General features: G+C 61.7%; 94 protein-coding genes and 7 pseudogenes (1 of these 101 running past the window's edge). 64 read left to right on the plus strand and 37 right to left on the minus strand.

The features are described 5' to 3' along the window. A complete protein-coding gene (locus WS70_RS18710; protein ID WP_059472334.1) occupies positions 1-1,377 on the minus strand; it encodes a replication initiation protein in 1,377 nt (458 codons plus the stop codon). A gap of 2,987 nt (positions 1,378-4,364) precedes the next feature. On the opposite strand from WS70_RS18710, the gene WS70_RS18720 reads away from it, so the two are divergent. Continuing rightward, positions 4,365-5,552 carry a DNA-binding protein gene (locus WS70_RS18720; protein WP_059472349.1) on the plus strand — a complete coding sequence of 396 codons (1,188 nt, stop codon included), beginning with the start codon at positions 4,365-4,367 and terminating at the stop codon, positions 5,550-5,552. A gap of 82 nt (positions 5,553-5,634) precedes the next feature. On the opposite strand, the gene WS70_RS18725 is transcribed toward WS70_RS18720, so the two are convergent. Both WS70_RS18725 and WS70_RS18730 read right to left on the minus strand, forming a co-directional pair. Then, positions 5,635-6,678 carry a tyrosine-type recombinase/integrase gene (locus WS70_RS18725; protein ID WP_059597705.1) on the minus strand — a complete coding sequence of 348 codons (1,044 nt, stop codon included), beginning with the start codon at positions 6,676-6,678 and terminating at the stop codon, positions 5,635-5,637. Between the two features lie 156 nt (positions 6,679-6,834). Continuing rightward, positions 6,835-7,206, minus strand: a complete 372-nt coding sequence (locus tag WS70_RS18730) for a DUF2471 family protein (protein ID WP_059472331.1) — start codon at positions 7,204-7,206, stop codon at positions 6,835-6,837. Between the two features lie 403 nt (positions 7,207-7,609). Here WS70_RS18730 and ltrA point away from each other — a divergent pair, with 403 nt between their 5' ends. Continuing rightward, positions 7,610-9,217, plus strand: a complete 1,608-nt coding sequence (ltrA, locus tag WS70_RS18740; RefSeq protein ID WP_082722330.1) for a group II intron reverse transcriptase/maturase — start codon at positions 7,610-7,612, stop codon at positions 9,215-9,217. 15 nt (positions 9,218-9,232) lie between these two features. Further along, a protein-coding gene (locus tag WS70_RS18745; protein ID WP_108034010.1) for an IS5 family transposase occupies positions 9,233-9,990 on the plus strand; the annotation gives its coding sequence in 2 pieces (ribosomal slippage) (positions 9,233-9,548 and positions 9,548-9,990; 759 coding nt in all). A gap of 24 nt (positions 9,991-10,014) precedes the next feature. On the opposite strand, the gene WS70_RS18750 is transcribed toward WS70_RS18745, so the two are convergent. Further along, positions 10,015-10,617, minus strand: a complete 603-nt coding sequence (locus WS70_RS18750; protein WP_059472330.1) for a helix-turn-helix domain-containing protein — start codon at positions 10,615-10,617, stop codon at positions 10,015-10,017. Between the two features lie 166 nt (positions 10,618-10,783). Here WS70_RS18750 and WS70_RS18755 point away from each other — a divergent pair, with 166 nt between their 5' ends. Together WS70_RS18755 and tdh are read left to right on the plus strand one after the other, a co-directional pair. Then, entirely contained in the window at positions 10,784-11,983 is a 1,200-nt protein-coding gene (locus WS70_RS18755; RefSeq protein ID WP_059472329.1) for a glycine C-acetyltransferase, read from the plus strand. Between the two features lie 13 nt (positions 11,984-11,996). Further along, positions 11,997-13,025 carry an L-threonine 3-dehydrogenase gene (tdh, locus tag WS70_RS18760; protein ID WP_059472328.1) on the plus strand — a complete coding sequence of 343 codons (1,029 nt, stop codon included), beginning with the start codon at positions 11,997-11,999 and terminating at the stop codon, positions 13,023-13,025. 122 nt (positions 13,026-13,147) lie between these two features. Here the strand turns inward: tdh and kdpA are convergent. The 4 genes and pseudogenes from kdpA to WS70_RS18780 all read right to left on the minus strand — a co-directional run bounded on the left by kdpA (position 13,148) and on the right by WS70_RS18780 (position 16,972). Beyond that, positions 13,148-14,954: pseudogene (gene kdpA, locus WS70_RS18765) on the minus strand (potassium-transporting ATPase subunit KdpA). Between the two features lie 151 nt (positions 14,955-15,105). Then, positions 15,106-15,507: a hypothetical protein gene (locus WS70_RS18770; RefSeq protein ID WP_226382902.1), complete on the minus strand. Its 402-nt coding sequence runs from the start codon at positions 15,505-15,507 to the stop codon at positions 15,106-15,108. A 14-nt stretch (positions 15,508-15,521) separates the two neighbouring features. Further along, the gene (locus tag WS70_RS18775) at positions 15,522-16,157 is read right to left on the minus strand and encodes a GNAT family N-acetyltransferase (protein WP_082722333.1); all 636 of its coding nucleotides are present in this window, start codon (positions 16,155-16,157) and stop codon (positions 15,522-15,524) included. Between the two features lie 164 nt (positions 16,158-16,321). Continuing rightward, positions 16,322-16,972 (minus strand): YceI family protein, encoded by a 651-nt coding sequence (locus WS70_RS18780; RefSeq protein ID WP_059472326.1) that lies wholly within the window; start codon positions 16,970-16,972, stop codon positions 16,322-16,324. 87 nt (positions 16,973-17,059) lie between these two features. Between WS70_RS18780 and WS70_RS18785 the strand changes: the two genes are divergently transcribed. Continuing rightward, on the plus strand, positions 17,060-17,677 hold the full coding sequence (locus tag WS70_RS18785) for a TetR/AcrR family transcriptional regulator (protein WP_059597715.1): 618 nt from the start codon (positions 17,060-17,062) through the stop codon (positions 17,675-17,677). 104 nt (positions 17,678-17,781) lie between these two features. Next, positions 17,782-18,261 (plus strand): nuclear transport factor 2 family protein, encoded by a 480-nt coding sequence (locus tag WS70_RS18790; RefSeq protein ID WP_059471402.1) that lies wholly within the window; start codon positions 17,782-17,784, stop codon positions 18,259-18,261. Between the two features lie 178 nt (positions 18,262-18,439). On the opposite strand, the gene WS70_RS18795 is transcribed toward WS70_RS18790, so the two are convergent. From WS70_RS18795 to WS70_RS18805, 3 genes are all read right to left on the minus strand, one after another. Then, complete coding sequence (locus WS70_RS18795) at positions 18,440-19,432, minus strand: M14 family metallopeptidase (RefSeq protein ID WP_059471401.1); 993 nt, start codon at positions 19,430-19,432, stop codon at positions 18,440-18,442. Between the two features lie 150 nt (positions 19,433-19,582). Beyond that, complete coding sequence (locus tag WS70_RS18800; protein ID WP_059597716.1) at positions 19,583-21,055, minus strand: NAD-dependent succinate-semialdehyde dehydrogenase; 1,473 nt, start codon at positions 21,053-21,055, stop codon at positions 19,583-19,585. A gap of 46 nt (positions 21,056-21,101) precedes the next feature. Continuing rightward, positions 21,102-22,187, minus strand: a complete 1,086-nt coding sequence (locus tag WS70_RS18805) for a tartrate dehydrogenase (RefSeq protein WP_059471399.1) — start codon at positions 22,185-22,187, stop codon at positions 21,102-21,104. Positions 22,188-22,349: 162 nt separating this feature from the next. Here WS70_RS18805 and WS70_RS18810 point away from each other — a divergent pair, with 162 nt between their 5' ends. The 5 genes from WS70_RS18810 (at position 22,350) to WS70_RS33005 (ending at position 25,391) form a co-directional block, all read left to right on the plus strand. Continuing rightward, a complete protein-coding gene (locus WS70_RS18810; RefSeq protein WP_059471398.1) occupies positions 22,350-23,267 on the plus strand; it encodes a LysR substrate-binding domain-containing protein in 918 nt (305 codons plus the stop codon). Between the two features lie 247 nt (positions 23,268-23,514). Next, the gene (locus tag WS70_RS18815) at positions 23,515-24,192 is read left to right on the plus strand and encodes a methyltransferase family protein (protein WP_059597717.1); all 678 of its coding nucleotides are present in this window, start codon (positions 23,515-23,517) and stop codon (positions 24,190-24,192) included. Positions 24,193-24,324: 132 nt separating this feature from the next. Further along, positions 24,325-24,948 (plus strand): glutathione S-transferase family protein, encoded by a 624-nt coding sequence (locus WS70_RS18820; RefSeq protein ID WP_059471396.1) that lies wholly within the window; start codon positions 24,325-24,327, stop codon positions 24,946-24,948. A 54-nt stretch (positions 24,949-25,002) separates the two neighbouring features. Continuing rightward, on the plus strand, positions 25,003-25,161 hold the full coding sequence (locus WS70_RS32455; RefSeq protein WP_197419259.1) for a hypothetical protein: 159 nt from the start codon (positions 25,003-25,005) through the stop codon (positions 25,159-25,161). Positions 25,162-25,229: 68 nt separating this feature from the next. Further along, entirely contained in the window at positions 25,230-25,391 is a 162-nt protein-coding gene (locus tag WS70_RS33005) for a hypothetical protein (protein ID WP_226382991.1), read from the plus strand. Between the two features lie 193 nt (positions 25,392-25,584). On the opposite strand, the gene WS70_RS18830 is transcribed toward WS70_RS33005, so the two are convergent. From WS70_RS18830 to WS70_RS18870, 9 genes are all read right to left on the minus strand, one after another. Beyond that, entirely contained in the window at positions 25,585-26,079 is a 495-nt protein-coding gene (locus WS70_RS18830; protein ID WP_442854905.1) for an Lrp/AsnC family transcriptional regulator, read from the minus strand. A 116-nt stretch (positions 26,080-26,195) separates the two neighbouring features. Then, the gene (locus WS70_RS18835) at positions 26,196-27,596 is read right to left on the minus strand and encodes an aspartate aminotransferase family protein (RefSeq protein WP_059597718.1); all 1,401 of its coding nucleotides are present in this window, start codon (positions 27,594-27,596) and stop codon (positions 26,196-26,198) included. A 499-nt stretch (positions 27,597-28,095) separates the two neighbouring features. After that, complete coding sequence (locus WS70_RS18840) at positions 28,096-29,022, minus strand: 2-hydroxyacid dehydrogenase (RefSeq protein ID WP_059471394.1); 927 nt, start codon at positions 29,020-29,022, stop codon at positions 28,096-28,098. A 32-nt stretch (positions 29,023-29,054) separates the two neighbouring features. Beyond that, positions 29,055-29,915: a GNAT family N-acetyltransferase gene (locus WS70_RS18845; protein ID WP_059471393.1), complete on the minus strand. Its 861-nt coding sequence runs from the start codon at positions 29,913-29,915 to the stop codon at positions 29,055-29,057. 30 nt (positions 29,916-29,945) lie between these two features. After that, complete coding sequence (locus tag WS70_RS18850) at positions 29,946-30,260, minus strand: hypothetical protein (RefSeq protein ID WP_108034011.1); 315 nt, start codon at positions 30,258-30,260, stop codon at positions 29,946-29,948. Positions 30,261-30,445: 185 nt separating this feature from the next. Continuing rightward, positions 30,446-30,910, minus strand: coding sequence for a hypothetical protein (locus WS70_RS18855; protein WP_059471392.1), 465 nt, complete (start codon positions 30,908-30,910; stop codon positions 30,446-30,448). Positions 30,911-30,986: 76 nt separating this feature from the next. Continuing rightward, on the minus strand, positions 30,987-32,225 hold the full coding sequence (locus WS70_RS18860; protein WP_059471391.1) for a patatin-like phospholipase family protein: 1,239 nt from the start codon (positions 32,223-32,225) through the stop codon (positions 30,987-30,989). Continuing rightward, on the minus strand, positions 32,222-33,007 hold the full coding sequence (locus tag WS70_RS18865) for a 3-hydroxybutyrate dehydrogenase (protein ID WP_108034012.1): 786 nt from the start codon (positions 33,005-33,007) through the stop codon (positions 32,222-32,224). The genes WS70_RS18860 and WS70_RS18865 overlap by 4 nt, the downstream gene beginning before the upstream one ends. 46 nt (positions 33,008-33,053) lie before the next feature. Further along, positions 33,054-33,794: an acetoacetate decarboxylase gene (locus tag WS70_RS18870; protein WP_059470934.1), complete on the minus strand. Its 741-nt coding sequence runs from the start codon at positions 33,792-33,794 to the stop codon at positions 33,054-33,056. A gap of 469 nt (positions 33,795-34,263) precedes the next feature. Here WS70_RS18870 and WS70_RS18880 point away from each other — a divergent pair, with 469 nt between their 5' ends. Then, positions 34,264-34,860 carry an undecaprenyl-diphosphatase gene (locus WS70_RS18880; protein WP_059597228.1) on the plus strand — a complete coding sequence of 199 codons (597 nt, stop codon included), beginning with the start codon at positions 34,264-34,266 and terminating at the stop codon, positions 34,858-34,860. A gap of 22 nt (positions 34,861-34,882) precedes the next feature. Here WS70_RS18880 and WS70_RS18885 read toward each other — a convergent pair whose 3' ends face one another. The 3 genes from WS70_RS18885 to WS70_RS18905 form a co-directional block, all read right to left on the minus strand. Next, positions 34,883-35,119: a hypothetical protein gene (locus WS70_RS18885; RefSeq protein WP_059597229.1), complete on the minus strand. Its 237-nt coding sequence runs from the start codon at positions 35,117-35,119 to the stop codon at positions 34,883-34,885. Between the two features lie 797 nt (positions 35,120-35,916). After that, positions 35,917-36,744 carry a siderophore-interacting protein gene (locus tag WS70_RS18900; RefSeq protein ID WP_059597230.1) on the minus strand — a complete coding sequence of 276 codons (828 nt, stop codon included), beginning with the start codon at positions 36,742-36,744 and terminating at the stop codon, positions 35,917-35,919. A 38-nt stretch (positions 36,745-36,782) separates the two neighbouring features. Beyond that, the gene (locus WS70_RS18905; protein ID WP_059597231.1) at positions 36,783-37,496 is read right to left on the minus strand and encodes a PadR family transcriptional regulator; all 714 of its coding nucleotides are present in this window, start codon (positions 37,494-37,496) and stop codon (positions 36,783-36,785) included. 339 nt (positions 37,497-37,835) lie between these two features. Here WS70_RS18905 and WS70_RS33010 point away from each other — a divergent pair, with 339 nt between their 5' ends. The 13 genes and pseudogenes from WS70_RS33010 (at position 37,836) to WS70_RS18960 (ending at position 49,537) form a co-directional block, all read left to right on the plus strand. Beyond that, entirely contained in the window at positions 37,836-38,009 is a 174-nt protein-coding gene (locus tag WS70_RS33010; protein WP_226382904.1) for a hypothetical protein, read from the plus strand. 271 nt (positions 38,010-38,280) lie between these two features. Next, positions 38,281-38,673: an IucA/IucC family protein gene (locus WS70_RS33015; protein WP_236861877.1), complete on the plus strand. Its 393-nt coding sequence runs from the start codon at positions 38,281-38,283 to the stop codon at positions 38,671-38,673. A 45-nt stretch (positions 38,674-38,718) separates the two neighbouring features. Beyond that, entirely contained in the window at positions 38,719-38,937 is a 219-nt protein-coding gene (locus WS70_RS33020; RefSeq protein WP_226382905.1) for a hypothetical protein, read from the plus strand. Positions 38,938-39,006: 69 nt separating this feature from the next. Then, positions 39,007-39,159, plus strand: a pseudogene (locus WS70_RS18915) (IS5/IS1182 family transposase); the annotation flags it as partial. An 11-nt stretch (positions 39,160-39,170) separates the two neighbouring features. Then, the gene (locus WS70_RS33865; RefSeq protein WP_082722258.1) at positions 39,171-39,422 is read left to right on the plus strand and encodes a Fur family transcriptional regulator; all 252 of its coding nucleotides are present in this window, start codon (positions 39,171-39,173) and stop codon (positions 39,420-39,422) included. A gap of 327 nt (positions 39,423-39,749) precedes the next feature. Then, a complete protein-coding gene (locus WS70_RS18925) occupies positions 39,750-40,277 on the plus strand; it encodes a sigma-70 family RNA polymerase sigma factor (RefSeq protein WP_059470941.1) in 528 nt (175 codons plus the stop codon). A 3-nt stretch (positions 40,278-40,280) separates the two neighbouring features. Further along, positions 40,281-41,294 carry a FecR domain-containing protein gene (locus WS70_RS18930; RefSeq protein ID WP_059470942.1) on the plus strand — a complete coding sequence of 338 codons (1,014 nt, stop codon included), beginning with the start codon at positions 40,281-40,283 and terminating at the stop codon, positions 41,292-41,294. Positions 41,295-41,647: 353 nt separating this feature from the next. Continuing rightward, the gene (locus WS70_RS18935) at positions 41,648-44,149 is read left to right on the plus strand and encodes a TonB-dependent receptor (protein ID WP_226382906.1); all 2,502 of its coding nucleotides are present in this window, start codon (positions 41,648-41,650) and stop codon (positions 44,147-44,149) included. Positions 44,150-44,226: 77 nt separating this feature from the next. Then, positions 44,227-45,603, plus strand: a complete 1,377-nt coding sequence (locus tag WS70_RS18940) for an MATE family efflux transporter (RefSeq protein ID WP_059597233.1) — start codon at positions 44,227-44,229, stop codon at positions 45,601-45,603. Continuing rightward, positions 45,600-46,640 carry a FecCD family ABC transporter permease gene (locus tag WS70_RS18945; protein ID WP_226382907.1) on the plus strand — a complete coding sequence of 347 codons (1,041 nt, stop codon included), beginning with the start codon at positions 45,600-45,602 and terminating at the stop codon, positions 46,638-46,640. Before WS70_RS18940 ends, WS70_RS18945 begins: the two co-directional genes overlap by 4 nt. After that, the gene (locus WS70_RS18950) at positions 46,637-47,707 is read left to right on the plus strand and encodes a FecCD family ABC transporter permease (protein ID WP_059470945.1); all 1,071 of its coding nucleotides are present in this window, start codon (positions 46,637-46,639) and stop codon (positions 47,705-47,707) included. Before WS70_RS18945 ends, WS70_RS18950 begins: the two co-directional genes overlap by 4 nt. Next, positions 47,704-48,561, plus strand: coding sequence for an ABC transporter ATP-binding protein (locus WS70_RS18955; RefSeq protein WP_059597235.1), 858 nt, complete (start codon positions 47,704-47,706; stop codon positions 48,559-48,561). The genes WS70_RS18950 and WS70_RS18955 overlap by 4 nt, the downstream gene beginning before the upstream one ends. After that, complete coding sequence (locus WS70_RS18960) at positions 48,554-49,537, plus strand: ABC transporter substrate-binding protein (RefSeq protein ID WP_059470947.1); 984 nt, start codon at positions 48,554-48,556, stop codon at positions 49,535-49,537. The genes WS70_RS18955 and WS70_RS18960 overlap by 8 nt, the downstream gene beginning before the upstream one ends. 40 nt (positions 49,538-49,577) lie before the next feature. On the opposite strand, the gene WS70_RS18965 is transcribed toward WS70_RS18960, so the two are convergent. The 3 genes from WS70_RS18965 to WS70_RS18975 are packed head-to-tail and all read right to left on the minus strand — an operon-like array spanning position 49,578 to position 55,157. After that, positions 49,578-52,643, minus strand: a complete 3,066-nt coding sequence (locus tag WS70_RS18965; RefSeq protein ID WP_059470948.1) for an efflux RND transporter permease subunit — start codon at positions 52,641-52,643, stop codon at positions 49,578-49,580. After that, positions 52,640-53,695: an efflux RND transporter periplasmic adaptor subunit gene (locus WS70_RS18970; protein WP_226382908.1), complete on the minus strand. Its 1,056-nt coding sequence runs from the start codon at positions 53,693-53,695 to the stop codon at positions 52,640-52,642. Before WS70_RS18970 ends, WS70_RS18965 begins: the two co-directional genes overlap by 4 nt. Positions 53,696-53,753: 58 nt before the next feature. Then, complete coding sequence (locus WS70_RS18975; protein WP_082716132.1) at positions 53,754-55,157, minus strand: TolC family protein; 1,404 nt, start codon at positions 55,155-55,157, stop codon at positions 53,754-53,756. Positions 55,158-55,286: 129 nt separating this feature from the next. On the opposite strand from WS70_RS18975, the pseudogene WS70_RS33025 reads away from it, so the two are divergent. The 21 genes and pseudogenes from WS70_RS33025 to WS70_RS19075 form a co-directional block, all read left to right on the plus strand. Then, positions 55,287-55,430, plus strand: a pseudogene (locus tag WS70_RS33025) (ISL3 family transposase); the annotation flags it as partial. A gap of 171 nt (positions 55,431-55,601) precedes the next feature. Continuing rightward, on the plus strand, positions 55,602-60,725 hold the full coding sequence (locus tag WS70_RS33030) for a death domain-containing protein (protein WP_226382909.1): 5,124 nt from the start codon (positions 55,602-55,604) through the stop codon (positions 60,723-60,725). A 286-nt stretch (positions 60,726-61,011) separates the two neighbouring features. After that, the gene (gene sctC, locus WS70_RS18985; protein ID WP_226382910.1) at positions 61,012-62,958 is read left to right on the plus strand and encodes a type III secretion system outer membrane ring subunit SctC; all 1,947 of its coding nucleotides are present in this window, start codon (positions 61,012-61,014) and stop codon (positions 62,956-62,958) included. Beyond that, on the plus strand, positions 62,955-64,067 hold the full coding sequence (locus WS70_RS18990; RefSeq protein ID WP_059597236.1) for an FHA domain-containing protein: 1,113 nt from the start codon (positions 62,955-62,957) through the stop codon (positions 64,065-64,067). The genes sctC and WS70_RS18990 overlap by 4 nt, the downstream gene beginning before the upstream one ends. A gap of 62 nt (positions 64,068-64,129) precedes the next feature. Further along, complete coding sequence (locus tag WS70_RS18995; protein ID WP_059470951.1) at positions 64,130-64,360, plus strand: hypothetical protein; 231 nt, start codon at positions 64,130-64,132, stop codon at positions 64,358-64,360. Between the two features lie 49 nt (positions 64,361-64,409). Continuing rightward, the gene (locus WS70_RS19000; RefSeq protein WP_059470952.1) at positions 64,410-64,832 is read left to right on the plus strand and encodes a hypothetical protein; all 423 of its coding nucleotides are present in this window, start codon (positions 64,410-64,412) and stop codon (positions 64,830-64,832) included. 96 nt (positions 64,833-64,928) lie between these two features. Beyond that, a complete protein-coding gene (locus tag WS70_RS19005) occupies positions 64,929-65,132 on the plus strand; it encodes a hypothetical protein (RefSeq protein WP_226382911.1) in 204 nt (67 codons plus the stop codon). 63 nt (positions 65,133-65,195) lie between these two features. Further along, a complete protein-coding gene (locus tag WS70_RS19010) occupies positions 65,196-65,627 on the plus strand; it encodes an HrpB1 family type III secretion system apparatus protein (protein WP_059470953.1) in 432 nt (143 codons plus the stop codon). Then, positions 65,624-65,995 carry a hypothetical protein gene (locus WS70_RS19015; protein WP_226382912.1) on the plus strand — a complete coding sequence of 124 codons (372 nt, stop codon included), beginning with the start codon at positions 65,624-65,626 and terminating at the stop codon, positions 65,993-65,995. The genes WS70_RS19010 and WS70_RS19015 overlap by 4 nt, the downstream gene beginning before the upstream one ends. Beyond that, positions 65,985-66,833, plus strand: a complete 849-nt coding sequence (gene sctJ, locus WS70_RS19020) for a type III secretion system inner membrane ring lipoprotein SctJ (protein WP_108034013.1) — start codon at positions 65,985-65,987, stop codon at positions 66,831-66,833. Before WS70_RS19015 ends, sctJ begins: the two co-directional genes overlap by 11 nt. Further along, positions 66,826-67,476, plus strand: coding sequence for a hypothetical protein (locus WS70_RS19025; protein ID WP_156438071.1), 651 nt, complete (start codon positions 66,826-66,828; stop codon positions 67,474-67,476). Before sctJ ends, WS70_RS19025 begins: the two co-directional genes overlap by 8 nt. A 68-nt stretch (positions 67,477-67,544) precedes the next feature. Beyond that, on the plus strand, positions 67,545-68,093 hold the full coding sequence (locus tag WS70_RS19030) for a FliH/SctL family protein (protein WP_226382913.1): 549 nt from the start codon (positions 67,545-67,547) through the stop codon (positions 68,091-68,093). Between the two features lie 86 nt (positions 68,094-68,179). After that, positions 68,180-69,100, plus strand: a complete 921-nt coding sequence (locus tag WS70_RS19035; protein WP_226382914.1) for a FliM/FliN family flagellar motor switch protein — start codon at positions 68,180-68,182, stop codon at positions 69,098-69,100. After that, entirely contained in the window at positions 69,097-69,738 is a 642-nt protein-coding gene (gene sctR / locus WS70_RS19040) for a type III secretion system export apparatus subunit SctR (RefSeq protein WP_059470959.1), read from the plus strand. Before WS70_RS19035 ends, sctR begins: the two co-directional genes overlap by 4 nt. Further along, complete coding sequence (locus WS70_RS19045) at positions 69,738-70,022, plus strand: flagellar biosynthetic protein FliQ (RefSeq protein ID WP_015603580.1); 285 nt, start codon at positions 69,738-69,740, stop codon at positions 70,020-70,022. Before sctR ends, WS70_RS19045 begins: the two co-directional genes overlap by 1 nt. Further along, positions 69,983-70,810 (plus strand): EscT/YscT/HrcT family type III secretion system export apparatus protein, encoded by an 828-nt coding sequence (locus WS70_RS19050; protein ID WP_257791903.1) that lies wholly within the window; start codon positions 69,983-69,985, stop codon positions 70,808-70,810. The genes WS70_RS19045 and WS70_RS19050 overlap by 40 nt, the downstream gene beginning before the upstream one ends. Then, a complete protein-coding gene (locus WS70_RS19055; RefSeq protein WP_059470960.1) occupies positions 70,807-71,559 on the plus strand; it encodes an EscU/YscU/HrcU family type III secretion system export apparatus switch protein in 753 nt (250 codons plus the stop codon). Before WS70_RS19050 ends, WS70_RS19055 begins: the two co-directional genes overlap by 4 nt. Positions 71,560-71,592: 33 nt before the next feature. Then, positions 71,593-73,659, plus strand: a complete 2,067-nt coding sequence (locus tag WS70_RS19060; RefSeq protein ID WP_226382915.1) for a flagellar biosynthesis protein FlhA — start codon at positions 71,593-71,595, stop codon at positions 73,657-73,659. Then, positions 73,656-75,005: a FliI/YscN family ATPase gene (locus tag WS70_RS19065; protein ID WP_059470962.1), complete on the plus strand. Its 1,350-nt coding sequence runs from the start codon at positions 73,656-73,658 to the stop codon at positions 75,003-75,005. Before WS70_RS19060 ends, WS70_RS19065 begins: the two co-directional genes overlap by 4 nt. 28 nt (positions 75,006-75,033) lie before the next feature. Next, positions 75,034-75,492: a hypothetical protein gene (locus WS70_RS19070; RefSeq protein ID WP_059470963.1), complete on the plus strand. Its 459-nt coding sequence runs from the start codon at positions 75,034-75,036 to the stop codon at positions 75,490-75,492. 159 nt (positions 75,493-75,651) lie between these two features. Then, positions 75,652-75,951 carry a hypothetical protein gene (locus WS70_RS19075; RefSeq protein WP_226382916.1) on the plus strand — a complete coding sequence of 100 codons (300 nt, stop codon included), beginning with the start codon at positions 75,652-75,654 and terminating at the stop codon, positions 75,949-75,951. 135 nt (positions 75,952-76,086) lie between these two features. Here the strand turns inward: WS70_RS19075 and WS70_RS32465 are convergent. The 8 genes and pseudogenes from WS70_RS32465 to WS70_RS19115 form a co-directional block, all read right to left on the minus strand. Beyond that, positions 76,087-76,254: pseudogene (locus WS70_RS32465) on the minus strand (IS5/IS1182 family transposase); the annotation flags it as partial. Between the two features lie 83 nt (positions 76,255-76,337). Then, positions 76,338-77,489: a ParB N-terminal domain-containing protein gene (locus WS70_RS19085; RefSeq protein ID WP_203236014.1), complete on the minus strand. Its 1,152-nt coding sequence runs from the start codon at positions 77,487-77,489 to the stop codon at positions 76,338-76,340. Positions 77,490-77,778: 289 nt separating this feature from the next. Then, on the minus strand, positions 77,779-80,091 hold the full coding sequence (locus WS70_RS19090) for an ATP-binding protein (protein WP_226382917.1): 2,313 nt from the start codon (positions 80,089-80,091) through the stop codon (positions 77,779-77,781). Between the two features lie 69 nt (positions 80,092-80,160). Next, entirely contained in the window at positions 80,161-81,006 is an 846-nt protein-coding gene (locus WS70_RS19095) for a response regulator transcription factor (protein ID WP_418230163.1), read from the minus strand. 272 nt (positions 81,007-81,278) lie between these two features. Next, positions 81,279-81,959 (minus strand): LuxR C-terminal-related transcriptional regulator, encoded by a 681-nt coding sequence (locus WS70_RS19100; RefSeq protein WP_082722255.1) that lies wholly within the window; start codon positions 81,957-81,959, stop codon positions 81,279-81,281. Positions 81,960-82,349: 390 nt separating this feature from the next. After that, positions 82,350-83,861 (minus strand): hypothetical protein, encoded by a 1,512-nt coding sequence (locus WS70_RS19105; RefSeq protein WP_226382918.1) that lies wholly within the window; start codon positions 83,859-83,861, stop codon positions 82,350-82,352. Between the two features lie 76 nt (positions 83,862-83,937). Then, a complete protein-coding gene (locus WS70_RS19110; RefSeq protein WP_159082919.1) occupies positions 83,938-85,992 on the minus strand; it encodes a hypothetical protein in 2,055 nt (684 codons plus the stop codon). A 73-nt stretch (positions 85,993-86,065) separates the two neighbouring features. Next, positions 86,066-88,015 (minus strand): hypothetical protein, encoded by a 1,950-nt coding sequence (locus tag WS70_RS19115; protein ID WP_059597240.1) that lies wholly within the window; start codon positions 88,013-88,015, stop codon positions 86,066-86,068. Between the two features lie 747 nt (positions 88,016-88,762). Here WS70_RS19115 and WS70_RS19120 point away from each other — a divergent pair. From WS70_RS19120 to WS70_RS19130, 4 genes are all read left to right on the plus strand, one after another. Continuing rightward, positions 88,763-91,024, plus strand: coding sequence for an autotransporter outer membrane beta-barrel domain-containing protein (locus WS70_RS19120; RefSeq protein WP_082722256.1), 2,262 nt, complete (start codon positions 88,763-88,765; stop codon positions 91,022-91,024). Between the two features lie 1,123 nt (positions 91,025-92,147). Then, the gene (locus WS70_RS19125) at positions 92,148-93,185 is read left to right on the plus strand and encodes a hypothetical protein (protein WP_159082920.1); all 1,038 of its coding nucleotides are present in this window, start codon (positions 92,148-92,150) and stop codon (positions 93,183-93,185) included. A 220-nt stretch (positions 93,186-93,405) separates the two neighbouring features. Then, entirely contained in the window at positions 93,406-93,546 is a 141-nt protein-coding gene (locus WS70_RS31655) for a hypothetical protein (RefSeq protein ID WP_159082921.1), read from the plus strand. Between the two features lie 48 nt (positions 93,547-93,594). Further along, entirely contained in the window at positions 93,595-95,085 is a 1,491-nt protein-coding gene (locus tag WS70_RS19130; protein ID WP_082722257.1) for a hypothetical protein, read from the plus strand. A gap of 789 nt (positions 95,086-95,874) precedes the next feature. Here the strand turns inward: WS70_RS19130 and WS70_RS19135 are convergent. After that, positions 95,875-96,900, minus strand: coding sequence for an IS5 family transposase (locus WS70_RS19135; RefSeq protein WP_418230164.1), 1,026 nt, complete (start codon positions 96,898-96,900; stop codon positions 95,875-95,877). Positions 96,901-97,000: 100 nt separating this feature from the next. Here WS70_RS19135 and WS70_RS31660 point away from each other — a divergent pair, with 100 nt between their 5' ends. Next, positions 97,001-98,383, plus strand: coding sequence for a hypothetical protein (locus WS70_RS31660; RefSeq protein ID WP_159082922.1), 1,383 nt, complete (start codon positions 97,001-97,003; stop codon positions 98,381-98,383). Positions 98,384-98,746: 363 nt separating this feature from the next. Continuing rightward, a pseudogene (locus WS70_RS19140) lies at positions 98,747-99,700 on the plus strand (IS5 family transposase); the annotation flags it as partial. A 57-nt stretch (positions 99,701-99,757) separates the two neighbouring features. Here the strand turns inward: WS70_RS19140 and WS70_RS19145 are convergent. Next, positions 99,758-100,678 (minus strand): annotated as a pseudogene (locus tag WS70_RS19145) (IS5 family transposase); the annotation flags it as partial. A 146-nt stretch (positions 100,679-100,824) separates the two neighbouring features. Here WS70_RS19145 and WS70_RS31665 point away from each other — a divergent pair. The 3 genes and pseudogenes from WS70_RS31665 (at position 100,825) to WS70_RS19150 (ending at position 104,877) form a co-directional block, all read left to right on the plus strand. Continuing rightward, positions 100,825-102,153, plus strand: coding sequence for a hypothetical protein (locus WS70_RS31665; protein ID WP_159082923.1), 1,329 nt, complete (start codon positions 100,825-100,827; stop codon positions 102,151-102,153). A gap of 113 nt (positions 102,154-102,266) precedes the next feature. Further along, positions 102,267-103,553, plus strand: coding sequence for a hypothetical protein (locus tag WS70_RS31670; protein ID WP_159082924.1), 1,287 nt, complete (start codon positions 102,267-102,269; stop codon positions 103,551-103,553). A 146-nt stretch (positions 103,554-103,699) separates the two neighbouring features. Next, a pseudogene (locus tag WS70_RS19150) lies at positions 103,700-104,877 on the plus strand (IS3 family transposase). Positions 104,878-105,214: 337 nt separating this feature from the next. On the opposite strand, the gene WS70_RS19155 reads toward WS70_RS19150, so the two are convergent. Further along, positions 105,215-107,206, minus strand: a complete 1,992-nt coding sequence (locus WS70_RS19155; RefSeq protein ID WP_159082925.1) for a putative Ig domain-containing protein — start codon at positions 107,204-107,206, stop codon at positions 105,215-105,217. Between the two features lie 663 nt (positions 107,207-107,869). On the opposite strand from WS70_RS19155, the gene WS70_RS19160 reads away from it, so the two are divergent. From WS70_RS19160 to WS70_RS19200, 8 genes are all read left to right on the plus strand, one after another. After that, on the plus strand, positions 107,870-108,400 hold the full coding sequence (locus WS70_RS19160; protein WP_059597763.1) for a fimbrial protein: 531 nt from the start codon (positions 107,870-107,872) through the stop codon (positions 108,398-108,400). Between the two features lie 102 nt (positions 108,401-108,502). Beyond that, the gene (locus tag WS70_RS19170) at positions 108,503-109,273 is read left to right on the plus strand and encodes a fimbrial biogenesis chaperone (RefSeq protein WP_059597762.1); all 771 of its coding nucleotides are present in this window, start codon (positions 108,503-108,505) and stop codon (positions 109,271-109,273) included. Positions 109,274-109,330: 57 nt separating this feature from the next. Next, positions 109,331-111,832, plus strand: a complete 2,502-nt coding sequence (locus WS70_RS19175) for a fimbria/pilus outer membrane usher protein (protein WP_059597761.1) — start codon at positions 109,331-109,333, stop codon at positions 111,830-111,832. Further along, positions 111,823-112,803 (plus strand): fimbrial protein, encoded by a 981-nt coding sequence (locus WS70_RS19180; RefSeq protein WP_059597760.1) that lies wholly within the window; start codon positions 111,823-111,825, stop codon positions 112,801-112,803. The genes WS70_RS19175 and WS70_RS19180 overlap by 10 nt, the downstream gene beginning before the upstream one ends. 291 nt (positions 112,804-113,094) lie before the next feature. Then, positions 113,095-113,358 carry a hypothetical protein gene (locus WS70_RS19185; RefSeq protein ID WP_059597759.1) on the plus strand — a complete coding sequence of 88 codons (264 nt, stop codon included), beginning with the start codon at positions 113,095-113,097 and terminating at the stop codon, positions 113,356-113,358. A gap of 45 nt (positions 113,359-113,403) precedes the next feature. Next, the gene (locus WS70_RS19190) at positions 113,404-114,087 is read left to right on the plus strand and encodes an OmpA family protein (protein ID WP_059597758.1); all 684 of its coding nucleotides are present in this window, start codon (positions 113,404-113,406) and stop codon (positions 114,085-114,087) included. Then, positions 114,084-114,266, plus strand: a complete 183-nt coding sequence (locus WS70_RS19195; protein ID WP_059597757.1) for a hypothetical protein — start codon at positions 114,084-114,086, stop codon at positions 114,264-114,266. The genes WS70_RS19190 and WS70_RS19195 overlap by 4 nt, the downstream gene beginning before the upstream one ends. Positions 114,267-114,986: 720 nt before the next feature. After that, positions 114,987-115,343, plus strand: partial view of a YadA-like family protein gene (locus tag WS70_RS19200; RefSeq protein ID WP_108034017.1) — the 5' portion only. 3,399 nt of this gene lie beyond the right edge of the window; 357 of the gene's 3,756 nt are visible here — the first part of the coding sequence; it begins with the start codon at positions 114,987-114,989; its stop codon lies beyond the right edge, outside the window.

A 115,343-nucleotide genomic window follows, 5' to 3' on the forward strand; every position in this document is an offset into this window, starting at 1 on the left:
TCAAGCCGCGCGGGACTGGCTCAGCGTAAAGGCGAGCAGATCGCCGTCGGTCGGTTCGCCCCAGGTCTTTTGAGCGAGCCAGTCGAAAAAAGCTGTTTCGACGAGTTTCGAGTCCAGTCCGCGCCGACGCCAATCATCACGCAGATGCGAACCTAGCGCAGGCAACACGTCGGATTCGAACGACGCGCGCGCGACCTCCCGTTCCGCGTCACCTTGTTCTTCATACAGCTGCTTCGCTTCCTTTCGCCGGTAAGCGTCGTACTCGCTGCGCAGACGCGCCTTCGGATCGTCCGCCCGCCCGGCGTTGGCAGGGGCAGCGGCCAACTTGCCGCCGCTTGCAGGCGGCGGCGTTTCGACCGTGTCGACGGGCGGTGCATATCCTTTCTTCAACGCGTCCTTGAACAGCGCAGGCGCGCTGCGCACGGGCGGCAGCGTCGTGCTGCGCACCCGCTGCTCGGTCAATTGCAGCGCGGCGCGAATCCGGTTTTCCTCGTTGTCCGCATAGAGCGTCTGCGCTTCCTTCAACGGAATGCCGATCTTCACCATCCGGTCGACAAGCGTGCTGTCGAAGACGTTCGGATGCTCGTCGAGTGCGAGCATCGGCTGCTTGCGCTCCGACACGCGGAATTGGATCTCGGCAACTCGACGTCCTTCGCGATGCTCGACCAGTTCGACGAAGATGTTCGTCACTGCGTTCACCTCGGCGATCGCCGGACGCAGATAGTCGCGCTTGAAGTATTTGTACTCGCGCTTCGCCTCGTCGCCGGCCTCGGTGTCGGGCGTGCCCGACAGGATCGGGCGCCACCATTCCCAAGGCTCGCGCATCGTCAGATGGCTCGGGTTCGTCAGATAGCGCACGCAGATTTCGTACAGCGCGAGCCCCGCGCTGCTGCGCAGCTGGCTCTGGAACTGTAGACTCAGACGCGCATACTGCACCGGGTCGAGCAGTTTCTTCTTGATCTTCGGTGCAAACGAGAATTCGACCCACACGCGCCGCGTCGCAGGATCCTCGAGAATTTCGGCATCGGCGATCAGCGTGGAAATCCCCCATTTCCGACCGGGCTTCTGGCTCGACGTGCCGGTACTCCATTCGACCTGCACCGACACCATCCGCCGCAAGTGCTCCTTCACGAGCGCCGTGTCGTTGGAATCGAAGGCCGAGTTGGCGACGATATCCGACAGCAGCGCGCGATAGGTATCGCCGGAATCGTCGGCTTGCTGAGCGACCGCAAGCAGCACGTTGAACAGCTTGCGAGTCAGGAGGGTGATCTTGCCGTTTTTCGGCTGAATTGCGATTGCCTCGACAGCCTTACGCAATTCGGCGGAACTAGCACTCACCACATCCACATCGGTTTTCTTGGCGCGCTTTGTGGCCATGCATCGGGTCGGAGGAGAAGTTTCCGGAAGGATAGCGTCTGTGGTGATGCGCGTCCAGAACGGCATGCTCACCATATCCGGTGAAGCTCGGCGATTCGTCGCCACTCACCCGATCGAGCTCCCGCAAACGCTCACCGGTCCAAAATCCGGCCATCCTCGATTCACCTTTGCGTGCCGCGGAAAGCGCGGCGGGCGCCCGTTTTCCCGCGCGCCCGTTCCGCAGTGCAGCGGCTCCCGAATTATCTCACCTCAAATCTTGTCGCAAAATTGCTACGACGAATTTCGTGCATGCGGGCGTGTCCGCGATCGGCTCGCGGCGCCGATTTCGGGGGCGGCGAGCCGAGGGATCGACCGATATCGACTGAAATCATGCCCAGCATGTCGATCGGGCCGTCGGCCGGCCGGCGGATACCAGGAAGTCAGGCGGAATTGGCAGCAAGTCATATGCCCGACGTGACTCATCCCCGGATCATTAGGCGTTGAAGCTCGACGGGCACCGATTAACGGCACCGGGCGCCCGGAACGACCCGCGCAACGATCGCCGGATCGGCTCGGAACGGGCGGCCGACACCTGCCGCCGACGCAACTGACCCAGAAGTGGGCCGCGAAAACCGATCCGGCTCACCACTTACCAGCCCCGTCCCCCAAACATCGTGGGCTCAAGCCTCGAGCAGGCCACGTCGCTTCATTCAGCCGCACGTCCGATACAAGCAGCGCCCCGGTAGCGCACGGCATGCGAGCGCCGATGGGCGACGTGAGTGAGTGCGGCCTCATTCGGTTCACCGAACGGCAAAGCCGCCACAGGCGCGAAAGGACGCGATAAACGAGCCAGCGCCGGCCACCAGAACTCGATGCCATACGGAGTCCGCAGATCCGCCCAAGACGGCAAGCGTGAGCCCCGAAAGGCTAGATCCACTCACCGAAAACGCGACGGGCCGGCAAACATGAGCAGGATTGAGGCCAGGGACCAACCAGATACCCGGTGTGACGACAAACGTGAGCCGCACCGGGCTGCTTCGACTAACCGAAGAGTCGAGGGCGTCGTCAGTGAAACGCCGGCGACGGCACGCATTGACGACGGACATCGCCGCGCCTAGATCTGGCGTGAGTACTCGGCGCCAGTGCGACTCACCTCAAACCGGCCCCGGGGGAACGCGAAAGCGATCGCTAATATATGGGCAGCAAGCCATGTGTGCCATCCGCCCAAGAGCAGTGATGCGAACGATCGATTACCCGTTCGGAGCACCCGCCGGACCAACGTGAGGTCCCGGACGAGCCTGTGGCTCACCATCGGCGCCAGTGCCCCCACACACGGCATTGAAGCGACACCCGGCCGATCCGCGTCGCGGAAATGACCAGCGTGAGCCATCGACATCCGCTTGAACACACCCGACGTCGATTTCCCCCGCCCCGGCTCGACGACGCCGCGCTCGCAAGCCCATCGGCCCCGGAAAGAGGTCTGCCAACCGTCCGGGGGGACTTGGCCCAAGGCCGGACGTGGGCCACACAGCATACCGAAGTTGCCCAACGTGAAGACCCGCATCCGGTTTGCCTCACCACGAACCCCGCTTCCCGCCTGCGGCCAGGCCGACGACCCGCCAAGCGGATCGGTCAGAGCAGTTCGCCACCGCTCACGCCCCGCCATCCAGGCCCATCTCCCGAAAAAGCTCACCATTCGGATCCCGCGAACAAGCAATCAATCGCCGCTGCGGGACCGGCACACGGGCAGTCATCGGCAATTGGTTCCCGCAAAGTCTCACCTCAAGACGATTTTCACCCCTCATGACGATGCACCCGACGCTCCCGAAAAAGCTCACCATCGCATTCGTGACAAAAAATCTCCATTGCATCAAATACTTACATTGCATAGCTGAAGCAGCGATCGAGATTTTCCATCCCGAATTCCCTCACCTTTCGGCAAGCAGCCCTATGTTGATCTCGCGGCATTACTTCCTGAAAAACCTCACCTTTGATGGAAAACCGGTGTCGAAATGTCTCTCACCATTCAGCATCTACGGGCCTTTGCAGGTAAGTACACGCACACTTTTCCCGAAAAGCCTCACCTTTGACAAATCTCGGCCGCCTTCCAGGTCCCGAAAAACCTCACCTCAAGCACGATCGGGCGCCACCGGCCACTCCCCCGAATACCCTCACCATTGATAGGATCCGGAGTCCCGAGGCCAAAACCAGTCTCCCGAAAAATCTCACCTCTGGGTCGTTTCGGGCCACGAAGCCCCACCGGACAGGCCTTTACTGACGTTCTTTCCCGGAAACGCTCACACCAAAACGGGCTGGAATCCCGAGAAATCTCACCTATCCCCTAAATCTGCCTAAAAGAAGGGCAGAGTCGCTGCTTCACGGGCATCCCGAAAATCCTCACCCATGCCTGTGGGTGTCAAATGGATCGATTCAGGCTCCACGCGGCTTTACCGTTGCTGTGTCCCTGAAAAATCTCACCTTTATCAGTTTCGCCTGTGGGAAACTGTCCTGAACCCACTCACGATCTTTCCCGCATCGGCTCACGCTGATCCCCGAACCCCATCACGTCGGCTCCTGGAAGATGTCACCTTGTATCCCGTAAAACTTCACCTTCCCGGCCGCAATCCCTTGCTGAACAAGGCTTCCTGGTGGCGTTAACGTTTTTAACGATGGTTTCAAAGGTGTTTACTTCTAATACTCTCAAGACTCCCCCGACGAGTTTTCCACAGATCTCCAATTTCGCTTCCAGATACGCCCCGAGAACCACAGTCCCCGACATGTGAAACAATTGCTGTTATTCGGGCCTCATCCGATAATCTTTTAAAAACATGAAGTTAAGCTCGATTCTTCGCTTTGTTTCACGGTTTCGAGACATCTAAGCAAGCGAAACGGCACAAGATCTCTCCAAAAACCCTCACTGGTGGCAAAAGTACAACAAGTGCATCAGGAACGTATCAATCAGAACGTGTTTCGTTATGATTGATACGTATCGTTTTCCAACAGCAATGATGACCCTCGACAAAATCCGACAAACCATTCGCGAAGAACTCGATGCATTACGCTCGTCCGGCGCACGTCGACAAGATCTGTCACTCCATGCATGCAAGCGGCTGTTCTTCGATCTCGGTATACGGCCGTCTGCGGCGAACGTCCGCGATTTGACACAGACCGGCAGCGCAAGCGACATTCCGAAGGACATCGATTACTTTTGGGAGCGCATTCGCGCGGCGTCGAAAGTCAGGCTCGAGGGTGCTGCATTGCCTAAGCCGCTCGAGGAAAAAGCGGGGACGCTGCTTGGCGCACTTTATGAAGAAGCGCTGAAACAGGCGCGTGAGAGTCTCGATGCAGAACGGCGACTGGCCAGCGACGAAGTCGCCGCCACCGAGCAAAAATACCGAGACGCACTGATTCGTCAGGAATCGCTCGAAACCTCACTTGCCCGAAGCGATGCGCGCGCCGAGCGGTTGCAGAGCCAGTTGACTGAAGTCGAGGTGCAACTGGCGTCAGCGTCGACGCAAGGTCTCGCCCATCAGGATTCGCTGCAGGGCCTGATTCGTCGAATGGAAAATGAAAATGCGCTGCTGAATCGGCGTCTCGAGGCTGAACAGAGCCAAAATGCGGCGTTACGCGAACGGATCGACACCTTGCAAGCCGAGTTGAGAGAAAACACCGAGCACTACGCGCAGCAAATCAAAGATGCGATCGCGGAAGCCGAACGTCGCGTGAAGCCGATGCTCGTCGAGCTCGATTCGTTGCGCAGCATGGCGTCGACTTATCAGCAAGGATTGCGCGACGTCAACCGCAAGGAATTCGACTTTCTGCAGCAGCTGAGCGCCGCGAAGGCGCGTGCGGACCGGCTCGACGCCCAGTTGCATGAGCAAGGCGACGAATTGGCCGCCGCAGTGAAGGAAGCACAGACTTTGCGTGCCAGCCAGGGCATGACGCCGGAGATCGCGGCGCTGATTCGTCGCCTGGCGGACGCCGGCAGTCTCGACGCGGTAGCTTTCGATGCGATCGGTACGTCGCTCGACCAACATGTGTCGCTGCCCCTGCGCTGTCCGAAGTGCGGTGACGGCGAACCCGAACTGTCGCATGACGCTGACGGCTATGAATTGCTTTGTCCCGAATGTGAACACGCGTCGGGGGCGCGACCGTCGCGCTTCGCGGCGGCCGCTTATTTCTCCCGGACTTCGTGACGGAAGCCGCCCGATTTTCCCGAAGGTGAGGAAATTCGGGAGTCAAAAGGTGAGGGTTGTCAGAGGCTGAAAAGCCCCGGTTTCAAGTCTGGCTTGACGCGATCGGTGCTTCGTCGGCGAACGATTTGGCATCCGGCAGCGCATTCGCGAGGCTTTCTCGCCAATTTTTCCATGCCCGATGCAGCCGATTCGATGAAATCGGCTGCGCGAACCCCAGCCACTGTCCGACTTTCTCCGGCTCGACGCCGTTTTCGAACAGTTCGGCTGCGAACGTGTTGCGCAACGTCTGCGGACTGGCGCGCGCGGTGCGAGACTGCGCGATGTCGGCTGCATCGATGATCGCGTCGACTGCGCGCAGCATCGTCGCCTTGTGCATCGGTCGGCCGGACTGCGCTGCGGGGAAGACGAGTTCGCCCGGAATGCCGCAGCGTTGGCGTTCGGCGAGCCATGCGTCGAATAGCGCGATCGCGAATGACGCAAGATGCGTTTCGCGTGTGAACTCCGGCTGCGCGGCAGGGATCGTTAGCATCGTCGAACTCAATTTTACGCAACTAACCGTAAGTGCGCGCGCTTCGCCGGTTTTCAATCCGCCGCCGAGGAATGCGGCGATGAGCGCGCGATCGCGGCGTTCTTTCCAGAGCGCCGCGCCCATCGCCGGCAGCGGCGAAAACAGATACGCGAGCAACGCGGCGCGTTCGGCGGGCGCCAGAAAACTCGTCGGCTCGTTGTCGTGCGCGCTACGCCAAGTTGCTTCGCCATCCTGAGCAATGAAGCGAGCAGGATTCGTCGAGCCGAATTCACTCTTGCGCACGTGATCGAGCACGCGCTCGATGAGTCTCAAATAACGGACTTTTTGCGTCTTCTTGATCGGCAGTTCGCTGACGAAATGCGCGATCGTCTCGGTATCGACCGCCGCGAGGTTCTTCTGTCGTTTCGCGAGCCAGCCGAGAAACGCGCCCCATTGTGCGCGGTAGACGTCGGCCGACGAGCGGCGAAATTCTTGGGCTGCCAGCCAAGCATCGAATGCCGTGTCCGGATGGCTGAACCAGTCCGACGTATCGCGATCGAATAGATCGCTTGGTATGTCGGACGGCGGAGAAGGACTCGTCAGAATGGACGGCGACATGTCATTTATTCCGTTAGTTGCAATTCATCATAGCGTGTCGCGTTCGCTCGATAAAGGGCTTCGCGTGGGCGGCGAATGTCCGGCAGATATCTCGCTGCCGGCAATCGATCGAAGTGCATGCGAGGCGCGAGCGCTCGGCCGAACACAGCCGCCTGCCTAGTCGCCCCACGCGCGCGCGGGGCGCGCCGGCGCCTTTTTTGCGCCGTTCTGTGCGTTCGCAGCCCGCTCGTACGCGGCGACCGCGAACGAGAACACCGCGGGCAGCGCGTTCGACCGCCCGAAGTCGACGAGATCGTCGGTTTCGGGAAAGCACAATTCGGCCGGACGGTCGAAGAGGCAGCGCACCATCGGATCGTGCCGGCTCGCGAAGCCGAGATCGGCGAGCGCTTCGGCCTCGATCGCGTGCAGGAGCCGCCACGTCAACGGAACGCCTTGCCGGATATAGCGCTCGGCAATGTGGCGGACAATCGTTTCCATATCGTGCGCCGCAGCCTTGAAGCTGAGCGCGGCCAAATCCTGTTCGGTCATCGCGGGCTCCTGTTTCGCGTATACTGTACAAATATACAGTGTGCGCCGGGAGACCGGTAGAGATCAAGGGGTGCAAGTCCCCGACGTTGTAAGAGTTAGCGACTCACGATGTCCCCGAGTCATGCGTAGCCAGCCGCGAGGCGGGTTGCGAAGCGTTGACAGGGGTGCTGATAGGCCAGCCATTGAGCCACGAAATGTTTATAGACCCGAGTGCTGACGCACTACTGTATGCGGAAGGCAAAACCACACGGCGCGCTACCGCGAGCACCGTGTGGACTCGGCGCGGTCTTAGAGCCTGGCATGTCAGTACGATCTCTATGCGGGAACCGGGAGATCTCCCATTTGACCGCCGGCGGCAACATCGCCGAGCGGTCCGCATCGGGAAGGTGAGGAGCCGAAGCCGATGGTGAACGAACGGGAGAAGTCGGACTCACCCATAGTAGCGACGAAGCGGGCGAACAAACCCGGGCAACCGGGGGCGGAGCCGGTGGAGCCAAGGGGTGGGGCCAAGGGGAACACGGGCTGGTCACACATGCGCCGGACGCAGAGCCGGATAAGCGTGTCCCAGCGGCTAGACCGTGTGCGCCAAGCCGCAAGGCAAAGGAAGAAGGAGAAGTTCACGGCGCTGTTCCATCTGATCGACATCGAGCTGCTGGAAACGGCGTTCTTCTGGCTGAAACGGAAGGCGGCGGCTGGCGTTGATGGCGTGACGTGGCACGACTACGAACAAGACCTGGAGCGAAATCTCCACGATCTGCACGGGCGCTTACATCGCCAAGCCTATCGGGCACTCCCTAGCCGGAGGCGGTATATACCAAAGTCGGATGGGAAGCTACGCCCGCTGGGCATTGCTGCACTGGAAGATAAAATCGTCCAGCGCGCACTGGTGGCAGTGCTTAACGCAGTCTACGAGACGGATTTCTTAGGTTTCTCGTACGGTTTCCGCCCAAAGCGCAGTCAACATGATGCGCTCGATGCACTGGCAACGGGAATCGCGCGCACAAACGTGAACTGGATACTGGATGCCGACATCAGTCGCTTCTTCGACACGGTGAGCCATGAATGGCTGATCAAGTTCGTCGAGCACCGAATCGGCGACCAACGTGTGATTCGACTGATCCGTAAATGGCTGAAAGCGGGTGCGATGGAAGACGGGGTGATTGAGTCGACGGACGAGGGGACGCCGCAAGGCTCAGCCATCTCGCCCCTGTTGGCGAATATCCACCTGCACTACGTCTTCGACCTCTGGGCGAATCAATGGCGCAAGCGCCACGCCGAGGGGAACGTCGTCATCACTCGATACGCCGACGACATTGTTGTCGGGTTCGACAAACGCTGGGACGCCGAGCGGTTCAAGCGAGCCATGCAAGCGAGATTGGAGCAATTTGGGCTGTCGGTACACCCGGAGAAAACCCGTCTGATCGAGTTCGGACGCTTTGCGGCGCAGAACCGAGTCAAGCGGGGACTGGGCAAACCCGAGACATTCAACTTCCTAGGATTCACCCACATCAGCGGCCACGCCCGAGACGGTAAGTTCATGCTCTGGCGAAAGACCCGGCGAGACCGGCTACGGGCCGCGCTGCGGGCAGTCAAAGAGGAGTTGCGGCACCGATGGCACCACTCGATCCCCGAGCAAGGGACGTGGTTGCGGAAAGTGGTTCAAGGGTACTTCAACTACCACTCGGTCCCGACCAACTATCCCGCGATGAAAGCCTTCCGAGCTCACGTCATCGAACTCTGGCGCAGGGCGCTTCGGCGTCGCAGCCAGAAGGACGACACCACGTGGGCGAAGATGCAAAGGCTGGCAAAGCAGTGGATTCCCCGTGCTCGCGTCCTTCACCCTTGGCCCGTTGTGCGCTTCGACGCCAAACACCCAAGGCAGAAGCCCGGTGCGCGAATCGCGCACGCCGGGATCTGTGCGGGGGGGCCCGGTGACGGGCATTCCTACCGCAACATATTGCGCAACTGGCTGCCTGGCCGACTAGGGCGTGTTCACACTACATTGATTTAAGGTTATGCTTCGGGGATGGAAATCTCCGAAGCCCAATTCAAACAGATCGAACATTGCCTGCCGCGACAGCGAGGCAATGTGAGCCTGCCGAACCTGCAAGTGCTCAACGCGATCCTCTATGTTGCTGAGCACGGATGTAAATGGCGCGGCCTGCCGCCACGTTTCGGTCGCTGGCATACGATCTACACGCGCATGAATCGTTGGTCTCGCAACGGCGTACTGGACCGAGTGTTCACGGAGTTGCAGCGCGCACAGATTATTCGCGTCCGAATTGAAGCGGTATCGCTGGATAGCACGATCGTGAAGGTTCATCCTGACGGCACCGGTGCGTTAAAAAAAATGGACCCCAAGCTATCGGCAAGTCCCGTGGAGGATGGACAACCAAGATTCATATGGTTGCCGCGGATGCTCGAACAGCCATAACGTTCGCACTGTCGCCCGGTCAAGCCGGCGATGCGCCGCACGGACGTGCACTGCTCGAACGCCTGGGACCGCCGAATCGGCCGCTGCACCTGCTGATGGACAAGGCGTACGAAGGTAACGAAACCCGACAGCTCGCGCTCGATCTCGGTTTCATCCCGGTCGTTCCTCCGTTGAGCACGCGCGTCGAGCCTTGGGAGTACGACCGGGAAATGTACAAACGTCGCAACGAAGTCGAGCGGCTGTTCCGTCGATTGAAGGGCTTTCGTCGCATCTTCTCGCGCTTCGACAAACTCGATCTGATGTTCATTGCCTTTATCAACTTCGCCCTGATTGTCGAAGCCCTTCGATAGTGTGAACACGCCCTAGACGCCGTGCTATCGATGGATCACGACGAGGAGCGCTTTCGCTTCGCTCTTGCCCGCATTGCGGATCGCGTGCGGCCCGTCGGCCGCGTAGCGCGCGGTGTCGCCTGCTTTCAGGCGACGCGTGACGCCCGCTGCTTCGATTTCGATTGCGCCGTTCAGCACCGTCAGATGCTCGCGCGTACCCGGCTCGTGCGGATTCGACGCGAGCGCGCCATTTGCCGGCAGCGTCAGCTCGTACCACTCGAATTTGCCGGCGAGCTCGATCGGGCCCCAGACGCGCAACTGGTATTGCGCGTCGTGGCCGGCAAGCGTCGGAATGTCGTGCGGGCCGTCGACGCGGATCGTCTCGGGCGCTTTCGGCTGTGCGAACAGTTCGTCGAGGCTGATGCCGAGCGCGTTCGTGAGCCGCCACGCGACGGCGATCGTCGGATTCGCCTTGTCGCGCTCGATCTCCGACAGCATCGATTTCGACACGCCCGCCGCGCGCGACAGATCGTCGAGCGTCAGTTTGCGCTCGTTGCGCAGGCGCTGGATTTGCTCGCCGACCCGCGGCGGCGTGGCGCCGGTGGCGGCGGGCGCGGCTGTGCGCCGCGCGCCGGAAGAGCTTGCCATTTGAATTCCGTTCGCTTAGAGTTGTTCGGTATTTCGAATTTTAGTTCGAAATACAGGAAAAATACGCTAAACCCAGCGGCCGACTATAACAGTAGCAAGCTGCTTTGCCGCCGCCACGAGCGCGGACGAGCGCCGAGGCTTGCAGCCCATATCAGGAGCTTATGCAATGCGTGATGCCTTTCTCGCCCATCTACGCGGCACCCTCGACCAGATTCGCGCGGACGGTTTTTACAAGACCGAGCGCGAGATCGCGAGCCCGCAGGCGGCCGACATCCGGCTTGCCGGTGGCGCACACGTGCTGAATTTCTGTGCGAACAACTATCTGGGCCTTGCGGACGACCCGCGCCTCATCGCTGCCGCGCAGGCGGCGCTCGAGCAGGACGGGTTCGGGATGGCGTCGGTACGCTTCATCTGCGGCACGCAGACCGTGCACAAGCAGCTCGAGGCCGCCCTTTCCACGTTCCTGAAAACCGACGACTGCATTCTGTATTCGAGCTGCTTCGATGCGAACGGCGGCCTGTTCGAGACGCTGCTCGACGAAAACGACGCGATCATCAGCGACGAGCTGAATCACGCGAGCATCATCGACGGCGTTCGGCTGTCGAAGGCGAAGCGCTTTCGCTACAAGAACAACGACCTCGCCGATCTCGAAGCGAAGCTGCGCGAAGCCGATGCGGCGGGCGCGCGCTTCAAGCTGATCGCGACCGACGGCGTGTTCTCGATGGACGGCATCATCGCGAACCTGAAGGGCGTCTGCGACCTGGCCGACCGCTACGGCGCGCTCGTGATGGTCGACGATTCGCATGCGGTCGGCTTCATCGGCGGGCACGGGCGCGGCACGCCCGAATACTGCGGCGTCGAGGGGCGCGTCGACATCGTCACGGGCACGCTTGGCAAGGCGCTCGGCGGCGCGTCGGGCGGCTACGTCGCCGCGCGGCGCGAGATCGTCGAGTTGCTGAGGCAGCGCTCGCGTCCCTATCTGTTCTCGAACACGCTGACGCCGAGCATCGCGGCTGCGTCGCTGAAGGTGCTCGAGCTGCTCGCAAGCGACGAAGGCGCGCGGCTGCGCGAACGCGTGCGCGCGAACGGCGCGCGTTTCCGCGAGAAGATGAGTGCGGCGGGCTTCACGCTCGTGCCGGGCGAGCACCCGATCATTCCGGTGATGCTCGGTGACGCGCAGGTCGCATCGAACATGGCGGATGCGCTCCTCGCCGAAGGCGTCTACGTGATCGGCTTCTCGTATCCGGTCGTGCCGCGCGGCCGCGCGCGGATCCGCACGCAGATGAGCGCCGCGCACACGCCCGAGCAGATCGATCGGGCGGTCGACGCGTTCGCGCGCGTCGGCAAGACACTCGGCGTCATTTGACGGAGGGCCCGCGATGAAAGCGCTTGCCAAGCTCGAACGTGGGCCGGGCCTCACGCTCACACGTGTGAAGAAGCCCGAGGTCGGTCACAACGACGTCCTGATCAAGATCCGCCGCACGGCGATCTGCGGCACCGACATCCACATCTGGAAGTGGGACGACTGGGCGCAGAAGACGATTCCGGTACCGATGCACGTCGGACACGAGTATGTCGGCGAGATCGTCGAAATGGGCCAGGAAGTGCGCGGCTTCTCGATCGGCGACCGCGTGTCCGGCGAAGGCCACATCACGTGCGGCTTCTGTCGCAACTGCCGCGCGGGGCGGCGTCATTTGTGCCGCAACACGGTCGGCGTCGGCGTGAATCGCGAAGGCGCGTTCGCCGAGTATCTCGCGATTCCCGCGTTCAATGCGTTCAAGATTCCGCCCGAGATTTCCGACGACCTCGCTGCGATCTTCGATCCGTTCGGCAACGCGACGCATACTGCGCTGTCGTTCAATCTCGTCGGCGAGGACGTGCTGATCACGGGCGCGGGGCCGATCGGCGTGATGGCGGTGGCGATCGCGAAGCACGTCGGCGCGCGCAACGTCGTCATCACCGACATCAACGACTATCGACTCGACCTCGCGCGCAAGATGGGCGCGACGCGCGCGGTGAACGTGTCGCGCGAATCGCTGCACGACGTGATGACCGATCTGCACATGACGGAAGGCTTCGATGTCGGGCTCGAGATGTCGGGCGTGCCGAGCGCGTTCACGTCGCTGCTCGAGGCGATGAACCACGGCGGCAAGGTCGCGCTGCTCGGGATTCCGCCCGCGCAGACCGCGATCGACTGGAACCAGGTGATCTTCAAGGGCCTCGAGATCAAGGGCATCTACGGGCGCGAGATGTTCGAAACCTGGTACAAGATGGTCGCGATGCTGCAGAGCGGGCTCGATCTGTCGCCGATCCTCACGCATCGCTTTCCGATCGACGAGTTCGACAAGGGCTTTGCGGCGATGCTGTCGGGCGAAAGCGGCAAGGTGATTCTCGACTGGACGGTGTGACGTCGGCGGCGCGGCCCGGTTCGATAGAGCGCCGGGCCGCGAGTCACGAGTCACGTCGCACTACGGACTGCAAACGATGATTCGCGCGCCGCATGCGGCTGGCCGACGACCGTCGATCAGCTTCAATGCACGGCCCCCATCGTCACCTGCTCGACGCTCGGCCCGAGCGCGAGCGCGGGCAGATACGTCGGCAACGTCATCAACGAGATCGTGCCGATCAACATGACCACGAAGAGCGGTCCGTGCGTCGGCAGCGTGCCGGGGCCGGCCGCGCGCCGCACCTTCGGCGCGAGCGAGCCTGCGAGCGCGAGCGCCGGCACGATCGTCGCGAAGCGGCCGAACCACATCGCCGCCGCGAGCGTCATGTTGTAAAACGGCGTATTGGCGGCGAGGCCCGCGAACGCGCTGCCGTTGTTGTTCGCCGCCGACGTGAACGCGTAGAGGATCTCGCTAAAGCCGTGCGCGCCGGGATTCGCGATGCCCGCGACGCCGTCCGGCAGCAACACTGACGCGGCCGTGCCGACGAGCACGACGAGCGGTGTCGCGAGGATCGCGATCGCAACGAGCTTCATGTCGTACGGATCGATTTTCTTGCCGAGATATTCGGGCGCGCGGCCGATCATCAATCCCGCGACGAACACGGTGAGCATTGCGTGCATCAGCATTCCGAAAAGTCCCGAGCCGGGGCCGCCGAACACGACTTCACCGGTCTGCATCAGCGCCATCGGCACGAGCCCGCCGATCGGCGTGAGCGAATCGTGCATCGCATCGACCGCGCCGTCACCGCTCGCTGTCGCGATCGTCGCATAGAGCGCCGACGACACGATCCCGAAGCGCGTCCCCTTCCCTTCCATGTTGCCGCCCGGCATCGACGCCGATGCGCGCGTGTCGATGCCGGGTGCCGCAAGCGCTGCGCTGCCCGCCTGCTCGGCGCGTATCGTCACCGCCGCAAGCGCGACGAACATCGCGAGCATCGCCGCATAGATTGCCCAGCCCTGCCGCGTGTCGCCGACCATCGTGCCGAACGTGTGGCACAGCGCAGCCGGCAGCCGCAGAAGCGCGAGCATCTGCAGGAAGTTGCTGAGCGGCGTCGGGTTCTCGAACGGATGCGCGGAGTTCGCGTTGAAGCCGCCGCCGCCGTCGCCGCTCAGCAGCTTGATCGACTCTTGCGATGCGACGGAGCCCATCGGCAGAAGCTGCTCGCGGCTCGTCGTCGTGTGCATGATCGCGTGGCCTGCGGCGTCGTGCGACGGCACGCCGCTTGCGTCGAGCAATGGCTGCCGCCAGGTCACGCGCTGGGCCGTGTGAACGGTGCGATACGCGGAGAAATTCTGGATCGTGCCTTGCGCGATGAACGCAGCGGCGAATAGTGCGGACAGCGGGATCAGGATGTACAGCGTTGCGCGCGTGAGATCGGCCCATAGATTGCTGACGGTGCCGGCGCCGCGCGTCGCGAGGCCCCGGATCAACGCGAGCAGCACGGCGATGCCGACGGCGGCAGACAAAAAGCTCTGCACGGCGATGCCGCCCATCTGGCTCGGATAGCTGAGCGTCGTTTCGCCCGTATATTCTTGCCAGCTCGTGTTGGTGGCGAAGCTGACGGCCGTGTTGAACGCCGAATCGGCGCTGACGGCGGGAAGTGCCTGTGGATTGAGCGAGCAGATGCTGCGCGCGTTGCAACGCATAGAGTGCGATCGTGCCGAGCAGACTGAACAGCAGCAGCGCGACTGCGTAGGTTTTCCCGCTCATTCTCTGTTCGGGATCGATGCCCGCCGCGCGATATGTCCATCGCTCGACGGGCTGCAGCATTCGCATCGGCCATGGTGGATCGCCATCCGCGATTCGAGCGATGTAGCCCCCGAGCGGCTTGACGAGCAACGTCAGCACCACGATGAAAAGGCCGATTTGCAGATAGGCGTAGGTCGGCATCGATTCTCCCGCTTCAATCGTCGGTTCGGTCGCGCTTCACGTCTCCATTACAGCGCGGCGGATATCAAATCGTTCGAAAGAACGACGCTACGGGCGTAAACGAAGCGTCAATATTCCAATGTGGAGCACATTCGCGATGACGGCTCGCGCGTCATCGCTCATCGTCGAGCAGTTTCGGATTCAATTCGATATTCAGGATGACGAGCCAACGTTTCGGGCAATCGAGAGGGACGTTGAGCAGGATATCGGCATTCGGCGCTTTGCGCAGACCCCCGCTTGCCTGCGCTTCGAGATAGGCGCGCTGCGCATCGGATCGCAGCCAGAAGCTGACGAGCGCGCAACTGATGAAGTTGAAGAGAAGCAGCGGACCCGGTTCCACGTCGTAGCCGACGACGTGCGGGAGGCTCGCGAACGCCGCCGTCAACGCCTGACTCGTCGTTATCGTGATGAACGCCACTTTGGCGAAACCGCGCACGCGCATCGCGGCCTTCACATGTGCGAATTTGCGCGCGTCCCGTTCGCTAAGCTCGCATTCGCGGTCGCGCCGGCGCACATCGTCGTCGGATTTCATGCGGCGCATTCGAGCGGTGCCGGTGTAAGCGGCAGTTCGCAAGCCTTCAATGCGTACGAGGGCGATACCGTTGTCGGCTTGCTGAGGATCGCGCTGTCGTAGCCCTTGCCAGAGAAATGCATCACGTCGACGATTCGGAATCCTTGGCGTATGTAAAAGTCGACGAGATGCGCGGCGGGCTGCGGCGTGTCGAGCGCAAGGCGCCGGTAGCCGCGTGCGGCCGCCCAATGCGCGGCGAATGCGAGCAACGACCGCCCGATGCCGCGTCCTTGCCAAATCGGATCGACGCCGAACTGCCGCAGCGTCGCGACGTTGCCGCGGCGATAGAGCTCGCACGGTGACGACAGGTCGCGCGCATGTAGCGTCATCGTCGCGACGAGATGGTCGTTGCAGACGGCGACGAAGCATTCGCCCGCAAGCGCGCGCTGCCGCGTGACGGCGGCCGGCTGATCGGCACACGGGCAATTGAGTCCCATCCGGCCGAGCCGCGCGAACGCGCGATGCAACAATGCGGTCAGCTCGTCGTACGAGTCTTGCGCCGGATCGAAACGTCTCAGCACGACGCGGCCGTCCACGCGAGTTGCACACGCGAAGTGTGCGGGTCGTTCGGTCTTCGCTCGTTGCTGTTGCATGACACCTCCCAAACCTCGACGGTTGTCCGAAGTGTAGGGAGTCGCGAGCGAGTCCTTCAAGAAAAAATATCGTAAAAAAATTCGGCGCGACGATGTGCGTCGCGATGCATGACGCTCGTCGCAAACGTCACGCGTCGCGAAAGATGCGGAGCGTCATCGGCCCGTCATTGCGCGGGAGTCCCGCCTTCCTTGACGAACTCCGCTTCGATGCGCACGCGCACGTCGTCGCCGACGGCCGGATACCAGCTCGTCACGCCGAATTGCGCACGGCTGAACGTGCCGCTCGCGGAAAAGCCGAGCGTGTCCTGCTTCGTCAGCGGATTGCGGCCGTAGCCGTTGAACGTGACGACGAGCGTGACGGGATGCGTCGCGCCGCGGATCGTGAGGTTGCCGGTCAGTGTGCCTTGCGTCGTGCTCGTGCGGGTGAGGCGCGTGCTGTCGAAACGAATTTGCGGATGGCGGACGGCGTCGAGTGCATCGGCGCCCGCGACGAGCTTGTCGAGCAGCGGCACGTTGGTGTCGACGCTCGCCGCGTCGATCGACGCTGTCACGCCGCTGGCGGCGAGTCCGCCCGTGCGCCAGTCGAGTTGCGCGCTCGCGCGATCAAAGCGCATCGTGAAGCGCGAATACTTGAAGTGATCGACGTCGAACACGATGCTCCAGTGGTGTGGATCGAGCGTGTAGCGGCCGGCCGGAACGGCGGCTTCCGCCGTCGATACGCTGTGCATGACGACCCGCAGCGGCGTGCAGCCTGCCGTCGTTCCTGCGATCGCGATCGCACATGCGATCCATCCCGCCCATCTTGCCGGCTTCATCCAAACCTCTTTTGTCGAATGTGTGCGAAGACGATAGCTCAACGATTCGAGGTTGACAAAGGAGAATGATCGTTCTACCGTAAACGCATGGATACGAAATCTGACCTTTCTCCCGCCGCTGGCGCGCGCGAGCGCCTGCTCGAGGCGGCCGAAACGCTGATCTATGCGGGCGGCATTCACGCGACGGGCGTCGATGCGATCGTCAAGCTGTCGGGCGCCGCGCGCAAGAGCTTTTATACGCACTTCGAATCGAAGGAGGCGCTCGTCGCCGCCGCGCTCGAAAGGCGCGACGAACGCTGGATGACATGGTTCGTCGACGCAACGGAACAGCGCGGCAAGTCGCCGCGTGCGCGACTCGTCGGCATGTTCGACGTGCTGCGCGAATGGTTCGAGCAGACGGACTTCCACGGCTGCGCGTTCCTGAACGCGGCGGGTGAGATCGAACATCCGGACGATCCGATTCGCGTCGTCGCGCGCGAGCACAAGGAACGTCTGCTTGCATTCGTGCGCGAGCAGCTCGACGCATACGCGGCCGAAACCGGCGCGGACCGGCGGCACGTCGCAAGGCTCGCGCGTCAGTGGCTCGTGCTGATCGATGGCGCGATCGGCGTCGCGCTCGTGAGCGGCGACGCGACGGCTGCCCGCGACGCGCGCGCGGCGGCGGAGCTGCTGATCGACGCGACGTTGCCGAACCGGTCCGGCTGACGCCTCGCCCCGCTTTCATTCGATCGAATCGCAGCACCTCGACCTGCCCGCCGTCCACCGGCGAGCCGGGCAGGCCATTTCACGTCCTCAATCTGGAGAACACGATGTCCGATTCAACTGAAATCCGCCCGCCTGTCCCGCCGTTCACGCGCGAAACCGCCATACAGAAAGTTCGTGCTGCCGAAGATGGCTGGAACACGCGCGACCCCGAGCGCGTGTCGCTCGCCTATACGTCGCAGAGCAAATGGCGCAACCGCGCGGAGTTCGCCACGGGCCGTGCGGAGATCGTCGGACTGCTGCGTCGCAAATGGACGCGTGAGCTCGACTATCGGCTGATCAAGGAATTGTGGGCGTTCACCGATAGCCGGATCGCGGTGCGCTTCGCGTACGAATGGCACGACGACGCGGGCAACTGGTTCCGCTCGTACGGCAACGAGAACTGGGAGTTCGACGAGAACGGCCTGATGGCGCATCGGCATGCATGCATCAACGACATGCCGATCCGCGAAGCGGACCGCCTGTTCCACTGGCCGCTCGGCCGCCGGCCCGACGATCATCCGAGCCTGTCGGATCTCGGGCTTTGATCGACGGCGGGCGGTGTGCGGCATCGCGCTGCGCGAAGCAGCGATGTGCGGTATGCGATGCGATGTGGCATGAAAGGCCACGAAGCTTTGCTTCGCCGCGCCGCCTGATTTCGAATGCCGAGTGCTGAGCGCCGCATGTCCGGCGCTTGGCGGGGTATCGAACGGCCCGCCGTCCGCATCACTCTCGCTGCGGCACCTCGCGTTCGAGACGACCGAGTCGCACGACGGTCACGCCGGGACGCAACTGACGCAGCGACGGCATCACGAGCACGCAGTCCGGATACGGCGTCGTGACGGGCGCACCGTCCGACCAGCCGATCACCTCACCCGCTTCCGCGAAATGCTCGAGGCCAGTGTACGAACCGGCGAAACGGAAGTCGTAGCTCGCCGCGACGACGGGCTCCGTCACCTGGACGATCCGCATCGTTTTCGCGAGCGGCAGGAACCAGTCGACGGGCAGATCCCGCTCGTCGACGATGCCCGATGCGACCAGGAAGCGTGCGGTGCTGTCGCGCGCGACCGCCACCGCGTGCGTTTCCCAATGCTGACCGCATTCGATGAGGAGCGCGTTCTTCGCGCTTGCCAGATCGCCGAAGCCGCCGTAATCGCGCATGCGCTTGCCTTCCGGATGGCCTTCGTCGCGAATCACGGTCGACGGCGCGCCGATCTGCAGCGCGAGCGCCGTGCCTTTGTCGAGCGGCCCCGCGACGATCAGCGGCGCGCTGCGCTCATGCATCGAGTGCAGGTCGAGCAGCCAGTCGGCTTCGTCGACGAACGGCCGCAGCGCGCGCGCACGATCGAGCTCGACCGAGCGCTTCGACGAATCGTCGAGCACGGCCGGCATCCACACGCGATTGAAATCCTGATCGACGAAGCGCGCGGCGTCGGGCTCGGCCGGATCGAAGCGCTCGTACGCGGCGACGTTCGCGAACGACAGCGTCAGCACGCCGCGGCGCGGACGCAGTCCCATCTTCAGCAACGCGTCGACGACGATCGCGCCGCACACTTCGTTGCCGTGCGTGAGCGCGTTGATCATCACATGCGGGCCGGGCACGCCCGAATCGAAGCGATGAACATAGTCGACGCCGGCATTGCCGGCACGATGTGCATCGAGGTTCGGAAAGTCGACCTCGATCGAATAGTGAGGAAATTCGGGAGCCGATTCGGTCATGGTGAGCTTTTTCGGGAGTCGATGAATACGTCGCGGCGGCTCACGCGCGGAACGGGCGTGTGCGATCGCGAGCACGCCAGCCGACATGCCCGCGACATCGTTCGGTGAGCGATTTCATGCGATCGCACGCACGTTCGATCATGAGAGGTTTCAGTCGAGGCCGCCTTCGCATAGATATTTGATCGCGAGATAGTCGTCGAGCCCGTAGCGCGATCCTTCGCGGCCGTAGCCCGATTCCTTGACGCCGCCGAACGGCGCCGCCTCGCTCGCGAGCGCGCCTTCGTTGATGCCGACGACGCCTGCCTCGAGCCGCGACGACACGCGCGCGATCCGTCGCACGTTCTGCGTGTAGAAGTATGCGGCGAGGCCGTACGGCGTGTCGTTCGCGGCGGCGATCGCTTCGTCCTCGGTCGAGAAGCGGAACAACGCAACTACTGGTCCGAACGTCTCTTCGCCGCAGAGCTGCATGTCAGGCGCGGCGTCGGCGAGCACGGTCGGCGCATAGAAATGCGGGCCGAGCTCGGCGAGGCGCCGGCCGCCCGTCAGCACGCGCGCACCGCGCGTGACGGCGTCGTCGACGTGGCGTGCGATCTTGTCGACCGCGCGCGCGTTGATCATCGGGCCGATCTGCGCGGTGGAGTCGGTCGCGGGCGCGACGCGCAGCGCGTTCACGCGTGCGGCGACGCGCGCCGCGAGCGCGTCGTATGCGCCGTCCTGCACGTAGACGCGATTCGGGCACACGCAGGTTTGTCCGCCGTTGCGGAACTTCGCCGCCATCAAGCCGTCGGCGGCCGCGTCGAGATCGGCGTCGTCAAACACGATGAACGGCGCGTTGCCGCCCAGTTCGAGCGACAGTTTTTTCAGCGTCGCAGCCGATTCGCGCGCGAGGAACTTGCCGACGGGCGTCGAGCCGGTAAACGTGATCTTGCGCACGCGCGCGTCGGCGAGCCAGTCGCCGACCGCTTCGACGCCGCGCTCGCGCGACGCCGAGATCATGTTCAGCACGCCGGGCGGCACGCCCGCTTCCATCGCGAGGAACGCGAGCGCGAGCGCGGTGAGCGGCGTGTCTTCGGCCGGCTTCGCGACGACCGTGCAGCCCGCCGCGAGCGCGGGTGCGATCTTGCGCGCGATCATCGCGAGCGGGAAGTTCCACGGCGTGATCGCCGCGACGATGCCGATCGGTTCCTTCACCGCGCTCATCCGCTTGCCGCGCTGCTGCTGCGGAATGACGTCGCCGTACGCGCGCGTCGCTTCCTCGGCGAACCACTGCACGTACGACGCGCCGTACGCGACTTCGCCGCGCGCCTCGGCGAGCGGCTTGCCCTGCTCGCGCGACATCAGGCGCGCGAGGTCTTCGGTATGCCAGACGATCGCCGCGTGCCACGCGCGCAGGATCGCGGCGCGCTCGCGCGCGGTCGTCGCGCGCCATGCGGGCAGAGCGCGCGCGGCGGCATCGGTGGCGGCGCGCGCGTCGTCGGCGCCGCTGTCGGCGGCTTCGGCGATCACGTCGAGCGCGGCCGGATCGGAGACGGCATAGCGGCTGCCTGACGCGGCGGGACGCCATTCGCCGTCGATCAGGTTGCCGGTGCGGATGAGTGTGGTGCGGGACAGCGTGAGCGACATGGTGCGAATCCTGACGAAGCGATGCGGTTGAGACGATGCGCGGCGATCAGCCGAGCAGATGCGCGACGATCGCGTCGCCGACTTCGCTCGTCGACGCCCGACCGCCCAGATCGCCCGTGCGCGGGCCGTGCTTCAGCACGTGCTCGATCGCGGCGACGATCGCGTCGTGCGCTTCGCGGGCGCGGCCGACGCCTTCGCCGAGGAAATCGACCATCATCGCGGCCGACCAGATCATCGCGATCGGATTCGCGACATGCTTGCCCGCGATGTCCGGCGCGGAGCCGTGCACCGGTTCGAACAGCGACGGAAACTTGCGCTCGGGGTTCAGGTTCGCCGACGGCGCGATGCCGATCGTGCCCGTGCATGCGGGGCCGAGGTCGGACAGGATGTCGCCGAACAGATTCGACGCGACGACGACGTCGAAGCGGTCCGGCTGCATCACGAAGCGCGCGCACAGGATGTCGATGTGCTGCTTGTCCCACGCGACGTCCGGATAGTGCGCGGCCATCTCCGCCGCGCGTGCGTCCCACCACGGCATGCTGATCGCGATGCCGTTGCTCTTCGTCGCGACGGTCAGCTGCTTCGCGCGGCGCTGCGCGAGCTCGAACGCGAACTTCATCACGCGCTCGGTGCCGAGCCGCGTGAACACCGCCTGCTGGACGACGAATTCGCGGTCGGTGCCTTCGAACATCGCGCCGCCGACGGCCGAATACTCGCCTTCGGTGTTCTCGCGGACGATCATGAAATCGATGTCGCCCGCCTTGCGGCCGGCGAGCGGACACGGCACGCCGTCGAACAGGCGCGCGGGACGAAGGTTGATGTATTGGTCGAATTCGCGGCGGAACTTGAGCAGCGAGCCCCACAGCGACACGTGATCCGGCACCGTCTCGGGCCAGCCGACCGCGCCGAACAGCAGCGCGTCCATGCCGGAAAGTTGCGTTTTCCAGTCGTCGGGCATCATCTGGCCGTGCTTCGCGTAGTAGTCGCAGCTCGCCCACTCGATCGGCTCGTATTCGAAGCGCAGGCCGAAGCGGCGGCTCACCGCGTCGAGCGCGCGCAGCCCCTCGGGCATCACTTCCACGCCGATCCCGTCGCCGGGGATGACGGCGATCTTGTATACCTTGTCACTCATGCTGGATTCCTCGTCGTGTCGAGCCGTCCGCATCGGCCGAACCCGGCGCGAGCGGCATCAGGAGCGCGGTCGTCGGGACACGCGCCATCGTCGATTCACGCATTTTATTTATTTCTGGAAGGATTAAAATCGACCATTCGGTTAATCGACTTTCCACGAATCGTGAACAATGTGCCGAACCTCGACGACCTGCGCGTCTTCAGCGTCGTCGTGCGGCTCGCGAGCTTCAGCGCGGCCGCCGAGCAGCTCGCGGTGTCGCCCGCGTACGTCAGCAAGCGCGTCGCGCTACTCGAAAAGCGGCTCGGCACGCGGCTGCTGCACCGCTCGACGCGCCGCGTCGCGGTGACGGAAGCCGGCGAGCGCGTCTATGCGTGGGCCGAGAAGATCCTCGACGACGTCGACCATCTCGTCGAAGACGTGTCGACGACCCGCAACGTTCCGCGCGGCACGCTGCGGATCTCGAGCAGCTTCGGCTTCGGCCGGCACGTGCTCGCTCCCGCGCTGCTCGACTTCAACGAACGCTATCCGCAGCTCAATGTGCGGCTCGATCTGTTCGACCGGCTCGTCGACGTCGCGGGCGAAGGCTTCGATCTCGACATCCGGATCGGCGACGAGATCGCCGATCACCTGATCGCGAAGCGGCTCGCGACGAACTACCGGGTGCTGTGCGCGTCGCCCACGTACCTCGCGCGATACGGCACGCCGCGCCAGCTCGCGGATCTCGCCGCGCATCAGTGCCTCGCGATCAAGGAGCGCGATCATCCGTTCGGCGTATGGCGGCTCACGGTGCGCGGCGAGACGTCGTCGGTGAAGGTCGGCGGCGCGCTGTCGACGAATCACGGCGAGGTCGCCGTGCAATGGGCGCTGGCCGGACGCGGGATCGTGCTGCGCTCGATCTGGGAAGCCGGGCCGCTGCTCGCGAGCGGCGAGCTCAAGCGCGTGCTGCCCGATGCGATCCAGCCGGCGAACGTATGGGCCGTCTATCCGGCGCGGCTCGCGGCTTCGGCGAAGGTGCGCGTGTGCGTCGATTTTCTCGCGGACGCGTTTGCGCATCTGAACGAGCGCGCGAACAGCGGATAATCGTCCGGCGAACGTCGGAAATCAGGCGTCCGGCGTTGAATGGCACGCGGCAAAATCCGGGCGTTGGGCAACGGGTAACGATCGGCAGTCGGCGTTCGGCCTGTGATTGCGAACGCATCCGCCGCTAACGGGCCATCCAGCCGGCGCCGGACATCGACTCGCGAATCGATGCGCGATGCGCTACGCCCGACGCATGACGTACGGTTCGCCGTCGTCGCGCGACACGACATAGAAGGAGGAACCCGCAATGAACACGCTGTCGAAGCGCGTACTCGGCGCGCAGGCGCGCTTCGTCGCGGTGCTCGCCGTGCTGATCTTCGCGTCGGCGGGCTCGATGCGCTACTGGCAGGGCTGGATCTACTGGCTCGTGTTCTCCGGGGCCACGACCTTGCTCGCCCTCTATTTCCTCAAGCACGATCCGGCGCTCGTCGAGAGCCGGATGCGCGTCGGCGTGCGCGCGGAGCGCGAGCTCAGCCAGAAGATCATCCTTGCCGTCGTGAGCGTCGCGAGCGTCGGGCTCGTCGTCGCGATGGGCGCCGAATGGCGCGTCGCGCGGATGCCCGTCGATTGGCGCGCGGTCGTGTTCGGCAACGCGCTCGTGATCGCGGGCTTCGCGATCTGCTTCGCGGTGCTGCGCGAGAACCGCTTCGCGTCGAGCATCGTCGAGGTCAGGCGCGGGCAGACGGTGATCTCGTCAGGCCCGTACCGTTTCGTCCGGCATCCGATGTACTCCGGCGCAATGGTGATATTTTTCGGGAGCCCGATCGCCGCGCAATCGACATGGGCCTGGCCGTTCGCCGCGGTGCTCGCGGCGGGCGTCGCCGCGCGGCTCATCGACGAGGAGCGCTACCTGAGCGTGCACCTCGACGGCTATCGCGCGTATTGCGAGCGCGTGCGCTGGCGGCTCGTGCCGTGCGTCTGGTGACGCGGGCGAAGGCGGAACTTGCTTGCGCGCGGCTTGCAGGCGCATCGGTCCGCGCGCAGCGAACCGTACCTGTCGGCATCGCGCGTGCGCCTCTACAATCGTCGGCATTTTCGTCGAACGAGGTGGTCCGTGATGCTGAAAGTGCTCGGTAAGGCGCCGTCGATCAACGTCCGCAAGGTGTTGTGGACGTGCGCCGAATTGCAACTCGGATTCGAACGCGAAGACTGGGGCGCAGGCTTCCGGCCGACGCAGACGCCCGAATTCCTCGCGCTGAACCCGAACGGCCTCGTGCCGGTGCTCGTGGACGGCGATTTCGCGCTTTGGGAATCGAACGCGATCGTCCGTTATCTGGCGAACCAGTACGGCGGCGCGCACCTGTATCCGGCCGAGCCGCACGCACGGGCGCGCATCGATCAATGGCTCGACTGGCAGACGACCGCGCTGAACCGCGCATGGAGCTATGCGTTCCTCGCGCTCGTGCGCAACGAGCCGAGCCATCGCGATCGAGCGGAAATCCGCGCGTCGTGCGAGAGCTGGACGCGGCACATGGCGATCCTGAATGCGCAGCTCGAAGCGACGGGCGCGTTCGTCGCCGGTCCCGGCTACACGCTCGCCGACATCGCGATTGGCTTGTCGATCAACCGCTGGCTTCGCACGCCGTTCGACAAGCCGGATTTCCCGGCGGTGTCCGCGTACTTCGAGCGGCTCGCCACGCGACCGGGCTTCGCCGAGCATTGCGGCAACGGCTTGCCGTGAGCGCCGTGCCACGGCGCGCTCACCTTCCATCAACCGATTGCACAGGCCTGGACGATGAACGCGATGAACGCGAATATCGATCGAGCGGCTGACCGGACGACCTCGGCGCCCATCTATCAAGTCGATGCGTTCGTGAACCGGCGCTTCGCCGGCAATCCTGCGGCGCTCGATCGCTGCGGCGTGATCGTGACGGCCATGGACGGCGGTGATTAGGATTTCGTGAGCCGATATTTCGCGCCGGCGAAGGGCGTGCCGGAAGATCCGATGACGGGCAGCGCGCATTGCGCGCTCGCGCCTACTGGGCGGCGCGGCTCGGCAGGACCGCGTTTCGTGCGTATCAGGCGTCGCCGCGCGGCGGCGAGATGCGCTGCCGGTTGATCGGCGAGCGCGTCGAGCTCGAAGGATCGTGCGTGTTCTGTCTCGAAGGGCGCGTGACGTTCTGATGAACGGCGGCCGCTGCGGCCGTGGCCGGGCAGCCTGCGAGAACGGTCGTCGACGCGCGTCCGGCAGGTGCGCTCGCGGCCCGCGCCGACGCGTTTTTCGTCCAAAGGTGAGATTTTTCGGGAGCGGCTGCAGGCGCGTCCGAAGCGGGCTGTCCGTTTGCCGATCGCCGGCGAAATCGGGCTTTCCGGCACATCAATGCCGATCGGCGAACAGCGCTTCGAGCGGATAATGCCGCTTCACGAACGGCGACTTGATGATCACGTAGCTGAAGTACTTCTCGATGCCGACGTTGCGTTCGAGCAGCCCTTCGATGATCGTCTGATAGTGGCTCACGCTGCGCGTGACGAACTTCAGCAGATAGTCGTAGCCGCCGCTCGCGAGGTGGCATTCGACGATCTCGTCGACGTTGCGGATCGCCGCGACGAAGCGGTCGAAGTCCTCGCGGCGGTGATCGGCGAGCGTGACTTCGGTGAACACGATCTGCACGTCGCCGAGCTTCTCGAGCTGAATGTCCGCGCCGTAACCTGCGATATACCCCGCCTTTTCCAGACGTTTCACCCGTATCAGGCACGGGCTCGGCGACAGGCCGACCGCATCCGCCAACTCGACGTTGGTGATGCGGCCGCGCTTTTGCAACTGCGCGAGTATGCGCAGATCGATCTTGTCCAGCTTGCAATCGCCCATCATCACGGCGTCGGAGGAATGAAGAGTAAACGTCCGGTTACTTTACGGTCACAAAATTGCGTCCACAAGGCAGCGTTTTCCCAAGTGTCCCGAATATTCGGAACGCCTCGCGCGTCGCATCAAGCGGCCCACGCTTGCGCCGCTTCGAGCGCGCGCTGCACGTCGGCTTCGGCGAGCACCTCGTCGAGCGTCGTGCGCAGCCGCGAGAACAGCAGGTCGAAATCGCCGTCCGTATAGCTGAGCGCGGGCGCGAAGCCGAGGATGCCGTCGTTGAACGCACGGAACACGACGCGGTTGCGGTAGGCGGCGGCCGCGATCCGCTCGGACAGATTGAGCGACGGATCGAAGCGCGCCTTGCTCGTTTTGTCGGCGACGAGTTCGAGCGCGCCGAGCAGCCCGCGCGCGCGCGCGTCGCCGACGAGCGGATGCGCGCGCAGCGCGTCGAGCCCGCGCGCGAAGCGCGGCGCGTGCGCGATGCCGTTTTCGAGCAGTCCGCCTTCGTGATAGAGGCGCAGCACTTCGAGTGCGATCGCCGCACTCACCGGATGCGCGGAATACGTGTGGCCGTGGCCGATCGCGGCGTCGATGCTGCCGCCGTCGGCGATACCCCGATAGATCTCGTCGGATACCAGCACCGCGCCCATCGGCGCGTAGCCCGCGGTCAGGCCCTTCGCGACCGTCATCAGATCGGGCTCGACGCCCTCGGCTTCGCACGCGAAGAGCGGACCGGTGCGGCCGAAGCCGGTGATCACTTCGTCGGCGACGAACAGGATGCCGAGCCGCGTGCACGCGTCGCGCATCGCCTTGAGCCAGCCGGCGGGCGGCACGATCACGCCGCCCGAGCCTTGCACCGGCTCGCAGAAGAACGCGGCGACGCGATCGGCGCCCAGTTCCGCGACCTTCGCTTCAAGCGCCGCGACCGACGCGGCGATCAGCGCGGCGTCGTCGTCGCCGGCCCGATGGCGGTACGCGTACGGCGATTCGATGTGATGCTGGGTCGGCTGCGGAACGTCGAAGTGGCGATGGAACGTCGCGAGCGCGGTGAGCCCCGCGCCGACCGACGACGAACCGTGATAGCCGCGCTCGAGCGCGATCATGTGCTTCTTCTGCGGACGGCCTGTCGAGTTGAAGTAATGCGTGATGAAGCGCAGTGCCGAATCGACGGCGTCCGAGCCGCCGAGCGTGAAGTAGACGCGCGTGAGCGATTTCGGCGCGAGCGCGGTCAGCTTCTCGGCGAGCTCGATCGCGGGCGCGGAGCCGAAGTGGAAGTACGCGGTCGCGTACGGCAGGCGCGTCATCTGCTCGGTCGCGACCTTGATGATGCTGTCGCGGCCGTAGCCGACGTTCACGCACCAGAGGCCCGAGAACGCGTCGAGGAGTTCGTTGCCTTCGATGTCGCGCAGGAACACGCCGTCGGCGGAATCGAGCACGGTGACGCCGCGCGCCTCGTGCGCGCGGTAACTGACGACGGGATGGATCAGATGCTGGCGATCGGCTTCGATCAACGATGGAATGGTCATGGCGGTGCAGGCCCTCGTTCGAACAAAACGGTGTGGATCCATGCTACCGATCGGACCGTTCACGCGCGCATCCAATTGCCGCGCGGAAACGTACGGATGCGGCGTTTATGCGGGGCGGGACGGCATTTTCTGCTGCGTTGGTTGAGGCGGCATGGGCGTGGCGCAACGTGCGTCGTGCGTGCATCGCACGACGGCGAGGGGGCTGGGTTGGTCGTATGCCGCGTCGCGGGGCGTGCGCGCGATTGCGCGAGCCGCGTGTATTTACGTACGGCGCAGCGCGCGGCATGCGAATGCGTCGCGGGCAGTGAGGGAATCGCGCGTTGCGTCGCGCGCGGTGTGCAGGTTCGGTGCCGGTGCTCATGCCTATGCGCCGAGATCCACGCACCGGGTGCTGCGCAACCGACGAGACGCCCCGACGAGACGCTCAGACAGACGCTCAGACGAGACGCTCAGACGAGACGCTCAGACGAGACGCTCAGACAGACGCTCAGACAGACGCTCAATAACCGCGTGCGCGATCGACGACGCCAACCATCGGCTCTCCCGCGCGATGCCGCGCGAGATTCGCGAGCACCGCCTCGACCGCGGTGTCGGGCCGTGTCGCGCTGGCGATGTGCGGCGTGATCCGGATGCGCGGATGCGTCCAGAACGGATGGCCGGCCGGCAGCGGTTCGGGATCCGTAACATCGACGATCGCGCTGTCGAGCTTGCCCGACGCGAGCGCCTCGAGGAGCGCCGCGTCGACGAGCTGCGGGCCGCGCCCGACCTGGATCAGCGACGCGCCATCGGGCAGCGCATCGAACACGGGCGTGTCGAGCAGCCCGTGCGTTTCGGGCGTGAGCGGCAGCAGGCAAATGAGGATGTCCGAGCGCGCGAGCAGCGCGGCGAGCTCCGCTTTGCCCGCGTAGCATTCGATGCCTTCCAGCGTGCGCGGCGTGCGGCTCCAGCCGGCGCAAGGAAAGCCGAAGCGGCGCAGCGTGTCGAGCACCGCCTGACCGAGCATCCCGAGGCCGAGCACGCCGATGCGCCGCGACGCGGCGGCGCGCACGGGCTTTGCTCGCCACATTTGCATGCGTTGCAGCGTTGCGTAGTCGAACAGGTCGCGATGAATCGTCAGCACGGCCTGCGTCACGTATTCGACCATTCCTTCGACGATCCCCGGCTCGATCATCCGCACGACCGGGATGTGCGCGGGCACGCACGACAGATCGAACTGATCGACGCCCGCGCCGACCGAGAACACGACTTCGAGATTCGGCATCAGCCGCAGCGGATCGTCGGGCGGTTGCCACGCGGCCAGATAACGGACGGCGGCCGGGTCGCCGATGTCCGGCCACAAACGGAACGGGACGTCGGGCGCCTTCTCAGCGAAAAGACGCGCCCATTGCGCGCCGCGCGCGGGATCGGCCTTGTAGACGAAAGTCATCGGATGACGCGTGCGGTTGCGGTCGCGCGGGATCAGCCGAGCGCCGGATTGACGATCGCGAACTGCCGCAGCGACGGATCGCGCTCGGGCGCTTCGCCGCGCACCATCGCGAGGCCCGAATCGACGCGCCGCAGCCCGAGCCCTTCGAGCCAGTCGGACAGGCCGCTGTCGCCCGGCACGTCGATCCGCACGAACATGCCGGCGTGCAGCGCGAGCCAGTGGTTGACCAGCGCCTGCGCACGCAGTGCGTCCGACGCGATCACCGGACCGATCACGTGGCCGCGACCGAAGCGGCGGAACAGCGCGAAGCCGAGCAGTTCGCCGTCGCGGTCGAGCGCGATGCCGCTCGCGGCATCGCGCAGCGCGTCGATCACGGCGCTGCGGTCGTAGCCGCACGCGCGCGACGCGAGTGCACCGAGGTGCGCCGTGTCGTTGACGCCGATCGGCCGCAAGCGCTCGCCGGGTGGCAGCGAAATCAGCGGCGGATGGCACGCGGCGCCCTGGTGCTGCTCGATGGTGCCGATCGGCTTGAAGCCGAACTTCGCGTAGAGCGGCTCGCCTGCGGGCGTCGCGTGCAGGAACATCGTGCGCTCGCCGAGATCGTCGATGACCCGCGCGAGCAGTTCGCGACCGATGCCGCGGCCTTGCTGGTCCGGTGCGACGATCACCATGCCGAGCGACGCGTGCGCATCGCCGTGGCGCCAGCCGAGCGCGGTGCCGATCACGCCGCTTTCGTCCGCGGCGACGAAGCCGCTGCCGAGCTTCGCGACGAAGCGCCAGTCGTCGACGCGATGCGGCCACTGGAAGCTGCTGGACAGGCGCTGAGCGGTGTCGACGTCGTCCTGGGTGAACGGGCGAAAGGTAAGCGTGCGGGAGGCGTTGGTTTCGGCCACGCTGGACTCCGGTTTGAAAGGCTGACGCCGCTACTGTGGCAGGCGCGCCACGGGGTGGATAGGACGATCCGCTTGTTTTCGGCGGCGCAGGCGATTTTCTTCCGCGAATTTCGCGGCGAGACGATTTTGACCCTGGTTATGCTCGTTGAGTTCGACGTTCGACGTTCGACGTTCGACGTTCGACGTTCGACGTTCGACGTTCGACGTTCGACGTTCGACGTTCGACGTTCGACGTTCGCTCCGGCCGATGGGCCGGCCGGCGTCACCCGGTTCGGCTTCTCCCGCCATGAAGGCGCCGCCGATTTGATTGGCGCGGCATGCGTATCGTCCGATCGCGATGTTCAAAGCCTCGGCCCGCGGGCGGCGACGCCGTTGCCTGAGCGTCGGCATATCCGGCGCAGCACGTCGTCATCGCCGATCATCGGGGGACAGTCGGCGCATCGCGTCGTTCGCGACTCGCGACGGCGCTTGCCGTTTCGCGCATCGCGCGACGATTCGTTCCACGCGTGCGTCGGCTCACCGCGTGCACCTCACAGGCGCTGTCGCTTCGCGAGCGTCAACACCCGTTCCCAGCGCAGCGCGTCGCGCTTGTCGTCCATCGGCAGCTTCCATTCGGCGCGCCGATCGTCGCGTACGGCGACGACCAGATACCAGCGGCCGTCGAACGCTTCCGCGCGGCAGCCGCTCAGATCGGTGAGCGTGTAGCGGCCGTCGGCGCCGTCCTGCGACAGCCACAGCAGCCCCTTCGTCGCCGATACGCGCAGATCGCCCCACGCGCGCCGAAGCACGTGGGTCCACCCGTCCTCGCGCGTGTTCGGCGCGACGTCGCGCCGCCGCCGGACCCAGTGCGCGACCGCCGCGCCGATCACGGCGATCGCGCCGACCGCCGCGCCGATCGCGATGGCGTCGCCGAAGCGCGCGGCGATCGCATGAAACGTATGGACAGCGCCCCAGATCAATGCGACGAGTGCGAATAGAACGACCAGAATCGGCATGGCGAAGGTGCGAATGCGGCGAAGAATTGCGGCAAGGGAATGCACGGCCGGCATGCGCCGGCCGCGAGCGAAGACGTTACCGGATCCGGTGAATGTCGTGCGTGACGAAGCCCGCGTCGTTGTCCGGCAGCGTGAGGCCGTGCTTCACGGCGAGCGTCTTGCGGATGTCCGCGAGGCCCGCCGACCAGTGGTCGCGCATCGTCGACGCGCCGAACTGATAGTCCTTGTAGTGCTGCTCGTATGCTTTCTGCTGATAGATGAGATGCTGGACGTTGTAGCGCTTGCTGCACGACAGCGTCTCGGCCTGCTGGCACCACGGATCGTTCTTGCGCAGGTCGTCTGGCACCTGGTCGAGCACGCGGCGCAGCACGTTGCGAAAGCGCTGCTCGCGTTGCAGCGTGTCGGTGATCAAGCGTGTGCGGCTCGAATATTGAACGTCTTTCGTGCGCTCGGTCACTTCGTTCATCGATTCCGGCAGCGGCCCGCGCGCGCTCCACAGGTCGACCTGGAACGCGAGCGTGTCGCGGCGCGGCGACGCGCGCAGCACTTCCATCAGCGGCGTGTTCGATACGATGCCGCCGTCCCAGTAGAACTCGCCGTCGATCTCGACGGGCGGGAATGCGGGTGGCAGCGCGCCCGACGCCATGAAATGCTCGGGACGCAGCGTCGCCTTCGTGTTGTCGAAGTAGATGAAGTTGCCCGTACCGACGTTTACCGCGCCGACCGACACGCGCGTCTCGCCCGAATTGATCCGGTCGAAGTCGCACAGCTTGAGGAGCGTCGAACGCAGCGCGGACGTGTCGTAATAGCTGACCTTCTCCGGCGGATGCGTCGCGCCCGGCAGCGGCGGCGGGAAGCGCGGCACGAAGAAGCCGCGCTGTCCTTGCACGACCGCGCTCGCCGCCTGGCTCGCGGTGAAGAACGTGCGCACGTAATCGTGGCTGTTGAAGAGCGCGGCTTCGAACACGGCCGGCAACGCGGGGAAGAACGCGGGCTGGCAGATCGTGTTCCAGAACTCGCGCAGCCGCTCGACGCGCCGCTCGGGCGGATTGCCGGCGATCAGCGCGGTGTTCAGCGCGCCGATCGAAATGCCGGCGATCCAGTTGAGCGGAACGCCTGCTTCGTGCAGCCCTTCGAATACGCCGGCCTGATACGCGCCGAGCGCGCCGCCGCCTTGCAGCACGAGCGCGATCGTTTCGTACGGCAGATCGTGGAACGGCGCATGAGCCTGTTCGAGCGCGTGCGGCACGCTTGCTTCGTTGTGCAGGTCCGCCGGATCGACGGCCTGCTTTTCGGTACGGGCGTGCGGCTTCATTGCATGAACCAGCCGTGACTGACGATGAACGACTGGCCGGTCAGCGCCGCGCTCGGGAACGCCGACAGGAACAGCACCGTCTTCGCGACATCCTCGACGGTCGTGAACACCCCGTCGACCGTCTGACCGAGCATCACCTTCTTCACGACTTCCTCTTCGCTGATCCCGAGCTCCTTCGCCTGCTCCGGAATCTGCTTGTCGACGAGCGGCGTGCGCACGAAGCCCGGACACACCACGTGCGAGCGCACGTTGTGCTTCGCGCCTTCCTTCGCCAGCACGCGCGCAAGCCCCAGCAGCCCGTGCTTCGCCGTCACGTACGCCGACTTCAGCGGCGACGCCTCGTGCGAATGCACCGAGCCCATGTAGATCACGACGCCGCCGCGATCGTCCCGGTACATGTGCTTGAGCGCGGCCTTCGTCGTCAGGAACGCCCCGTCCACGTGAATCGCCTGCATCTTCTTCCAGTCGGCGAACGCATAGTGCTCGATCGGATTGACGATCTGGATGCCCGCGTTCGACACCAGGATGTCGACCGAGCCGAACGTTTCGGCAACCTTGTCGATGCCGGCGTTGACCGCGTCTTCGTTCGTCACGTCCATCGCGACGCCGATCGCCTTGCCGCCCGCCTGCTTGATCTGCTCGGCGACCGCGTTCGCGCCGTCCTGATTCAGATCCGCGATCGCGACCGCCGCGCCCGCGCGCGCGAGCTCCAGCGCGATTTCCTTGCCGATGCCGCTTGCTGCGCCTGTCACGACCGCGGTCTTGCCATTCAGATTGCTCATGATCGAATTCCTGTCCAGAAAGTAGTAGGGAAGGATGCAGCGCGCGTTACTGCGCGAGGTAATCGTAGACGACTTCGCCGAGGCCGAGCGTCAAATCGGCGATCAGATGGCGCGCTTCGACGATCTCGAGCACTGGCAGATCGGCGACGGGCGCGAGCGCATGCGGCGCGAGCTCCAGCGACGCGGGGCCCGTCCATGCGCCCTTCATCTTGATGTCCTGCAGGTAGTAGCGCACGAGCTCGCAGACGCGCGCCGAGCCGTCGACGTGCGGAATGATCTTCAGCAGGAAGTTCGCGCCGGCGAGGCGCTTCTGCTGCTCGTCGAGATCGAGCTCCTTGTGCTTGTAGCCCATCGTGCCCGTCGCGACGCGCACGGGGCCGTAGTCGAGCGTGCCGAGCAGCGTGTCGATGTGCGTTTCCAGCGTCGGCTGCGCGAGCTTCTTCGGGAATCCCCACAATTCGCGGCCGCCTGCGATCGGCGGATGATCGTTCAGATACATCGCGAGCGTGTAGCCGCCCGGCTGGCCGTTGTATTCGACGGGGATCACCTGTCCACTCTCGGTGTAATCGCCGAAGCCGGTCGAATCGGCCATGCGGATGAACTCGTAATGGACGAGCGGTTCCTTGACTTCGAGCGGTTCCGGCACGATTTCGCGGAGACGGTCGATGTCGGTGCGATAGGTGATGATCAGGAATTCGCGATTGACGAAACGATAAGGGCCCATCGGAAACGCCGGGCTCGTGAGCGGCATCGCGAATGCTTTCGATCGGACTTGGCTGGGCTTCATGCGGACTCCTTGTTGATCGCTTCGTTGTCGGGGTGCCGATATCGTATGCCTCTGCGAATCGATTGTGCGATGCCGCAACTGGAAAAGATTATTGCGCAAATCGAGGCAGTGAAATGACAAATATTGACAGTGTTGCGGACGTCGTAACGAACGCGCGCCGGCGGGTGACGGACAGCGGGTCGCCGGCGCTTCGTCGCGGCAAACGGTGAGTTTTTTCGGGGGCTATGGTGAGCATTTACGGGACACGTGAAACGAATGTGAACGACAGCCCGAAATCGCATGCTGCGCCGCGCGACGCGTACGATTGAACTTTTGGGGAATGACCGTCCTCGAAGAAGTGCGTTGTAGAATTTTCGATTTTCCTTTCGATCTCGCGGCGCTTCGGGTTAAGCCTTTCTTAAGCGTGCGCGTCCTAGCATCGTTCGAACCGGTGACCCGGTGCCGTTCGATTCGCTACCGTTTCAGCCCCATGCAGAACTTCAATCTCATTGTCTTTTCCGCGCTCAATGCGGGTTCCGCTTCGCATCTCGCCGCCGTTCGCTTCGGCGTGTTCGCCGCCGATTGGCTCGTCTATGCGGTGCCCGCGCTGCTGCTGTTGACCTGGGTAATGGGCGCGCGCCCGACGCGTCGCCAGGCGATCGAAGCGGGCGTCGGCGCATGTGTCGCGCTCGCGCTCGCGCAGGTGATCGGCCACTTCTGGTATTCGCCGCGGCCGTTCGTGCTCGGCATCGGCACACAACTGATTCCGCACGCGCCGGACGGCTCGTTTCCGAGCGATCACGCGACGTTCGTCTGCAGCGTCGCGGCGGGCTTGCTCATCGCGGGCACGACGCGCGCGGCGGGCCTCGCGCTCGCCGTCATCGCGGCAGCGGTCGGATGGGGGCGCATCTACGTCGGCGTGCACTGGCCGCTCGACATCGCGGGCGGCGCACTCGTCGGAACCGCCGGCGCGCTTGCCGCTCATCTGTATGGCCGTCCGGTGACGGCGCTGCTCGACCGGATCGGCGAATCCGTGCATGCGGTCGCGTTCACGCGATTGCACGAGCGGTCGATTCGTATCGACTGACGATAATCGGCGGGAATCCGAATCAACCGGGCGTTCTCGTCTGGGTGGCGTTGCTCGTCGAGTTGGGCTCGACGTCGGCGCCGCCGTGCAATTCGACGTTTTCGGTCTGTCGCTGGCGCGCGGCTTCACGATCGAGCGCGCTGTCTTTCAGGATCGCGCACATCGCGACGAACAGCGCGAGCGCGATTGCGCCGAGTCCGCAATAGCCGGCGATTCTGAGCGTCTTCGCGATGCCTGCGTGGGTGTGGTGGCGAGTCATGGTCGCGTATCCGGGTGACGACGCGCGAGGTTGCGCGCTCTCGTTCTCATTCGACGCGGAAAAATGCGGCGACGCGTCGTGCTTTTTCGATATTCGGATCACGGGCGGCGCGGGCCACTTTGCCCCGGAGTCCGCCGACGTGTGCCGCGACGGCTTTGCCGAACCGGCCTCGTGCCGTCGAGATAGGTATAGGACACGGGCGGCTCGGATGCAACTCCGTTCGTGTCGAGACGACGCTTGCATCGATGCGCGGGCGTCGAAAGGCGATCGACGGAATGCAACCGCATGGGATTCGACGGATGCGGCTGTGGCTTCCATTTACGGGAAATCGGCCGCGAAACGCATAAAGAGGTTTTGTCGAAGCCGTCGCGCGCATTGAAGTGCGTGGCGCGGTACGCACTTCGATGCGATTGCGCCTCGGCTGGCAGTGCGGCCGCATGACTCAATGCGTACGAGGATTGCGCGCCGCGATCCGTGCGTGGCGAGCGCCGCCGAGCACGATTATTTCGAGATACGCCGATGCGCGGTGGCGACGCGGATGCGATTTCGTTCGGACGAAAACGCAGTGCGATGGCCGATGCCGCGCGCGGGCGTCTTTCGATACCGGCGTACCGGCGCATCTATGCGCGCGCGCGCCGCCGACCCGATCTACAGAGGATTCAAGCGCGACGAGTGTGTGTCGGCAATGCCGCACTTCGTATCCGCGCCGTGCGCTCGGCAGCGGCATGACGCGAGCATGCGCGCCGCGGAATCGTCGAACGTCGAACGCGTGTGCCGCGTTCGACTCGCTCATCGCGTCAGTCTTCGAGTGATTCGTGAACCGCGACCGCGCCGTGCTTCCAGTAAGCGGATGCGCGAATCCTCGATTTCGCGAGGCCGCGCTCATTGCATAGGTGCTCGCGTACGCCGCGCATCGCGGCCGCTTCGCCTGCGGCCCACACGTAGCCTTCGCCGGCCGGCAGCGGCAGCGCCCGCAACGCATCGACCAACTGACTTGCACCGCGCTCGCCGTTTGACGCGTCGTCGCGATGGCGCCACAAGACGTACAGATCCGCATCGGTAGCGAAGTCGACCTGCGCAGACGGATCGGCTACTTCCAGCACTGCGGCGACACGCGTGCCGGCCGGCAATTCCTCGAGGCGTCGTGCGACGGCGGGCAATGCGGTGTCGTCGCCGATCAGCAGGTGCCAATCGAAATCCTTCGGGATAACGAACGAACCGCGCGGTCCGCCGATGCCGAGCGTCTGCCCGACGCACGCTTGCGCGGCCCACTGTGACGCCGGTCCTGGATGATGCAGCACGAAATCGAGATCGAGTTCGCGGGCGGCGCGATCGTAGCGACGCGGCGTGAAATCGCGTGCGACGGGCCGCGGCCGGTCTTCCGGAAACACGATGCCGTTCGGGCCGAACTCGGGACACGCGGGTGCGTCCTCGCCGGGCGGCGGGAAGAAGACCTTCACGTGATCGTCGAAGGACGCTGATTCGAAATCGTCGAGTTCGTCGCCCGTCAGCGTCACGCGCATCAGATGCGGGGTCACGGCAGTGACGCGCTTGACCTGGAGCAAGCGGAATTTCAGCGTATGGCGCACGCGTACGACCGCGCGCTCGGTAGTCGGTTGGGTCATATCGATGGGTTCTCCTTGATAAGCCGGATGCGGCTCGATCAGTCCTCGGTCCGGCCTTCGATGTCGGCGACGGCGCGACGCAGGATCGCCGCGATGCGGCGCTGTTCGTCGGCGTCGGCGCTGCTCCTGCGGAAGAGCGCTTGCTTGAGCGCCATCCGAGCTTCGACGAATTCCGGCAGCCAGCCGCGCGTATCGTCGTCGGAGGCGGCGGGCGCTTCGCCGGCGAACGCGCGGCGCATGAATTCCATCTTCCGGCCGAGATGCGCGAGCTTCGCGAACAGCAGGTCGACGCGTTCGCGCTGCGCATCGAGATACGCGCGGCCCGCGTCGGCGAGTGCATAGCGCTTGCGGTTGCCTTCGGCCTGCACGGTCACGTAGCCGAGCTCTTCCAGATACGTGAGCGCCGGATACACCATGCCGGGGCTCGGCGCGTAGAAGCCGCTCGAACGCGTATCGAGCGCCTTGATCAGCTCGTAGCCGTGGCTCGGCTGCTCGGCGAGCAGCGCGAGCAGCAGCAGTTGCAGGTCGTCGGCGCTGAATTGACGGCCGCGCGGCATGGCGTCGTCGCCGCCGAAACCACCGAAACCGCCCGGGCCGCCACCGAAACCGCCGAACGGACCGAAGCCGTGCCGGCCGCTGCCACCGCCGCGTCGATGGCCGCCGATCATGTGGCGGAACATCTCGAGCGGGCCGGCGCCGAACGAGGTATGCATGCCGCATCCGCGGCGCGAAAACAGATGAGTGTGGCGCATCGCCTTCTCCTGTGCATCTTTAGATGTATCGAAAGATATATATCGAAAGATATAAAGTCAACGGAATTTTATGGGGACGGATTGCCAAGGGTCTGGTGCAGGTTTGCGAATTTTGTAGGTTGGCAAAAAGGGTGGGTCTTTTTGGCATATTTGCACAATGCTATCGATATTAATTTTCGATAGCATTGCGCGGCGGCGTCACTATAGTTTCCAGCGCAAATCTGGGGCAAGAAGCACCTTATCGTTGCAAGTGGAAGCCCCGGGCGAACTAGCATGCTTTGGCATTGCTAGCCGACAAGCGGATGGGTTTTTGGAGCAGTCGGAGGTTCGGAACGTTCTATGACAGACGTCGATGTCGTAGCCGACCGTCCGTCGGCGTCGGACGCTTCGGCCGAACACGACGGCGGCGTCGACCGACTGCTTGCGCAGGATCTGCTCGATGCGCTGCAGCGCGCAGACTGGTGGCCCGCCTACAGTGACCGTCTTGCCGAACTGCTTGCGCTTGCCGAATAGCAAATCGCGAAAACGTGTGCCGCGCAGGCGCGCTGGCTGGCCGACGTCGATGGCACGCCGTACAGTCTGGTGACATGGGAGGCGATTTGCTGCCTGCGGGACCGACCGTTCCATCCGGTTGCGCGCGCGAAGCGCTGGCCCGGCAGCCCGGGCGATGCGTACGACGTCGAGGCAGGCCGGGTTGCACTGCACTGGGTCGCCATTTTGCCCGACGCGTTGCGACGTGGCGACGACAGTGCGCATGCACTGCCTGGCGTCCAGCCGATCGCTCGTGCCTGCCGTACTGGATGAGGATGCGTTCGCGGCGCTTGCGCATCGCGCCGCTCTGCTCGGAATCGATCCGGCGGCTCGCTGGCTGCCGGTTCATCCTTGGCAATGGGACTACCTTCAGCGGGAGCATCCCCGGCTTGTCATGCGGTGTATCGATCTCGGAGCCGGGTTCGGCACGGCTCGGCCCACCGCGTCGCTGCGCACGCTCGGCATCGGAGCGGACGAACGGATACATCTGAAGTTGTCGCTGAGCGTCCAGGCACTCGGTGCGTCACGCGTAATGCCGCCACGTTATCTGCACAACGCGGTACTGGCCGAGCGTTGTCTGCGCGCGCTTTGCGCGCGGGACACCTGGCTCGGCGAGCATCTCGAATTGTGCGACGAGCGTGCATGATGGGCGCTCGGCGACGACGGAACGCTGATCGAAGAGCAGGGTGAATTGGCTTGCATGTTGCGGCGGTATCCCGACGGCGATGGCTGGCTGTTGCCGATGGCCGCATGCGCGGCGTCGGCGACCGACGGGCGCCTGCCGGCATTCACCGTGCTGTGCGGGGCGAGCGATGCCGGTGTCTCCTCGGATGCCACGAGTGACGGTGCGTGGCGGATGTTCGAGCATATCGCGCGCTTGCTGATCGGGCTCGGGTTAAGGCAAAGCTGATTAAGTCCCCCAACCCCGTGTCTCAGCCGTTATAGATCGGTGGACATGACCCGAGAAAGGCAAACGACGATGAAGCAGCAGACGCTGGCGATGGCAGCCGATCAAGGCGCAGGCTTCGAGACGAAGCGCAAGCGTACGCGGCGCGACGAGTTTCTCGATACGATGAACCAGATCGTGCCGTGGGCGGCGTTGTGCGCGGTGGTTGAGCCGCACTACCCGAAACCTACCGCACCTTGTCCACTTTTCTCGAAAGGGGACTCGTCACCAGTGCATCACTGGGCGATTCGCGCGTCGTGTATGAACTGAACCGCGGCAAGGATCACCATCACCTCGTTTGTCGCAAATGTGGAGCACTCTGCGATCTCTACGAAGACGAACTGAACGAGCAGTTCGAGCGCATCGCTTCCGGGCGTCGCTTCAAGTTCCACGCTGCGTCTCTGGTGATAGCTGGGGTGTGTCCTGAATGTCAGGCGAAGGGCGTGTGATTCCCCGGATCGTCGCGAGCATCGGCCGGCTTGGTTGGTGTCGTAACGAAGGTGAACAGGAAGCTTGCGCGGGAGACAGTGGAACTGCAGTTGCCGCCATCGTGGCGCATCGCGAGCGGCAAGGCGACGAGACGTGCAGCATGCCGAAGCGGAAAACGCGAGGCGCCAGTCGAAATGTCTGATGTATCAAATCGTCTGATGCACCCGCCGACTTGATGCGGCCCCTAATTGCGAAATATTGCGTAAACCAATTGAATTGGTTTATAAGCGTGAATGATTCTTATTTGTCTTCTCGTCTCTCGCGTTTAAAGCAGAAGGGGTTGCTCCATGTCCGTCGCTCAACTCGCCGTCCATCAGGATGTGCAGGCTCTCTATCGCGACCACCATGGCTGGTTGCAGGGATGGTTGCGCAGGCGGCTGGGTAACGCTTTCGATGCGGCCGACCTTGCCCAGGACGCATTTCTTCGTCTGATCCTCAAGCCGGTGCCGAAGGGCTTCGACAGCGATGCCGAGGCGCGGGCTTACTTGCGGGCGATGGCACAGGGCATGTGTGTCGACCTGTTTCGCCGGCGCCAGGTCGAGCAGGCATGGGTCGAGGCGCTTGCCGCCCAGCCGGAGCCCTGCGAGCCTTCTCCTGAATATCGCGCGATCGTCATCGAGACGCTGATGGAAATCGGCGCGCTGATCAGCCGGTTGCCCGACAAGGCGCGGAACGCGTTTGTCCTGGCGCAGATTCATGGCTTGTCCACCCGCGAGATCGCGGGCGAACTGGGCGTTTCCGATCGGATGGTGCAGAAGTACCTCGCCCAGGCGATGCTGCAACTGGCCTTGATCGACGCCGGTATTACGCGCTGACCGATGGCAGCCTCGTCGTCTTCGGCGGCCGCCGATCCTGGCGTTCACGCAGATTTCGCAAGCCTCGAGCAGGCCGCCAACTGGTATGCGCTCCTGTATGCCGATGGCGGTAGCGGCGAGCACCGCAAGGCATGGGCAGAATGGCTGGCCGAACGGCCGGAACATCGTCGTGCGTGGGCACATATCGAGGCTGTCAGCCGCCGGTTCGAGCCGTTGAGGGGCGAGAGCCTGGCTGAGCGCAATGCCGCTGCGGCCGCCGTGCACGTTTCCGCGACGCGCGCGGCAAGCCGGCGCCATGTTCTGGGCAGTCTCGCTGCGCTGGCCGGAACCGGTCTCGCCGGGTGGCTCGCGTGGCGCTTCACGGCGTTGCCGGATCGGCTCATCGCATGGAGGCCGGATTACCGCACAGGTGTCGGAGAGCGGCGGGACGTGCAGCTCGCCGACGGTACGCGCGTCTGGTTGAACACGGACAGTGCGTTCGATGTTCACTACGACGATACCAAGCGCCTCCTGACACTGACGATGGGCGAAATCCTCATCGATACGGCCAAAGACGGCCAGGAGCGGCCGTTCTTTGTCGACACGCCGAACGGCCGGATGCAGGCATTGGGCACCCGGTTCACCGTACGGCAGTCCGGCACGCACACGCTGCTGGCCGTGTTCAAAGGCCGTGTCGAGATTCGCAATCTGGCCGGACACGCCGAAATCGTGGCGGCCGGTCAGCAGCGGCAGTTCACGGCGGACGCGATTTCGAGTCCGGAGAGGGCCGATCCCGCACGCGAAGCGTGGTCACGCGGCGTGATCCTGGCCGACGACGTCACGCTCGACGCGCTGATCGCCGAGCTGGATCGCTATCAGCACGGGCACATCGGCGTCGATCCCGAAGTGGCGGGCATCCGCGTGGTCGGCCGTTTCCCTGCCGACGACCCCGACCGGATGCTCTCGATGCTCGAACGCGACCTGCCGATCCGGGTGCGTCGCACGTTGCCGTGGTGGGTCACGATCGAAGCCCGCTGACGGGCATGTTGCCCGCCCAGTCGCGGTTCCCGGTGGTATTTCACCCTGTTGCAAAGAAATTTCCGATTTCGGTTCGCATTTCCGGGCGTCATCCGATTAACAGATGAAAGAGGACCATTCGGAGATCAATCAGTGCTCTGAATGCCGACCCGGCGCCATGACGCGGGGCATCCGCCCGGCTTGTCGACGCTTGTTTCCGACCGGAAACGGGTGTCGTCGCGATGGCGACAGTCGCAGCCAGCATGGCGCGCGCCCGAACGACCGGGTGCGGCCGCTATCAAGCCAAGGTATCCGGCTCTGTTAGACGCGCGATGGACCTCTCCTTGCCACTTCCATCTCGAGGAATGCCGTCCATGCTTCGCCCGTCGTTGTCGTCGAATCCCGATTTCTCGTTGTCCGTGCGCAGCCTCGAACGGATGCCCCGTGCGCTGCGCACCGCGCGCCGTCCCGCTCCGCACGCTGTGCGGTGTGCCGTTCTCGGCATCGCGCTCGCAGGTAGCGGCGCGTGGCAGGTGGCATCGGCGCAGTCGGCCGCCGGCGCGGCGCCGCAAGCTGCCAGCCGGCGCTATGACATTCCGGCCGGCCCGTTGTCGGCGTCGCTGAACCGTCTTGCCGATCAGGCCAACGTGATGCTCAGCGTGCCGGGCGACCTGACGGCCGGGAAAAACAGTGCGGGCGTGCGCGGCGCCTACTCGGTGCAGGGCGCATTCCAGGCGTTGCTGAACGGCACGGGCCTGGAGCCGGTGCAGCAGTCCGACGGCAGTTTCTCGCTGCGTCCGGCCGCTGCCGCGGCAGGCGCCGAAGCTGCCGTGCTGCCGGCGGTGAAGGTCGTCGGCAAGCGAATCGACGATGCCGTTCCCGAGCCGTATGCTGGCGGCCAGGCGGCACACGGCGCGAAGGTCGGCCTGCTCGGCAATCGCGACTACATGGATACGCCGTTCAGCATCTCGAGCTACACGGAAAAGCTGATCCGCGACCAGCAGGCGACCAGCGTCGCGGATCTCCTGACCACAACTGACCCGTCGGTCCGGGCGGCGATCGACAGCACCAACCGCTACGATGCGATCACGATCCGCGGGCTGCGCGTCGAGAACGGCGAGATCGCGCTCAACGGGCTGTACGGGCTCGTGCCGGCCTACCGCGTCGGCTCTGATCCGGTTGAGCGCGTCGAGATCCTCAAGGGGCCTGGTGCGTTGCTGAACGGGATGATGCCGCAGGGCAGCGTCGGCGGCAGCGTGAACGTCGTGACGAAGCGCGCCGGCGACACACCGCTCAACCGGCTGACCGCCGAATATGCTTCGAGTTCGGTGTTCGGCGGCCATGCCGACATCGGCCGGCGCTTCGGCTCGAACGGCGAGTTCGGCGTGCGCGTCAACGCGGCCCATCGCGAAGGCGATACGCCGATCGACGAGCAGTCGCGGCGCAACACGTCGCTGTCGGTCGGGCTCGACTACCGCGGCAGCCGCCTGCGCGCGTCCGGCGACGTGATCTACCAGGAAGACTTCATGCGGGCGCCGGTACGCGGCTACACGCCGATTGCCGGGATCGCGGTGCCGGAGGTGCCCGATTCCCGGACCAATCTCGCGCAGACGTTTTCCTATTCGAATTCCCATAGCCTGACGGCGCTCGGGCGGGCCGAGTACGACCTCTCGTCGAACTTGACGCTGTTCGGCGCGGTCGGCATGAACCGCTTCGGCTACGACAAGCTGGAAGACCCGGGCGCGACGATCGTCAATGCGCAGGGTGACGCGACGTCCACGTCGAGATACCAGTCAGGCGCGTCGCATGCGCTGTCGGCCGAGGCGGGCGCGCGGGCGCGCTTCAAGACGGGCCCGATCGATCACCAGCTCGTCGTGAGCGGCAACTACCTGCAGCAGACGACGTGGTTCGGTCAGACCGCCTACGGCAGCTACGCGACGAACATCTACATGCCGACCCGCCTCGCCGGACCCGGCGCGCCGGTTTCCGTGTCGCCGGAAGCGAAGGACAGCGCTCAGATCCTGCGCAGCATCGCCGTCGCCGATACGCTGTCCGTGGCCGGCGGGCTCGTGCAACTCACGGTGGGCGTGCGTCGCCAGCAGGTGAGCAGCCGCAACTTCGACACGTCCGGCGCGGAAACCTCGCACTACGACCAGGGCGCGACGACGCCGTCCGTGGCGCTCGTCGTCCGCCCGTTCGACCAGTTGTCGTTCTATGCGAACTACATCGAGGCGCTGACGCCCGGGTCGGCGCCGCCGCCTGACGCGGCCAATCCGAACCAGGTGTTCGCGCCGTTCAAGTCGAAGCAGTACGAGGTCGGGACCAAGCTCGATCTCGGCAAATTCGGCGCGACGCTCGGGCTGTTCCAGATCGACGTGCCGAGCGGAATCGTCGATCCGGTGAGCAAGCTGTACAGCCTCAACGGTTTGCAGCGCAATCGCGGTCTCGAGCTGTCCGGCTTCGGCGAGGTGACGCGCGGCGTGCGTCTGCTGGGCGGCGTCACGTGGCTCGACGCGCGGCTTCGCCGCACGCAGGGCGGCGCATACGACGGCAATCGCGCGATCGGCGCGCCGTCGCTCCAGGCCACGCTCGGCGCGGAATGGGATACACCGTTCGTGCCGGGCGTCACGCTGACGAGCCGGATGATCTACACGGGCAAGGCCTACGTGAGCCAGGACAACACGCAGCACGTGCCGAGCTGGACGCGTTTCGATCTCGGCGGCCGGTACACGACGAAAGTTGCCGGTCGCGACGTGACGCTGCGCGCGAACGTGACGAACCTGTTCAACCGGGACTACTGGCAGGCGAATCCGACCGGATACCTGTTCACGGGCGCGCCACGTACGTTCTGGCTGTCCGTGTCGACCGACCTGTGATGAATGCCGGCAGGCCGGGTACGCTTGAGCGCCCCGATCTGCCCGTCGTTTGTCAATCCGATCCTTGTCGCCATCGCATGAAATCTCACGAACAGTTCCGGTTCGACGCCCGGCACATCGGTGCGCTCGCCGCGCCGCTCATCCTTACCCAGCTTGCGCAGGTCGCGCTGACCACGACCGACGTCGTGATGATGGGGATGCTCGGTCCGCGCGAAATCGCCGCAGGCGGTCTTGCGCTGACGTTGTTCAACCAGCTGAGGACGATGGGAACGGGCCTCGTGACGGGCACTGGCAATCTCGTCGCATTCGCGAACGGGCAGGACGACCCTGCACGCATCGTGCGTCTCGTGCGTGCGAGTTTCGCGCTGTCGACGCTTGCCGCACTCGCGTTCGTGCTGTTGATGCTCGCCGTTGAACGGCCGCTCGTATGGCTCGGCCAGGATCCGGGCATCGCGCGGCTGACCGCGCTCTATCTCGCGGCGGCGGCGCCCGGCATGCTGCCGTGCCTGTGGTTCCAGTCGCTGCGCCAGTACACCGTCGGGCTGCGCAAGCCGGGGCCGCTGCTCGCGATCGCGGCCGTGTCGATCGTCGTCAACGCGGTGCTCGACTACGCGCTGATGTTCGGCCGCTTCGGGTTCCCCGCGCTCGGCCTGACCGGCGTAGCCTGCGCGACGAGTTCGGTGTACCTGTTGTCGTTCGTGGCGTTTCTCTCGATTGCCAAACGTCGAATCGGGCTCGCCGAACACCTGTCGCTTGCCGCGTGGCGGACCGATGCCGAAGCATTCGAGCGGACGTGGAAGATGGGCCTGCCGATCGCCGCCGCCTACGGCTCGGAGGCCGCGTTCTTCACCGTCCTTACCCTCGTGATCGGCACGCTCGGTACGGATGCGCTCGCAGCGCAGACGATCGTCAACCAAGTGATCTACATCGTGTTCATGATTTCGGTCGGGTTGTCGCATGCGTCGTCGATCAGCATCAGCCATGCATGCGCGCAGCACGATTATCGTGGCGCACGGCGGCTCGGCTATACGGGGCTCGTGCTGGGCATCGGCGCCATGCTGGCGGTCGCGCTTCCGTATCTCGTTGCGCCGACACACGTGCTCGCGCCGTTCCTGGATCGCGGCTCGGCCGCGAATGACGATGTGCTGCGACTTGCGACGGGGCTGCTGACGATTGCGGCCTTGCTGCAGATCTTCGACTGCAGCCAGAACATCGGCGTCGGCATCTTGCGGGGGCTCGGCGACGTGAAAAGTTCGTTCCGCATCTCGATCGTCGGTTACTGGATGATCGGGCTGCCGGTTGCGTGGGGGGCGGGCGTGATGCTCGGCTACGGAATCCATGGCATCTGGTTCGGGCTCACGATCGGACTTGCAGCGACGGCGACGATGCTGTTGCGCAAGTTCGAATATCGGCTGAGCGCGTTGGTGAAACAGGCCGGCGCGCCCCGATCATGAACGAACGGCATGTGACAAGAAATCGCGTGCGTACCTCGTCGTCGGGGTCGGGGCGGCTGGGTGTCGGTGCGATCGTGCTTGTGCTGATCGTCGGTCTCGGTGCGGTTGCGATTGCCAGCCTCTGCGCCGGCAATCTCGTTCTCGGTCCAGCTGCCGCGCTCGATGCGCTGGGTGGGGGTGAAACGCCCGCCGCGCAGATCGTCCATGCGCTGAGGCTGCCTCGCTTGATCGCGGCACTGATGGTCGGCGCGAGTCTCGCGGTGGCCGGCGCGCTGATGCAGGGCATCACGCGCAATCCGCTGGCCGATCCGACGTTGACGGGCGTGGTCGGCGGAGCGGCGCTCGCGGTCGTCGCGGCCACCGTGCTGGCGCCGGTCCGGGCGGCGGGCATGATGCCGTTCGTGGCGTTGGCGGGCGGCGGAATCGCGGCGACGCTCACGTTTGCGCTGGCGTGGCGCGCCCGTCTGTCGCCGTTGCGTCTTTCGCTGGCAGGGACGACGATCGGCGCGCTCGGCAGCGCGGGCGTCATCTCGCTGATGATCGTCGCGGGGCCGCAGGCCGGCCCGTTGTTCTACTGGCTGGCCGGTGGTTTCGCGGGTGTGGGTTGGCGGCAGGTCGCCATGGTCGCTCCGTGGACCGTCGCCGGTCTTGTCGCCGCGTTGTCCGGCGCGCGCGTGCTCGACACCCTCGCGCTCGGCGACGAGGCGGCGCAGAGCGTCGGCCTCGACCTGCTGCGCTGGCGCCTGATCCTCGGTTTCATTGCCGTCGCGCTGTCGGCGTCGGTGGTCTCGATCGCGGGGCCCGTCGGCTTCGTCGGGCTGTGCGTGCCGCATCTCGCGCGCGTCGCGCCCGGCGGCGGCTATCGCCGAACGCTGGCCGTGACGGCACTGGCGGGCGCACTGCTCGTCTCGGCAGCGGATCTCGTCGCCCGCACGGTCGCTGCGCCGCGCGAACTGCCGGTCGGCTTTTTGACTGCCTTGGTCGCGACACCGCTGCTGATCGCGATGATTCGCCGCGATGAAGGCGTATCGACATGACGGGCGTTCCGAACCGGCCGATTCGCACGACGCGCGCACAGGGCGCGGCCCGGTGGCGGACGTTCGCGCGTGGCGCAGGATGGGCGGCGATCCTGACGCTCACCGTTGTCTTGTCGGTGCGGCTCGGCGCGGCCGGCTTCCCGTTGACGTCGGCCGTTCAGGCACTGTTCCATCGCGACGTCGCGCGCGACGTCGCCTTCGTGATGTGGGAACTGCGCATGCCGCGCGTGCTGCTTGCGCTGATGATCGGCGCACAGCTTGCGGCGAGCGGACTCGTGTTGCAGGGGGCGCTGCGCAATCCGCTCGCGGAACCCGGTGTGATCGGCGTGTCGTCCGGCGCGACGCTCGGCGTGATGTTGCTGCTGCTCGTCGCGAATTTCGCGGGTTCGCTCGACGGCAGCCGGCTCGACGCGTACGACATCACATGGATACCGTTCGTCGCCCAGGCGGGCGGCATCGGCGCGGCGCTGGGCGTCTACGCGCTGGCGTGGCGCAACGGCACGGCGCCGTTTCGGCTGATTCTGATGGGCGTCGCCGTTAGCGCCGCGATGTACGCGGTCGCGATGACGATACTCGCTGGTTGGGGTTCGAGCCGTATCGAGGTGCTGCTGACGTGGCTTGCGGGCAACCTTTACGCACGCGGCTGGCAGCACGTGCTGCTGCTCGCGCCGTGGACGGCGGCGACGATCGTGCTGCTGCCAGCGATCCTGCCGGCAGTGCAGGTGCTGTCGATCGGCGACGACGCAGCGACGAGCGTCGGGCTGAATGTCGAGCGCTGGCGTCTGGTGGCGATCGTCTATGCAGGCTTCGCGGCCGCTGGTGCGATTGCGATTGCAGGCCCGGTCGCATTCGTCGGCCTGATCGCGCCGCATCTCGCGCGGCTTGCCGTGAGCGGGCCGCTCGCGCGGCAGGCGCCGTTCGCGCTCCTTTGCGGTGCGCTGATCACCGCGCTTGCGGATCTGACCGGGCGCGTCGTCGTCGCACCGGCCGAGATACCCGTCGGAGCCGTCACCGCGTTGTTCGGCGCGCCGCTTTTTCTTCATTTGCTGTCCCGATCTTCACGATGACACTCGTTGCCCGCGATCTTTCGCTCGGATATGGCCCGCGCCGCATCGTCGACACATTGTCGCTGTCGATCGAGCCGGGCCGGATCACTGTGCTGCTCGGTCCGAACGGCTCAGGCAAGAGCACGCTGCTGCGCGCACTGGCCGGGTTGCTCGCGCCGCGCGGCGGCGATGCGTTGCTCGACGACGTTCCGCTCGGGCAATGGCCGCGCCGCAAGCTCGCGCGGCGCATCGCGTTCCTGGCCCAGACGCAGGACATTCCGGCCGGCCTGACGGTGCAGGAACTCGTCCGCCATGGGCGGTTTGCGCACCGCACGTGGTTGCGAGGAGAAACGGACGACGATCGCGGCGCAGTCGAATGGGCGCTGACGACGACCGGTCTGTTGCCGATGCGCGATCGTCCGCTCGTCGCGTTGTCGGGCGGCGAACGACAGCGAGTAGGGATCGCGATGGCGCTCGCGCAGCGCGCGGACATTCTGCTGCTCGACGAGCCGACGACCTACCTCGACCTCGGGCATCAACTCGATGTGATGCAGACGTTGCGGCGGCTCAACGAGGAATTCGGGTTGACGCTCGTGATGTCGCTGCACGACCTGAACCAGGCGATGCGTTTCGCGGATCGGGCGATCGTGATGCGCGGCGGGCGGCTCGTTGCGGACGGTGCGCCGGTCGATGTGCTGACGCCGGCGTTCGTCGCGGACGTATTTCATGTGCGCAGCGAGCGGCTGCATGGCGCGAGCGATGGCGTGCCGGTTTGCCATTCGCTTGGCTATGCCGGGCCCGGCGGCGAGCGGAGCGATGCCCGGCAGGACGTTGGCGACGCCGTGTCGGCGATCGAAGAGGCCGGCGATGATTGATCGCAAGCGCCGTACGTTGGCGTTCGCGTTGCCGGCTTCGCTTGCATCGGTGCTCGCGCGGCCCGTTCGCGCGGCGGCGCCCGGTAAGCCGTTCAGCGTCGTTGACGATCGCGGTGCGATGCTTCGCTTCGAAGCCGCGCCGAGCCGGCTTGCGGCGATTTCGTATTTCGGCGCCGATACCGCACTGGCGCTTGGGGTGCAGCCGGTCGCGTCGACGTTTCTCGTGCGCGGCCGGCGGCCCGCCTATCTGCTGGACAGGATGGATCGCGTGATCGATCTCGGGCAGCGTGCGAGCCCGAACCTGGAATTGTTGGCGAGTGCGCACGCGGACCTCATCATTGCGATCCGCCGCTACACCGAAGCGAACGCGGCGCGGCTTCAGCAGATCGCGCCGTATCTTGCGCTGGATCTGGAAGTCGGTGAGGACAGCAATCGCAGCATTGAACTCGTCGGCAAGGCACTGGATCGTGCCGAAGCCGCCGCCGCGCTCAACCGGCGTTTTGCGGAAGCGCTCGCAGGATTTCGCGCGCGTGCGGGATTGGGCCGCGCGCCGCGCTACTTGTTTGTCTGGGGTACGGGCGCCGCGCCGTGGGCGTTCTACGATGAGAACATGACTTGCTCGCTGCTGAATGCGCTGGGTGGCGTCAACATCGCCGGACGCAATCCGCTGCCGTCGCAGCGCGACAATACGGCGTTCCAGATGAGCCTCGAGACGTTGTTGCTTGCGAAGCCGGACACGATTTTTGTCTACGACGACGGTGGGCGACGCAGTTTCGAGACGAATCCGGTATGGCAGCACTTGGCGTCGACGCGTCGGGTGAGTATCGTGAGCGTGGGCGATCACTGGATCGAATCGTTCGGACCGATCGCGCGGCATGCCGTGCTGGCCGAAGCGGCCGCGCTTCTGCATCCTGACGTGTTCGCACCGCCGGACTTGCGCGCGATCGCGTCCTCGTACCTTGATCGTGTGACGTGACGTCCTTCGCTGTGGATCTTTACCCCGGCGATGCATGACATCAGTGTGTCTGGCGGCGCGATCCCCTTTCGATCAACAGCAGGTGCAGTAGCGCAGGCAGTACAAGCAACACCAGCGGCAGTTGAACGATCAGCCCCGAGATGATCGCGACCGCCAGCGGCTGCTGCATCGCCGAGCCCTGCCCGAGCGCGAACGCGAGCGGAAACAGTGCGAGGATTGCCGCGATCGTCGTCATCGCGATCGGCCGCAGCCGGTTGCGGCCTGCCGCGAGCAACGCGGCATCGGGCGCCATCCCTTCGTCGCGCACGAGCCCCTGGAATTCCGATACGTAGAAGATCGCGACCTCGGTCACGATGCCGACGATCATCGTCATGCCCATCATCGCGGAAATGTTGAGCTCGATGCCCGTCGCCCACAGCCCGATGAACACCGCGCCGGTCGCGCACAACGGCATCGCCATCACCGCGAGCGCGACGCGGAAGCGTTCGTAGAGAAACAGCAGCAGCCCGAATACCAGCGCAACCGCCGCGCCGAACACCGCGATCAGTCCGCGGAACGCGATCTGTTGTTGCTGGTACAGCCCGCCCAGTTCGTAATAGACGCCTTGCGGCAACAGGTTCGCATCGCCGAGCGCGCGCTGCACGTCGGCGATCGTCGAGCCGAGATCGCGCCCGTCGATCCGCGCAGTGACGGCGACCATCCGCTTCAGGTTGTCGCGGCTGATCTCGGGCTGCCCGCTGACCGTGATGCGATCGGTCACGCGATCGAGCGGGAACAGGTGCCCATCGGGCGCGCGGATCTGCAGTGCGCCGAGCCCCGTGCCGTTCATCCGCATCGCGTCCGACACCCGAACGCGCACGCCGACCGTCTTCGGCCCCTGCTGGAACTGCGTCGCGACGCTGCCTTCGAGCAGATCCGACACCTGCTGCGCGATCGACTGCGGGTCCATCCCTTCGGCGGCGGCTGCGTCGGGACGGATGTGCAGATCGAGCGCGTCGCCGGCCGGGTTGATGCCGTCGTCGACGTCGACAATGCCCGGAATCTTGCCGATGCGCGCGGCCACGCGCCGCGCGGTCGCGTCGAGCACGTTCGGATCGTCCGAGTAGATCTTGATCTGCACGGGCTGCGGTACCGCGGTCAGATCGCCGATCAAGTCTTCCATCAACTGCGCGAGCTCGACGTTGACGCCGGGCACGTTCGTCTCGATCTTCGAGCGGATCTCCTCCATCACGGTATCGATCGGCTCGCGCGAACCCGATTTCAGGCGCACGAAGAAATCGCCCTTGTTCGGCTCGTTGAGGTCGCCGCCGAGGCCAGCGCCGGTTCGACGCGAATACGTCGCAACGTTCGGGTTCTCGCGGATGATCGTCTCGATCTCGCGCATCAGGCGATCCGTCTCGGTGATCGACGTACCGGGCGCCGTGTGGTAATCGAGCACGAATCCGCCCTCGTCCATCGACGGCATGAAGCCGCTGCCGACGCGCGTGAATGCAAACGCGGCGGCGACGACGAGCGGCAAAATGCCCGCGAGCGCGAGCATTGGCCTGCGACTCACGCGCTCGACCAGCATCGCGTAGCGCGTGTTCAGCCAGTGCGCGAAGCGCGACTCGCGAAGCTCCTCCGCGTCGGCCGGCGTGAGCCAGTGATCGCACAGGATCGGGATCGCGAGCCAGCTCACGACGAACGAGATGAACAGCGCACTCGCCATCGTGATCGATAGCGCCTTGAAGAAGGCACCCGTCACGCCGGACAGGAACGCGAGCGGCACGAAAATGATTAGCGTCGCCGCCGACGAACCCGCGAGCGGCCGCGTGAACTCGAGCGCCGCGCTCATCACGCGGCCGTGGAACGCATGTGCGCCCGCCTCGCGCATGCGCCGCGCGATGTGTTCGATCATCACGATCGCGTCGTCGATCACGAGCCCGACCGCCGCGGCCATCCCGCCGAGCGTCATGATGTTGAAGCCCATCCCGAACACGTCGAGCAGCAGGATCGTCGCGCTCATCACGACCGGCACCAGCGCGACGGCGATCGCGGTGATCTTCCAGTTGCGCAGGAATACGAATAGCGTCAGCGCGGCCAGCACGACGCCGATCAGGATTGCATCGCGCACGCTCGACGCGGATGCGATCACGAGCTGGCTCTGGTCGTACCAGTTTGCGAGATGCACGCCCACCGGCATCTGCTTCTGAAAGTCCGCGAGCTTTGCACGGATCGCCGCGGCCATCGCGACGCTGTTCGCGCCCGGCTGCTGGAATACGTTCACGAGCACCGCGTCCTGCCCGTCGGCCGTCACGCGGATCCATTGCGGAACCGTGCCGCGCGACACCGTCGCGACGTCGCCGACGCGCACCTGGTTGCCGCCCGACGACGAAACGACTGCATTACGCAGCGTGTCGAGCGACGTGATCGTCGTGTCGGCGACGACGAGATACAGCTTGTAGTGATCCTCGATCCGCCCGGTCGCCGACAGCACGTTGCCCGCGCCGATCGCCTTCGACACGTCCTCGACCGACAGCTTGTACGCGGCGAGTCGAGCAGGATCGATGTCTACCTGCAACTCGTCCTGCGCACCGCCCGTCACTTCGACGCGTGCCACGCCGTCGACCGACGACAGCAGCGGCCGCAACTGAAATTGTGCGAGATCGCGCAGCTGCGACAGCGACTGCCGCGACGACGTGAGGCTGTACGCAAGTACCGGGAACACGGTCGGGTCCATCCGCTTCACCTGCATCGTCGTGCCGGCCGGCATCGACGGAAGGATCTCCGCGATCGCCGACTGCGCCTGCAGTGTCGCCTGCGCCATGTCGGTGCCCCAGTCGAAATTCAGCGAGATCTCCGCCGAGCCGCGGCTCGTTTTCGATTCGACGTCGCGCACACCCGGCACGCGCCGCAGCGCCTCCTCGACCGGCATCGTCACGAGCGTCGCCATCTGCTCGGCAGGCCGGTCGCCCGCATCGAGCGACACGACGGCGCGCGGAAACGATACGTTCGGAAACAGCGAGATCGGCAGCCGGAAAGCCGTCAGCGCGCCGGCGACCGCGAGCAGCGCGACGACGAACAGCAACGATCGCCGGTGCATCTGCATCCATTGCCCGACATTCATTGGCGCGCGCCTCCGGCAGAACGGACGGCCATCCCGTCCTGCAATTCATAGTTGCCGGTGACGACGAGCGGCTCCGATGCATTCAGCGGGCCGTCCACGCCGTAATGGTCGCCGCTTTCGACGCGCACCGCGACATCGACGCGATGCGCGGCGTGCTTCGGCGTGACCTGGAACACGTACGACCCCTTCGCGTCGCGCAGGACGGCGGAGCGCGGCACGACCCACCACGTGCCGGTCTGCGTCGCGATGTCGGCGCTTACGCGGGTGCCGGGGATGAATGCGGTGCCGCCGAGCGGCACGTTCGCGCCGACGTCCACGAGCTGGCTTTGAGGATCGATCGACGCGCCCGCGACGACGATCTGCCCTGCCGGAGCCGCGTGCGCGAGCGCGGTGGACAGCCCGTGCAGCACGACCGTATCGCCCGCGCGAATCGACGCGGCCGCGGACGGATCGACGCCGAGCGTCACGTTCGCCTGACGGCTGGACGCGCCGCCCGTCGCCGCGAGCTGCGCAATCGTCGCGCCCGCCTGCACCTGGTCGCCCGGCAGTGCGGAAAGCTGCGACACGACGCCCGCGAACGGCGCGGCGATCGTTACGTCGCCGCTCCGCACGCCCATTAGCCGCTGCGCGGCCTGCCCCTGCTGAGCATCGTCGAGCGCCTTCTGCGCGGCGGCGAGCTGCGATTGCGTCGCCAGGCCGTCGTCGAGCAGCGCGCGCGTGCGTGCGAGTTCGCCGCGCGCCAGCGTCAACGCGCTCGCGGCCTGCGACGCAGCCAGCACCGCGGCGGGATCGGCCTGCACGACGACGAGCGGCGCGCCGCGCGCGATCGCCTGACCGGGCAGCACGAGCACCTTGCGGATGCGCGCCGTGTACGGCAGGTTCACCGACGCGACGCTGGCCGACGAGGCGGCGACGACGCCGTATGCACGCACCTGTTGCGAGATCGGCGCACGTTGCACGCGCACGGTATCGACCGCGGCGGAAACGGGTTCGTCGGCCCGCGCGGAGCCGGCGGCGAACGGCGCGAGTGTGGCAAGTGCGGCGGCCAGCATGGCGGCAAGCGCGGCCGTGCGACGGCGGGTAAAGCGATTCAGGACGGCTGGCATGAGGTCAACGCTGGGTGGAATCGGTGGAAAAGGCATCCGGGACCGCACTGCCGAGCAGCGCCTGCAGGCCGATGCGCTGCTCGGCCAGTGCATCGCGCTGCGTGGTCGCGTCGATCCGCTTCGTCAGCGCGGCGAGCTGCGCGTCGGTGTACTGCCCGAGCGTGATGTCGCGCGCGGCGTACGCATGCTGCGCATGCGCGGCCGCTTGCTCGAGCGCGGGTAACGCGGTCTCGTCCTGAGCAAGCTGCTGTGCGGCGAGCCGGGCATCGGTACGCAGATGCGCGATGTCCGCATAGGCGGTGTTCAGCCGGGTCTGGTATTCGTCGCCGAGCCGCTGGCGGGTCGCCTGCTCGATCGCGACGTTGCCGCGATTGCGGTTGAAGATCGGCAGGCTCAGCGCAATCTGGAAACCAGTCGTATAGATGCCCGACGTGTCGCGCGCGCGATTGAAGCCGATGTTCAGGCTCGGAAACTGGTTCAGGATCGCCGCGCGGTACTTCTGTTCCTGCGCGTCGTAGCCGGCCTGCAACGCGATCAGGTCCGGACGCCGCTTCGGCAATTCGGTCAGTGCGGCGTCGAGCGTCGCGTCGGTCACCGGCGCCGCCCGGTCGGAGCCGGCGAGCCGCAGTTCGACATCCGGCGCGAGTCCGAGCAGCGCATTCAGGTCGTGACGGGTCTGTTCGCGCGCCCGGACCATGTCGTCGTACTGCTTGCGCGCGTCGCCGTATGCGGCCGACGCGACGGTGACGGCGTCGTCGGTCACGTTGCCGGCCTGCCGCGCGCGCGCGATCCGTTCGTAGCGCGTCGCGCCGAGATCGCGCGTCTGCGCGAGCAGCGGCAGCACCGCGTCTTCGTAGCGCGCCTTCGTATAGAGCTGCTTTGCCTGCGCGACAACCTGCCACTCCTGCCAAAGCAGGCCGAGATCGGTCTTGCGCACGGTCGCGTCGGCGGAGCGCTTGTTCGCATTGCGCATGACGATCGCCATCACGTCCATGCTCAGGCCGTAGTTGAATGCACGCTCGAGGCCGGCCGCGCCCGGATAATCGCTCGACACCGACAGTTGCGGATCGGGCAGCAGCCCCGCGGAATACGCCTGCGCCTGCGCGATCCCGAGATCGTCGCGCGCGAGTTTCAGATCGGGATTGTTCGCGACCGCGAGCATTGCGACGTCCTCGATGTCGAGTCCGCCGGACGGATCGAAGCGATGCGCGGCCAGTTCCGGCAGCGGCATTTTCGCCGGGTCGATGCGCAGCCGGCCGAGCTCGGCGACCGTCGTGAATGTCGAATGCGCGGCGAGCGGCTGCGGGCGATAGGCCGCACAGCCGCCGAGCACGAATGTGTACGACGCGGCACATACGACGAGCGTGCGTACGAGCCGCGGCGACGCCGTCTGAGATAAGCGGGACAACGGGCGCTCCCTGTGCGGTTGTCATGGAAACGTCATTCCGGCGTGCCGGAACGCTGGTTCGGACGATTATGTCGGCCGCCTGCTTAACGATTGCTTAAGCATCGGCGGAACGTGATTGGCCGTGTACGCGTCTACTTGCAATGCGACGAACCCGAGCGGCTTGGCTTCTTCTGGAAGCCCGCCCGGGCGCAAAAATCCAGAAAGCAATGGCTCGAACAAGCTCGGCAAAGCGGAATCGCTGCGCCGCACTTGTTCGCTCAGCGCCTGCGAGGCAAGCGGCCACGAAATTCGTGAAATGGCGCTCTGAATTGCGCAAGCGACGACAAAAAGCGCTTTGGTTCCGCTGTGGAAATGAGACTGGTCAGATATTTGTGCCGCATGGAAATTGATAGGCTGGGCGAAGCAGTTTGTCCTCTATCTTTTTTTTCCCTTTGCGGAATGGATATGAAAATTACGCCGTCTATTTCAAGCCGCTCGTTTCATCATGAGCGAGAGCAGCGGAATTCACTAAGCGAGCGCGAGGCTGGCGGCGCAGTGACCAACGTTCCGAAATACGAACCGGAGCAGTCGGGTACTGAAGCGTCGTCCGGCTCGACGGAGCTCGACAACCGGAGGCGCAGTGTCAGCACGGTGGATGCAATCAAACCTCGGCAGGCGCCGTCGGCGCAAAGGCCCGAGGAGCAAGACGCGAAGGCAGCCAGCTTGGCGGATTTCCAGGATTTCGTGCAGCGGGAAGCCAAGCGGCTCATCAAGGAGAAGTTTGCCGGGCAGAACCTCGACCCCGGCCAGGTTTATGTCAACCGGCGCGATCCGGTGACGGGCCGCGTGACGGTTTCGCGGACGTTAACAGAGGAATTGCTGCATGCAATCCGAGACGGAACGCCGACCTACGACCTGAACAATGCCGGATTGTTTCGTTCGCCGAACTGGAACGATGCGGACAGGATTGCCCGGCAAAGCTCGCGCGGACCGTCGAACGCGCTCATCGATATCGAGGACTATGTGGCGCCTCGGTTGCTGAACGATCCGACTCGCGGATCGCTCGAGACGCGCTATCAAGCGCATGTCCGCACTCGGACCGAGCAGCGGCTGTATCCGAATGCGACCGAGCGGGATCTCGGGCCGTTGCGTCAATATGAAGCTCAGCGAAACAGCGATGGGGCGGCGGTCGATCGTCTGATGGCCGACGTCGCGCCCGAGGCCCACGTGCGCCAGCGAATTCGGCAATACATGGAGCAGCAGGGCGGAACGCCGGTGGATCCGGACCGCGTCAGGATTCGCGTGGAGAGCCGTGCCAGCGGTCGCACGACGTCGACCGAACTGTCGTTGACGGAGGCGGTTCTTCTGGGGCCCTATGCGAACGGAACGACCTTCACGCTGGGCACGCCGTCGGAGTCTGCGGCCGGTAATACGACCGCGTTGACGCCGGCATTTCTGAAGCGGATGTTGGGCGAACTCGACGTGCGGCCCGGCTATATCGAGACGCTGAGACAACGATACAACACAGCGAGCGCGCAGAGCGCGCTGAATGACGCGCTGGCCAGCCGGACGCAGCACGCGGCTTATAGCGCCAAGCTGAAGGGCGAAATCACGTCGGCCGATTACGAGCTGATTCAGCGCGTCCAAAACGGGTCCGGCGAAGCGAATTCGGGCAAGCGGGTCGAACTGGGCGGGGTAACGATGTTCGGCGGGGACCAGTTGAGGGACATCCAGGTCTATCGGGAAACCGATCCGCACACGCAATCCGAGCGCTATGTGATGTATGGGCCGGGTGCGCCGGACAAGGAGTTCTACGCGGCCAACACGCCATATCAATTGAGCCAAATGATTGCCGGATGGGCGGCCACAGAGGCGGGGCGTCGGTATTTGACGGACCAGTTGGACCCAAGCAATCGTCAGAAGGGCGAGCAGTTCTTCGGGCAGATCGCCCAAATGCCGTCCGAATGGAAGGGCGGTTTGGGCGAGGGCGCGTCAGTGAGCTGGAAGTCGTTCGGCGACGGCGGGTACCGGGCGCAACTGGGCGCGGTGGCGGCGGAAAAGGGCCGGGCGAGCGTGGCGGAGGCGGAGCGCGTGTTGTTGCCTCCGTGGTATGCCGGGGCGACGCCTAAAGAGCGCACGCAGTTCAATTCTCTCGATGCGGCGGCGCGATCGGCGCTGCAGGCTTATCAGGGATTGCGGCAGCCGGAGCCCTTCCATGAGTTTGCACAACGGGAAGTCGGCAAGTGGCTGAATGAGCGGTTGCGCGAGCAGGGAGTCAAGGAGAACATCGATCCCAATACGGTCAGGGTGGATCTGGACGGCACGGGGCAGAAGGTCATGACGCTGACCGATCTCGTGACCTTTGGCTACCGCGACCATCGAGGTGATATCGCGAAGACGATGCGATTCAGCTCGACGATCGGGCAGGATCTGTCCGGCCTCGAATCCGACGCGATGCGCGGCTATATCGCCACCAAGCCGCGAAACGCCTATCTCGGTGAACAATATATCAACAAAGTGACGGTGGACTTCCTGTCGGAAGGGCCGGCGCTGGACGAGCGGCGAGCGCTGTATCAAAGCAGCGCGCAATCGTCGATGGCGCGGGATGCGCTGGTGTCAAAGCTGAAGAATGAAATCACGGAGACGCAATATCGGACGGTACAGGCCGAGATCAACCGCCTGTCGGATCCCGATTCCGCTACCGTCGGCGATCGGCGAGAGAAGAGCGAGCGCGGCACGCGCGGCATTTACGAATTCACGCTGAACGGGAAAGTCGCGCGAGGCATTTACGTATTTCGATCGTCGCAACTGGGCAAGTCGGACGATGCGAATCTCGTCTACACACCCGGCGCGCCGGACGGTATCGCATTCCGTTCGATCGGCGAGCTTCGGTCCTTGTTCGGCGACGGCAAGAACCGGGAGATGTCGCGCTATTTGTACGGGCGTTTCGGCACGGCGGATCAGAACTCGGAGTCAATCGGAAAATTCTTCGACGATCTGCACCGGAACATCAAAGTTAGTGCGAAGCCGGCGTATGGCAACCGGCTGACGGACGGCTTCGAATCCGAATACGACAAAGGCATTCAGCAACTGACGGGAAACGTCGATGCAATCACGGAAAGTCGCAAGGAGGTGATCCAGTCGGTCGCCAAGGAGGTGTGGGACGGGATCAAGCTTGCGGCGACGATCGCAACGCTGCCGTTTCCGCCGGCCAGTGCGTTCGTGGGCGGGATTCTGGCGGCGGAAGGTCTCTATAACGGCATTCGGGCCTATCGGGACGGAGACCGCTCGGCCGCGCTCGAACATTTCATGAGCGCGTCGTGGGATTTGGCCGGTGCGGCGGGCGATCTTCTCGGCGGCGGGCTGAAAGGCGCCAAGGCTGGCGTCAAACTGCTGGATCAAGTTCCCGTGAAACGTTTCAGCGGCACTGCGGCATCCTCGACAGCGGCTTCCGCGTCGAGCGCCGCGACGCATTCGGCGGCGGCCGCCAAGGCGCCGTCCGTCGATTCGGCGCTGCATGCGCCGCTGCCGTCCGGCACGCAGACCATCCGGACGGACGGCTATATGAAGGATGTCGTCGAAATCCAGCAGCCGGGCGCGCCGAGCCGGTATTTCGTTCGCGATGGAAACGGATATCTCGAAGTCAAGCCGGATAACGATAATTTCACACTGCGGCTGGTTGATCCTCGAAAACGCGCGCAACAAATGTACTTCGAGCCGATCAGGAAAAACGAGCAGGGGCAGTGGGTTTACAACCCGAACGTCGGTGTCCGTGGCGGCGGCCGGGACGAACTGGCCGCGCGGCTTTCCACTTTGCCGTCCCGGATACAAACGGAGGGCATCGCGAACAGCGATGCGTTCGACCGCTTGCGTCCGGAGTTGGCCAGTTATCTTTCCGCCGACGCCAATCAGCAGGTTTTCACGCGGCTCGTGGATCTTTCGGTTGCGCAAGGCAGGCTGAGCTTGGCGGACCGGGCCCAGGCAATGAGCGCGTCCACTGCATACGAGCGGGCGCGCACGTTTCTCAGCAGCTTCCATAGCAGGAACGGCAACGGCGTCGACGCGTTTCCCGATCTGCTGTCGGAAGCGGTGCGCAACGGCGAGCGGGCCCGCTCGGCGCCGGCGGCGGTCCGTAACTTGGTTGCGCAGGAACGCTCGGCGTTGGCGGCGTTGCCTGCCAGTTTTACCGCGAGCGGCGCGTTCGATCGCGCGGGCTTGACGCAACATCGGCAGGAACTCGTTCGCCTGTTGTCGGCGGACAGCAATCGCGGCGTGTACGAGCGCTTCGTGGACATACTGGTGGCCAACGGCGGGCTGAGCGTGGCGGATCAGGTCGAGCTGGGCGGGCCGCTCCTGACGCCGTACGAGCGCGCGAGCCGCCTCCTGGATCGCGTACTCAGCCGTCGCGGCGAGCGAGGATTGGCGAGCCTGCCTGCCGAACTGCAGCAAGCCGTGAGCCGCACGCCTGGAGCGACGGCGGCGGACGGCCCGCTCGCTTTGCTTGCCACGCAGGAAAGCGAGCGCCTTGCCGGCGTGCCGCAACGAATTCGAGCGGAAGGCATCGCCAATGGCGCGGCATTTACTCGCTTGCGCCCTGAACTGGCCAGTTATCTATCCGCCGATGCGAATCAAGCAGTATTCACGCGGTTACTGGATCTTTCGGCTGCGGAAAGCAGGCTGAGTCTCGCGGACCGGGCACGGACAATGGCCGCTTCCACGCCTTACGAGCGAGCGCGCATCTTTCTCGACAGCTTCCTGAGCAAGAATGGCGACGGCGCATCCGCGTTCCCCGATCTTCTGTCGGAAGCCGTGCGTAACGGAGACCGGATTCGTTCGGCGCCTGCCGCGATCGACAGGCTGATTGCGCGAGAACAGCAAACTTTGGCGGCGTGGCCGGCGCGCTTGACGGCAGGCGCGCCGCTGAATTCGCAAACATTCGCGCAGCATCAAAACGAGATTGCCACGATTCTCGCGACAGGCGGAAACCAGGACATTTTCACGCGGCTCGTGGATCTTTCGGTTGCGCAAGGCAGGCTGAGCCTGGCGGACCGGGCCCAGGCAATGAGCGCGTCCACTGCATACGAGCGGGCGCGCACGTTTCTCAGCAGCTTCCATAGCAGGAACGGCAACGGCGTCGACGCGTTTCCCGATCTGCTGTCGGAAGCGGTGCGCAACGGCGAGCGGGCCCGCTCGGCGCCGGCGGCGGTCCGTAACTTGGTTGCGCAGGAACGCTCGGCGTTGGCGGCGTTGCCTGCCAGTTTTACCGCGAGCGGCGCGTTCGATCGCGCGGGCTTGACGCAACATCGGCAGGAACTCGTTCGCCTGTTGTCGGCGGACAGCAATCGCGGCGTGTACGAGCGCTTCGTGGACATACTGGTGGCCAACGGCGGGCTGAGCGTGGCGGATCAGGTCGAGCTGGGCGGGTCGCTCCTGACGCCGTACGAGCGCGCGAGCCGCCTCCTGGATCGCGTACTCAGCCGTCGCGGCGAGCGAGGATTGGCGAGCCTGCCTGCCGAACTGCAGCAAGCCGTGAGCTTCGTGCGCTGGTCCGAGAATGTTCCCGCGGATGTTCTCCGACGATTGGGCTGACAGCGGGATGCGAGCGGCGGCGTAATTGTGCCGCCGCTCAATCGCGCATGACGTGATCGGATGCGAAGTTGCGTGGCTCCTTGCGACAGTCGACGCGTCGAGCTCGATTCGGCGTACCGCGGCGGCTGAGATCCGGCGAAATCGAATCGCCCGTTGCAAGCGCGTTTTTCATACTGGTCAGATGTACCGCCGTTTCCGGGGGTGAGATAGTCGATCGCACGTCCTCCTTCGCGGAGGAGCAAATGCAAATGCAGGGGCGGAAGGTAACTACGTGCGAGAGAATCTCATGAATCGCTGGTCGACGGATCGCGGAGAAAAACGTCCGCGAGCGTTTCCGCGAATGCTGCGACACGTCTTGCTCGCCGTCTCGATGGCCGCTTCGGTTCCGGCGGCGGCCGCGAGCTTTCCGTGGAAGGACGCAGTGTTCTCGTACCAGGCCAAATCGACCGCGTTGTCGCGCATGCTCGAGGATATTTTCGTCACTCAGCAACGACCGGTGCAGATCTCCGAGACAGTGAAAGACCTCGCCCCTGTGAGCGGCGATTTCCGGCAGGCGCCGCGACAGATATTCAATGACCTGGCGCAGTCATATGGATTGGTCGGCTATTTCGACGGCACCGCCATGCATGTGACAGCGCTTGCGGAGAACCGGACCGTATTGCGCCCGCTGACCAAAGTCGGCGCGGACGACGTCAGGCGCGCCGCGCTCGAGTTCGGTTATCTCGACAGCCGCTTCAGGTTCAACGCGATGAGCGCTCCGTCCGCCGTGCAATTGAATGGGCCACCTGCCTACGTCGAGCGCGTATCCGATTTGATCGCATTGATGGAAGCGAACGCGACACGGCAGGCCGACGGCACGCAGACGGATTTTCGCGTGATTCCGCTGAAGAACGCGTGGGCGGAGGACGTTACTTATCACGTTGGCGGACAGACGACCGTCGTGCGCGGCGTGGCGAACACGTTGCAGCGTCTCGTGGACGGATTGGACGGACTCGACGGCGAGGTGGCGCGCGATCCGTTCGCCGCGACGCCGGGTCTTCCCGCGTCGCCCGAGCGGCGGCCGAGGTCGGCGTTGAGTGCCTTGTTCGACCAGACGTCGCCGGACGGCGACCGGCAAGAAGCAAGGCCGCCGCTGCCGGAACCGGAGGCCGCCACGGATCGCGCGTCGGGCGCGGATCTGCGGCTGAGCCGGCGGCCAGGCGCATCCATTCGCATCGTCGGCGACAGCCGCACGAACGCAGTCATTGTCATGGCGCCCGTCGCAATTTTGCCGAAGCTCGAGGCCGTTGTTCGCGACCTCGATGTCGAACCGGAACTGGTGCAGATCGAGGCAGCGATTATCGACGTGCAGGACGGGGCGCTCAAGGAGATCGGCTTCGATTGGGCGTTGCAGGCAAGCCGGTTTCGTATCGCGTCGACGACGTCCGGCGCGAGTATCGGCCGGGATCTTCCCGACGCTCAGGGTACGCGCGGGAGCGGGCCGAATTTCTCGATTTTTGGCGGCTCGGGCGCGCTGAACTTCCTGAGCCGCATTCATGCACTGCAAACGCAGGGCAAGGCGAGCGTCCTGTCGCGACCGAAGCTCGCGACGCTGAACGGCAACGAAGCCGTGTTGACGAATCAGCAGGTGTTCTACCCGCGCGTCAGCAGCGAGCGCGCCGCCCAGCTTTATCAGATTGACGTGGGGTTGCAGATGCGCGTCGTGCCGGCGGTCGTGCGCAAAAGCGACGGAGCGGCGGACATTCGACTGCAGGTGTTCATCGAAGACGGCATGCTCAGCAGCCGGCGCGTGGATGAATTGCCTGTCACGAGCCGCAGCACGATCACGACGCAAGCGATCGTGCGCGACGGCGAGAGCCTGTTGATTGGCGGATATGTTCGGAATGCAAACGATGGCCGCGAGGCGAAGGTTCCGCTGCTCGGCGACATTCCGTTGCTGGGCGCGTTGTTTCGTTTTCGCTCGACGCAGGTCGATCGTCAAGAGCGCTTGTTTTTGATTACGCCAAAACTGCTTGGGGCGAGCGATTCCGAGGATGCGCATCCGATAGCGGGCGCCAACGGCAGGGAACGCGCGCTGGCGGAACGCTTCTGCGCCGCGGCGAGCGTCGGGAAGAGCGGTGGCTTCGACGAACCGGAATGCCCGGCAGCGAAGCCGATCTCGTCGAAGCCCGCGGTCGAGCCGGGCGCGAGCGCCGCGGTCGTCCCGGATGCGTCGCGAGGAGATGCAAATTGAATGGCGCGTCCGACTTCGCGTGTCGCTTCGAGATTTTCGTCCTGACCGGGCTGCACGCGGGAGCGCGGCTTGTGCTCGACGGGCGCCGCCATACGGTGATCGGCCGTGATCTGGCATGCGACCTCACGCTGCGCGACACGAGTGTGGCGGACCGCCATTTGATGCTGGTCGAGCGCGACGGAAAGATTCGGGCGATGGGCCTCGATGGTGCGATCGAGGTGAACGGTCTGCCGGTGCCGGACGGCAAGGAACGTCTATTGCGCCGTGGGGAGCGGGTCAAGCTCGGCGACGTGTCGCTCGGCCTGGGCGAACCGGGAGCCGCGTGGGACGGAGCGCAAGCGGACGAGCCGAAGCTTGCGCGATCCCGGCTGTCGCGTTGGCGCGATCGAATCATGCATTGGATCGCGCAAGACGAAAAGCGTCGGCGCGCCGCGGCCGGATCGATCATCGTCCTGGCGGCGCTGTGTGCGTGTCTGCCGTTGATGGTCGTGCTGGCGCAATGGAAAAAGCGCAATGAGGTCGTCATGCCCGATACGGTGCAGATGGCGCAGCAGATCGGGCGGCGCCTGGCCAGCATGGACATGCGCGGACTTCAGGTTTTCGCCGATCCGACCAGGCACGTCGTCGTCATCGAAGGATATCTGCCTCGAGATGAAGACGTTCGACGCGCGGAAAAGGTCGCGATTTCGATGAAGGTGCGACCGACGCTACGTTTGCATTCGAACGAGCGAATCGAGCGACAGGCCCGGGATTATGTTCAGCGCAGCGTGCCGGAGGCGGTGGTGGAGGCGGGCGGGATGGGAGAGGTGCGCGTCGCGTCGCCTGCGGCGTTGCAGCCGCGCTTTCAGGCCTGGCTGCGCGACCAGATGTTGCGCGACATCACCGGTCTACGCGCGGTTACGTTTAGCGGTCCGGACTACAACCGGACCCAGGAGTTGCCGCCTCAGCCATTTTCGATTCTGTCGATCGGCACGACGCGCTTTTTGCTTGCGAAGGACGGCGAGCGACTGTTTCCCGGGGCGGAATTGCCGAAAGGTCTGGTGCTGGTGCGCATCGGTCAAGGATCGATTTTCGTCGAACGGCACGGGGCGGCCGACGACGGCATATGACCGGCTGCCGCCGACGATTAAGGACGACGTTTGCGGAAAGTCGGCACGAGCGGAGACGATGGATGAATCTGTTTGCGACGTTGATGGCGGGCAAGCCGTCGAAATTCGAAGCCGCGCTGGATCGGAGCGGTGGACTGGACGCGTTGATACGCCAACTGAAGGATGCGGAAGCGGCGATGCGAAAGCAATGGGAGCATCGTCCTGATTCGCAGGATCGAGCATCCGTCCTGCGCTACGCGGAAGCGATTTCGTGCGCTCGAGTGGAATTGGAGCGATTGAAGGCGTCCGAATAGCAGCGGGCGATGTGAAGTGATGAATCACGATTTTCAGATAGGAGATTTCATGATAAATCCCGTAAATGCGGGCATTCCGCTGCTGAAGCCGTCATCCCGCACCGAGCCGATCGGTGCGCCGGCGAATGCTCCCGTCGCGCCCTTCGCGACGCACGCCCAGACAGCGCACCGCGCGAGCACTGCCGAAACGCTGCAAAACGGCCTGAATGGACAGCGTTCGTCCCTAGCTTCGACGGCTCCGTCGCCGGAGCGCAGCGGCTCGAACGCCGCAGAGAAAAGCGGATTCAACTTCGGCGACATGCTGAAGAAGCTGACGGATTTGACCAAAGCGATCGGCGAACCGCTGTCCCAGATCTTCAAAGTGATTACCGACCTGATGAAAGGCGGGGTAAACATGGCGTCGTCGTTGGGTTCGCTCGCAATGAGCGCGATGTCGCCCGTGCTGGGCATGGTCAAATCGATCGTCAAATAACGCGATCTGACCTGTAGCGAACGATGCCGAATGGCGGCATCGAGATTTCTTTAAAGGAGAGTAGTTATGGCGTCTATTGGCGTGATTGCTAATGCGATGTATATCGTCCAAAAGAACGCAGCCGACCGGATGGAGCAGAAGGCTCAGTCGATGTCGGGGCAGACCGATCTCGATCAGAAGGATCTGAACGAGCTTCAGGTGCTGACCGAACTGTACAAGGCGACGAACCAGTCGACACAGGCGGTGATCTCGGCTGTGGGCGAAGGCATGTCGGTGGCCGCGCGCGCAACGAACCGATAAGCGAACGGCGGAAGCCCGTTCTGTCGACGGGCTTCCGTGCTCGGGCGTAAAGAGAGATTGCCGATGGACGACGCGAAGGTTATCGAGCAGATCAATCAGGTCGGCTATTTTCTGCGAAGAAAGAAGCGCTTCGACTCGGCTTTGCGAGTGTTTCAGGCCTTGCGGCGGCTCCAGCCGGAGTACGGCTATCCGCATTTGGGAGAGGCGCTCGTTCATGCCGAAGCGGGCGATTTCGCCGCGGCAAAGCTGCATCTGCAAATCGTGCTGTCGCGACAGCCGGAGAACAGCTTCGCACTGGCTTGTCTGGGGCTTGCAATGCTGCAGAGCGGGGATGGCAATTGGCGCGTTCCGATGCTGCAGGCGGCGAACACCACTGACAGTCTGGGGGGCAAACAGATGGCGCGCGAGATCCTCGCTGCGATCGACACGCGCGGCCAACCGCGTGCCGCGGCGCCAGTGTGCTCGACCGCAGGGCGCCTCAAGCGTTCCTTTTGACGATTGACGAAGGAATCTGGGATATGGAATCGATTTCTGCATTGACCCTGTCGGGTCATCGTGAATTACTGCGCACGCAGGCGCCGCGACCGCAGCCGGTGGACGCACCGATCGACTTGGCAAACACGGTCGAATCCGCGCGTGCGACGGGCCCCATCGCCGCTATTCGTCGTGCCGAGACGATGCTCGCGCGCGACGACGCGATGTTGATGCGGCACCTCGGACAAATCGACGCCGCGAAGATCGGCATCGCCAGCCTGCATCAGCTTCAAATTCGCACGATCCTCTTCAAGGTGAAACACGAGGCCGTGACGGGCATCGTCACGAACCTGAACCAATCGATCAAGACGGTTCTGAATGCAGCGTGACGACATCATCGCAAAGCGTCCGTTTCTTCGACGTTCCAGGTCGCTGTGGCTGGCGGCATTCGCCGCCGCGACACTGACCGCTTGTGGCAATGCCGCGCTGTTCGACCAGATCGGCGAAAGCGATGCGAACGAGATGCTGTCGGTGTTGGGGCGAGCGGGCATTCCCGCCGGGAAGGATCAGCGCAGCGCCGACGGATGGCGCTTGTCGGTGGCAAGCTCCGATGTCGCGCTCGCGCTCGAAATCCTGAACTCGGCAGGCTTGCCTCGCGAACGGTTCAAGAGCATCGGCGAGCTATTCCCGAAAGAAGGTTTGATCGCGACGCCTGTCGAGGAGCATATGCGCTCGATTTACGCGATCTCGCAGGAGTTGAGCAAGACGATCTCGATTATCGATGGCGTCATCTCGGCGCGTGTACATCTCAACATTCCGAAGCGCGAACCGTTGTTGCGCGCTCGGCAGACGCCGACTGCCTCGGTATTCGTCAAATACCGGGCCGAGGTCAACATGCAGCAGAACACGCTCGCGATCAAGGATCTCGTCGTCGGGGCCGTCAAGGATCTCGATCGGTCGAACGTGACAGTCGCGCTGTTTCCATGGTCTCCGCAATCGGCGATGCCCGCGTCGACCGAATATGTCCAGACACTCGGCATGGCGGTTTCGCCGCGCAGCTACGGGAGATTGATGTGGCTGGTTTTTCTGCCATGGATTTTGCTCGGCGCGGGCGTGGCGGCGGGTCTCTTCGTCGTGGCGCGCTCGATGGAGCGCGACTGGCTCGGACGGATGAGCGAGGGAAAACTGAAGCGATGGCTGAAGAGAATCAGGCAATCTCATGAATGATGCGAACTTGCCGCGCGGCGTCAAACGGATGCTGTGGAATCTGAACGTGAACGTCGCGCATGATGTCCACCCGTTATGGAGGGAGCGCTCGGACCGGGCGCCCGGCACGCCTTGCGTGTCGCGTGCGGAGACTTTTTCCATGCGCCTGATCGAGCAGCATCGGCTCGGCTTCGTGAGCACGGCGCTATGGGATGACGAACTGGGCCGGATCGCTTTGCTCGACGCGATAGATCTGCGTAGGCTGGCTCGCCTCGGCTCGGCCGTCGCCATGCGAGAGTCGATTCGACTCTGCGTGTTGGGCAATGACGTCCGGCACTGCACGCGCGTACTCGGCCGCGGTTTGGTCGACCGCGTACTCGCGCTTCCATGCAGCGTCGACGCTGTGCCGCTCGGCCGCTTGAACGGAACAGGCATGACGCAGCGGCTGCCGCTTCGCCTGCTGCGGTTCCAGCGACGCATATTGCGCGCCCTGTGCGACTGCCTGCCGGATTCAGCCGCGCGGCGGGTGCGATTGAAATTTCGTCCCGGATATTTCAAGCATGCCGAACCAGTCGATGACGCGCGCAAGTGCGCGAAAGTCGTATTGGCCATGCACGAGCATGCGGACCTGAGTGCACGCGCGAAATGTATTTTAGGGTACTGAAAAACGCTGTCGGCGAGAGCGATGTGTTTTCCGCGTCGCGAGTCGTCAAGGCGGAGGCGGTTGAGGCATTGTTCGAAGCGATCGACCTGCGTAAGCGTCTCGTTGCGGACCTCGAGCAGGCACGCGTCGATCGACTGGCCGCGATTGAAGACGCGCGTCGGGACGGTTACGCACAAGGCAAGCGAGAAGCCTTCCAGACCATGGCGGAGCGCTTGCAAAACGCACACGGTTTTTTCGATCGCGCGCACGCAACCTTCGAGGCGCAATTCGCGAGCTTTGTCCGGTTGGCAGTGACGCGACTCGTTGGCCAGCTATCGGATGGCGCGAGAGTGCAGGCGGTGATTCAGCATGCGCGCGCGGAATTTGAAGAGGCGCATGCGCTGAGCGTCGTCGTGCATCCCGACGACGCATCCGCGGCGCGCGACGCGATGGCGCGCTGGCCGTCGTCGGGACGATCGGTGCTCGTGGAAGACGCGTCGATCGGACGAGGCGATTGCCGACTCGAATCTCCGTTTGCCGTAGTCGAGTACGAATGGCGCGCGCTATTCGAGGGAATTGAACGAGCGGCGCTTGAAGCCTGGCGCGATACGGAGCCGCTCGAGAAGGAGAGAGGGTGAGTTTTACTGAACAAATCGCGACGAACGCGCACGTCGAATCGCCGCAGCCGTTCGATGGCGATTTCCGGCTTCGCTGCGCGGACGTCTTGTCGCGCGTCGAATGGCACACGCTGAATCAATTGATCGCGCTGTCGTGCCGACGCATCGGTTTCAGGCCGCTTGGCGATGCGAAAAGCAACGGAACGGAGCGTGCGACGTGCCTGGTGACGGATATCGGCGGAGTGAGGATCGCCATTTATTTCGCCGGATATCGGCGTGGACCGCATCGGCGCTGGTTTGCCTTCGACAGCCTGTCGCCGGCAATGCGCGCCGAGCTATGGTCATTGCGCAATGCAGGGTTGCTCGACGCGCTCGAACAGGTGTTTGCCGCACCGGTGTCGATACACGCCGTGGCCGACGAAGCGGTTCCCGCCGGCTTGATGCGGGTTTCATTGCGTCTGGCGTGGATCGAGATCGGCTGCTGGGCTGATGCGGCGACGGCGGCGCGTGCGCTCGTGCCGACGCGCGCGCACAGGCTGCCCGCGCTGCCCGCGCTGTCCGCGCTGCCCGTTGCTTGCACGCTGAGGCTGCGCGGAGTGCGTTTGGATCGCGCCGAATACCTGGCGCTCGGATTCGGCGACATCGTCGTGATCGGACGAGAGAGCACGGGGCCGCTGCGCGGCGAGTTGGTCGCAGATGGTTTGGGCTACCGATATCCGGTGGCTTGCGAGAAGGAAGGGACGGTGATGATCGAACAAGACGAAATGACGCTCGATACGCGCAGTGCGCGCGCGGATCTGGATGATCGGCACGTGGAACTGACGGTCGTACTGGCGACTTGCCGAATGACGCTGGGTGAGCTCGCGAATTTGAGAAGCGGGCAAGTGTTGCGGCTCGCGAAGGCCGCCGACGAGATGTCGGTTGATCTTTGCTATTGCGACTCGCGTTTCGCGCAAGGCCGTCTGGTCGAAATAGACGGGTTGCTGGGCGTGCGCATCGACGCGATGAGCGTGAGCGCTGCCGCATGACCCTCGATCAGCCGCTCGACCTGCTCGCGCTGGCCGTCGCGATGAGCATGCTGCCCGCAGCCTGCGTGCTCGTCACGTCGTTTACGAAGATCGCCGTCGTGTTCGCGCTCGTGAAGAACGCGATCGGCATTCAGCAGGTGCCGTCGACGCTCGTTACGAACGCTCTCGCGCTCATCGTAACCCTGTACGTGATGGCGCCCGTGCTGAGCGACGTGGCGGCGAACGCATCGAACGGGCCTGCACGCGGGCAAAGTCGGATCGAGTGGCTCTCGGGGGCCGTGAGCGGTCCGGTTGGCGGATTCATGAAAAAGCACGTCGATCCTCGCGAGCAGGAACGCTTGATCGCCAGCGCTGCGCAAATCTGGCCGGACGCCATGGCGAAGTCCGTGAAGCCGGACGATTTCTTCATCCTCGCGCCCGCATTCGCGATTTCGGAGCTGACCGCGGCGTTCAAGATCGGTTTCGTACTGTATCTGGCGTTCGTCGCCATCGACTTGATCGTCGCCAATATTCTCATGGCGATGGGAATGATTATGTTCTCGCCGACGATCGTGTCGATTCCGTTGAAGATCGTGCTGTTCGCCCTAGCGGACGGCTGGTCCCGGCTCATTCAGTCGCTGATCTTGACCTATCGCTAATGGATACGTTTTCGCTCGGGCACGCAGTCGAGCAGGTGATGGCGTCGGTCGTGATCGTCAGCGGGCCCGTGGTGCTCGCGGCCCTCGTGGTCGGCGTGCTCGTGGGCATCGCTCAGGCCGTGACTCAGGTCCAGGATCAGTCGATCGGATATGGCGTCAAGATTGCGGTCGTGCTGTTCATTCTCGCGCTCTTCGGCAAGTGGATGGCCGTCGAGATGCTCGCCGCGTTCGAGCGCGGCTTCGAATGGATTCCGCAAATCGGTTCGGGGAGCGCCGGCACGTGAACGGGCTGGACGATCTCGAGAAGGCGATCGCCGTGCTGGCGTTGATGCTGCCGCGCGGCTACGGATTGCTGCTCGCGATTCCGCCGTTGATGAAGGCGGGGCACGCGTGGACGATGCGCTTGCCGATCGCGCTCGCGCTCGCGTTGCCGTCGCTTCCGTTCGCCTATCACATGATGCCGAGCGCGCTGCCGGCCGGTCAGATCGCATTCGTGGCCGTCAGGGAGTTCGCGCTGGGCGTTCTGACCGGCATGTTTTTCCTGCCGCTCTTCTCAGTGCCGCGGGCGGTCGGAACGTTCGTCGATCAGCAAGCGGGCCTGATGTCGGTGCAATTGTTCGACCCGACCTCTACCGAACGATCCGCGACGGTTTTCGCCGACGTGTTCGAGCAAAGCGCGCTCTTCATGTTCGTCGCGTCCGGAGGATTCGGCGCGCTCGGTGAACTGTATGCAATGTCGCAACGCTTTTGGCCGGTGACGGAAATGAATGCGCCGCCGATCGCTGATGTGACCGACATCGCAAGGCAAGGCTTCAACGCGATGGTGGATACGGCGATTCGTCATGCAGGGCCGTTCGTTGCGACGTTGATTCTGGTCGAATACGGAATCGGCCTGATCGGGCGCGCCGCGCCGCAATTGAACATTCTGACGACGTCGGTCGCGATCAAGCTGGTTTTCGCGTTGGTCTTGATCGCGATCGTCGATCCGGGGTTTACCGATGCGTTCGTCGACGCGTTTCATGAAGCGCAGGCGTTCGCCGCGCAGTTTCTTCGTCGGGTGGAAGGGACATGAGCGAGAAGACCGAACAGCCGACCGAAAGCCGGCTGCGCCAGGAGAGGCGGGCGGGGCGGATCTCCAAGTCCCGCGATCTGACTCAGGCCGTCGCTGGCGCAGCGTGGCCGCTTGCGCTTGCGTTGTCGTTCGACTTCGTGTTCGGGGCGGCGGTGCGAGTGCTGCACGGCTTGTTCGAGCTGATCGGCGAAGAAAGGCTGCCCGATTCCGTGCGAATGGATTTCGCGATGAGCAGGGTGATCGTGCCGACCATCGCATTGAGCGTCGGTGTGGCTGCGGCGGGAGCGGCAATCTCGATCGCGCTCGAACTGATGCAGACGAAAGGCCTGCTGAGCATGAAGCCCGTGACGCCGAACTTCGGCAAGCTGAATCCGATCAATCAGCTCAAGAGCATTTTTTCTCTGCGCACGCTCGTCGAACTGGCGAAGAATCTCGTCAAGGTCGCGGCGGTCGGGGCGTGCACGCTCGTGGTGATTCGCGTCGCGCTGCCGGATCTGGCCGCCGTCGCAACTGTCGATTTACCGTCGACCCTGAATTTGACGACGAGCCTGCTGTTCAGGATCGCGACGGCGTCGATCGCCGTGCTCGTCGCGCTCGCGGTGATCGACGTGGGCTATCAGCGGTACGAATACATCAAGGGTTTGAAGATGACGAAGGACGAAGTGAAGCGGGACTACAAGCAGCAGGAGGGCGACCCGCTCGTCAAGGGAGAAAGGCGACGGCAACACGCCGAACTGGCCGATCGATGACACGGCATGGGCAAAACGACTGGAGCGAAGACGATGGCGGACGAACAATACGGACGGCGGCTGCAACGCGCGCTCGGGCGGCACGTGGACAGCATTCCGATCGTCTCGGTGTTAGGCGTGCTCTGCCTGATTATTTTTCCGCTGCCGATTCCGATCCTGGATGTCGCGCTTGCGCTGAACCTCACAGCATCGGTGCTGATCCTCGCATTGAGCGTGTACATTCCGCATGCGCTGCATCTATCGACATTTCCGACGCTGCTGCTCGTAGCGACACTGTTTCGCCTCGGATTGAACATTGCAACGACGCGTCAGATCCTGCTGAACGGCTACGCGGGCGACATCATCACGACGTTCGGTAAGCTGGTCGTCGGCGGGGACGTCGTCGTAGGCTGCGTGGTCTTCATCATCATCGCGATCATCCAGTTCGTCGTCGTTGCGAAAGGCGCGGATCGCGTCGCTGAAGTGGGCGCGCGCTTTTCGCTCGATGCGTTGCCCGGCAAGCAAATGGCGATCGACGCGGATTTGCGCGCGGGCATGATTAGCAAGGCCGATGCGTTGGAGCGCCGGCGGCAGCTCGAGCAGACGAGCCAGTTTTACGGCGCGATGGACGGCGCAAGCAAATTCGTCAAAGGGGATGCGATTGCCGGTTTGCTGATCGCAATCGTCAACGTGGTGGGCGGAATCGTGATCGGCACGGCGGTCAATGGTCATGCGCTTGCGGACACCGCCCGCCTGTATACGGTGTTGACGGTCGGCGACGGCCTGGTGTCGCAGATTCCATCGCTCCTGATTTCGTTTGCCTCAGGCATCCTGATTACGCGCGTCGCGTCGATCGACAGCGCGACCGCAGTCGGTGCGGATATCGGCACGCAGATCGCGAGCCAGCCGCGAGCGATTTTCGCGGCGGCGATCGTGGCGGCCGGCTTCGCGCTCGTTCCCGGCTTCCCGGCGATGGCGTTTCTTGGTCTGGCCGCTGCGCTTGCGCTGCTGGCTGCGTTGATTCCGCGGCTGAACGTCATGAGAGGCGGCAGTGCATCGGCTCGCCAGCATTGGGCGCGCCGGGACGGCGGCGCGAACGCGGTCGTCGACGGCGATCTCGGCGTATCGGTGCCGTTGCGTGTGCGACTCGGCCTCGATCTCTTCCATCGGCTGAGGCCGCTTGAACTCGATCGTCTGCTGCTTGCGCTGAGGGAGCGCTTCAGGGAAAGCGGCGTGCCTTATCCCGGACTGACACTTTCGGCCGATCCTGCGCTGCCGGCATACGGCTATGCCGTGGATGTCGACGAGGTTCCCATCGCGGCCGATCAACTGGAACTCGCATCGGATGACGTCGAGCGCGCGCGGCGGATGCCGCTTGACGTCCTGGCCGGACGGCATCGCGCGGACGACGAGAAGCCCGTTGCGCTCGAGGCGGCGCTCGTCGAGCGGATCGGCGAGGCGATTTGCTCGAGGCCGTGGCGTTTCCTCGGCATTCAGGAAGCGAGCTATCTGCAGGATGCGCTATCCCGGCATTATCCGCAGCTCGTCAACCTGCTCGCCGAGCGGATTCATCTATTCGTCTTTCGTGACGTGCTCGTCGAGCTGCTCAGATCCGGCATCGCGATTCGCAACACGCGCGCGATTGCAGAGGGGTTGACGAAGGGCTGTGCGCAACCAAACGACATCGATGGCCTCGTTTCGTCGGCGCGGCAAGCTTTGTCGAGTCAGATCTCGAATCAGTGGGGCGGTGCGGAGCACTGCATTCCGATCGTCGTGCTGGCCCCCGAATTGGAAGCGATATTGAGGCAGAAGTTGATCGTCACCGGGCAGGGAAAGTTTCTCGATCTGCAGGTCGACGAACAACATCTGTTTGTCCAACGGGTGGTCGACGGGATGAAGGAAGCCTGGTGCGAGCAGCGCGGCGCAGTACTCGTGACCGGTCAGGATCTGCGCCGCTCGGTCGAGATGTTGGTGGCTGGCGGAGGAGGACGCATGACGGTGCTTGCGGTCGAGGAGATTTCGGACGAAATCGAGTATCGGGTGCTGCATACGATTTGCGTCACCGAGCTCGAGCAGCCTGGAGCTTGCATGAGCGGCAGCGTCGAAGGATTCCGCGAATGAGCGACGCCGGATACGAATCGCTTGGCGCGTCGTTCGAGCGGCGCCTGAATCGTGCGCTGCGGGGCCGGCGATTCGGCAGGCTCGTCGAAGTGACGGGGGCGCAAGTCAAGGTCGCGGGCGTCGATCTGCGCGTCGGTCAGCTATGCGAGCTGTCGCGTTCCGGAAGTGATGAGCGCGTACTGGGCGAGGTCGTCGGACTGACGCGCGAAACCGCGCTCGTCACGCTGCTGGGCGACGTGGCGGGACTCGGTACTTCGACGCTCGTGCGACCGTGCGTGGACAGCCATCGCGTCTGCGTCGGCGCAGGTTTGCTCGGGCGCGTGCTGGACGGGTTGGGGCGGCCGCTCGACGGCGGTCCGGCACTCGATGGCATGGCCGCGCGTCCGAGTGCGGCGGCGCCTCCTCCGCCGTTGACCCGGCCCTTGATTCGGGCGATTCTGCAGACCGGCGTCCGGGCGATCGACGGATTTCTGACGATGGGGCGCGGGCAGCGCATTGGCATATTCGCCCCGGCGGGCACCGGGAAAAGCACGTTGCTCGGCATGATGGCGCGCAATATGGCTTCCGGGACCGTGTGTGTCGTTGCGCTGATCGGGGAACGGGGGCGCGAGGTGCGCGAGTTCCTGGACGAGATTCTCTCGGTGACGCAACGGCAAAGCACAGTCGTCGTCGCAGCGACGTCGGATCGACCGTCGATGGAGCGCATCAAGGCCGCATATACAGCAACGACGATTGCAGAATATTTTCGCGACGAAGGGTACGACGTGCTGCTGCTGTGCGATTCCGTGACGCGTTTCGCGCGCGCGATGCGCGAAACCGGGCTGGCGGCCGGGGAGCCCGCGGTCCGGCGCGGCTATCCGCCGTCCGTATTTGCCGCGCTGCCTGGCCTTGTCGAACGGGCGGGCCCGGCGAAAAACGGAAACATCACGGCGTTGTACACGGTGCTATTGGAAGACGCCGAGATAACAGACCCGATCGGAGAAGAGATTCGCTCGCTGCTGGACGGACATATCGTGCTGTCTCCCAAGCTGGCGAGTGCCGGACATTATCCGGCGATCGACATACGAAGCAGCATCAGCCGTGTGATGCCGCAGTTGGTCGACTTCACGACGGCAAGGGCGGCGGCCCGATGTCGCGAATGGATCGCGCGCTACGACGATGCCGAATTGCTGCTGCAAATCGGCGAATATCGCGACGGGGGCGATCCGGTATTGGATAGTGCGATTGCGGCGCATGGCGATCTGACCGGCTTTCTCAAGCAAGGCACGCGGGAATCCGTAGCGATCGAGGAAACCACGATGCGTTTGCGCGACATTGCACAGCAGTACGCGGGAGCGGGCGATTGAACCCGATCGACCATTCGAGGCGGCGCGCGTGAGCGAGAAATCGAAAGTGCTGCTTTCGATGAGCCGGGTGACCGGCATGCGAAGCGAGCGGACGAGGAATGAACTCGCGGGAACGCTACGCGCGCTTCGCGCGATCGACGACAAGATTGCCGCGTTGCGGCAGCGGTTCGGCAAGCTTGTCGCGATGCAGCGAAACTGGATGCGCGCCGTGCCCGAAAATGCGGGCAGGCTGGCCGGCACGTCCGACGAGATGCGCATGCCGCTGAAGTGGATCGAGCAGCAGATCTTCGAGACGTTGGACGCAGAGCGCGAGCTCGAGCGGGGAAAAGCGGCATTGATCGAGGCGCGCGATGCCCAGAAGCGTGCGATGCTCAAGCACGACGAATTGGGAAACGTTTACCGGATGAGGCGCGCCGCTCTCGGAAAATGGCGGGAGGCGGCAGCCGAAGAGGACCACGAACATGCCGTCGCACGGCGCGGCCGCTAAGGCGCGCTGCTGCGCGGCCCGAGCATCGCGCATGCCGAGTCGCCGGTCGGGCGATTCGCGAAATCGATCCCGTTTCGGGACCTTTGTACGTACAACTTTCTAGACTCAGTGAGGCGGATGATGGAAATTTTGTTTCGAAAGCATGGATGGCGCCCGGCGATGGGCGTACTGTCGTCGTGTCTGGCATTGACTGCGTGCACCGGCGTGTCCGAGGCCGTGCGTGGCGGCCTCTCTCCGGACGGCGCACAAGAGACGCGCGCGCAATGCCGAGCGGATGCCTTGCCGGACGACGCGCTGCAAGGGAAAACCGAAGCCGAAGCGGTAACGCTGCTGTCGGGTTGTACCTGGCGAATCGGGGAAAGGGACGGAAAGGCGCTGCCCGGAACGATGGACTATCAGGCGCAGCGGCGGACCTTGGGAATCGAGAAGGGCAAGGTCGTCTGGGTAAGGCGCGGTTGAATTCCATTCGACGGCGTCGCGTTGCTCGAGGCCCTGGGTTTGATCTTGCCTTCCGTCGCGGCGCCTGCCTGGGCGACGTCCCGTTTCTGCCGGAAGATCGCGCCGGCGATTATCCGTTAGCAATCCGCTCACCTTCTACGCCTTACGCAAAGTCTTGCGCGCCATCCACAGGTTGTCCGGCGCAAACAACGTGGTGATCTGGGCGACGTTCTTCATCAAGCTCCAGTAGCGCGTCTTCATATAGCAGAACTGGCGCTTCAGGACGCGAAACGGATGCCCGACCCTGGCACGGATGCTGCCTTCCGAGGATAGCTCACGGCATCATCAAATCCAGGGCTTTTGCAAACCTTCCTTAACAGCAACTGTGCGTATTTTTGAAACCGTCTCTAACGCACAATTTCGTATGGAACAGTCTTTAACCTCAGCACGCGTGCAGCGGCAAGCCGGTGATTGCCGTTAACGATTTCGAATTTGGTTTCCCCTTCCAAGGAAACAATTTTTACCTGAACTGGTTCAATGCGCACTCCTTTTTTTATTGCTTCGATTACGCTCCCGTAACGCTTCCCATCCAGCGATTCACGGCTCTGAGCAAATTTATCGATCGGTGCGTATTTCTGATCTGGATTTCCGGTTCTCCATGTATAAATTTCATGATAATTATAAGTCTCGGTGGGATACCAAGTCTCATTTGATTCGATGGAGATGTAAGCTTTATCATCCAGATCATAAATCAGATATGTCTTTTCGCCGGTTTTCGACGTATGAACTCGCACATCCAGAGAATATTCAAATGTCTCATTAATTTTCTGAACTAAATCATCGTTCAGATCGTCCTTCGATTGACGATTCCAAGTTTCTCGGGATAACGATTCCGGCTCTCGCTCGGCGGGTAGATGGGCTCCGCCAGTTGGCTCGGGCGCCACACCTGAATCCTGGATCACCGCGCCACTCTCTCCACCTGACAAGCCACCACCTTCATTGAGTTCGATCTGTGGCCTCACAGGGGACGGCCGCGCACTAATTTTAGTCGGGGCGCCGGATTTTGGTGGAATCAACGGTGTGTTCTCGAAGGAAATCGAAGACGATCGCGATGCAGCGAGGGACGGGCGTGGTGACGGGATGGTGGACGGACGCGGCGATGGACGGACCGGAATTGGCCTGACACTGGGGCCCCCTCCTATCGGCCCACCAGCAGCAAAAGTAAAAATCAGTTCTAATACAATGTCCCACGGCGATCTACGAGACTCCTGAGGATCGACTGGATAACCCGCCGCCATTCTTCGTTTTTGATAGTCTGAATAGCTTTCGTTAATATGCCGTATAGGTTCTTGCAGCGCCCGCGGCCTTCTGTTCGATCGTTCATTTTCGTATTTTGTCAGTCGATCGACAGTTGCGTCTGAATGGCCGGTGCGGAACACCTGTGAATTTGCGACCGGAATGACGTCGGCCGATATGGGTTCACCTGCGCCTCGAACATCCGTACTGTCATGAATCGGAAGTGTGAGCGACCCAAGAGGCTTGGAATTAACTGATGTCATTCTGCCCTCCATGCAATGGATGGTTCTCATCGAATTCTGGAAGCCATCCCGGTAGCGAAAATCGGCAGAGACACAATATGAGGTTTCTCGTGCGCAGCAAATAGGACTGGCACGAAAATCATCTATCGAAGACGGCGAATGGATGCTCGGAGACGAGGCGAATGGAACGAAGCATTTCTGTCGCCGCGCTCGAAGTGGGCGAACTCTGCGCAACGACGCGATGTGACAAGCCAGATCGAAAGTCGAACAACTCCAAGTCAACCTGCCGCGTCGCCAGCGCGTCGCGTGGCTACGGGAATAGCGGCAACCTGATGACGAATTCGGTGCCGCGTCCGAGTACGCTGGACACGTGAATCGTTCCGCCGTGGCGCTGAATCACTGCTCTGACGAACGGCAGACCCAGGCCGACGCCCCCATCGATATCGTGCTGACGCTCGGCCTGATAGAACGGCTCGAACAAATGCTGGAGCGTGTCATCCGACATGCCGATGCCCTGATCGTTGATGTGCAGCGCGACGTGACGATCGTTGGTTTCCTCGATCCGCACGCGAATTTCCGTTTGATGAGCTGAATATTTGATGGCGTTGTCCAGCAAGTTGACGATGGCGCGCACCAACATGTCCGGGTTTGCGCGGATCAGCAAAGTATCGGCGCTCACTTCGGGGCCATGCAGCTTAATGGCCTTTCGCTCTGCCGCAAACCAGACCTGATCGATTGCGTCGCGAACAATGTCCGCGGGAGCGATCGGCACAAACGTGTCTTTTTCCAGCCGCTCCGCACGCGCGAGCTGCATGAACTCCTTGGCGATCCGAAGCGAATAGTCAGCATACCGGCGCAAGTTCCGCAGGAATTCGTGATCGTGTTGCGTCGCATCGGCCACGGCGGTTTCGGCGCTGCGCCGCTCGATCAGCATGAGGATCGTCGTTAGCGGACTGCGCAGATCATGTGCGACGTGGCGCAGCATTTCTTTATCGTACGCGACGTAGTTTTTCGCGTCAGCAAGGTCGATGAGGCTGATGAGTTGCGACGCGGGCCAAGCGTTCGTTTGTCCGTGCTTGTCGGCTGCTTCGGCAAGCGGTTCGCAAAGCAGGACGTATTCCCGGCTCCGCCATACGATTTCGCGAGGTGTGCCCGGCGCAGCATGCAGCGCAGCGTCGATTTTTTGCTTGAGCATGTTGAGCGGAGCCGTTCGTTTTTTCAATGAGCAGTCAGCGGCGTCTGAAGCGTCGGGAAGCAACAGGTTGTTTGCCTTGTCGTTGCGCACCGCGAGCCGACCCTCGAGCTCGAGAAAAACCGGATAGGGCAGCCGATCGATCATGCTCACATAGGTGCGTTGCCATAAGCGGATTTCGTGGATCATGCTTTCTATGTGACGCAGTTCGCCATGTGCCGCGAGCGCCGGGATCGACGTCAGTTTGGTGACGTCGGACGATTGAATCGACGCGAGAACCGTATTGAGCTCGGACACTTCGCGACGCAGCAGCATGAGGGTACGGTGATGGCGCACTGACGCAAAAAAGCCGTAGATCAATATGCACACGACCGGCAGAAAGCCAATGGGCAGCCAGACATGAAACAACAGCAGCCCGAGAGCAATTGCGAATATCAGCGGAACCCAGGCGAGCGCGGCCAAGTGCATCGCACGCCCCGGCACGACAAAGCAGATGAGCGCGATGCCGATCGTAATGACGAATTGGATCGCCACCTCGGCCGGATAGGCTATTTTCCGCGTGAGACTGCCGGACGCCACCGCTTCCGTAATCAGTGCGTCGAGTTGCACGCGCGATATCGCTTCCGAATGCAGCGACGACGTTTGATAGGTACCCTCGCCTAGCCAGGCTTCGTGTCCGACGAATACGATCTTGCCGGCGAACGCGTCGCCGGGAATGCGCCCTTGCACGACGTCGAGATAGGAATATTGCCGCGTCGCTTCGACGGGCGGCATCACGATCGACACTGCCTGAACGCGTTCCGCATCGACCGACGGCGCATACGGTTCCAGGTAGTCCTCGAACGGGACGGGCGCTTCGATACGCGCGACGCGCAGCGCATCGAGTGCAATATGCGAGATGGTTCCGCTCGCAGTGCGAATGTACGGCACGAAGCCCGTCACGACGCCATAGTGGCCGATCGTAACGTCGCGCTGGCTGATCGCGGCAGCATGATCGGCCAGCGCGCGCGGCAGCGGCAGGACCGGATTGCCCGAGACGTCGGTGGCGTTGCTGGGCCGTACCAGAATGACCTGCGGATGATCTTGCATGCCTCGTTCGAGGCTGCCGTAATCCAAGCCGGGCGCAAGGGGCAAATCCAGCACGATGCTCCGGGCAAGACCCATTCGATCGAGCAATGCCTTCGAGTAGGCCGGCAAGTTGCGTGCGCCGAGCGCTGTGAGCGTGGGTTCGTCGATGTTGACGACGACGATGTCGCCGGTTGGTTTGTGTGCGACCATGCGCGCCATCAAGTCGAACAGAACGCGGTCGAGCGTGCCCGACACGACTCCGCCTGCGGGATACGAGCCCAGCAGCGCCAGCGCAAACATCGCGAACATGAATACGATCGGGCCGCTTCCGAGCGCCGCGAAGAAGTTCAGTAGCTTTCGCACGCGGCAATTCTTCGGAATAGCGACCGCCGCACACGCGGCGGCGGAGCAGAGAACAATCGTGCGGCCGCGCTAAGTGGTCCGTTTCTCATCGCTTCCCTGGCCGCGGATCTGTTCCAGCCGATAGCCATATCCGTAGATGGCGGTTATCACGACCCCGTGGCGTGCGCCGAGCCGGAGGAGCGTGCGTAATTTGCTGATATAGGTCGAGAGCATCGCTTCTTGACTGCGATTGCCTTTTGCCGATTCTTCCAGTTTGGCATCCGAATCGGTGCTCCAAATTTTCTGAATGAGCGCCTTCTTGGTGACGATCCGGCCTAGATTCGAAAACAGTAATTGAGCAAGCCTGAATTCCCGTTCGGGCAGATCGATCGATTGGCTGCATAGCGTGATGACTCGCGAGCCCCTCAATTCGTAGTCTCCGGCTTTGATGACCGGTTCGGCCGGAGCCGCGGGATAGTAGCGGCGCAATTGCGCGCCGACGCGGGCGATCAGGATATTTTCAGTGACGGGCTTGACCAGATAATCGTCCGCGCCGTGCTCGAGGCCGTAGACGACGTCGGCTTCTTCGTCATGCTGAGTGACGAGCACGATCGGCATTGCGTGCGCGATGCGTTCGCGAGTTCGTTGCAGGACGTCGATTCCGGACGCGCCCGGAACGTCCCAATCGAGGAGCAACATGTCGAATGGTTGTTGCTCGATGAGATCGAGAAAGCGATCGCCGTCGTCGCAGGCAGCCGTGTCGTAACCGGCTTTTTCCAGCCAGGCTGCGAGCGTCTTGGCTTGATTGACGTCGTCTTCGAGGATCGCAATGCGTTTTCTGAATTCCGTTTGCATGGACGAGCCCGTGATCGTAACTGGGGTTAGGTGATCTTTTGAAAGGTTATTGTTAGAAAATCGAACGGAAGCAAACTGCATGATAGTTGCATAAATGAATATTAATTCGCGACGACTTTTATGCAAGCTCGTCGGCGCTGATGAAATCGCCAATAAGCAAATCGGAAAAGATCACGCGGACGTTTTTTGACGTTCATGCCGTCTGAGGCGGCTATCGGAAGACGGCACGGCAGATCTTTCGATGCGCCTCGTTTCTTTTTATCTGGCCGGCTCTCGGAGACTCCGAATGAAAATGTCCGCAACTTCATGAACGAGACATTGCCGCCGGAAAGGCATGATGCCCGCGGCGCGTGTCACGAAGCGGTTGCGCTGATTGAGCAAGCGAGCTTCGTGTCGACGGCATATTTGATGAGATCGATGTTCCGCTTGATGCTCATCTTGCGCATGGCGTTATTTTTTTGTGAGCTGATCGTTTGTTTGCTGCGACGCAGGCGAGCGGCGATTTCGTTGATCGTGAGACCGGACACGAAAAGCCGCACGACTTCCAGTTCACGAGGCGTCAATGCGAGACCGCGGCTCGAGGTCGGGGCGTCCGTCTTGCTCTCCCGAACAATCGAGGCGATGACCGGCGAAAGATAGGCTTCTTCAGACTTGGCCGCGCGCACGGCGGCCGGCATTTCGTCGGCATGGTCTCGCTTGCTGAAGATGCATGAAATGTGTTTCGACAACAGTGAGCGAATCACGCCGGGATTGTCGATTGCCGTGAACACGACGAGGCCGACACCGGGATGGCGGCGTCGAATCAACGACAACATCGCGATGCCGTCGCTGTATTTTTCACAGCCGGAGGACATCGTGTAGTCGGAGATGACGACGTCGCACTCGCGCCGTGTCAGCATGTCGACGAGATCGCCCGGACTCCGTGCGGTGCCGACCACCTGTATGTTCGGATCACGTTGGAGCTCATATGCGAGCCCGGAAATCATGACGGGCTGGCTGTCGGCAATGACGACTTTGGTCGGGGGTGAATGCACGGATGTTCCTCGCTATGGAAACGGTGCTGCGGCATTGGACTCCTCAAGCGGCGCTGCCATTGCGCTGGGACAACCTGGACGTTGTCGCAGCCGCGGTTCCCAACACGGGGTGGACAGCGCGGATGCACCGGTAATGACGATGACGCCATTCTCATCGGGGAACTCGGATAGGGGAAATATTCTGGACGTTTGTTAAATTCGGTGGCTGATCATGAAGAACGCAGCCGCCCCGGCCGGACGTTCAATCGCTTTTGGCGTCGAACGAGTGCGTTTCGATTCGCTCGTCAGGCCGTTGCGGGCCGGCGCCCGCAACGGATAAAGGGCTCAAACGGCGGCGCTTCGAACAGAATTCGCCGCGAATTGAACGACGCTGGACGAATGCCGATTCATCTAACGAATGCCGACTCCCAAATGGCTGCCGTAGTGATAGTTATGTCCCTCCTGCCCGGTCACGATGTTCTTTATCCAGTATCGCGTGAAAGGCAGATAGGCCTGTATGTCGGAAGACCAGTACCAATCATTTCCCATCGGCCAGCGGCTTCCGTATAGCGCATTCATCTCGCGCAACTGCGCCATGTTGGGGATGTGCGCCCCTTGCGAGCCGGCGACGCTCGAGATCTGGGAGTAAGTGCCTTTGCCGAGACCGACGCACTGTATGACGCCCGTTGCCGACACTTGATAGCTCTTGGCCGCGCCGGTACTGTCCCGGACAGTAATGGCCGTGGTGCCGTTGCCTCGCACCGTCACGTATCCGTTGTTGTCGACGACTGCTATGCCGCTGTTGCCGGATTGATAGCTGTACGGCGGAATTCCACCGGTCGCGGTACGTTGAATCGTGGTGTTGGCAGGCCACGCGCCCGGCAGGAGAGCCGGGTAAGCCGGCAAGAGATAAACCCGGCCACTGAGCGTGACGGGCGTTGTGTCGATTGCGAGCGGCGGCGGGCCGCCGTCGCCGACGGCCTGGTCGTCGCTGCTGTACGCGAACGTCGCCTTGCCACTCGAATTGGCCGGGAGGGTCAAACGAACGATCGGCACCACCTCTTTGTAACTGCCGTAAAAACGCAGCTGGTCGTTTTGCGCGTTGGCGAGGGCGCCAGGCTTTCCGGATATATAAAAGAACGACTGAATAGGGAGGTTGGCGCCATGGCCGGTCGGCCAGGTCGCCAGACGCAGTTCGTTCTGGACGGCCCACCATTGCGGAATCATGGCTTGCCTGGCGAGGATGGCCTGATAGAAGCGATTCGCCGTGTCGATCTGCCCGTCTCTCACGTTCCAGCCACATTGGTACTGATACTTGTTCGCGCCAAGATTGAAGTGGTCGATCCACTGCTGGGCGGTGATGATGCCCTGCTCATTGCACGGCCGGCTTTCCAGCGGATAAGTGTTGCTCGGGCCGCATCCCTGAAGCGAATTCCGGTTATTCGTGTCCGCATCCATCGGGAAAGCGCAAAGCACGGCGATGTTGCTGTCCTTGTCAGAGGGGGTTTCAAGGGCGGGAAAAAAAATGAACCCGTTGTTGTAGTTGAAAACCAGATTCGCGAAATTGTTGTCCGTGCGCAGCCACGAGAAGGAGACACCGCCGCTTTGTATGGAGCCGGGGCTGGGATCCCATGGAAAGAAGGCGGGGTTGGTTTCCGTTGCACGAAGCATCACGCCGCTGCAGAGAAATGCCGGTTTGCTTAGGCCGCCACAGTCACGATCCGTTCGGTTGTACCATCCGTTCAATTGGGTTGCGGCTTCGGGCCCTGCGACGGCCAATGACGTCGACGGCGCCTGCGCCGTTTGGGGAGCGCCTGGTGCGGGCTCGATCACGACGACAGGCGGGGGCGGGCTGGTTGCGCATGCAATCAGCAATGTGCACAGCGCCGCGACCAGCACATATCTGAAGCCATCTGATTTCATGACTAAAGTCCTTTGTCAAATTTCATCGATCTCATTTTATTTCACATGCTGTTTGTATATTTTTCTCCTGCGGGAATCAGAGATTGATGCGCAATACTCGAGAGAATTGAAGTTGTGCATCGGAGTCGATCCATCCGACGCTGTAGTTGATCAGCACTCTGGAGCCGCTATTCTCTGTCACCCACGCCGCCGGAATATCGAAGACGGAGGGTTGTCCCTTGACGACACGCTGGATTTCAGTATGCCGCGTTACCACGCCATCCCATCGGACCCGAACGGTTTGGTCGTCTTCCATACCGGAATACAAGACCGTCACTTGTGTGCGCGCCCCGTCGAGCGTGGGAGCGGGAAGCGTCAGCGACTGCCCCTCGACATGCAAGATCAAGGTGTCGGACGGATGAACCGGGCCGCCTAGACGCTGCTGTACGGAATAGCTGATGCGCGCGTCGCGGCCGATTGCGTCGATGACCTCCATGCGCGGGATTCGGAAGTCCATATGCCCGGGCAGCACGACAGGACGAACGTCTGTGTTGTAGGTTACGGCCGCTACCCATTGAACCCGAACAGTGTCTGCGCTGGCCATGTCGTCATACCGGCGCACTTGAACGATGATGTACTCGGCGTTGTAGTAGGCGGCGATGCGGAGCTGGTCGTGATTGGGGCCCGTTGCTTCGAGCACCCAGGGAGCAGGAAGTCGCAACTGTGCTTCATTCACGGTCACGGGAAGCCGCTGCGATTCGGTCGGGTCGCTTGCGTCCGACGCGACATCGTAAAAGATGGAGGCCGGCGCGGCAGCACCTTCGATGATCGTTGCCCGGGGGACATTGAAGCTCAGCGAGCTTTCGCGGTTGACGATCTTAGGCTCGCTGTCGAAATTCGTGCGGCCTCGCCAACGCAATATCACGGTATCGCCCGGCAGCATATCGTATGTCACCAGCACCGGTTCGCCCGAGGGAGGAACGTCGACCGGATCAAGCACGCCGTCCGGGCCTACGTGCTCCGCTGCCGGCGCCGGTAGAACGAGTGGCCGGCCGATCACGCGCACCGTCGTTCGGCGCGACCGCTGCGTGACGCTCGCGAGCGTCGCCGTATACGACAGCACCGCCAGCCCCTGCGCGACCGCTACCGCTGCTTCGTTCGGCACATTCAGGAATAGGAACGCGCCCGTATAAGTCCCCCGCACCGTGCGCACCACCGGATTGCCATCCGCCGTCTGGCCGTTCCACGTCAGCTCGATCTGGCTTTGCGGCGCAATCTTGGTATCCGTCACCATCACTTGCACGTCCTGACTGCCCAACTCATCGAGATTCAGTTCCCCGTTCGGCGCGAGCACCACCAACGGCGCCGCCAACAAGTTCGGATCGACCTCCACGTTCACGCGCACCTCGAGCGACCACTTCGACCAGTTCTTCACCCGGTCGTAGATTTCATAGCGCACGATCAGGCCATCACCGTCTCCTCCCGCCTGAATTGTTTCCGGCGGCACATGCACCACCACCCGCTGATTCACGTCGTCCGATTCGAGCGGCGGATGGCTGATCCGCTGCATGCTCCAGGCCAGCGTCAGCCGGTCGCCCTCGTCCATGTTCTCCCACGGCGCGATCGACACATCGACGCCCTTCGCCGCTTCGTCCTCGCCAATGTCGGTCGACTCCGGCACCGGCGGCGACAGGTTCTCGTTGATCCACTCCGTCGACGACTCCGGATCGAAGCCGCCCGGCACGTCGAGCTTGACGTCGATCGGCGTCACTTCCGAATAGAGCCACGCACTCGACGTCCTCAGACGGAAGAACACCGGTTGCATGCCGCTTCCGACCTCGAAAACGAACGCGGCCCGCACGTTCAGCACGTAGTACGTCGTAACCTCTTGGATCGTCAACTGAGCCGCGGGCGGCTTCAGGTCCAGGTTCGGATCGTTCGGATCCTCGCCCCAGAACAGCTCGATCAGATCGCCCGGAATCGGCTGCGGCGACAAGACCGGCCCGAGCCGGACCTGGATCAATCCGTCAGGCGCCTGCACATCCTGATAGCGGATGCCGCCATTGGCGTCCGCGCTCGGCACCTGCGGCGCCGGATATTCCGCGAGCATTCGCTTTGCCGAACCACCGCCGTCCATCCGAAATTCAGACATGATCCCGTCTCCTTCCCGCTCGTTCCGAGACATACCAATTCAATTTGCTGCCGACAGCGCGTCAACTCTCAGGCTAAGGTTTCCATCCGCGCACATCGGTAACTGCCGTCGTGGCAGGCGAAGTCACTGGAATAGGGTTAGGCCGATCTTGCGTGACCGTGTAGGTCACCACGACACGTCCTATCGATGCATCCAACGGATCGATGAGGAAAAAAGTCTGCGGCATTAGAAAATTCACGGGGTCATTTTCTTCGCCATCCTTAACGGTAATCGGTTGTTCCAGCTTGTCACCCACAGGTGCGCCCCCTGAAAGCCCGGTATAGGCCTGCGCTTCAAGGAACACGGTATCCCCTGCTACCTGATTCAGGTAATGCGCCACCTGAAACAAGGTCCCGCCTTGGGCGACTGCGATCGTCACGACACGGTTGCCAGGCGTTCCCTGCGCCTCCGGAAAATCACCTGCAGACAGCCCAGGCGCGCCTCCCGGCAGGTCATCCGAACTCTGGACGTCCACCAGTTGATCCGGCGCAAGCGAGGTATTGCTCTGATCGGCAGGGGGCGGCTGGAGGGTGCGCGTAACCGTGTAATGAACCGGCAACCTGGGATTGCTGCCCCCGGCCTCGATAACGGTCCCTAGTACGGTCTGCGGAGGAACGGCTCCCGCGACTACGTCGGCGGCCTCTATCGTATAGGGAGCCGCAAGTGCGGCTGCGCCGTCCCAGTAAACTTGAATTTCATCTCCTTCTTCGAACACCGGATCGCCGTCCTTGTTTTCCCACGGTATAACGGCTGTCGCGTCATCGCCGAACTGATCCGGAGGAATGATGTTGTCGGGCCCCGCGCCGGATGGCGGACGGATCGTCAGCGGCAGCAGCAAGCCGTGCACGGGATCGGTCGGATCGGGATCCTCTCCGCCCGCGAGCGTCAGGTCGATCAGCACGTCGTCAAGATCCGGTGACGTCCCAATCGTAAAGCCGTCACGCAGTACCTTGTAGGCGACGGAAACCGTGCCCCGCGTGGCGCCGTCCAATGCGGCCAACACCTCCTCGTACTGCACGGCAATGCCACCGTCCGGGCCGAACACGAAATCCGGATCAAGCAGGTCAGCGGCGAGCACCTCGCGCGCCTCCTGATCTCGCCCTCCCCACACCACGACGATTTCATCCCCGGCTTCGATGCGGTCATGAAATGGAATCTGCACGAGCACGCCGGCACGCGCATCGGCGTCGACAATGATGTCATTCTGTGCAAACACAGGAACTTCAGGCTGCTCCAGGTCGTCAATGGCAATCTTGAGCAGCACCCGGATCGTCGTCGGATCCGAGTCGGTCGACATATTTCCGGCGCGATCCTCGACTCTATATTTGAAATCCACAGGACCGTCATCCGCCAGCTCGATCAACGCCCGCGGATATTCGACAACGAAATCGTTCGTCACGTCATCTCGTGTAATTGGCGCCGTCGACACGATGTCGTTGACCATCAGATAAACGTTGTCCCCCAGTGCCTGGAAACCGTAGCTATAGATTTCGGCAGGCAATTTGTCACCCAAATCGGTCAACATTGCCGAAGTCAATCCGCTTTTCACGATGTCCGGATCGATGAACGGATTCGATAAATGTGGACCGGGTGGCGTCAAATCGACGATGAACTGTATGGCCGTCGGCCAATCCGTGTATTGATTGAGAAATGACGGTCCTTTCCACTTACGGTATCGGACTCTGTACGGCGTCTGCATGATCTTCTCCCGGCGATCCGCCGCGGCGATCACGAGATTGACAAAGCCCGCCGTCAGGTCCGCATCGACCACATCCTGCCGGTTGTCATAGAGACTATCGTCGATGAACAATTGAAATCCATCCCAATCCGGCACCGTTTCAGTCGGATCGGTCTTGATCGGAATCCTGATGTTCAGCACATCGTTTTTGATCGATGCAAGAAGCAGACCGTCGGCAGGGGCCCCTCCACGAAGCGGGGCCAGCGCTGCAGGATCGATCTCAGGTTCAAACAGATCCTCCACCACGGATGCCTCGTCTTGCCGAGATAGGCTTCGAACTACCCTGGCAGCACGCTCACGCGCAGTCTGACCAGATACGGTCTTTCGCTTGTTCATCATGCCCTCCGACTCAAATTGAAAGCCCACGAATCACCGCACACATCTCGCGCTCGAAGGTTACGTGCCACCGGGACCAGTCATTATCCGAGCAGGTAACAAATACAACCTCGACGAGCCCCAATTCCACGAAGTTATAAAATTTACATCATCAAATCTGAATTTTGAAGTTAAATTGTAATTTTTAACTCAACCACTTAATTATAGAATTCAACGAAATTCCCGCAAGAAAAACAATTATCATACAATTTATATTTATACATTATACGGTGGCGATTCAGAATTCTTTCGAATGGATTGCGACTTTTTATTGTCAATAAATAGCCACAAATTCCCCAAATTCGGCATCCTCAAGCCTCCCAGGGCGGCGCTGCGATGTCGCTCGCGCGAAATACACATTCCGGCTCTCCCGCAGTGCAATATCAACAATTGATGTGATGAATAGGATGTTCTATCTAGCGTGGAATTAAGTAATTCCATAATTTGACTTTCTTAAAGATTTGAATAAAATTCAGATCGCAGAATTCAGGTCATCATGGCCTGCTGGCCGTGCTGCGATATGTCTCCGAGAGAGGTTTTCGTACCCGTCCTATTTGAAATGCCAAAAGCATCCGGGAAAATGGCTGATATTTTCTCTCACAATTTGCTCGGAGTTCTATGTCCCCCTCTCTCATCTCTCCCTGGCGCCGAACACCGTGGGCACTCGCTGTAGCACTGGCATTCACTGCGACGGGCTCGCATGCCGGCACATTGATTGGCCCCGGCGCATCCGCGACCGTGAATGCCGGCTCCCCTATCGAGTCTTGGACTTTGGATGACGGCGCGTCCCTTAAAGTGAATTCTGGCGGTCAAACTAATGCCATTTCTGCGAATTCAGGCTCGAGCGTTTCCGTTGTTGGCGGTTCGGTTAGCGCTTCGAGCAGCGCCCCCGCGCTCAGCCTGGGCGACAGTACGGCTACGCTCAGCCAGGCATCCGTCGTCAATACGTCAGGCGCAGCGTTAGCGTTGAATCGCGCCGCGGGCAATTTCAATTTGTCGAGTTCGAGCGCCCAGGTTGCCAATAGCACGCTTTCCGGCGCAGGCGCCGCACTAATCACGTTCGCGGGCGCCGACTTGACATTGGCCAACACTCAGGTCAACGCCACGCGCAACGGAACTAGCATGCTAAATTCGGGCATCGGCGGCACATTATTCGGCGGGAACGTAAGCGCGACGAACGGAACTCATATCGCAGGGGATACAAACGGTCTATTGATCACCGCCGAACGACAAACCAACGTCAATTGGACCACTAACCTGAACCTCGATCAGTCGACCATTGAGGGACGCTCGGGTGCAGCCATTGTGGTTGACAGTGTCGTCCCGAGCTTTCCCAGCGCCACGGCCAATCTCATGGTCGCAAACGGTTCGAATCTGATCGGCGGCAACGGCAACTTGCTTGAAGTCAACCATGGAAACACCGCCAACCTGACAGTCGACAACAGCGTGTTGAACGGCAACGTCGTTGTCGACAACTCCAGCGCGGCAACTGTCACCTTGCAAAAAAGTGCCGTGCTCACGGGCCAGCTGACTAATGTCGGCCACCTCGCGGTCAACAGCGCTGCGATGTGGAATATGGTCGATAACGCGTCGGTGGCCAATGTCTCGCTTGGCGGCGGCACGATCAACCTGAGTCAGAGCGGCGGGCCTTTCCATCGCCTTGATGTTGGCGAATTGTCGGGTAGCGGCACCTTTGGAATGCATGTCGATTTGGCATCTCTGCAGGGCGACTTCCTGAATTTGTTCGGCACTGCTTCGGGCAATCATGGGCTGGCTATTCAAAATACCGGTATAGAGCCGCGCAAGGGCGCAGCTCCCCTGCAGGTCGTGCAAACCAGCGGTGGAGACGCCACATTCCAGGCAGTCGGCAACGGCGGCATGGTCGACGCCGGAGCCTTCCAATACTCACTGGAGCGGCAAGGCAACGGCTGGTACCTCGTGCAGGCGCGCGGCGACGACGGTAATCCGATCCCGACGCCGTCGACGGAATCGACGCTTGGTCTATTCAACGTCTCATCTACGGTGTGGTACGGCGAATTGGCATCGCTGCGCAGCAGGATGGGGGACGTGCGCCTGGGGCGTGACGGCGCCGAGGTTTGGGCTCGGACTTACGGCAATCGGCATCTGGTCAATTCAGGCGATCTGTCGTATCAGCAGAATCAGTATGGCCTTTCGCTCGGTACGGACGCGCCGGTACACGTTTCCAACGGTCGTCTGCGGGTCGGCGTACTGGGCGGATACAGCCGCAGCGATCTGGATTTCGGCAGCGCGACCACGGGTTCAGTCGACAGCTTTTACTTGGGCGGTTACGCGACCTGGTTGAGCGATAACGGCGTATTTGTCGATGGTCTCATCAAGGGCAACGTGTTCCGAAACAACGCGAAGGTCACGATGAGTGACGGCACGCCAGCTAATGGCGGTTATACCAACTACGGATTGGGAACATCGGTAGAAGCGGGGCGGCACATCCCGCTGGGTAATCGATGGTTCGTCGAGCCGTCGATAACGTTGTCCGCATTTCTGGCGAGTGGCGCCAGCACGACGCTGGACAATGGATTGCAGGCGTCGGGCAGCACCAACAAGTCGTTGCAGGCCCGCCTCGGCGCGGCAGTCGGGCGCAATTTCGAATGGGCGGACGGAAGCGTGATGCAGCCGTATCTCAAGCTCGGTGTCGTGCAAGAGTTTGCGCGCAGTAACGACGTCAACGTCAACGGCAATCTGTTCAACAACAATCTGGCGGGTACACGGGTGGAGATCGGAGCCGGCGTCGTCGCTCAGTTGTCGTCGAAATTGCAGTTGCATGGCGACGTGACCTACGGCAAGGGCAACAGGATTGAACAACCTTGGGGATTCAACGCCGGACTGCGCTATGTTTGGTGATTGATACATCGCCGTGCCGCCGAAGGTTGCGGCGAAGCCGCGGCGCCCCTTTGCTCGAATTCCTTCAGCGCCTCGATTATCGTCCTCCGGACGGCAAGCCGTTGTTCAAATCGGCTCTTCACGGTGCGAGATTCTCGGGGCGATGCAGATGCGCATCTCGACGCTACTGAATTTGTCGAGTCAGTGATAGGACGCTCGTTCTGCTGCGTCGCGCCTGGCCACGCCATCCATGAATACTATCTGTTCTCTGCTATTCGCAGGATGTGAGCGATTCATTCATCAGTCGATTATCCTCCAAGAGTCTCTTTTTGCCGTTACGGCGAAAAATGCGCTCGGTTGGACGTTGTAAATGGAATGTTTCACGCCTCTCGTTGAGAACGATGGAAATATCTGGAATCAATCACCTGTTCGGAATTACAGGTAAAACAAATCGGAACGACTTCGTTGTGATCGCAATGTAAGAGCGAAGTGGACTGTCGCCTTCCATTTTGTAAAATGTAATTTTTTTAAAATACTTGAATTAATGATCGCGCCGCCTAGACTTGCAGAATGAATTTCAGAAAAATAAGACAGATTTGGGTTGCAAAATAAGCAAAGATACGATGAATTTCGCTTGAAGTCATTGTGCGGAGACTGATTGTCGGCACCTTGGATTGATCGAATCCAGGAAGTTTTCGGCGGGTGAACAGACCCTAGTTTTACTGTGTCAGTATAGGAGCCTCTTCATCCTTTGCATGAGGAAGTGATGGACTGGGAGACATCGTGTTCGGTAACGTGATCTGCGTCCATGATGTCCTCTGTTGAGCAAGCCTTGGTGCCGTCAATCTTACGACTCGGGCTCTGACGACTCGCGCTACACAGGATCTGATTATAAAAATAATCTTTATATTTACATTGTATTATTGGCTAATACATGTCAAGCGGGCTGATCTATGGTTTGCATGCGCAATTGAAAATTGCAAAAGGATTTTCCAACCTATTTGCCTGATTGGTCGAATATTTATTGATGCGATTTTGTAATTTTTACTGCTTGAATCATCGCGTGTATTGATGATTTTCACTCGTATCGACACTCACTTAATAAGGTGCGACTTGCCCCGTGCTCCTTATCGAGAGGTGATGTATGAAACCGCAGATTCGTCCGCCCAGTTTGATGCTTCGCCGCCCGATCCGCGTACTACGACACAGGCCGGCCACCGTGAAGGGCATCACGAATCCTCTTTTCATTCCATCTCAATTTTTAGGACGTTTGCCAACTGGCATGACGCCGGATGGCCTGTTGTTAGCGAGTTCCGCGGGTGTTGACATTGGTGTTTTGGCTCCCTTTCCGCTTTATTACATAGAGCCAGATCTCGAAGATACAGCCGCATTGCTACTTGATGGCCGATATGCTGCCGGCGATACAGTGACGTTACATTGGCGCGGTCGCACGAACTTCGGCAGCGAGCCCAAAATCGTCAACCGTGAAAGCACGTTGGGCTTCAATGTTTCCAGAGCAACGATAGTCGCGGGCGCTGCCGCGCCGGCAATCATCTTCTGTGACGTCGCATCGGACGCCAACGACGCGACTGCGCCACGACCGCTCACCCTGACCGTGAATGAGGCACAGTTGCGGCTTCCTGTTCCGTGGATGCTCGGAGCGACGGGCGAAAATCATGACCAGCTTGGTATCGACGCGTATTACAACGCCGAGTTCATCACGGTTCAAGTGTGCCGATATAACGACATGGCCGGAATGGATACCGTGCAGGTCCAGTGGGTAGGATCAGTGACTTATAACGCGGAAATTCGTCAAGTCGGCCTCCCCGGGCCGATGGATTTTCGAATTCCGCGCATGGAAATCATTGATGCAATCGGTTGCGATGTTCGTATCAGCTATAGCGTGCAGCAGCGACTGGGTGGCCCGGTGTATCCGTCCGATACTTTGACCTTGCATGTCGAGGGGCAATCGCTGACGCTTCCTGCCTCCACCCTTAACGGAGCTCGCACACAAGTGGCGGTCTTGTATGCAGGGGTGGAAAACGACCAAACGGTTCGAGTCCGATGGGATGGCGTGGTGACGCGGCACACCGAAATACAGCGCGTCGTCACAAGGGACAACCCTCTGTATTCGAGATTCCAGCGACATGGGTTACCGAAAATAGCGGCTCCAGTGTCCTGATCAACTACAGTGTCGGCTGGATGATTCCGATGCGCCGCTTCAATTTTCGCGTGTATTGCGGGGAAATTTATAATTATAGATAACACAATGACAATTTTTCGGCGGGAAATCATTGTAAGGACATGATCAACGAAATCAAAATCATTAATAATAAAACGTTAGCATGATCACCAGACTCTATCGATAGCCAAAACCGGGAAGATATCGACATGACGAGCGTATGGACGAGCATGAATTACCCAACAGGCGTCGACGCTTCGACATTGAAGCGATGCTTGCCGATCTTCAAGTGATGCCCGGCTCCATGCCGACCATGTACGGTGCAACATGGATCTTTGCCCTTGAACGGAATTGGCACTGACCAAGAATCAGAAATAATCAGTCAAATATCATTTTTTGGAGACTGATCATGCGATATAACGGAATTCTAATCTGGCTTGTACAGATTATCGCCGTACTACTCAGCGCATGCGCAACATCGCCTCCACACACGCCGGAAACAGGAACATTCAACGAATCGCGATCGCCGAAATCGCTTCTCGTCGAGCGGGGACCGGAGGCCGCTGTTCAATTGAATGGCTGGTATAACAGAACCGATCTAAACTGCGGCAATCCAGACCGCCCGTCTTTCCAGTGCAGTGGCGTAATGCTACGGGCAACCGAAACCAACCCTGCATTTTTGCCATGGGATCCCAGTCCTGGCTCCATACAAAGCGGTGGCGTCTCCTTCTCGTGGCTACGCATGGATAACAATTTTTCGAGCCTGGTCTTCAATTATTCGAATGGGTTTATTTTTTACCCGGCTCTCGACACCCCGCCGGGGAAAGATGACAATATCGCTGTCCTTTGCGCTTTCCCGATGGATGCAGACACATTCAACCGAAATACACTTCAGGGATGTGGTTCGAACACCGCCTATCCGTCGGAAAGTCGGCCGTGTGAGGAACAAGGCATCACGACCGCTCAGCAATGGATCAGTCATTTTAACCAGGGTGCTAACAAATACCGATATCAGTGCGGATGGAACGTAAGAGGGGGACAGCAGGATACGGCAAATCGTTTCTATCAGAATATTCTGGCCAGGCAAGCCATGAGCCAGCAATGGTGGGCAATCCAGAATGAATTGCGACTAGCTACCTGGCCGACCGCCTACGGTGCCAATCTTCCTATCCAGTCGTTTTTTTATCAGGTTGGCAAATCCGGAGCTCTTGCCAACGCGCGAAACGATCAAATGCGTTACTACGAAAATTACGGGCAGGTCATTCCTATTATTCGTTTGACCCTACCGTCAACCATCAATGACAAAGCCACCTTTGCGTATAGCGAGGCCGATCAAGGCATCAGCGAGCCATTGACACTGGATACATCTCCCGCATATCTGCAAGGTGTGGCTATCGTTACATCGACACCGCCCCCCTTGCCTTACACAGATGCATCAATGCAACGTCGGGCTTCCGGAGGGAAGCCTCCATATCATTATCGCTCGAGCAATTCCTCCATCGCTTATGTCGATTCAATAACAGGAAAGGTGACATCATTCGGAAATGGATCGTCTGCAATTACTGTTCGAGACCAATCTGGTCAAGAAAAATCGTACCCTCTTTCTGTATCCAATGTTTTCATAATAATTAAATCTGGCCGATTTGCTCAATTCTCTCTTTGCTCAAGCATACTGAGTGACATGGGAGCCCGCTTGCCATCTATATCTGAATGGACTGAGGCATACGTGTCCTATAATGGGAAGCCGCAGATAGGCATCTATTATGCATGGTCGGCCACCCCAACAAGCGTCTCTAATTCCCATTGGGCCTTTGATCCATATGACGGATCTTTTGCGTCATATATATCCGATGGGCCAAATCAGGTTGCTGCAGAATGTATTGGTGTAAAACTTAAATAAATTATTATCATGATTGACATTTAATTTGATATGTAAATCATAAATTGCGCTAGAGATGTTGTCATTATATTTGGGGTGGTTGATAAGATAAATTTTTATAAATTGAGGCTAATTGTGTGGAAAAAATGAAAATGTGGTGAACTTTGAATCAGCGCCAACAACTGACGCAGTCGGCGATTTCATGAGCAGCCCGTGTTATGGCGGCGAAGCTCTCGATTCGAATTCTCAGGCATCTAAAGTTGCGCGGCAACGCAAGGGTACACATCTCTTCCGTGTATATCTGACCTGGTACATTGAACATTCCTTCTTTCTCTCCTTTTAGTCGATTTTATACGCGGCATCATGGAAAGCGAAATTTCGGGGGAGGTTCATTTCCGTGCTTACCCTCACCCTTGGTTCTCGAAGACATCCATGTGTACCTTTACCATCTCATCGTAAGCCGGTTGTTGATATTGTTCTTCAATGCCGGGGCCGCTTCAACGAACAGATCGCGTTCTTCCTGGGCCATCCGCAGGATGTTCTTGCGCTTCCGCACCGGATCAGGGTTAGCTAGATCGGGAGGCTCTTTGGACGTTTGAGATCGCATTGGAAGCTCGAAGTAAGATAAAGCACAATCACAATTTTGATCGAAGCGAATTGTTTGTAAAATTGTAAAATGTACAGTTTCGAAAGGCTTGAATTTATGAACGACCGACGTAGAATTTGAAAGGCATCTGTGGCGTCATGAAATTCATTAAATGACAAAAGGCATATATCTGATTAATACCATCTGAAATCCATTTTTGGCTGTCAGCGGCTTTGTTGAGCTTCATTGCATAAATCGAGTGCAAGAAGGAGGTATTGCTCATGGTCATGATCACAGGCGATGCGACCGGATTGCGGGCGTGCGATGTCCGCCACGCGGTTCAGGACGCATACGCGGATGGCGGCCTTGGTCGCCTGCGAGTCAGTGCGACGCCCGCACCGACGATTACCCGTGAGCGTTTTAAAGCGGGACATCGCATTCTCCGCGAGCGAGCGCCGATGATAGCCGCTGCTCTTCTTCCATTCGCGACGGCCGAGTTGTGCGATCGCATCGACGGCGTCGTTGCGCCATGTCGCGCCGGAGGTATTCATCGACTCATGAAGTGGGTCTTCGCGCGGCGGAATCGAGGGCGTCGCGCCGCACGCGGCGATTGTGGCGTGATATGGCCTGGAGTCGTCGGGCTCATCACCGTCAATGACATCGGGCCGCTCGTCGACCGGGATCTGGTCAAGCAGTTCAGCCAGGACGCCGCCGGCGGCAACGTCCTGGTGTGTCATCAACGCGGCGCGCAGCTGGCCGGCGTTCGCGTCAAGCGCAAGATGCACCTTGCGCCACGTGCGACGCCTCGAGTAGCCATGCTGATGCACCTTCCATTCGCCTTCGCCATAGTCCCTGACGCCTGTGCTGTCGACCACCAGATGGATCGGCGCGCTGTCCCGGACGATTGTCAGTTGGACCTCGGGCGTCCGCGCGCGGCGGCACATCGTCGTGTAGTTCGGCACGGGCAAGGTGGCGAAAGCCTGGTCGCGCAGGCTTGGCGCGCAGCCCCGCGGCGCGCGCGGCGGCAGGCGGAACACGCTCTTGAGACCCGGCAGCGCCTGAATCAGCGCATCGCCGTAGAGGCGCGGGCAACCGCGCCGGGACTCCGAGTCGGGTGTGCACGCACGGGCGGCTTCATCGATCCACATCGTGACGTTACCTCGGTTGATCAGGCCAGCGTTGTAGGCCGCCCAATTACTGACGCGATAGCGTGCCTTCGGTACGCGCGTCTTGCTTGCGTCCCTGCGCATCTTCTCGGCAAAAATCGAGAATGTCCGCAGGAACTCAAATTGTTAACAGAGCCCGCCTCCGGATGTTGTGCGTATGTATGTTAGGTGATATGCAAATGTCATGCGCAATAATGGCGAACGAGAATTTATTTTCAACGCGAATGGGTGCAAAATGAATCGTTCATTTCGCGGAATTGTCACTATTGTCGGCATTTCCACAGTGTTATTTGGATGTGCTACCAATTATCAGGAAGGGTATAACCAAGAGATTCTAAGAAATTCGGAAACGTATCAATCTATATTATCAGTTCGCGGGCCAGAGGCGTCTCATCAATTAACTGAATGGTATGGCAAGAAAGACGTAGATTGTGGCAACCGAGGTCGTCCGGCTTTTCTTTGCAGCGGGGTAATGCTTCGCGCGACAGAAACCAATCCCGCATTCCTCCCTTGGGATCCATCTCAGGGAGCAATAGCAAGAGGTGGAACATCATTTTCTTGGCTCAGAAGCGACAACAATTTTTCTAATCTCGTTTTCGGATATCACAATGGATATATATTATATCCAACATTATACGTCCCATACGGAAAAAAAGGAGACATTCAGGTATTTTGTGCATACACAATGGATGCTGATACATTTAACCGGCCGACGCAACAAGGATGCGGGCCGAGTACAGCGTATCCAAATCATAGCGTACCATGTGAAAATCAAGGGATCACCACTGCGGCGCAATGGATTGCCCATTTTAATAGCACGCCTAGCAAATATGCATATCAATGCAGCTGGGGCACAAGAGAGAATCAGCAAGATGCCGCCGATCATTTTTATCAAAATATTCTTGCCAGAAATCTGATGGATATGCAGTGGTGGCCAGTGCAAAATGAAATAATGCTTCAAACCTGGGCAACCGGCATCGGCGCCACATTGCCAATCCACTCTTTTTTCTACCAACTTGGATTTGCGAATGCCTTGGCCAACGCAAAAACTGACCAGCGCCGATATTTCAATTCCTATAGAGAAAAAATTCCAATTATTCGACTCGAGTTACCGTCAACTAAAACCGGGCAGGCGAAATTTACGTACAGTAATGCAGATCAGGATGTGCCTACAACTTCGGAAGAAACTTTCGAGTTTCTGCCCATCGGACCGGCCGGAACTTCCATCAGGCTTAGGTACTTTAGCGTAAGCTCAAGGACGACGGCTTTAGAGATTGATTCAGGGTTCAACAGTCCTCCATTTTTGACTGGAAAGGCACTTCGATCTGACGATAGTTATATAAACTTCACACTTTGGCCGCATTCTGTAAAATTTGGGTATAAATCTGTGTCCGGGCCAATAACTGTATCTACGACCGACAACACTGGAACGGAAAAATGCTGCATTACATTGCGAGACACTCAAGTTGGAGAGTGGTTTTCGAACTCGGCCGATACTGGAAAGACGATAAAAAGCCTGAGAATAAAGGGAGGCATAATAATTGATAATGTATCACTTGTTTATTAATTTATTTTAAATAAATGTGGATCAATTAATTTGTCGCGGCATTGTCGGCGGCTCAGCAAGCAATTGTCTGAATGGCGCAGTAATTCTGTTGAGATTGAGGTGAGTGTTGTTCGGATACGAGGTCTACTTCCCGCACTTTTATGCGTATACCGGATTTCCCTCATGAGGCGAGCGCAGCAGATTTTTCGCGATCACCAAGTGTGCCAAAGCGAACAGGCTGAACAACTGCGTCGTGTTCTTGAAGGCGTTGTTACATAACTTGGCTGGCGACGAGGCATGCTGACGTACATACGCACAACATCCGGAGGCGGGCTCTGTTAACAATTTGAGTTCCTGCGGACATTCTCGATTTTTGCCGAGAAGATGCGCAGGGACGCAAGCAAGACGCGCGTACCGAAGGCACGCTATCGCGTCAGTAATTGGGCGGCCTACAACGCTGGCCTGATCAACCGAGGTAACGTCACGATGTGGATCGATGAAGCCGCCCGTGCGTGCACACCCGACTCGGAGTCCCGGCGCGGTTGCCCGCGCCTCTACGGCGATGCGCTGATTCAGGCGCTGCCGGGTCTCAAGAGCGTGTTCCGCCTGCCGCCGCGCGCGCCGCGGGGCTGCGCGCCAAGCCTGCGCGACCAGGCTTTCGCCACCTTGCCCGTGCCGAACTACACGACGATGTGCCGCCGCGCGCGGACGCCCGAGGTCCAACTGACAATCGTCCGGGACAGCGCGCCGATCCATCTGGTGGTCGACAGCACAGGCGTCAGGGACTATGGCGAAGGCGAATGGAAGGTGCATCAGCATGGCTACTCGAAGCGTCGCACGTGGCGCAAGGTGCATCTTGCGCTTGACGCGAACGCCGGCCAGCTGCGCGCCGCGTTGATGACACACCAGGACGTTGCCGCCGGCGGCGTCCTGGCTGAACTGCTTGACCAGATCCCGGTCGACGAGCGGCCCGATGTCATTGACGGTGATGAGCCCGACGACTCCAGGCCATATCACGCCACAATCGCCGCGTGCGGCGCGACGCCCTCGATTCCGCCGCGCGAAGACCCACTTCATGAGTCGATGAATACCTCCGGCGCGACATGGCGCAACGACGCCGTCGATGCGATCGCACAACTCGGCCGTCGCGAATGGAAGAAGAGCAGCGGCTATCATCGGCGCTCGCTCGCGGAGAATGCGATGTCCCGCTTTAAAACGCTCACGGGTAATCGTCGGTGCGGGCGTCGCACTGACTCGCAGGCGACCAAGGCCGCCATCCGCGTATGCGTCCTGAACCGCGTGGCGGACATCGCACGCCCGCAATCCGGTCGCATCGCCTGTGATCATGACCATGAGCAATACCTCCTTCTTGCACTCGATTTATGCAACAAGACCGTTCTTGACCAAACCCTTGTATCGAGTTTTGCGATAACGGAACGGGCTTTTGACGACATGAAAGGGATGCCTGACCCGCGTGCGGATCTGTGTCTTGGTTCGCTCGACTGCGATCACCAGATCCTTCAGCGGGATTTCTGGCATCACTTTGATCTTGCCGCGCTTGAGTGCCACGTGCCACGTCACCGGCTTTTTCATTTCGTCGCGCATGTCCAGGCCAACGTAGCCGGCATCGTCGAAGGCACCCTCTTCATTCCCGGGCGGCAGAACGTGGGCTCGCAACATGTTCGAGATATTCGCGGCGGTGCCGACCACGCTATGCACCAACCCCGACTCGGCATCAACGCCAATGTGCGCTTTCGTTCCAAAATGCCATGCATTACCTTTCTTCGTCTGATAAATCTCCGGGGCACGGCTCTTCTCCGCGTTCTTGGTCGGCGGTGGCGATTCAATGATCGTCATGTTGGCCAGCATCCCTTTCTTCATCATCGGCCCACGCTCGCACAGCGAGATGCCGATCTTCTCGAACAACTTCCGTGTCAGCGCATGCTCGATCAACAGACGCCGGAATTTCAACAGCGTGGTCGCGTCCGGTCCGTTCTCGACAGCGAGATCGATACCGCCGAATGTGCGCATCGCGATGCTGTCACACGCTCCGCAGGAAGTCCCCTTGGGGGGCGGCGCGTTTTCCAGGCTGTCTTCCGACAGCCCGTCCCACTGCTGCAGAAAGTAGATGCGCAGTATTCGTTCAAGCTTGATTGGCCGCCGGCCTCTCTCGCCATTCGGATAGTACGGCCCGGTGGTCGACAGCAAACGCTGCCATGGAACTACCTTCTCCATCTCTGCCTGAAAGCACTGCCGTTTTATCACATGCTTCTTGCCAGAACATTCTGCTTCTGCAAAGCCGATCTGCCGCCTCACGGTCGTGGACCGGTTCCGTGAACTTCCTTCTACAACGTACTCTGCTGCGTCATCGATGGCCGCCGAACCTGATAAACCGATGTTTCCTTAAATTCCTCGATTCGTATTTTTAGAACTTCCATTTTCAAGCAATCGGAGGTGGTGCCATGAATAAGAAAAAAAGCTCTACGTTAATATCGATAGCGCTTATTTTATTTTTGGGTGCATGCACATCGATCGGCAGCTTGACGGGAGTATCCAGGGGTTTGGGTGAAGATAAACAACTCATTCAGGCTAATCTCGAAAAAACCGGCGCAGACGCCGTTACTCAGCTGGTTGATTGGTATAATCACACTACTCACGATTGCGGCAGCGCAACTAATCCAGCTTTTCTTTGTAGTGGAGTAATGATTCGCGCCACGGATTCTAGTCCTGATTTTCTTCCATGGGATCCTAGTCAGGGATCAATCGATAGCGGCGGGGTTTCTTTCTCTTGGTATAGACGTGATACCAATTTCCGGGAATTCTATCCATTCCACAATGGATTTATTTTTTATCCAGCCCACGAAACTCCGCCCGGAAAAATTAATAACCTCGAAATTCTATGTGTTTTTCCTTACGATGCGCATACAAACGTAAGGGATGAAAAAGGATGTGGCGGCGTGCAGAACATGCCGACAAGCATTCCATGCGAACGCCAGGGCATTAATACTGGTCAGCAATGGGTAAGTCGATTTATACCAAATATCACATACACGACAATATGTGGATGGGGGGTGCGTATTGGCTCATCCAGCGACACAGCAAATCGCTTTTATCAAAGCATTGTTGCTCGAGAGTTGTTTCGCCCTTATCCTGGAATATGGGATGTTCATAATGAAATTCGAATTTCAACCTGGAGGCGGGGGGAAGGTGCATCGCTCCCAATTCAATCTTTCTTTTATTTATCTGGCGATAGCGGTGCATTAGGGAAGGCAAGATATGATCAACAGCGATATCATGAATTATATGGCGTTGTTATTCCTATAATTCAGCTCAGTCCTCCGAGAACCAATGATGAAAAAGTTTGGTTTTCGTATGATGATTCAGATCAAGTTGCCGGGAAGAGTCAATCTGAAGATTTTGAGTCATCTCCCAGCGGAAATGCGGGAACCAACCTTTCAACCGCTCGCTTCGATATTAAATCACTATACAATATAGACGTTCTGACAAATCAATCTTATCCACCTTTTTTAACCAGTAAATCGGCGTTCGCTCGTGATGGCAGATTGGAATTCAAAGGATATCCAAAATCAATTAAATTTGGATATATTTCATTGTCCCCGGTAATTTTGGTGCGCACGGCAACCGATGCCGGAGAAGATATATGTTGCATTTCTCTCAATCAAAGTAATTCTGGCATGTGGGCATCTGTTACGGCCCCGCCGGGAAAATTTATACGCCAGATTCAACTGGACGGGTCAATTATTATTGATAACATCACGATGAATTATTAATACATTCATCAGATTAATTATCTGATGAATCTTGCATCTGTTTCGGGGCATTCATGATTGTGAATTTTTGTCGTTTTAATTTTTGCGAAGATTCATGATGTAGGAGAAAGGCAATGAAACTGCATGTGAGCCTTGGGAGATTGGTAATATTGCTTGTCTCTCTTTGTTTGTCCGGGTGCCTTGAATTTCCGGTTGCGAGTACGATAGCCAGTCGAGACCCAGATGCAACAATACCATTGCGACAATGGTACAATACCTCGGTTAGCGATTGCGGCACACCCGGGCGCCCGGCGTTCTTATGTAGTGGCGTTATGATTCGCGGCACTGATTCTGGCAATCCAGCATTTCTTCCTTGGGATCCCTCTCCGGGATCAATAACGCGAGGAGGGATTTCTTTCTCTTGGCTTCGGACAGATAACAATTACTCAGGAAGTGGATTTCATAGTGGGCTGATTTTCTATCCGGTTTACTTTACACCGAATGGCAAGAGCGACTCTATTGGGGTTTTATGCGTATTCCCTGTGAATGGTGTTACCGCTAGCCGGCCAACGGAGCAAGGGTGCGGCCCTTCTACTACGTATCCCGCTCAAAGTGTTCCATGCGACAGACAGGGAGTATTAACAGCTGACCAATGGATATCTCATTTCAATCGCGGAAATGGTTCGCAAGCGTATCAATGCGGATGGAGTACTCGGGAAGGCGGTCAGGATACTGCCAATCATTTTTTTCAAAATATTCTTTCGAGAGATAAATTAACGCAAGCTCAGTGGGCGGGCCATAATGAATTGGTTTTGGCCACGTGGCCTGCTGGCTCAGGGAAAACTTTACCAATTTACGCATTTTATTATTTATATGGAGATACCGTTGGCCTAAATAACGCCAGAGACGACCAAAGAAGATATAATTCTCTTTATGGGCAAATGATCCCGGTCGTGCGAGTTCAGCTTCCGATAAATAAAAATGGTAGGGTTGCTTTCTCTTACAGTGATTCCGATCAAACTGCCGCCATTCTATGGGGAGAGGGGTTTGAAGAAATTCCCCAGGGTGGACTTGGAAGGCATGTTAGAACGCGATACATTGATTTTACGTCAGAAAACAACTTTAGCTTGGAAGGTGGTGTAAATTATCCGCCATTTATAACTGATCATGCTTTACTTGTAAGAGATGGTAAGCTGGAATTTACGATTTTTCCTCGCCACGTTGAGTTTGGATACAGATCGCTGAGCTCTCCCATTCGCCTGCATACATTTTATAGTGACGGATCGGATGCGTGCTGCATTACGCTTCGAGATGCTGCCACGGGGGATCGATTTTCAAACACCGCCCCACCGGGAAAACTAATCAAGTCATTCGAAATTGATGGGGCGCTATACTTGGACAATTTTTCAATGTCAAATTAGAAAAATCTACCATTTGTCTGATATTTTGCATTTTGACCGCGGTGTTGCATAATTCTGCTGGCGGCGAGTGGGCCGGCCCCCTCACGAAAACTGGACCCGAGGTGACGCTTAAACTATGAGGTAGTCCTACGCCTATGTTTAAGCCTATGCCTAACGGGGAACCCGTCGAGGTTCTGAGGCAGCTTGAACAGCGCCGCCGCCGTTCCGTTGAAGAAAGGCTCGCGATAGTACGCGAGACTTTTGAGCCCGGAGCCACGGTTTCCGGGGTTGCCCGTCGTCGTCAAGTGAATGCGCACCAAGTGTTCGCCTGGCGCAAGCGCTCTCACGATGGAAGCCTGCCAGCCGTCAGTGCCGGTGAATAGGTGTGGTGCCGGCATCGGAGCTGGCCGACGCGATGAAGCAGATTCGTGATCTCCAGCGACTGCTGGGAAAAAAATTGATTGCGCACTTACCATTGCTGCTGGGGGACGACCGATGAAGAGGGGGGGGTGACGTCCTGGGTGTGTCGCGCTCGAATCTTGCGGTCAAATCGAAGCGCCCTGCTGAATGGGTCGACCGGCGCAGGACGCCCGTTCTGGATGACATGCCGCTCGTCACCGAACATCAAGAGCTGGTGCTGACCTGCCCACATACGGCTACCGGCAAGCATGGGCGCTGCTGAGGCGAAATCGGGACGCGCTGAGCCAACCTCGTGTCAATGCAAGACGGGTTATCGCGTCATGCGTCGCCACGGCATGTTGCTCGAACGTCGGCCTCGCCATGCCCCTTCTATGGGGCGACACGACGGCAAGGTTGCGGTGGACAGGAGCAACGTCCGCTGGCGTTCGGACGGTTTCGAATTTCGCTGCGACGACGGCGTCCCCTTGCGCGTCATCCTCGCGCTGGACTGCTGCGACCGGGAAGCCGTGAGTTGGACTGCGACCACGGGCGGGTACAACAGCGACATGGTGCGCGACGTGATGCTCCAGGCTGTCGAAAACCGCTTCGCCGGTGAGTTGAAGGCTGACGACGAAATCGAGTGGCTGAGCGACAACGCTTCCTGCTACATTACCGACGGGACGCTGACGTTCTTGCAGCAAATCGGCTTGAAGCCCGTCACGACACCCGTGAGAAGTCCGCAGAGCAATGGAATGGCCGAGAGCTTCGTCAAAACGATGAAGCGCGATTACGTGTCGTGGACGCCCAAGCCCGACGCCAGAACGGCGCTGTAAAACTTGGCCATTGTGGTGTTCGCCACTACAACAAGTCGCATCCACACAGCGCCCTGAAATATCGCTCACCACGCGAGTTTCGCCAGCAAGCAAATTCTCCAACCTTAGCGTGACCGCCTGTCCGGTCATGCAGGGGCAAGTCCATGAGGCATACTTCGCGACACTGCCTGCGATCAAATCAGCAGCATGATTGCCTCGGATGCTCCACTCAAAAATCTCAGAACACTGACCGAACGAGCGAGGCCACCTCTCTCGACTTTTGTGCGACATGACCTTCAGTGGTCCAGTGATCTCCACCATGGCGGAATCCCGTTATCCCACCATTACCCGGATGCGGGCACCACGCCGCGGATCTAGCCGCCCAAGGATGCTTGACACACCGCATGGCGCCGAATGCCTGCGCACAATCGGTGCCGTCATCAAGGCCGCCCCATGGCGCATTCCATCGTGTCAAGGCATGTACACTTCGGCTGACGACAGGGAGCCTAGGAGGCCGCCAGCACTGACGTGCCCCCCCTCGACCAGCACTCGGCCATCGGGCAGCAGCGTCGCAGCATAAACGGCGCGCCCCTGATTCAAACTGGCGACGTCCGTCCATGCGTTATTGGCGGGATCGTACACTTCGGCTGACGATAGTGACGCGCCACGTCCGCCGGCAACCAGCACCTTGCCATTGGTCAGTGGCGTCGCGGTATGGGCGCTGCGTGCGTGATTCATGCTGGTAACCGGCGCCCATGCGTTATTGGCCGGATCGTACACTTCGACCGAAGACAATGACACGGGCAGGATGCGGCCAACGTCGTCTACGCCGCCCGCAATCATTACCTTGCCATTGGGCAACAGTGTTGCGGTATGGGCGCTGCGCGATGCGCTAGGTTCGAGGGAACTTGCCTCGGGAACCACCGTCCATGTATCGCCGACCGGATCGTACACCTCGCTCGAAAATGAGATGCCTACGCCGCCGGCAACCAGTACTTTGCCATTGGTCAGCCGCGTCGCGGTATGGGCGCTGCGTGCGTGATTCATGCTGGTAACCGGCGCCCATGCGTTATTGGCCGGATCGTACACTTCGACCGAAGACAATGACACGGGCAGGATGCGGCCAACGTCGTCTACGCCGCCCGCAATCATTACCTTGCCATTGGGCAACAGTGTTGCGGTATGGGCGCTGCGCGATGCGCTAGGTTCGAAGGAACTTGCCTCAGGAACCACCGTCCATGTATCGCTAACCGGATCGTACACCTCGCTCGAAAATGAGATGCCTACGCCGCCGGCAACCAGTACTTTGCCATTGGGCAGCAGCGTCGCGGTATGGGCGCTGCGCGCCTGATTCATGCTCGCAACGGTCGACCACGTGTTAGTCGCCGGGTCGTATAACTCAGCGGAAGCCAAGGAGCCGCCAACGCTATTGGCACCGCCGGCAACCAGCACCTTGCCATTGAGCAGTCGCGTCGCGGTGTGGGCGTGGCGTGCTTGGGCCAGATCGTCGACGGACAACCACTGCGCGGTCGCGGTCACGGTGATCGCAACCTGCGCTGTCACATTGCCCGCGCTGTTGCCGGCGGTGACGGTATAGATCGTTTGGGTCTGCGCGGTTTGAGGCGTGCCGCTGATCACTCCGGTTTGCGCATCGATACTCAAACCGGCCGGCAGCGTCGGCGATACGGCGTACTCAGCAACGGCGCCGCCGCCGGCCTGCGGGATGTCCTGCGTGATTGCCTGCCCGACCACGTAGACCGGCACCGGGTCCGAATACGTCAAACTCGTCGGCGGGATGGCCTGTGCCCGCACTTCGATGCTGACCTGCGTCTGCGCGCTGCCCGCGCTATTGCTGCCGGTAACGGTGTAGTTCGCCGGCGCCGTCACGGTGGTTGGCGTGCCGCTGATAATGCCAGTCTGCGGATCCAGAGCGAGCCCCGCCGGCAGCGCGGGCGCGACAGCGTACTGCGTGATCTCTCCGCCAGAAGTCGTCGGCATATTCGGGCTGATCTGTGCGCCTGCCGCATAGACGACCGGGTTATCTTGATAGCTAAGGCTGTCCGGCGGAGCGACGCCATCCTCCACTTCGATCTGCACACGAGCCGTGACACTGCCGGCGCTGTTGCTGCCTGTGACAACGTACACCGTGACGGGCGTGGCGGCGGACGGCGTGCCCGAGATCACGCCGGTGACGGGATCGAGGGCAAGTCCGCTGGGCAGGGCGGGCAATACGCTGTACTTCGTGATGGAGCCGCCGCTACTGTGCGGCAGATTGGGAATAATCGGCGCCCCTTTATCGTAGACCACCGCCGGAACGCTGTAATTCAGGCCGGCAGGTGGAGAAACCGTCGGATGGAGATCGCTGCCGCCACACGCAGCAAGGAACGCCACAAGCAACAGAACCAGTACAAGAAGGGGATTTCCACGAGTCATAATTGCCTCGCGCTCAATAGAATTGGCCACTGATTCGGATTCCTGGACACATCATGAAAGACTATTAACAATAGTAGCGAACGTCAATGTCATTGTTTGATTTGCGCGGCATGACAATTGACTTGACACAAGAATTGTCGTCATGAAGGCAATCGTCATTTCCAGAAATACGCTCGGCTATTCCTCGTCGTCGCGTCTATCGTTCCCGCACTTTGCGGCCGGAACGTTCAGTCAATCCTCCTAACAATCAAATGGCCGACGACGAGCCCGATCTAGTGGTTTCTCGTGGTCAGAATGGGGCCTTCGCTTCAGTGTCGATCGGCAGGATTCTTGTTTCGGGCGGGTGATATACCGCCCGTGCGTAGCGAGGTTTCTCACCTCTTTGTTCCGAAATCGACGACAAATTGACGCGCCTATTCGAGGGCAATGTCACGCATCGATGGGATGCGATTTCGTCGCATGGATCGTCGCATGCGTCATATCGGTGCATGGTGAATTTATTTCGTAATAACTATGTAATATAGATGGAATTTATTGACCACATATTGGGATATTCATTCAATGCGACCGGAAATGGTACGAGGCTGAGCGGGTTAAGGCGAGTCGTGTTGAAGTGATTGTTCGCTATAAATAGTGACGCGGAGAATTGCGTCCCTTAAACTAGTTTCACTGGTCTTGGTGAGGGGAGTCGGGATGAAAGCAAAACGAATGCAATGCGGCTTGGTGACCGTTCTGCTGTCGATGGTCTTCATCGGCGCGGCTCATTCGCAGACCGCCACGACCGGCACCATCAATTTCACCGGCAGCATCACCGACGTCCCGTGCGAAATCGATACGGCCGCCACCAGCAGCACCGTGACCATGGCGAAGGTCTTTGCGAACGACTTCAGCGGAGCGGGATCGACCACCGGCGCCACCGCGTTCAAGATTGTCCTCAAGAATTGCGGTGCGTCGACGACGGGCGCGACAGTGCTGTTCACGGGCACGACGGACAGCACGAATTCGACGGCGCTGCAAACGACGGTTGGCGGAGCGGGCGGGGTCGCGCTGCAACTCGTCGACGATGCCGGAACCCCGATCAGCATCGGCTCGAGCAGCAAGGAATACACGATCGCCGAGGGCGACAATACGTTCAACTTCGAGGCACGCTATATCGCGACCTCGGCGACCGTGACGGGCGGCGTGGCCAATGCCACGGCGGTCTTCGCGCTGACGTATAAGTAACGGACTCCGAACCGTCCGGCGCATGTGCGCCGGTCGAGCATGCAAGACCGTTCCACCGACGCGGCGCCCTGGCCGTGATTTTCCAGAGAGAGAAGACGAAACATGCGCTTGCCTATCGTTTGTCATGCCGCCGTTGCCACCGTCCTCGCCCTGAGCTGCGTCGCCGCTTATGCCGGCATTCAGGTCGGCGGCACTCGGGTGGTTTTCGATGCAAAAGTTGACGCGCGCGATACGTCGGTCGCCGTGCGCAACAAGGGCGAGACGCCGTACGTGATTCAGATTTTCGTCGACGACGGAAACGGCAACACCCGTCGCATGCCGTTTACGGTCACGCCGCCGCTCTTTCGTCTGGACGGCGGCAAGGAGCAGCTCGTCAGCGTGCGCCACGTGAAGCGGGGCGCGGGATTGCCGCAGGATGTCGAATCCGTCTATTGGATCAACGTGAAGGAGATCCCGCCCACCGGGAAGCGCAAGGTGGACGTCAACACGCTCAGGATCGCCGTGCTCACGCGCATCAAGCTCTTTTATCGGCCGACGGGTCTGGCCGGCAGCGCGGCCGACGCGCCGTCGCAACTCAAATGGTCGGTCGTGCCGAGCCCGATCGGGCAGGGAGCGGCGTTGAAGGTCAGCAACCCGACGCCGTATCACGTGACCTTCTCGACCATCGTGGTTCAGGCCACGCAGAACGCGAGCGTCAACGCGGACATGGTGAATCCCAAAAGCGATTTGATCATCCCGATTCCATCCAGGACGATCTCGCAGGTCGGTCCGGTCAAATTCAGCTATACCACCATCAACGATTACGGCGCCGTCACGCAGGCAACGGAAGTGACCGCGCAACCTGCCGGATCGCCCGAGGCTTCGCCACAGTAGGATGCGATGATTCGGCATCGTGTTGCCGATGTCGGCCCTTCGCGCATTCGAGTCACCATGCTGGCCGCCGCGCTGACGGCGCTCTCGTCAGCCGCTCATGGCGAGCAAGCGTTCGAGTTCGATCCGGCCTTTCTCGAGCTGGGCGGCGGCCGGGGCGGGGCGGATCTTTCCGTGTATGCGACGTCGAATCGCGTGCTGCCGGGCGTCTATCTTGTATCGGTCTTTGTCAACGGCGAGGCGATCGACCGGCGTGACATCGCGTTCATGTTCGACGGCGCGCATGCGGATGGGGAGGACGCGACTCCCTGTCTGACCGCGCGGATGCTCGACGAGTGGGGTGTCAACGTTGCCACGTTTCCCCGGCTGGCGCAGGCTGGCGGGGACGCATGCGTCGACATCGCCGACAGCGTTCCCGACGCCCGCGTCGACTTCGACAGCCATCAACTGCAGTTGAACGTAACGGTGCCTCAGGCCGCGTTGAAGCGCCGCGCGCGCGGCTCGGTGGACCCGGCGCGCTGGGATCAGGGCGTGAACGCGGCACTGCTCGACTACCAGCTCAGCGCCGCGCAATACGCGGGCAGCAACTACGCGTCCGTCAACTCGCGCACGACGCTGTACGCCGGCCTGCGCACCGGCATCAATCTGGGTGCGTGGCGGTTGTCGCACACGTCGTCGTTCCTGCGCGGGCTCGACGGTAAGAGCCGCTTCCAGATCATCAACACGTTCGTGCAGCGCGACATCACCGGCTGGAATAGCCGGCTGATGGCGGGCGAAGGTACCACGCCCTCCAACATCTTCGACGGCTTCCAGTTTCGCGGCGTACAGCTCAATACTGACGAAACCATGCTGCCCGACAGCCTGCAGGGTTACGCGCCGACCGTGCACGGCATTGCACAGACCAACGCGCAGGTGACGATCAAGCAGAACGGTTTTGTCATCTACAGCACCTACGTGCCTCCCGGACCGTTCACGATCGACGATCTCTATCCGACTTCGTCGTCGGGCAACCTGGAAGTGACGGTCACCGAGGCTGACGGGCACGTCACGACGTTTACCCAACCGTATTCCGCCGTGCCGATGCTGTTGCGCGACGGCTCGTGGCGCTACAACGTCACGGCCGGTCAATACCGTGACGGCATTTCGGGCTCGCACCCGAGCTTCGCCATGGCGACGGTTGCACGCGGCTTGCCCGGCGAATTTTCGCTATACGGTGGGTTCATCGGGTCGGGCATGTATCAATCGATACTGGTCGGAATCGGCAAGAATCTCGGCAACATCGGGGCGGTATCGTTCGACGTGACGCATGCGCGCAGCGCCGTTGATCTGATCGACAGCAGCACCGTGTCGGGGCACGCGTTTCGCGTGCTTTATGCGAAGGCCGTGGGTGGTTGGGGCACGGACTTCCGGCTGCTCGCGTACCGTTACTCCACCGTCGGCTATCGAAGCTTCGCCGATGCGGTGCAACTGCGCGACGGCAGCGAGCCGGCCGCGCTGGGCGCGAAACGGCAGCGCCTGGAAGGCACGGTGAACCAGAGCCTTGGCCGTTTCGGCTCGATGTACGCGACCGTGGCCGTGCAGACGTACTGGGGCAGCGCGGCGCGCAGTACCGTGTACCAGCTCGGACATAGCGGAAACTGGGGACGAGCCAGCTATGGACTTTATGCGGGCTACAGCAAGGGAAACGGCGTGCCGTCCAACTGGAACGTGTCGTTGTCGCTGTCGATGCCGCTGGAAGTGCTTTTGGGTGGTGCACGAACGCATGCGGCGGGCGGCGGCAGCTCGAACGTCACGTATTTCGTTAGCCGAAACAACGAGAACCACGTCAATCAGCAGATGACGGTCGGCGGCAGCAGCAGCGATCAACGGTTGAATTACAGCGTGGGCGTTGCGCATTCCAACCAGTCGGACGTCAGCGGGACGGCATCGACGAGTTACCTCGCGCCGTTCGGCCGCTACGACGCGTCGATCGGCAGCGGCCGCGGATATTCGCAGGCCGCGTTCACGGCGGCGGGTGGACTGCTATGGCATGAGACAGGGCTGTTGTTCACGCAGCCGCTTGGCGATACTGTGGCGGTCGTGGACGTGCCGAACGTGAAGGGCGTTCACTTCGAAATGCATCCCGGCGTGAGCACGAATCGGGCCGGCGAAGCGGTGATTCCGCGTTTGAATCCATATCGCGTCAACCGCATCGTCGTCGATCAGCGCCGGATGCCGCAGGACGTGGAGATCCGGAACCCGGTGAGCGAAGTCGTGCCGACTCGCGCAGCGGTCGTTCAGACCCGCTTCGATTCCGTCGTTGGCCTTCGGGCCTTGTTCGCGTTGACGCGCCCCGACGGCTCGTCTCCGCCACAGGGCGCGACCGCCGAAAACGACGAAGGACAGGCGCTCGGCGTCGTCGGATTGGACGGCGAAACGTTCGTGGCCGGATTGCCGGACCTCGAAGGACATTTCATCGTTCGCTGGGGCGCGGAGCGGCAGAACCGATGCCGGGTGAACTACACGCTGCCCGGGAAAGGAGCGGTCGGTACGTATCCGGCCATGGAGGCGACATGCAATTGAAACGAGTATGGCGCGCGCGATTCCGTGATTCCAGTGGCACGCGCACGGCGGCGCGCTGCGTGTGGATTGCCGTTGCCGCGCTGCCGATCGGCGCGCAAGCGGCGACTTGCGAAGGCGACAAGACGCTCGCCACGCTTCCGGCCATCACGGTGGCGTCCGATGCTCCGGTGGGGACGGTGTTGTGGAGTCAGAAAGGAATCGCCTTCAGCACCTATTGCAAGCTGATCCTGATCGATACCAGCAATATCTATCTATGGCGCGCCGACTTGAGCTCGACGCTTCAGCAATACGGGCTGACCTTCTGGCTGACCTACGAAGGGCAGGGCGGCAACACCGCGCAGCAAATCAAGAGTCCGATGGTCGTCGACCTCGGCGGCAAGAACGGCTATGCGAGCGGGGCCGTCGACCTGGAATTGAGGAAGACCGGTGTCACGCCGGCGCAAGGCGCCGTCAGCGCGGCGGACATTCCCGCGTTCTATCTCGATAGCAATACGAACAACAGGAAAGGCTCGCATTACATCCGCGGGCTGACCAACATTTCGTTCGTTTCCTATACCTGCGACATCGATACGGGCTCGCGCAGCATGAATGTGCCGCTCGGCGACGTGCGGGTCGACCGCTTTTCCGGGATCGGCTCCACGTACGGGGATCAGAATTTCAACATCGGCTTGACCTGCACGCAGCCGGCCGGAACGTACAACGTCGCACTCACGTTTTCCGCAACGGCGGACAGTACCGGTGCGTCGGGCGTACTGGCGCTCACGCAGCGCTCGGATGTGGCGTCCGGGGTCGGCATTCAGCTGCTGATGGGCGGGGCGCCGGTGACGTTCGGTACGGCCCTCGATGCCGGCAGTGCGACCGCGGGCACGACGCTGACGATTCCGATGACGGCGCGCTATTACCAGACCGGCGGCATGGTGACGCCGGGCGCGGCGAACGGCATTGCGACGTTCACCATCAGCTACAAGTGACGCACGCCGCGGCGACGGTCAGTCGGCTCACGCGCCCGCATCCGTTCGATTTCTCTTCCACCCGCACGACGTAAGCCGCCGAAACGGCGTTGGCACTCTGCGTCCACATTCGTAGAACTTCGATATCCGGACAGGGTGTCCATCGTTAATCTTGCGGGCGAAACATGGCCGCGCCGGTCCGTGGCCCCCGCCTCGCTTCGGCGCGCATCTGTCTCCAGCCGGTCAATGCGCGCGGGCCGCACGCCTCCTCCGCCGTGGCCGATCGCTCGTCCGTCAAAACACTGATTCATCATGAAATATATCGCGCTGTTGCTCGTCGCAGCCCTTGCCGGTTGCTCGTCTTACTCCACGCCTCTGACCGATATTTACTCGATCAGGGCGGAAGACGGCGTTCAACGATATCGGGTGACGTGTTCCGGGCTGCTCGGCGGAACGGAAGTCTGCAAGCGAAGCGCGACGGTGATCTGCGAAAAGTCGCGCGTCAAGGTAGTCGGTGAACCGGAGCCGAGCGCCATCACCTTTATGTGCGAAGCGCCTCAAGCGGCGGCGCGTTGACGCGCGGCGTGAAGCCACCGGATCGAAGAAATAACTTGGTTGAACATGAAAAATCTCATCATTACTTTCGTGCTATTCGCGTTCGCGGGATGTACCGTCCATTCCGGTCCGACGGTGAATGCGCGTCCGATCAACAACGGCGACGCTGCGGCGAAGATGTTCGAAGTCGAGTGTACCGGCCTGTTCATCGAGACCGGATCGTGTCTGAAGAAAGCCCAGGAACTTTGCGCGATCCAGCCCGGATCGCCGTCCGTGCACGTTCTCGAGACGAGCGGGCCGAACGGCCGCACGCCGGATCGCCTGGTGTTCCGTTGCGATGCGCCGGTCAAGCTTCAACCGCCGGCGCCGATCGTGTCGTCTGTGCCCGTGCCAGGCCGGCCGGCGGCGAACGTCCTGCTCCGTGGCGACGCGCTTTTCGATTTCGATCGCTCCGACCTCAAGCCGTCCGGGAAGCGCGATTTGGACGATGTCGTACGACAGGCGGAGGGCAAGCGCTTCCGTGTCGTGCAAGTGTCCGGCTACACCGATGCCATTGGATCGGACTCCTACAACAACACGCTTTCCGCTCGTCGCGCGCGTACCGTGGCGAACTATCTGCGCGAGCGAGGATTGCAGGCGGATCGCTTCGTCGTGAGCGGATTCGGAAAATCGAATCCGGTCGCGTCAAATGCGACCGACGAAGGACGGGCTCAAAACCGGCGCGTCGAAATCGTTCTGGAACAGAAGTGACGGCAAGCGTCGAAGCCGTCGGTGGCTTGCGCCTCGACTTCCTTGCGAACGGGATTCTGCCGAACGATGCCGTGCGTCAGGCGTTCGTACAGCATTCGACGGAATTTGGCGGAATTCGGCGTGTTCTCGATTGCGTTGATGTGCCGGTCGTCGCTCGCGGAATCGAGCGCGCGACGTAAGGCAACCGAGGGCGCACGCTTCGATCCGAGTTTTCACTTCCGGTAAACGCCGGACAACTATCCGGGGTCCTGGAAAACCGGTGGACCGTTCCGATTCCAATCTGAATGCGACGCACCTAGACGGATGCGTGCGTGGACGTCGAGATTGAGCGTTGATCGCGAAATCCAACGCGGTCCTTTATCTCGCCAACGCGGACATTCCTGCAAATGAACCAGCGCCGCGTGCGCGGTCGCGCGTTGCTTGACGGAGCGCGAAAAGACCATGCGGCGTGGTTCCCCGTGTGAAGAGCGACGCGAGAGCGAACGACCGATTGGCGGCGCGCGTTTTTTGATATTTCGAAAACGCCAAAAGGATGATCCATTCTCTTTGAGGGTCGTATGCCGATACGACATTTCGTTATGCGAATGGAGATTCGGTGTGACGACATGCCGCACATGAAGGCCGATGCTCGGCGTATATCGACGCGCTTCCTGCACGCGACGGTCATTTCGAACTATTGAGATGTATCCGGAAGACGCGCCTCTGTATCTTTGATGATCGGAATCGGTCGTTTGGAACGGACGTAATCGGCCTCGGGCGAACGTCAAAAATCCATTCTGCATCGTCGATTGACTTCATATCCGTCGTGTCTTCCAGCGGGACATCTCAGATCCGGGTATGCGTTTTCTGATCCTTTTATTCGTGTAGCAGTACGAAACTAATATAGCGAGGAATGAATCGTGAACAAGATTTTCAAAACAGTCTGGTGCGAAAAGGCGCGTACGTGGGTTGCGGCGTCGGAGCATGCAGTGGGGCGGAAGGGCGGAACTTCGAGTGTCGTGGAGTCCGCTTTCGGACTGAAAAAGGTGCTTAAGCTGTCGCTTCTGGGCGCGGCGTCGCTGGTTGCGATGGGCGTTGCCGGGCCGTTTGCCGGCGAGGCAATGGCTGCGAATAACACCGGTCTGTGCTTGACGTACAACGGTGGTAGCAATAATGTTGCCGGCAGCGGGGGCCTTATAACCGGGAACGGTTGTAATTCAGCCGGTTGGATCGATGGCATGGTCGCGGGTAGCTCGACGAATTGGATGGGGATGACC

The organism is Burkholderia mayonis, assembly GCF_001523745.2.
Classification (GTDB): domain Bacteria; phylum Pseudomonadota; class Gammaproteobacteria; order Burkholderiales; family Burkholderiaceae; genus Burkholderia; species Burkholderia mayonis.

What these genes read in the sequence shown, in the direction of transcription:
- WS70_RS18710 (WP_059472334.1), bottom strand. Translation starts at nt 1,377, where the DNA reads ATGGCCACAAAGCGCGCCAAGAAAACCGATGTGGATGTGGTGAGTGCT.
- WS70_RS18720 (WP_059472349.1), top strand. Translation starts at nt 4,365, where the DNA reads ATGACCCTCGACAAAATCCGACAAACCATTCGCGAAGAACTCGATGCA.
- WS70_RS18725 (WP_059597705.1), bottom strand. Translation starts at nt 6,678, where the DNA reads ATGTCGCCGTCCATTCTGACGAGTCCTTCTCCGCCGTCCGACATACCA.
- WS70_RS18730 (WP_059472331.1), bottom strand. Translation starts at nt 7,206, where the DNA reads ATGACCGAACAGGATTTGGCCGCGCTCAGCTTCAAGGCTGCGGCGCAC.
- ltrA (WP_082722330.1), top strand. Translation starts at nt 7,610, where the DNA reads ATGGTGAACGAACGGGAGAAGTCGGACTCACCCATAGTAGCGACGAAG.
- WS70_RS18750 (WP_059472330.1), bottom strand. Translation starts at nt 10,617, where the DNA reads ATGGCAAGCTCTTCCGGCGCGCGGCGCACAGCCGCGCCCGCCGCCACC.
- WS70_RS18755 (WP_059472329.1), top strand. Translation starts at nt 10,784, where the DNA reads ATGCGTGATGCCTTTCTCGCCCATCTACGCGGCACCCTCGACCAGATT.
- tdh (WP_059472328.1), top strand. Translation starts at nt 11,997, where the DNA reads ATGAAAGCGCTTGCCAAGCTCGAACGTGGGCCGGGCCTCACGCTCACA.
- WS70_RS18775 (WP_082722333.1), bottom strand. Translation starts at nt 16,157, where the DNA reads ATGCAACAGCAACGAGCGAAGACCGAACGACCCGCACACTTCGCGTGT.
- WS70_RS18780 (WP_059472326.1), bottom strand. Translation starts at nt 16,972, where the DNA reads ATGAAGCCGGCAAGATGGGCGGGATGGATCGCATGTGCGATCGCGATC.
- WS70_RS18785 (WP_059597715.1), top strand. Translation starts at nt 17,060, where the DNA reads ATGGATACGAAATCTGACCTTTCTCCCGCCGCTGGCGCGCGCGAGCGC.
- WS70_RS18790 (WP_059471402.1), top strand. Translation starts at nt 17,782, where the DNA reads ATGTCCGATTCAACTGAAATCCGCCCGCCTGTCCCGCCGTTCACGCGC.
- WS70_RS18795 (WP_059471401.1), bottom strand. Translation starts at nt 19,432, where the DNA reads ATGACCGAATCGGCTCCCGAATTTCCTCACTATTCGATCGAGGTCGAC.
- WS70_RS18800 (WP_059597716.1), bottom strand. Translation starts at nt 21,055, where the DNA reads ATGTCGCTCACGCTGTCCCGCACCACACTCATCCGCACCGGCAACCTG.
- WS70_RS18805 (WP_059471399.1), bottom strand. Translation starts at nt 22,187, where the DNA reads ATGAGTGACAAGGTATACAAGATCGCCGTCATCCCCGGCGACGGGATC.
- WS70_RS18815 (WP_059597717.1), top strand. Translation starts at nt 23,515, where the DNA reads ATGAACACGCTGTCGAAGCGCGTACTCGGCGCGCAGGCGCGCTTCGTC.
- WS70_RS18820 (WP_059471396.1), top strand. Translation starts at nt 24,325, where the DNA reads ATGCTGAAAGTGCTCGGTAAGGCGCCGTCGATCAACGTCCGCAAGGTG.
- WS70_RS32455 (WP_197419259.1), top strand. Translation starts at nt 25,003, where the DNA reads ATGAACGCGATGAACGCGAATATCGATCGAGCGGCTGACCGGACGACC.
- WS70_RS18830 (WP_442854905.1), bottom strand. Translation starts at nt 26,079, where the DNA reads ATGATGGGCGATTGCAAGCTGGACAAGATCGATCTGCGCATACTCGCG.
- WS70_RS18835 (WP_059597718.1), bottom strand. Translation starts at nt 27,596, where the DNA reads ATGACCATTCCATCGTTGATCGAAGCCGATCGCCAGCATCTGATCCAT.
- WS70_RS18840 (WP_059471394.1), bottom strand. Translation starts at nt 29,022, where the DNA reads ATGACTTTCGTCTACAAGGCCGATCCCGCGCGCGGCGCGCAATGGGCG.
- WS70_RS18855 (WP_059471392.1), bottom strand. Translation starts at nt 30,910, where the DNA reads ATGCCGATTCTGGTCGTTCTATTCGCACTCGTCGCATTGATCTGGGGC.
- WS70_RS18860 (WP_059471391.1), bottom strand. Translation starts at nt 32,225, where the DNA reads ATGAAGCCGCACGCCCGTACCGAAAAGCAGGCCGTCGATCCGGCGGAC.
- WS70_RS18865 (WP_108034012.1), bottom strand. Translation starts at nt 33,007, where the DNA reads ATGAGCAATCTGAATGGCAAGACCGCGGTCGTGACAGGCGCAGCAAGC.
- WS70_RS18870 (WP_059470934.1), bottom strand. Translation starts at nt 33,794, where the DNA reads ATGAAGCCCAGCCAAGTCCGATCGAAAGCATTCGCGATGCCGCTCACG.
- WS70_RS18880 (WP_059597228.1), top strand. Translation starts at nt 34,264, where the DNA reads ATGCAGAACTTCAATCTCATTGTCTTTTCCGCGCTCAATGCGGGTTCC.
- WS70_RS18885 (WP_059597229.1), bottom strand. Translation starts at nt 35,119, where the DNA reads ATGACTCGCCACCACACCCACGCAGGCATCGCGAAGACGCTCAGAATC.
- WS70_RS18900 (WP_059597230.1), bottom strand. Translation starts at nt 36,744, where the DNA reads ATGACCCAACCGACTACCGAGCGCGCGGTCGTACGCGTGCGCCATACG.
- WS70_RS18905 (WP_059597231.1), bottom strand. Translation starts at nt 37,496, where the DNA reads ATGCGCCACACTCATCTGTTTTCGCGCCGCGGATGCGGCATGCATACC.
- WS70_RS33010 (WP_226382904.1), top strand. Translation starts at nt 37,836, where the DNA reads ATGACAGACGTCGATGTCGTAGCCGACCGTCCGTCGGCGTCGGACGCT.
- WS70_RS18925 (WP_059470941.1), top strand. Translation starts at nt 39,750, where the DNA reads ATGTCCGTCGCTCAACTCGCCGTCCATCAGGATGTGCAGGCTCTCTAT.
- WS70_RS18930 (WP_059470942.1), top strand. Translation starts at nt 40,281, where the DNA reads ATGGCAGCCTCGTCGTCTTCGGCGGCCGCCGATCCTGGCGTTCACGCA.
- WS70_RS18935 (WP_226382906.1), top strand. Translation starts at nt 41,648, where the DNA reads ATGCTTCGCCCGTCGTTGTCGTCGAATCCCGATTTCTCGTTGTCCGTG.
- WS70_RS18940 (WP_059597233.1), top strand. Translation starts at nt 44,227, where the DNA reads ATGAAATCTCACGAACAGTTCCGGTTCGACGCCCGGCACATCGGTGCG.
- WS70_RS18945 (WP_226382907.1), top strand. Translation starts at nt 45,600, where the DNA reads ATGAACGAACGGCATGTGACAAGAAATCGCGTGCGTACCTCGTCGTCG.
- WS70_RS18950 (WP_059470945.1), top strand. Translation starts at nt 46,637, where the DNA reads ATGACGGGCGTTCCGAACCGGCCGATTCGCACGACGCGCGCACAGGGC.
- WS70_RS18955 (WP_059597235.1), top strand. Translation starts at nt 47,704, where the DNA reads ATGACACTCGTTGCCCGCGATCTTTCGCTCGGATATGGCCCGCGCCGC.
- WS70_RS18960 (WP_059470947.1), top strand. Translation starts at nt 48,554, where the DNA reads ATGATTGATCGCAAGCGCCGTACGTTGGCGTTCGCGTTGCCGGCTTCG.
- WS70_RS18965 (WP_059470948.1), bottom strand. Translation starts at nt 52,643, where the DNA reads ATGAATGTCGGGCAATGGATGCAGATGCACCGGCGATCGTTGCTGTTC.
- WS70_RS18970 (WP_226382908.1), bottom strand. Translation starts at nt 53,695, where the DNA reads ATGCTGGCCGCCGCACTTGCCACACTCGCGCCGTTCGCCGCCGGCTCC.
- WS70_RS33030 (WP_226382909.1), top strand. Translation starts at nt 55,602, where the DNA reads ATGAAAATTACGCCGTCTATTTCAAGCCGCTCGTTTCATCATGAGCGA.
- sctC (WP_226382910.1), top strand. Translation starts at nt 61,012, where the DNA reads ATGAATCGCTGGTCGACGGATCGCGGAGAAAAACGTCCGCGAGCGTTT.
- WS70_RS18995 (WP_059470951.1), top strand. Translation starts at nt 64,130, where the DNA reads ATGAATCTGTTTGCGACGTTGATGGCGGGCAAGCCGTCGAAATTCGAA.
- WS70_RS19000 (WP_059470952.1), top strand. Translation starts at nt 64,410, where the DNA reads ATGATAAATCCCGTAAATGCGGGCATTCCGCTGCTGAAGCCGTCATCC.
- WS70_RS19005 (WP_226382911.1), top strand. Translation starts at nt 64,929, where the DNA reads ATGTATATCGTCCAAAAGAACGCAGCCGACCGGATGGAGCAGAAGGCT.
- WS70_RS19010 (WP_059470953.1), top strand. Translation starts at nt 65,196, where the DNA reads ATGGACGACGCGAAGGTTATCGAGCAGATCAATCAGGTCGGCTATTTT.
- sctJ (WP_108034013.1), top strand. Translation starts at nt 65,985, where the DNA reads ATGCAGCGTGACGACATCATCGCAAAGCGTCCGTTTCTTCGACGTTCC.
- WS70_RS19025 (WP_156438071.1), top strand. Translation starts at nt 66,826, where the DNA reads ATGAATGATGCGAACTTGCCGCGCGGCGTCAAACGGATGCTGTGGAAT.
- sctR (WP_059470959.1), top strand. Translation starts at nt 69,097, where the DNA reads ATGACCCTCGATCAGCCGCTCGACCTGCTCGCGCTGGCCGTCGCGATG.
- WS70_RS19045 (WP_015603580.1), top strand. Translation starts at nt 69,738, where the DNA reads ATGGATACGTTTTCGCTCGGGCACGCAGTCGAGCAGGTGATGGCGTCG.
- WS70_RS19050 (WP_257791903.1), top strand. Translation starts at nt 69,983, where the DNA reads ATGGATTCCGCAAATCGGTTCGGGGAGCGCCGGCACGTGAACGGGCTG.
- WS70_RS19055 (WP_059470960.1), top strand. Translation starts at nt 70,807, where the DNA reads ATGAGCGAGAAGACCGAACAGCCGACCGAAAGCCGGCTGCGCCAGGAG.
- WS70_RS19060 (WP_226382915.1), top strand. Translation starts at nt 71,593, where the DNA reads ATGGCGGACGAACAATACGGACGGCGGCTGCAACGCGCGCTCGGGCGG.
- WS70_RS19065 (WP_059470962.1), top strand. Translation starts at nt 73,656, where the DNA reads ATGAGCGACGCCGGATACGAATCGCTTGGCGCGTCGTTCGAGCGGCGC.
- WS70_RS19075 (WP_226382916.1), top strand. Translation starts at nt 75,652, where the DNA reads ATGGGCGTACTGTCGTCGTGTCTGGCATTGACTGCGTGCACCGGCGTG.
- WS70_RS19085 (WP_203236014.1), bottom strand. Translation starts at nt 77,489, where the DNA reads ATGACATCAGTTAATTCCAAGCCTCTTGGGTCGCTCACACTTCCGATT.
- WS70_RS19095 (WP_418230163.1), bottom strand. Translation starts at nt 81,006, where the DNA reads ATGCAGTTTGCTTCCGTTCGATTTTCTAACAATAACCTTTCAAAAGAT.
- WS70_RS19105 (WP_226382918.1), bottom strand. Translation starts at nt 83,861, where the DNA reads ATGAAATCAGATGGCTTCAGATATGTGCTGGTCGCGGCGCTGTGCACA.
- WS70_RS19110 (WP_159082919.1), bottom strand. Translation starts at nt 85,992, where the DNA reads ATGTCTGAATTTCGGATGGACGGCGGTGGTTCGGCAAAGCGAATGCTC.
- WS70_RS19120 (WP_082722256.1), top strand. Translation starts at nt 88,763, where the DNA reads ATGTCCCCCTCTCTCATCTCTCCCTGGCGCCGAACACCGTGGGCACTC.
- WS70_RS19125 (WP_159082920.1), top strand. Translation starts at nt 92,148, where the DNA reads ATGAAACCGCAGATTCGTCCGCCCAGTTTGATGCTTCGCCGCCCGATC.
- WS70_RS31655 (WP_159082921.1), top strand. Translation starts at nt 93,406, where the DNA reads ATGGACGAGCATGAATTACCCAACAGGCGTCGACGCTTCGACATTGAA.
- WS70_RS19130 (WP_082722257.1), top strand. Translation starts at nt 93,595, where the DNA reads ATGCGATATAACGGAATTCTAATCTGGCTTGTACAGATTATCGCCGTA.
- WS70_RS19135 (WP_418230164.1), bottom strand. Translation starts at nt 96,900, where the DNA reads ATGCGCAGGGACGCAAGCAAGACGCGCGTACCGAAGGCACGCTATCGC.
- WS70_RS31660 (WP_159082922.1), top strand. Translation starts at nt 97,001, where the DNA reads ATGCGCAATAATGGCGAACGAGAATTTATTTTCAACGCGAATGGGTGC.
- WS70_RS31665 (WP_159082923.1), top strand. Translation starts at nt 100,825, where the DNA reads ATGAATAAGAAAAAAAGCTCTACGTTAATATCGATAGCGCTTATTTTA.
- WS70_RS31670 (WP_159082924.1), top strand. Translation starts at nt 102,267, where the DNA reads ATGAAACTGCATGTGAGCCTTGGGAGATTGGTAATATTGCTTGTCTCT.
- WS70_RS19160 (WP_059597763.1), top strand. Translation starts at nt 107,870, where the DNA reads ATGAAAGCAAAACGAATGCAATGCGGCTTGGTGACCGTTCTGCTGTCG.
- WS70_RS19170 (WP_059597762.1), top strand. Translation starts at nt 108,503, where the DNA reads ATGCGCTTGCCTATCGTTTGTCATGCCGCCGTTGCCACCGTCCTCGCC.
- WS70_RS19175 (WP_059597761.1), top strand. Translation starts at nt 109,331, where the DNA reads ATGCTGGCCGCCGCGCTGACGGCGCTCTCGTCAGCCGCTCATGGCGAG.
- WS70_RS19180 (WP_059597760.1), top strand. Translation starts at nt 111,823, where the DNA reads ATGCAATTGAAACGAGTATGGCGCGCGCGATTCCGTGATTCCAGTGGC.
- WS70_RS19185 (WP_059597759.1), top strand. Translation starts at nt 113,095, where the DNA reads ATGAAATATATCGCGCTGTTGCTCGTCGCAGCCCTTGCCGGTTGCTCG.
- WS70_RS19190 (WP_059597758.1), top strand. Translation starts at nt 113,404, where the DNA reads ATGAAAAATCTCATCATTACTTTCGTGCTATTCGCGTTCGCGGGATGT.